The 112,127-nt window shown below is 68.3% G+C and carries 105 protein-coding genes and 1 tRNA gene (2 of these 106 running past the window's edge); 48 read left to right on the top strand and 58 right to left on the bottom strand.

Going from position 1 to position 112,127, the window contains the following annotated elements:
- Both FHS98_RS10240 and FHS98_RS10235 read right to left on the bottom strand, forming a co-directional pair.
- Positions 1-1,011, bottom strand: partial view of a glycosyltransferase family 4 protein gene (locus FHS98_RS10240; protein ID WP_167103894.1) — the 5' portion only. 174 nt of this gene lie to the left of the window's left edge; the window shows 1,011 of its 1,185 coding nt (coding positions 1-1,011); the start codon lies at positions 1,009-1,011; its stop codon lies beyond the left edge, outside the window.
- Complete coding sequence (locus FHS98_RS10235) at positions 1,008-1,886, bottom strand: hypothetical protein (RefSeq protein ID WP_167103891.1); 879 nt, start codon at positions 1,884-1,886, stop codon at positions 1,008-1,010. Before FHS98_RS10235 ends, FHS98_RS10240 begins: the two co-directional genes overlap by 4 nt.
- 134 nt (positions 1,887-2,020) lie before the next feature.
- On the opposite strand from FHS98_RS10235, the gene FHS98_RS10230 reads away from it, so the two are divergent.
- Positions 2,021-3,427 carry a lipopolysaccharide biosynthesis protein gene (locus tag FHS98_RS10230; RefSeq protein ID WP_243847957.1) on the top strand — a complete coding sequence of 469 codons (1,407 nt, stop codon included), beginning with the start codon at positions 2,021-2,023 and terminating at the stop codon, positions 3,425-3,427.
- Here the strand turns inward: FHS98_RS10230 and FHS98_RS10225 are convergent.
- From FHS98_RS10225 to FHS98_RS10185, 9 genes are all read right to left on the bottom strand, one after another.
- The gene (locus FHS98_RS10225; RefSeq protein ID WP_167103885.1) at positions 3,393-5,654 is read right to left on the bottom strand and encodes a GumC family protein; all 2,262 of its coding nucleotides are present in this window, start codon (positions 5,652-5,654) and stop codon (positions 3,393-3,395) included. The genes FHS98_RS10230 and FHS98_RS10225 overlap by 35 nt on opposite strands.
- 98 nt (positions 5,655-5,752) lie before the next feature.
- On the bottom strand, positions 5,753-6,505 hold the full coding sequence (locus tag FHS98_RS10220) for a LuxR C-terminal-related transcriptional regulator (RefSeq protein WP_167103883.1): 753 nt from the start codon (positions 6,503-6,505) through the stop codon (positions 5,753-5,755).
- Positions 6,506-6,830: 325 nt separating this feature from the next.
- Complete coding sequence (locus FHS98_RS10215) at positions 6,831-7,508, bottom strand: HAD family hydrolase (protein ID WP_167103880.1); 678 nt, start codon at positions 7,506-7,508, stop codon at positions 6,831-6,833.
- Positions 7,505-8,521 carry an ATP-grasp domain-containing protein gene (locus FHS98_RS10210; RefSeq protein WP_208402173.1) on the bottom strand — a complete coding sequence of 339 codons (1,017 nt, stop codon included), beginning with the start codon at positions 8,519-8,521 and terminating at the stop codon, positions 7,505-7,507. Before FHS98_RS10210 ends, FHS98_RS10215 begins: the two co-directional genes overlap by 4 nt.
- Complete coding sequence (locus FHS98_RS10205) at positions 8,521-9,204, bottom strand: PIG-L deacetylase family protein (RefSeq protein ID WP_167104245.1); 684 nt, start codon at positions 9,202-9,204, stop codon at positions 8,521-8,523. The genes FHS98_RS10210 and FHS98_RS10205 overlap by 1 nt, the downstream gene beginning before the upstream one ends.
- Positions 9,204-10,106 carry a methionyl-tRNA formyltransferase gene (locus tag FHS98_RS10200; protein WP_167103877.1) on the bottom strand — a complete coding sequence of 301 codons (903 nt, stop codon included), beginning with the start codon at positions 10,104-10,106 and terminating at the stop codon, positions 9,204-9,206. Before FHS98_RS10200 ends, FHS98_RS10205 begins: the two co-directional genes overlap by 1 nt.
- Positions 10,078-10,680 carry a sugar transferase gene (locus FHS98_RS10195; protein WP_167103874.1) on the bottom strand — a complete coding sequence of 201 codons (603 nt, stop codon included), beginning with the start codon at positions 10,678-10,680 and terminating at the stop codon, positions 10,078-10,080. The genes FHS98_RS10200 and FHS98_RS10195 overlap by 29 nt, the downstream gene beginning before the upstream one ends.
- Positions 10,677-11,852 (bottom strand): glycosyltransferase family 4 protein, encoded by a 1,176-nt coding sequence (locus FHS98_RS10190; RefSeq protein ID WP_243847956.1) that lies wholly within the window; start codon positions 11,850-11,852, stop codon positions 10,677-10,679. Before FHS98_RS10190 ends, FHS98_RS10195 begins: the two co-directional genes overlap by 4 nt.
- Positions 11,849-13,027 carry a glycosyltransferase gene (locus tag FHS98_RS10185; protein WP_167103868.1) on the bottom strand — a complete coding sequence of 393 codons (1,179 nt, stop codon included), beginning with the start codon at positions 13,025-13,027 and terminating at the stop codon, positions 11,849-11,851. The genes FHS98_RS10190 and FHS98_RS10185 overlap by 4 nt, the downstream gene beginning before the upstream one ends.
- A 367-nt stretch (positions 13,028-13,394) precedes the next feature.
- Here FHS98_RS10185 and FHS98_RS10180 point away from each other — a divergent pair, with 367 nt between their 5' ends.
- The 6 genes from FHS98_RS10180 to FHS98_RS10155 all read left to right on the top strand — a co-directional run bounded on the left by FHS98_RS10180 (position 13,395) and on the right by FHS98_RS10155 (position 20,785).
- Positions 13,395-15,404: a polysaccharide biosynthesis protein gene (locus FHS98_RS10180; protein WP_167103866.1), complete on the top strand. Its 2,010-nt coding sequence runs from the start codon at positions 13,395-13,397 to the stop codon at positions 15,402-15,404.
- A gap of 7 nt (positions 15,405-15,411) precedes the next feature.
- Positions 15,412-16,650, top strand: a complete 1,239-nt coding sequence (locus FHS98_RS10175; RefSeq protein WP_167103863.1) for a DegT/DnrJ/EryC1/StrS family aminotransferase — start codon at positions 15,412-15,414, stop codon at positions 16,648-16,650.
- 1 nt (position 16,651) lies between these two features.
- The gene (locus FHS98_RS10170) at positions 16,652-17,494 is read left to right on the top strand and encodes a sulfotransferase family protein (RefSeq protein ID WP_167103860.1); all 843 of its coding nucleotides are present in this window, start codon (positions 16,652-16,654) and stop codon (positions 17,492-17,494) included.
- Between the two features lie 135 nt (positions 17,495-17,629).
- Positions 17,630-18,184: a polysaccharide biosynthesis/export family protein gene (locus FHS98_RS10165; protein ID WP_167103858.1), complete on the top strand. Its 555-nt coding sequence runs from the start codon at positions 17,630-17,632 to the stop codon at positions 18,182-18,184.
- A 40-nt stretch (positions 18,185-18,224) separates the two neighbouring features.
- Positions 18,225-19,451, top strand: a complete 1,227-nt coding sequence (locus FHS98_RS10160) for an outer membrane beta-barrel protein (RefSeq protein WP_167103855.1) — start codon at positions 18,225-18,227, stop codon at positions 19,449-19,451.
- A gap of 11 nt (positions 19,452-19,462) precedes the next feature.
- Positions 19,463-20,785: a pectate lyase family protein gene (locus FHS98_RS10155; protein WP_167103852.1), complete on the top strand. Its 1,323-nt coding sequence runs from the start codon at positions 19,463-19,465 to the stop codon at positions 20,783-20,785.
- On the opposite strand, the gene FHS98_RS10150 is transcribed toward FHS98_RS10155, so the two are convergent.
- On the bottom strand, positions 20,757-21,920 hold the full coding sequence (locus FHS98_RS10150) for a glycosyltransferase family 4 protein (RefSeq protein WP_243847955.1): 1,164 nt from the start codon (positions 21,918-21,920) through the stop codon (positions 20,757-20,759). The genes FHS98_RS10155 and FHS98_RS10150 overlap by 29 nt on opposite strands.
- Before the next feature lie 17 nt (positions 21,921-21,937).
- Entirely contained in the window at positions 21,938-23,239 is a 1,302-nt protein-coding gene (locus FHS98_RS19075) for an O-antigen ligase family protein (RefSeq protein ID WP_167103846.1), read from the bottom strand.
- A 392-nt stretch (positions 23,240-23,631) separates the two neighbouring features.
- On the opposite strand from FHS98_RS19075, the gene FHS98_RS10140 reads away from it, so the two are divergent.
- Positions 23,632-23,994, top strand: coding sequence for a UrcA family protein (locus tag FHS98_RS10140; RefSeq protein ID WP_167103843.1), 363 nt, complete (start codon positions 23,632-23,634; stop codon positions 23,992-23,994).
- A gap of 49 nt (positions 23,995-24,043) precedes the next feature.
- On the opposite strand, the gene FHS98_RS10135 is transcribed toward FHS98_RS10140, so the two are convergent.
- On the bottom strand, positions 24,044-24,784 hold the full coding sequence (locus FHS98_RS10135) for a response regulator (protein ID WP_167103840.1): 741 nt from the start codon (positions 24,782-24,784) through the stop codon (positions 24,044-24,046).
- Positions 24,777-26,018, bottom strand: coding sequence for a sensor histidine kinase (locus FHS98_RS10130; protein ID WP_167103837.1), 1,242 nt, complete (start codon positions 26,016-26,018; stop codon positions 24,777-24,779). The genes FHS98_RS10135 and FHS98_RS10130 overlap by 8 nt, the downstream gene beginning before the upstream one ends.
- Before the next feature lie 306 nt (positions 26,019-26,324).
- Between FHS98_RS10130 and FHS98_RS10125 the strand changes: the two genes are divergently transcribed.
- The 3 genes from FHS98_RS10125 (at position 26,325) to FHS98_RS10115 (ending at position 28,415) form a co-directional block, all read left to right on the top strand.
- Complete coding sequence (locus tag FHS98_RS10125; RefSeq protein ID WP_167103834.1) at positions 26,325-27,011, top strand: DUF1223 domain-containing protein; 687 nt, start codon at positions 26,325-26,327, stop codon at positions 27,009-27,011.
- Positions 27,012-27,244: 233 nt separating this feature from the next.
- The gene (locus FHS98_RS10120; protein ID WP_167103831.1) at positions 27,245-27,784 is read left to right on the top strand and encodes a sigma-70 family RNA polymerase sigma factor; all 540 of its coding nucleotides are present in this window, start codon (positions 27,245-27,247) and stop codon (positions 27,782-27,784) included.
- On the top strand, positions 27,774-28,415 hold the full coding sequence (locus FHS98_RS10115) for an NrsF family protein (RefSeq protein WP_167103828.1): 642 nt from the start codon (positions 27,774-27,776) through the stop codon (positions 28,413-28,415). The genes FHS98_RS10120 and FHS98_RS10115 overlap by 11 nt, the downstream gene beginning before the upstream one ends.
- Positions 28,416-28,473: 58 nt before the next feature.
- Here FHS98_RS10115 and rclC read toward each other — a convergent pair whose 3' ends face one another.
- The 7 genes from rclC to FHS98_RS10080 all read right to left on the bottom strand — a co-directional run bounded on the left by rclC (position 28,474) and on the right by FHS98_RS10080 (position 35,226).
- Positions 28,474-29,088 (bottom strand): reactive chlorine resistance membrane protein RclC, encoded by a 615-nt coding sequence (gene rclC / locus FHS98_RS10110; protein ID WP_167103825.1) that lies wholly within the window; start codon positions 29,086-29,088, stop codon positions 28,474-28,476.
- Positions 29,089-29,114: 26 nt separating this feature from the next.
- Positions 29,115-29,465 (bottom strand): carboxymuconolactone decarboxylase family protein, encoded by a 351-nt coding sequence (locus FHS98_RS10105; RefSeq protein ID WP_208402172.1) that lies wholly within the window; start codon positions 29,463-29,465, stop codon positions 29,115-29,117.
- Positions 29,466-29,563: 98 nt separating this feature from the next.
- Positions 29,564-29,842: a hypothetical protein gene (locus FHS98_RS10100; RefSeq protein ID WP_167103822.1), complete on the bottom strand. Its 279-nt coding sequence runs from the start codon at positions 29,840-29,842 to the stop codon at positions 29,564-29,566.
- A gap of 83 nt (positions 29,843-29,925) precedes the next feature.
- Positions 29,926-32,544: a M1 family metallopeptidase gene (locus tag FHS98_RS10095; protein ID WP_167103820.1), complete on the bottom strand. Its 2,619-nt coding sequence runs from the start codon at positions 32,542-32,544 to the stop codon at positions 29,926-29,928.
- A gap of 71 nt (positions 32,545-32,615) precedes the next feature.
- A complete protein-coding gene (gene mltG, locus FHS98_RS10090) occupies positions 32,616-33,575 on the bottom strand; it encodes an endolytic transglycosylase MltG (RefSeq protein WP_167103816.1) in 960 nt (319 codons plus the stop codon).
- Positions 33,576-33,583: 8 nt separating this feature from the next.
- Complete coding sequence (gene fabF / locus FHS98_RS10085) at positions 33,584-34,840, bottom strand: beta-ketoacyl-ACP synthase II (protein WP_167103813.1); 1,257 nt, start codon at positions 34,838-34,840, stop codon at positions 33,584-33,586.
- 149 nt (positions 34,841-34,989) lie between these two features.
- Complete coding sequence (locus FHS98_RS10080; RefSeq protein ID WP_019833157.1) at positions 34,990-35,226, bottom strand: acyl carrier protein; 237 nt, start codon at positions 35,224-35,226, stop codon at positions 34,990-34,992.
- 368 nt (positions 35,227-35,594) lie between these two features.
- On the opposite strand from FHS98_RS10080, the gene FHS98_RS10075 reads away from it, so the two are divergent.
- A complete protein-coding gene (locus FHS98_RS10075; RefSeq protein WP_167103810.1) occupies positions 35,595-36,305 on the top strand; it encodes a phosphatase PAP2 family protein in 711 nt (236 codons plus the stop codon).
- Here the strand turns inward: FHS98_RS10075 and fabG are convergent.
- Together fabG and fabD are read right to left on the bottom strand one after the other, a co-directional pair.
- A complete protein-coding gene (fabG, locus tag FHS98_RS10070; protein WP_167103807.1) occupies positions 36,302-37,042 on the bottom strand; it encodes a 3-oxoacyl-[acyl-carrier-protein] reductase in 741 nt (246 codons plus the stop codon). The genes FHS98_RS10075 and fabG overlap by 4 nt on opposite strands.
- A 110-nt stretch (positions 37,043-37,152) precedes the next feature.
- The gene (gene fabD / locus FHS98_RS10065; RefSeq protein WP_167103804.1) at positions 37,153-38,088 is read right to left on the bottom strand and encodes an ACP S-malonyltransferase; all 936 of its coding nucleotides are present in this window, start codon (positions 38,086-38,088) and stop codon (positions 37,153-37,155) included.
- Positions 38,089-38,311: 223 nt separating this feature from the next.
- Between fabD and rpsF the strand changes: the two genes are divergently transcribed.
- From rpsF to rplI, 3 genes are read left to right on the top strand one after another with little or no spacing between them, the layout of a single operon-like run.
- The gene (rpsF, locus tag FHS98_RS10060; protein WP_167103801.1) at positions 38,312-38,734 is read left to right on the top strand and encodes a 30S ribosomal protein S6; all 423 of its coding nucleotides are present in this window, start codon (positions 38,312-38,314) and stop codon (positions 38,732-38,734) included.
- Between the two features lie 27 nt (positions 38,735-38,761).
- Positions 38,762-38,986 carry a 30S ribosomal protein S18 gene (gene rpsR / locus FHS98_RS10055; protein WP_019833151.1) on the top strand — a complete coding sequence of 75 codons (225 nt, stop codon included), beginning with the start codon at positions 38,762-38,764 and terminating at the stop codon, positions 38,984-38,986.
- A gap of 12 nt (positions 38,987-38,998) precedes the next feature.
- Complete coding sequence (gene rplI / locus FHS98_RS10050) at positions 38,999-39,598, top strand: 50S ribosomal protein L9 (protein WP_167103798.1); 600 nt, start codon at positions 38,999-39,001, stop codon at positions 39,596-39,598.
- A 115-nt stretch (positions 39,599-39,713) separates the two neighbouring features.
- On the opposite strand, the gene folE is transcribed toward rplI, so the two are convergent.
- Both folE and wrbA read right to left on the bottom strand, forming a co-directional pair.
- Positions 39,714-40,325 (bottom strand): GTP cyclohydrolase I FolE, encoded by a 612-nt coding sequence (gene folE / locus FHS98_RS10045; RefSeq protein ID WP_167103795.1) that lies wholly within the window; start codon positions 40,323-40,325, stop codon positions 39,714-39,716.
- 95 nt (positions 40,326-40,420) lie between these two features.
- Positions 40,421-41,020 carry an NAD(P)H:quinone oxidoreductase gene (gene wrbA, locus FHS98_RS10040; RefSeq protein WP_167103793.1) on the bottom strand — a complete coding sequence of 200 codons (600 nt, stop codon included), beginning with the start codon at positions 41,018-41,020 and terminating at the stop codon, positions 40,421-40,423.
- Positions 41,021-41,204: 184 nt separating this feature from the next.
- Between wrbA and FHS98_RS10035 the strand changes: the two genes are divergently transcribed.
- Positions 41,205-42,278, top strand: coding sequence for a TlpA disulfide reductase family protein (locus tag FHS98_RS10035; protein ID WP_167103791.1), 1,074 nt, complete (start codon positions 41,205-41,207; stop codon positions 42,276-42,278).
- Positions 42,279-42,287: 9 nt separating this feature from the next.
- On the opposite strand, the gene FHS98_RS10030 is transcribed toward FHS98_RS10035, so the two are convergent.
- The 7 genes from FHS98_RS10030 to FHS98_RS10000 all read right to left on the bottom strand — a co-directional run bounded on the left by FHS98_RS10030 (position 42,288) and on the right by FHS98_RS10000 (position 50,249).
- The gene (locus tag FHS98_RS10030; RefSeq protein WP_167103789.1) at positions 42,288-44,900 is read right to left on the bottom strand and encodes a sensor domain-containing protein; all 2,613 of its coding nucleotides are present in this window, start codon (positions 44,898-44,900) and stop codon (positions 42,288-42,290) included.
- A gap of 233 nt (positions 44,901-45,133) precedes the next feature.
- Positions 45,134-47,134, bottom strand: coding sequence for a TonB-dependent receptor (locus FHS98_RS10025; protein ID WP_167103787.1), 2,001 nt, complete (start codon positions 47,132-47,134; stop codon positions 45,134-45,136).
- 678 nt (positions 47,135-47,812) lie between these two features.
- Positions 47,813-47,889 (bottom strand) — tRNA-Arg (locus tag FHS98_RS10020).
- Positions 47,890-47,924: 35 nt separating this feature from the next.
- A complete protein-coding gene (locus FHS98_RS10015) occupies positions 47,925-48,341 on the bottom strand; it encodes a DUF1178 family protein (RefSeq protein ID WP_167103785.1) in 417 nt (138 codons plus the stop codon).
- A complete protein-coding gene (locus tag FHS98_RS10010; RefSeq protein WP_167103783.1) occupies positions 48,338-49,168 on the bottom strand; it encodes a carbon-nitrogen hydrolase family protein in 831 nt (276 codons plus the stop codon). The genes FHS98_RS10015 and FHS98_RS10010 overlap by 4 nt, the downstream gene beginning before the upstream one ends.
- A gap of 8 nt (positions 49,169-49,176) precedes the next feature.
- Positions 49,177-49,434, bottom strand: coding sequence for a glutaredoxin 3 (gene grxC / locus FHS98_RS10005; RefSeq protein WP_167103782.1), 258 nt, complete (start codon positions 49,432-49,434; stop codon positions 49,177-49,179).
- Between the two features lie 53 nt (positions 49,435-49,487).
- Complete coding sequence (locus FHS98_RS10000) at positions 49,488-50,249, bottom strand: ComF family protein (protein ID WP_167103780.1); 762 nt, start codon at positions 50,247-50,249, stop codon at positions 49,488-49,490.
- Between the two features lie 43 nt (positions 50,250-50,292).
- Between FHS98_RS10000 and FHS98_RS09995 the strand changes: the two genes are divergently transcribed.
- Entirely contained in the window at positions 50,293-51,165 is an 873-nt protein-coding gene (locus FHS98_RS09995; protein ID WP_167103778.1) for a methyltransferase domain-containing protein, read from the top strand.
- Here the strand turns inward: FHS98_RS09995 and FHS98_RS09990 are convergent.
- A complete protein-coding gene (locus tag FHS98_RS09990) occupies positions 51,162-51,578 on the bottom strand; it encodes a (deoxy)nucleoside triphosphate pyrophosphohydrolase (protein ID WP_167103775.1) in 417 nt (138 codons plus the stop codon). The two genes, FHS98_RS09995 and FHS98_RS09990, sit on opposite strands and share 4 nt — an antisense overlap.
- A 33-nt stretch (positions 51,579-51,611) precedes the next feature.
- Between FHS98_RS09990 and FHS98_RS09985 the strand changes: the two genes are divergently transcribed.
- Both FHS98_RS09985 and FHS98_RS09980 read left to right on the top strand, forming a co-directional pair.
- Entirely contained in the window at positions 51,612-51,818 is a 207-nt protein-coding gene (locus tag FHS98_RS09985) for a Flp family type IVb pilin (protein WP_341786048.1), read from the top strand.
- A 126-nt stretch (positions 51,819-51,944) separates the two neighbouring features.
- Complete coding sequence (locus tag FHS98_RS09980) at positions 51,945-52,100, top strand: Flp family type IVb pilin (protein WP_167103772.1); 156 nt, start codon at positions 51,945-51,947, stop codon at positions 52,098-52,100.
- A gap of 96 nt (positions 52,101-52,196) precedes the next feature.
- On the opposite strand, the gene FHS98_RS09975 is transcribed toward FHS98_RS09980, so the two are convergent.
- From FHS98_RS09975 to FHS98_RS09960, 4 genes are read right to left on the bottom strand one after another with little or no spacing between them, the layout of a single operon-like run.
- Positions 52,197-53,135, bottom strand: coding sequence for an acetyl-CoA carboxylase carboxyltransferase subunit alpha (locus FHS98_RS09975; RefSeq protein WP_167103769.1), 939 nt, complete (start codon positions 53,133-53,135; stop codon positions 52,197-52,199).
- Positions 53,136-53,145: 10 nt separating this feature from the next.
- Positions 53,146-54,081, bottom strand: a complete 936-nt coding sequence (locus FHS98_RS09970) for a tyrosine-type recombinase/integrase (protein WP_167103765.1) — start codon at positions 54,079-54,081, stop codon at positions 53,146-53,148.
- Positions 54,078-55,928 carry a hypothetical protein gene (locus FHS98_RS09965; protein ID WP_167103762.1) on the bottom strand — a complete coding sequence of 617 codons (1,851 nt, stop codon included), beginning with the start codon at positions 55,926-55,928 and terminating at the stop codon, positions 54,078-54,080. Before FHS98_RS09965 ends, FHS98_RS09970 begins: the two co-directional genes overlap by 4 nt.
- Positions 55,915-56,058, bottom strand: a complete 144-nt coding sequence (locus FHS98_RS09960) for a hypothetical protein (protein ID WP_167103759.1) — start codon at positions 56,056-56,058, stop codon at positions 55,915-55,917. The genes FHS98_RS09965 and FHS98_RS09960 overlap by 14 nt, the downstream gene beginning before the upstream one ends.
- Before the next feature lie 89 nt (positions 56,059-56,147).
- Between FHS98_RS09960 and FHS98_RS09955 the strand changes: the two genes are divergently transcribed.
- Entirely contained in the window at positions 56,148-56,702 is a 555-nt protein-coding gene (locus tag FHS98_RS09955; RefSeq protein ID WP_167103756.1) for a shikimate kinase, read from the top strand.
- Positions 56,699-57,811 (top strand): 3-dehydroquinate synthase, encoded by a 1,113-nt coding sequence (gene aroB / locus FHS98_RS09950; protein WP_167103755.1) that lies wholly within the window; start codon positions 56,699-56,701, stop codon positions 57,809-57,811. The genes FHS98_RS09955 and aroB overlap by 4 nt, the downstream gene beginning before the upstream one ends.
- Positions 57,812-57,814: 3 nt before the next feature.
- Here the strand turns inward: aroB and FHS98_RS09945 are convergent, their stop codons facing one another.
- The 5 genes from FHS98_RS09945 to radA all read right to left on the bottom strand — a co-directional run bounded on the left by FHS98_RS09945 (position 57,815) and on the right by radA (position 62,576).
- Positions 57,815-58,162 carry a DUF423 domain-containing protein gene (locus FHS98_RS09945; protein WP_167103750.1) on the bottom strand — a complete coding sequence of 116 codons (348 nt, stop codon included), beginning with the start codon at positions 58,160-58,162 and terminating at the stop codon, positions 57,815-57,817.
- A complete protein-coding gene (locus tag FHS98_RS09940; protein WP_167104236.1) occupies positions 58,159-59,910 on the bottom strand; it encodes a cation:proton antiporter domain-containing protein in 1,752 nt (583 codons plus the stop codon). Before FHS98_RS09940 ends, FHS98_RS09945 begins: the two co-directional genes overlap by 4 nt.
- Before the next feature lie 44 nt (positions 59,911-59,954).
- Complete coding sequence (locus tag FHS98_RS09935; RefSeq protein ID WP_167103747.1) at positions 59,955-60,422, bottom strand: iron-sulfur cluster assembly scaffold protein; 468 nt, start codon at positions 60,420-60,422, stop codon at positions 59,955-59,957.
- A gap of 228 nt (positions 60,423-60,650) precedes the next feature.
- Positions 60,651-61,193 (bottom strand): CvpA family protein, encoded by a 543-nt coding sequence (locus FHS98_RS09930; protein WP_208402171.1) that lies wholly within the window; start codon positions 61,191-61,193, stop codon positions 60,651-60,653.
- Positions 61,194-61,202: 9 nt separating this feature from the next.
- The gene (radA, locus tag FHS98_RS09925) at positions 61,203-62,576 is read right to left on the bottom strand and encodes a DNA repair protein RadA (RefSeq protein WP_167103744.1); all 1,374 of its coding nucleotides are present in this window, start codon (positions 62,574-62,576) and stop codon (positions 61,203-61,205) included.
- Between the two features lie 109 nt (positions 62,577-62,685).
- Between radA and FHS98_RS09920 the strand changes: the two genes are divergently transcribed.
- From FHS98_RS09920 to FHS98_RS09885, 8 genes are all read left to right on the top strand, one after another.
- Positions 62,686-65,001, top strand: a complete 2,316-nt coding sequence (locus tag FHS98_RS09920; protein WP_167103740.1) for a patatin-like protein — start codon at positions 62,686-62,688, stop codon at positions 64,999-65,001.
- Between the two features lie 51 nt (positions 65,002-65,052).
- On the top strand, positions 65,053-65,379 hold the full coding sequence (locus tag FHS98_RS09915; protein ID WP_167103739.1) for a lipopolysaccharide assembly protein LapA domain-containing protein: 327 nt from the start codon (positions 65,053-65,055) through the stop codon (positions 65,377-65,379).
- Positions 65,376-66,056 (top strand): orotidine-5'-phosphate decarboxylase, encoded by a 681-nt coding sequence (gene pyrF, locus FHS98_RS09910; RefSeq protein ID WP_167103738.1) that lies wholly within the window; start codon positions 65,376-65,378, stop codon positions 66,054-66,056. Before FHS98_RS09915 ends, pyrF begins: the two co-directional genes overlap by 4 nt.
- A 66-nt stretch (positions 66,057-66,122) precedes the next feature.
- Positions 66,123-66,755: a phosphoribosylanthranilate isomerase gene (locus tag FHS98_RS09905; RefSeq protein ID WP_167103737.1), complete on the top strand. Its 633-nt coding sequence runs from the start codon at positions 66,123-66,125 to the stop codon at positions 66,753-66,755.
- The gene (trpB, locus tag FHS98_RS09900; RefSeq protein WP_167103736.1) at positions 66,752-67,984 is read left to right on the top strand and encodes a tryptophan synthase subunit beta; all 1,233 of its coding nucleotides are present in this window, start codon (positions 66,752-66,754) and stop codon (positions 67,982-67,984) included. The genes FHS98_RS09905 and trpB overlap by 4 nt, the downstream gene beginning before the upstream one ends.
- A 112-nt stretch (positions 67,985-68,096) precedes the next feature.
- Positions 68,097-68,909 (top strand): tryptophan synthase subunit alpha, encoded by an 813-nt coding sequence (gene trpA, locus FHS98_RS09895; protein ID WP_167103734.1) that lies wholly within the window; start codon positions 68,097-68,099, stop codon positions 68,907-68,909.
- The gene (gene accD, locus FHS98_RS09890) at positions 68,906-69,760 is read left to right on the top strand and encodes an acetyl-CoA carboxylase, carboxyltransferase subunit beta (protein ID WP_167103732.1); all 855 of its coding nucleotides are present in this window, start codon (positions 68,906-68,908) and stop codon (positions 69,758-69,760) included. Before trpA ends, accD begins: the two co-directional genes overlap by 4 nt.
- Before the next feature lie 5 nt (positions 69,761-69,765).
- Positions 69,766-71,094, top strand: coding sequence for a bifunctional folylpolyglutamate synthase/dihydrofolate synthase (locus FHS98_RS09885; RefSeq protein ID WP_167103729.1), 1,329 nt, complete (start codon positions 69,766-69,768; stop codon positions 71,092-71,094).
- Here the strand turns inward: FHS98_RS09885 and FHS98_RS09880 are convergent.
- Complete coding sequence (locus FHS98_RS09880; RefSeq protein ID WP_243847954.1) at positions 71,091-72,425, bottom strand: AmpG family muropeptide MFS transporter; 1,335 nt, start codon at positions 72,423-72,425, stop codon at positions 71,091-71,093. The genes FHS98_RS09885 and FHS98_RS09880 overlap by 4 nt on opposite strands.
- Positions 72,426-72,598: 173 nt before the next feature.
- On the opposite strand from FHS98_RS09880, the gene FHS98_RS18970 reads away from it, so the two are divergent.
- Both FHS98_RS18970 and rsmD read left to right on the top strand, forming a co-directional pair.
- Complete coding sequence (locus tag FHS98_RS18970) at positions 72,599-74,053, top strand: pseudouridine synthase (RefSeq protein ID WP_167103723.1); 1,455 nt, start codon at positions 72,599-72,601, stop codon at positions 74,051-74,053.
- Positions 74,050-74,589, top strand: a complete 540-nt coding sequence (rsmD, locus tag FHS98_RS09870; protein WP_167103720.1) for a 16S rRNA (guanine(966)-N(2))-methyltransferase RsmD — start codon at positions 74,050-74,052, stop codon at positions 74,587-74,589. The genes FHS98_RS18970 and rsmD overlap by 4 nt, the downstream gene beginning before the upstream one ends.
- A gap of 85 nt (positions 74,590-74,674) precedes the next feature.
- On the opposite strand, the gene FHS98_RS09865 is transcribed toward rsmD, so the two are convergent.
- The gene (locus tag FHS98_RS09865; protein WP_167103717.1) at positions 74,675-75,334 is read right to left on the bottom strand and encodes a hypothetical protein; all 660 of its coding nucleotides are present in this window, start codon (positions 75,332-75,334) and stop codon (positions 74,675-74,677) included.
- Between the two features lie 425 nt (positions 75,335-75,759).
- Between FHS98_RS09865 and FHS98_RS09860 the strand changes: the two genes are divergently transcribed.
- The 5 genes from FHS98_RS09860 (at position 75,760) to FHS98_RS09840 (ending at position 82,210) form a co-directional block, all read left to right on the top strand.
- On the top strand, positions 75,760-78,045 hold the full coding sequence (locus FHS98_RS09860) for a UvrD-helicase domain-containing protein (RefSeq protein ID WP_167103714.1): 2,286 nt from the start codon (positions 75,760-75,762) through the stop codon (positions 78,043-78,045).
- Positions 78,046-78,119: 74 nt separating this feature from the next.
- Positions 78,120-79,490: an MFS transporter gene (locus tag FHS98_RS09855; protein ID WP_243847970.1), complete on the top strand. Its 1,371-nt coding sequence runs from the start codon at positions 78,120-78,122 to the stop codon at positions 79,488-79,490.
- A 90-nt stretch (positions 79,491-79,580) separates the two neighbouring features.
- Positions 79,581-80,858 carry an MFS transporter gene (locus FHS98_RS09850; protein WP_167103708.1) on the top strand — a complete coding sequence of 426 codons (1,278 nt, stop codon included), beginning with the start codon at positions 79,581-79,583 and terminating at the stop codon, positions 80,856-80,858.
- Complete coding sequence (gene cysK, locus FHS98_RS09845; protein WP_167103705.1) at positions 80,855-81,775, top strand: cysteine synthase A; 921 nt, start codon at positions 80,855-80,857, stop codon at positions 81,773-81,775. The genes FHS98_RS09850 and cysK overlap by 4 nt, the downstream gene beginning before the upstream one ends.
- A gap of 258 nt (positions 81,776-82,033) precedes the next feature.
- Positions 82,034-82,210: a hypothetical protein gene (locus FHS98_RS09840; RefSeq protein ID WP_208402170.1), complete on the top strand. Its 177-nt coding sequence runs from the start codon at positions 82,034-82,036 to the stop codon at positions 82,208-82,210.
- Between the two features lie 3 nt (positions 82,211-82,213).
- On the opposite strand, the gene FHS98_RS09835 is transcribed toward FHS98_RS09840, so the two are convergent.
- The 3 genes from FHS98_RS09835 to hisI all read right to left on the bottom strand — a co-directional run bounded on the left by FHS98_RS09835 (position 82,214) and on the right by hisI (position 84,879).
- Positions 82,214-84,004 (bottom strand): acyl-CoA dehydrogenase C-terminal domain-containing protein, encoded by a 1,791-nt coding sequence (locus FHS98_RS09835; protein WP_167103699.1) that lies wholly within the window; start codon positions 84,002-84,004, stop codon positions 82,214-82,216.
- A 37-nt stretch (positions 84,005-84,041) separates the two neighbouring features.
- Positions 84,042-84,455, bottom strand: coding sequence for a MerR family transcriptional regulator (locus FHS98_RS09830; RefSeq protein WP_167103696.1), 414 nt, complete (start codon positions 84,453-84,455; stop codon positions 84,042-84,044).
- 64 nt (positions 84,456-84,519) lie between these two features.
- Positions 84,520-84,879, bottom strand: coding sequence for a phosphoribosyl-AMP cyclohydrolase (gene hisI, locus FHS98_RS09825; protein WP_167103693.1), 360 nt, complete (start codon positions 84,877-84,879; stop codon positions 84,520-84,522).
- Positions 84,880-84,976: 97 nt separating this feature from the next.
- Between hisI and purF the strand changes: the two genes are divergently transcribed.
- Complete coding sequence (gene purF / locus FHS98_RS09820; RefSeq protein ID WP_167103689.1) at positions 84,977-86,434, top strand: amidophosphoribosyltransferase; 1,458 nt, start codon at positions 84,977-84,979, stop codon at positions 86,432-86,434.
- Positions 86,435-86,539: 105 nt separating this feature from the next.
- Positions 86,540-87,253 carry an SDR family NAD(P)-dependent oxidoreductase gene (locus FHS98_RS09815; protein WP_208402169.1) on the top strand — a complete coding sequence of 238 codons (714 nt, stop codon included), beginning with the start codon at positions 86,540-86,542 and terminating at the stop codon, positions 87,251-87,253.
- 182 nt (positions 87,254-87,435) lie between these two features.
- Here FHS98_RS09815 and FHS98_RS09810 read toward each other — a convergent pair whose 3' ends face one another.
- From FHS98_RS09810 to FHS98_RS09800, 3 genes are all read right to left on the bottom strand, one after another.
- Positions 87,436-88,467: a 2-oxoacid:ferredoxin oxidoreductase subunit beta gene (locus FHS98_RS09810; RefSeq protein ID WP_167103686.1), complete on the bottom strand. Its 1,032-nt coding sequence runs from the start codon at positions 88,465-88,467 to the stop codon at positions 87,436-87,438.
- On the bottom strand, positions 88,464-90,362 hold the full coding sequence (locus FHS98_RS09805; RefSeq protein WP_167103671.1) for a 2-oxoacid:acceptor oxidoreductase subunit alpha: 1,899 nt from the start codon (positions 90,360-90,362) through the stop codon (positions 88,464-88,466). Before FHS98_RS09805 ends, FHS98_RS09810 begins: the two co-directional genes overlap by 4 nt.
- A 120-nt stretch (positions 90,363-90,482) precedes the next feature.
- Complete coding sequence (locus FHS98_RS09800) at positions 90,483-91,388, bottom strand: arginase family protein (RefSeq protein ID WP_167103668.1); 906 nt, start codon at positions 91,386-91,388, stop codon at positions 90,483-90,485.
- Between the two features lie 95 nt (positions 91,389-91,483).
- On the opposite strand from FHS98_RS09800, the gene FHS98_RS09795 reads away from it, so the two are divergent.
- The 7 genes from FHS98_RS09795 to FHS98_RS09765 all read left to right on the top strand — a co-directional run bounded on the left by FHS98_RS09795 (position 91,484) and on the right by FHS98_RS09765 (position 97,899).
- Positions 91,484-92,440 carry an alpha/beta hydrolase fold domain-containing protein gene (locus FHS98_RS09795; protein WP_167103665.1) on the top strand — a complete coding sequence of 319 codons (957 nt, stop codon included), beginning with the start codon at positions 91,484-91,486 and terminating at the stop codon, positions 92,438-92,440.
- Complete coding sequence (locus FHS98_RS09790) at positions 92,437-92,907, top strand: RNA pyrophosphohydrolase (RefSeq protein ID WP_167103662.1); 471 nt, start codon at positions 92,437-92,439, stop codon at positions 92,905-92,907. The genes FHS98_RS09795 and FHS98_RS09790 overlap by 4 nt, the downstream gene beginning before the upstream one ends.
- Positions 92,908-92,926: 19 nt before the next feature.
- Positions 92,927-93,994 carry a DUF481 domain-containing protein gene (locus tag FHS98_RS09785; protein WP_167103659.1) on the top strand — a complete coding sequence of 356 codons (1,068 nt, stop codon included), beginning with the start codon at positions 92,927-92,929 and terminating at the stop codon, positions 93,992-93,994.
- Positions 93,995-94,044: 50 nt separating this feature from the next.
- The gene (locus tag FHS98_RS09780; protein ID WP_167103656.1) at positions 94,045-95,256 is read left to right on the top strand and encodes a hydrolase; all 1,212 of its coding nucleotides are present in this window, start codon (positions 94,045-94,047) and stop codon (positions 95,254-95,256) included.
- The gene (locus FHS98_RS09775; protein WP_167103653.1) at positions 95,253-96,266 is read left to right on the top strand and encodes an arginine N-succinyltransferase; all 1,014 of its coding nucleotides are present in this window, start codon (positions 95,253-95,255) and stop codon (positions 96,264-96,266) included. The genes FHS98_RS09780 and FHS98_RS09775 overlap by 4 nt, the downstream gene beginning before the upstream one ends.
- Positions 96,253-97,518: an N-succinylarginine dihydrolase gene (locus FHS98_RS09770; protein ID WP_243847953.1), complete on the top strand. Its 1,266-nt coding sequence runs from the start codon at positions 96,253-96,255 to the stop codon at positions 97,516-97,518. Before FHS98_RS09775 ends, FHS98_RS09770 begins: the two co-directional genes overlap by 14 nt.
- A gap of 69 nt (positions 97,519-97,587) precedes the next feature.
- On the top strand, positions 97,588-97,899 hold the full coding sequence (locus FHS98_RS09765; protein WP_167103650.1) for a PilZ domain-containing protein: 312 nt from the start codon (positions 97,588-97,590) through the stop codon (positions 97,897-97,899).
- Between the two features lie 3 nt (positions 97,900-97,902).
- On the opposite strand, the gene FHS98_RS09760 is transcribed toward FHS98_RS09765, so the two are convergent.
- From FHS98_RS09760 to FHS98_RS09745, 4 genes are read right to left on the bottom strand one after another with little or no spacing between them, the layout of a single operon-like run.
- Positions 97,903-98,886: a DUF2891 domain-containing protein gene (locus FHS98_RS09760; RefSeq protein ID WP_167103647.1), complete on the bottom strand. Its 984-nt coding sequence runs from the start codon at positions 98,884-98,886 to the stop codon at positions 97,903-97,905.
- 11 nt (positions 98,887-98,897) lie between these two features.
- Complete coding sequence (locus FHS98_RS09755) at positions 98,898-99,803, bottom strand: 5-oxoproline transporter, DUF979 family subunit (protein ID WP_167104224.1); 906 nt, start codon at positions 99,801-99,803, stop codon at positions 98,898-98,900.
- Positions 99,800-100,468 (bottom strand): DUF969 domain-containing protein, encoded by a 669-nt coding sequence (locus FHS98_RS09750; protein WP_167103644.1) that lies wholly within the window; start codon positions 100,466-100,468, stop codon positions 99,800-99,802. The genes FHS98_RS09755 and FHS98_RS09750 overlap by 4 nt, the downstream gene beginning before the upstream one ends.
- Positions 100,468-104,031, bottom strand: a complete 3,564-nt coding sequence (locus FHS98_RS09745) for a hydantoinase B/oxoprolinase family protein (protein ID WP_167103641.1) — start codon at positions 104,029-104,031, stop codon at positions 100,468-100,470. The genes FHS98_RS09750 and FHS98_RS09745 overlap by 1 nt, the downstream gene beginning before the upstream one ends.
- Positions 104,032-104,130: 99 nt before the next feature.
- Between FHS98_RS09745 and FHS98_RS09740 the strand changes: the two genes are divergently transcribed.
- Positions 104,131-104,697 carry a hydrolase gene (locus FHS98_RS09740; protein WP_167103638.1) on the top strand — a complete coding sequence of 189 codons (567 nt, stop codon included), beginning with the start codon at positions 104,131-104,133 and terminating at the stop codon, positions 104,695-104,697.
- Positions 104,698-104,754: 57 nt separating this feature from the next.
- Here FHS98_RS09740 and secA read toward each other — a convergent pair whose 3' ends face one another.
- Positions 104,755-107,499 carry a preprotein translocase subunit SecA gene (gene secA / locus FHS98_RS09735; RefSeq protein WP_167103635.1) on the bottom strand — a complete coding sequence of 915 codons (2,745 nt, stop codon included), beginning with the start codon at positions 107,497-107,499 and terminating at the stop codon, positions 104,755-104,757.
- A gap of 591 nt (positions 107,500-108,090) precedes the next feature.
- Between secA and argJ the strand changes: the two genes are divergently transcribed.
- Positions 108,091-109,317 (top strand): bifunctional glutamate N-acetyltransferase/amino-acid acetyltransferase ArgJ, encoded by a 1,227-nt coding sequence (gene argJ / locus FHS98_RS09730; RefSeq protein WP_167103632.1) that lies wholly within the window; start codon positions 108,091-108,093, stop codon positions 109,315-109,317.
- 5 nt (positions 109,318-109,322) lie between these two features.
- Positions 109,323-110,117 carry an inositol monophosphatase family protein gene (locus FHS98_RS09725; RefSeq protein ID WP_167103629.1) on the top strand — a complete coding sequence of 265 codons (795 nt, stop codon included), beginning with the start codon at positions 109,323-109,325 and terminating at the stop codon, positions 110,115-110,117.
- A 22-nt stretch (positions 110,118-110,139) separates the two neighbouring features.
- On the opposite strand, the gene trxA is transcribed toward FHS98_RS09725, so the two are convergent.
- Positions 110,140-110,460, bottom strand: a complete 321-nt coding sequence (gene trxA / locus FHS98_RS09720) for a thioredoxin TrxA (protein WP_019833082.1) — start codon at positions 110,458-110,460, stop codon at positions 110,140-110,142.
- 55 nt (positions 110,461-110,515) lie between these two features.
- On the bottom strand, positions 110,516-112,127 hold the 3' portion of the coding sequence (addA, locus tag FHS98_RS09715; protein WP_167103626.1) for a double-strand break repair helicase AddA. 1,802 nt of this gene lie beyond the right edge of the window; 1,612 of the gene's 3,414 nt are visible here — the last part of the coding sequence; its start codon lies off the right edge, out of view; it ends in the stop codon at positions 110,516-110,518.

Here is a 112,127-nt window from a genome sequence, read left to right as displayed (position 1 = left end):
GCACGCCGCCGCCAGCCCTTCGGCGTCCTCGGACGGCACCAGCAGCCCGGTCACCCCGTCACGGATCGCCTCGACATTGCCCCCCGATGCCGTCGCCACCACCGGCGTGCCGACCAGCATCGCCTCGATCAGCGTCCGTCCGAAGGGCTCGTCGATCGCCGGCACCATCAGCAGGTCGCATCCGGCCAGCCATTGTGCGCCCGGCGTCTGAAAGCCGAGGAAGTGGAGCCGGTCGCCCATCCCCCGCTCCGCCGCCAATGCGTGGACACGCTCCAGCATATCGTCGAGCGCCTCGCCGAGCATGACGCCGCGTATGTCCCGATCCGGCGCCAGCCGCCGAAGCGCCGCCATCGCCTTCACGAAAAGCAGCGGCCGCTTGCGATCGATCAGCGCACCGGAAAAGGCCACCATGCGCGTATCCGGCCCGGCGCCCGGCAACAGCGCCAGCACGGCTTGTCTCGAAGCCTCACGGTCGTAGCGGGTCTGCGTATCGAACGGGCTCGGGATGATCCGGGTGCGGGAGGCGGCCGAATACCAGCCGGGTTCCGGCGCGGCGAAGCGTGAGACGGTTGCCACCCGGTCCGCCAGCACAGGCGCGACGAACCGCAACCCGGCTGCACGGGGCGATCCGCGGTGGTGCCAGAACAGCCGCGCGCCAGCGAGTTTCGTCGGCAAGGCCCAGGTCGCCAGCGTCCGCCCATCGTTGCAATGGACGATCCCGATCCCGCGCTGCCGGAGGAAGCGCGCGAGGCGCGGCACGGACGACAGCAAACGGAGCGCGGTCGCGGGGCCGATCGGCCGGCCATGCTCCAGAGCGGGTGTGACCGGACCCACTTCGCAGGAGAGCCCCGCCCCCGCGAACAGATCGGCGATCGCGCCTTCTCCGTGCTGAAGCAGGATGAGCGGCCGGAAACGCTGCGGATCGAGCCCGCGGATCAACCCGAGCGCGGAGATGTGGCTCCCCCCCACAAGCTCACCGACGAACGGGAAGCAGATCGTCGCCGGCATCATGATGCCTCCATCCTCCGGAACGGCAGCGGCGCCCACAGCGCCAGCCGCTCGACCTCCGATCCGCCGCCGATCCTGTCCACCACCAGCAACCGCCGCCCGTCGGGCGCCACGCGGAACAGCGTCGCGACATTGGCGGCGCCGTTGGTCCGCGCCACCAGCAACCAGGCACCGGGGCCGGAAAGATAGCTCACCACATTGGCGAAACCGCGCCGAAGCGTCGTCTCGTCGAAATAGCCGCGATTGAGGATATTGGCGGCGCGGATGAAATCGAACCGCTCGATAAAATGACCGGTACGGCTGAAGATATCGTTCTTCTCGATGCGGATGTCCGCCCGGTTCCGCAGTCTGGGGCTCAGAAGCTGGAGCGGGCGGAGCGATCCGTCATGTTCGTGCAGCCGGCGATGCACCCGATCCTCGCACAGGAAATGGAGAAGGCCGCGCACAAGGATCATGCCGGTGACATAGTCCGCGCGCCGGCCCCATGCCCGGATCGCCTTGCCGAACAGCTCATATTGCAGCGGATGCCCGTTCTCGTCGACGAGCGCACGCAGCCACGGCGTCACCTGCATGAGATAGCCGGTCAGCGACAGGTCCGTCCCCACGATCCGCGCCGACTGCCCGGCGGCGTGCAGCCGGTCGCTCAAATCCAGCGTGGTGCTGCCCGACGAGACGCCGATGTCGAGCACCTCCCCCAGCCTGACGCCCATCTCGTCGAAATGGCGCACGCAGCAATCGTCGAGGTCGTGGAAGCGATGGCTCGCCGTCCGCTTGAAGGTGTTGTTGTAGGTCTTGAGATCCGTGAAGAAGCGGTCCTCCACGTCCGGCGTCAGGCGCGCGGGATCGAGCGAAAAGAATTTGGTTGCCGTGATCGCCATGACCACCCTCCCGCGATTTTGTAACCGCGCGAGGCCTTCGCGGGCGCGAGGAATTTCGGATTACGACGGCTGACAGGCTGCACCCGGCGCGCATGACGGCCCATCGATTTCATACGGGCCAGAAGGGGCGAATGATGACCGATGGGGATATCGGCGCCGGGCAGGTTCGTTCCAGCCATCCGTCGGGGCGAGCCTTCGCCGCCCTTCGCCACCATCGGGTCCGTTCGGTCGGCCATCTGCTGACCGGCACCTCCGCCACCGTATGCCTCAGTCTGCTGTCGATCGCGCTTGCCGCCCGTGCGCTGGGGCCGAAGGATTATGGCGTGCTGGCCCTGATCCTGACGCTGGGGCAGGCCTGCGAGCGGTTGCTGAGCTTCCAGTCGTGGCAACCCCTGATCCGCTATGGCGCGACGCTGGACCCGCAATCACAGCGCGACGATCTGCGCTCGCTCTACAAGTTCGGGCTGATGCTGGACGGCATGGGAAGCACCGGCGCGTGGGCCGTCGCGAGCCTTCTCTCTGTCGCGGCGCATTTCGTGTTCGGCATCGGCTGGGCGGCGGTGGGGACGGCGCTCATCTACATGGTCTCGCTCCTGTTCAACATGAACGGGACCGCGACCGCCATCTTCCGGCTGACCGGCCGCTTCCGCATCATCGCGCGGCTTCAGGTCATCACCGCTCTTGCCCGCCTTGCCGCGAGCGCGCTGGCGTTCGTTCTGGGCGCCGGCCTGCCCGGCTTCGTGATCGTGTGGGCGGCGACGCAGATCCTCGGTACGCTGCTCAACATCCTCGTCGGTATGCGGACGCTCCATCGCGAGGGGACCACGCGCATCCTCCGCGCAAGCCTCACCGGCATGTCCAGCCGCTTCCCGGACCTCTGGCGCTTCACCTGGGGCGCCAATTTCTCGCTCACCATCTGGGCGAGCGCGCAACAGCTCGACACGCTGATCGTGGGCTGGCTGGCGGACCCCGCCTCGGCCGGCATGTTCCACATCGCCAAGCGGGTGAGCCGCGTCGTGCAGCAGGTCGGGAGCCAGGTCGAGGCCGTGGTCTATCCCGATCTCAGCCGGATGTGGGCGGCCGGACAGCGCAAGAGCTTCCTCCGCCTCATCCTCCAGACCGAACTGGTGCTGGCGAGCTTCGGCGCGGCCTGCTTCCTCGGCGCGCTTCTATTGGGCGGATGGGCGATCGAGATGGCCGCCGGCGCCCGCTTCGCCGCTGCCGGGCCGCTGCTGACCGTCCAGATCTTCGCGGTGGCGCTCACCATCAGCGGGGCGGCGAGCCGGGCGGCGCTGTTGGCGATGGGAAGGCAACCGGCCGTCCTGCGCACCGTGCTCGCGGCGGCGGCGACCTTCTACGGGCTGGTGGCGCCACTCATCTATCTGTTGGGGGCGATGGGCGCGAACATGGCTCATGTGCTGTTCGGCACGGTGTGGCTTGCCGGCCTGACGCTCTCCCTGCGGCGAGGGCTGAGGGAGGAGCGTACCGTCACCGCGGGCGCCGTCCTCACGCGAGATGCAGCGCCTCGGCCGTCCGGCTGATGCCCCGGCGGAAGCGGCGACGCATGCGGCGGAGCCAGCCCCAGCGCCCCCGATCCGGCTCTGGATCATAATAGGCCATCGACTGCGCGACATGGTGGATCGCGTCGCCATAGCGGCGATTGGCGTGAACCTCATAATCGACCCTGTTGAGCACGGCGCCCGTCACCGGCCGATCGAAGATATCCATGGCGGCGGCCGCCGCCTCGGGGCTGGTCCGCCCCCAGCGCAGCACCAGCAGCGTCGCGTCGGCATGGTCCGACAGCGTCTTGGCGTCGCGGACCGGCAGGATCGGCGGCGCGTTGAGGATCACCAGCTCGAAGCGCTGGCGCAGTTGATCCAGCAGCTCCGGCAGGCGGGGCGAGGCGATGAGCGCGCCCGGATCGGCCGCCGACTCGCCCACGCCGATCACCGCGAAATGCTGCTCGTCCTCCGCGATCGCGAGTTCGTCGACATGCGCCCGATCGGCGAGATAGGCGACGACACCCGCGCCATTCGGCACCGGCAGCGTGTTCGAGCCCGTGGATTCCGGCCGGCGCAGATCGAAATCGACCACGACCGCATGGCGACCGATCACCGCCGCCGCCGCGCCCAGGCTGGCGGCGATGGTGTTCTTGCCCTCGTCTTCCAGCGGCGAAGTCACGACGACGATCTTCGGCCCGTCCTTCTCGATACGGGATTCCAGCTCGATCAGCAGGTTGCGCATCGCCTCGGCGAAGCGGGAGCGCGGCCGGCCGGCGACGATCGAATGCACCGGCCCCTCATCGTCCTCCATCTCCGGGATCATCGCGAGGGTCGGGATGCCGAGCAGGCGCTGCACCTGTTCGGAGGTCCGCAGCTTGGTGTCCATCGCCTCGATCACGAACGCCAGCAGCGTACCGAGCGCCAGCGCCGCGACGAAGGTGACCGCCAGCACGCGCTTGGGCAGCGGATAGCTCGGCTCGTCCGGCACCGGCGCGCGGGAGATGCGGGTGATGTCCGGGTCGAGATCGGGCGTCTGGCCGATCTTGGCGTTCAACTGGTTGAGCAGCGTCGTATAGAGCGTGTTGACCGCATCCGAATTGCGTTCGAGCGCGCGGAGCGGCACGGCCGTGGTGTCGTCGTTGAACGAGCGGCTGCGCAGCCCTGCGATCGCCGCACTGAGCGAGCCGGATCGCGCCTGGCTGGCCGAGGCCTGACTGTTCAGATCCGCCGTGAGGCGCGCCGTTTCCTGATCGATGCGGGCACGCAGCGCCGTCAGCTCGGCCTGCGTCTTGGCGACGTCGGGATAGCCGGGGCCGTAGAAGCTGGTGAGCTCACCGAGCTTGCGGGTGAGGAGCGCCTCCTGTCCGCGCAGATCGGTCAGCAACACCGACGAGGCCGAGACGCCGCCGTCAGGCATCACGGCAGGCGCGGCCTTGCGCGCATCCGAAGCGGTATCCGCCTGCGCCTGTGCCAGAAGACCCGCGATCTGCGTCGCCTGAAGCGAGCCGCTGTCCTCCGGGCGGGAGTTCATGAGGCCATGCTGCTTGCGATAGGATGCCGCCGCCATGTCCGCATTCTGGAGGTAGCCGCGCACTTCCTTCACCCGTTCGGAAAGCGCCTTGATCTCCTGCGAACGGGTCTCGTTCGCGTCGTCGATCTGGCCGCGGATGTATGTGTCGACCAGCCGGTTCGCGATGCGCGCCGCCTTGACGGGATCGGCCGAGGACGCGGTGATGCTGATGACGTTGGAGCGCCCGTCCCGCGCCACGCTGAGATGCGCCATCAGATGATCGGTCACCGCCTCGGAACGCGCGCGCTCCGCCGCGAGCGCCTTCTGGCTGGGCGAGAGCGCGACCGTCACGCCGGGTTGCAGGAAGCTCAGGAAGCGATCGACGAAGCCCGGCCCGCCAAGGCCCGGTGCGAATTCGGGATCGTGGGACAGTTGCAGGCTCTCGGCCGTCTGCCGCGCCAGCGAGCGCGACTGGAGAAGCTCCACCCGCGTCTGGATCGCCGTTTCCTCGTTCGGGCTCGGCGCGAGCGTCGGCGCGCCGGGGGCGGACTGCACATTCTGGTCGGGCGGCGGCACCATCACGGTGGTGGTGCTGCTGTAGATCGGCTGGGTCTGCGACAGATAGAGCATGGTCAGCAGCACGACCGCCGCCACCACCAGCAGGATCAGCCACCGCCGCCGCCGGATGATCCTGAGCGAGTCCGCGATCCCCAGATAACCGGTTCGCGTGCCCGGCTGCTGGTGCGCGCCCCGCATCGTATATGCCTGACCGTCAAGGCCTTGCCCTGGCATGATGAGGGCATTGGCATTCTGCATCCCGTCCCCCTCGATAGATCGTCCGAGCCGAGCTTCCGTCAGCCGAGATAGGCGCCTCCGCCTCCGAAAGCTCCGCCGCCGGCACCGTTCATCATTCCGCCCGCCGACGCCGCGACGGGGGCGCTCTGGAGGCCTCCGGTCAACCCGTGGCTCATTCCCCAGATCGCGGCCTGCGTCCGGTTCATCACGCCGAGCTTGCGGAGGATCGACTTGACGTGGACCTTGACGGTGGCCTCGGTAATCAGCAGCCGGCGCGAGATCACCTTGTTCGGTTCGCCCCGGATCAGCCCCTTGAGAATCTCGATCTCGCGATCGGAAAGATTGGCGTCCCCGGTCGAGACCTTGATCTCGTCGAGGCCGCCATCCGCCTTGAGCGAGGCGAGATCGAAGATCACCTGCGACGGGATCATCTTCTCGCCCAGCGCCACCAGCTTCAGCATCTCGGCCAGGCTGGCGCAGGAAATATGCTTGCCGACATAACCGTCTATTCCGGCATGGAAGGCCTCCGCCACGGCGCGGCTCTGGCAGTCGGTGGCGATGATGACGATCTTGCACCGAGGCCAGCGGTCATGGACATAGCGGCACGTCTCGAGCCCTTCCTCCTCGCTGTTGGCATCGATGATGACGAGGGGGACGCTGCCCGGCGCGTCGTCCCAATGCCCCAGATCGAGGGCGAGGCAGTCGCGATGGACGCCGACGACGTCGAAGGACTGCTCCGTCAATATCCGACGGAGGCCTTCGCCCTCGATCTCGTTCTGGCTGACGATCGCGATATTGAGATGTGCGTGCAAGGCTGCCCCCTTTGCACCGTAAAGGAATGGAGGCCAGCAAATCCGTGAAGGAATCCCCGGATCACGGACAGAGCGCAACGCACGCACGACTTGATGCGCTCAAATAATCGATGGACCCACACTCCCCCCGGCGCCACTCTGTTGGGTTCATCGCATGATCCACGCGAGAACTCGTCATCCGAGGTTGTCACTCGATGTCGTCTATGCATCACGCCGTAGCGTAAAGCGACCTCCCAGTAAGTCTGCGCAAGGTGCATGTGGATATCGGTCCGGCATCCGAAATGGGTACGCCTCTTCCGGCGGGAACTTTTCCCGCGCGAGCCCTTCAGGCCAGCAGTCCGTCGAAACTGTCGATCTCCCGTTCAGCGGGGTCGATCGGGGCCGTCACGCCTTCATGCAGGCGGCCGGGGCGGTTGATCTGCACGGTCCGCCAACCCATGCGCCGGGGCGCGACGAAATCCTTTTCGGGATTGTCGGCGACATAGGCGAAGGCACCGGCCGGCAGGGCAAAGAAGGACTGGACATGCTCGAAGGCGCGGCACGCGGGCTTCCAGCCCTGCCGCCCCCAGCGATCGGTGCAGACAGCCATCTCCACGCCGAGCCGATGGAGGCCGAGCGCACGGATCTTGCGGCGCTGCGCGTCCAGATAGCCGTCGGTGATGATGGCGAATCCGGTCCGCTCCGGCCGGTGCGAGAGGAAACGCGCCGCATCCTGCGCCAACCTGATGGTGGGCCGGTGCTGCCGATAGACCTGCACCATTCGCGGTATCAGTTCTTCCGCCCCCGAAACTCCCGCCGAAGCGAGCGCCGTATCGAAGAGATGCCCCCGCGCGCCCGCGCGGAAATTCTCCACCATCGCGCCGCCGGCATCGACGACGCCGAGCTGCCGCTCCATCCATCGGCCCACGGCATGGAGGCCGCTCTCCACATAGTCGCGCTCCAGATAGAGGGTGTCGTCGAGGTCGAACACGATCACGGTGTCGATCGCGGGGCGGCAGGTCACACGAACACCGCGTCGTCGTAGCGCAGCATCACCACGCCGGCCTGCCATGCGTCATGGGCCGTGCGCGGCAGGTCCAGCACCTGTTCGAGCAGCCAGCGGGTGAAGGTCGCCCCCGCCTGATGCGCCAGCGGATAGCCTCCGCCGAAGCGGGCGTTGATCTCGAACAGCGAGGCACGGCCCTCGCCATCCATGATCGCCTGGAAGCACATCGCGCCGAACGGCCCATCCAGCGCGGCGCCGAGATCGCGCGCCATCCCGCACAACACCGGATCGCGGATCGTCACCGCCTTCTCCACCTCGCCGGCACGCACCTTCAGCCGCTCGTGCGGGATGGCGCTGCGCAGCCGGCCATGCTCGTCGAAAAAGAGGTTCACCGTGAATTCGCGCCCGCGCAGCATTTCCTGCACGACATAGGGCTCCACGGCCGTCAGGGGCCGCAATTCCTCGCGATCGTGGATGATCTGGATGCCTCGGCTCGAACTGCCGTGGCGCGGTTTGGCGAGCAGCGGCCAGGGCCAGTCCGCGTCGCCACCGAGCAGTTCCTCGGCGCTGGCCGTCCGGGGCGAGGCGATGCCCGCCGCCGCAAGGAAACGCGCCGTCGCCAGCTTGTCCCGCGCCATCTCGACGATCGCGGGGCTTCCGATGGAGACCGTCGCACCGATTGCCGCGAAGCGATCGCGGGCGTGGCTGTATTGCACAAGCTCGGTGTCGATCGTCGGCACCACCAGAGCGATGCCGTGGCGCTCGCAGATGCCCAGCACCGCGTCGATATAGTCGGGCGATGGTGCGGGAGGAACGGCGAAGGCCCGATCCGCCTCGCGGCAGGCCGAGCTCCATTCCGGTTCCAGATCGCAGGCGATGATTTCGAGTGCGATGCCCAGCTCTTCGGCGGCGGAACGGAATGCCCGCAACAGACCGACGCGCCGCCCCGCCGAGCTGAGCAGCATCCGCACGGAACGGCTTCCGTTGCGCTCCCCGGATCGCCCGGAGAAACGATCGGAGGAGGCGTCCATCACCCCACCTCCCGGATCAGCATGAAAGCCTCCGCCGCCGCCCGTGTCACCGTCGAGCCGCGTACCGTCGCCAGCGCGCGCAGCGTCTCGAGCGAACGCTCGTCGGGCGGTGGCCGGCACTGGGACTCGAAGCAGGCGAAGGCGGTGAGCTTCGCTTCCAGATGATCCCCGATGTCGATGAAGATGTTGGGCTGGAAGGCCGGCGCGAGCGTCGGGGCGGACCAGTTCGTCTCGGACACCGTCTCGTAGGCCAGAATGCGCCGGGGGTAATGCTCCCCTCTTGGCCGCGCGGCGACCAGTGCTGCATCGAACACCAGCCGGTGATCGATGTGCAGATCACCCACGAAAGGCACGAACAGCGTATCGGGCCGCACCGTCTCCACGACGCGGGCGATGGCGTGGTTGAGGTCCGCCTGCGCCATGCGATCGAGTTCGGCAGCCGGCAGATCGAGGAAATGCGTGCGCGCGACGCCGAGCCTTCGGTGCGCGCGTTCGGCCTCGGCGCGCACCCGATCGGCCTGCGCCTCGTCGAACCGGGGCGGACGGCCGCGCGTGACGACCGCGACCTCCACCACTCCGCCTTCCGAGACGATCCGCGCCATCGTGCCGCCGCAGCCCAGCACCTCATCGTCCGGGTGCGGCGCCAGCACCAGAGCGCGGGCGATGCGAGAGACCAGCGTCATCATGCCCCCCGCAGCCGGACATGGATCGACGGCCGGGCGCCGCGCCACTCCGTCACCAGCACCCCCCGCCCGTCGCCGCAACGGACGGTGAAGCCCTGCTCCGACCGTTCCACCACCTGCCCGGCCAACGCGGCACGGTGATGCAAGAGATCGACCGGTTCGGCCTTCAGGATCACCAGCCGCTCCTCGCCCAGCATCGTCCAGGCGCCCGGATAGGGATCGCCACACGCCCGCACCATCCGCCAGATCGCCACCGCATCGTCATGCCAGTCGATCACGCCGTCCTCCGGCCGTCGCCGCGCCGCCCATGTGGCATAGCGCTCGTCCTGCGGGCGGGGCTCCACCGTCCCGGCGGCGAGGCCGGAGAGAAGCCCCGGCAGCATCGCCTCCAACACCGCTATATGCCTGGCGTAGAGCGTCGCGGCGGTCTCGTCGGGAGCGACATGGAAGAAATGCTGGGCGAGGATCGCGCCGCTGTCCGTCCCCTCGTCGATCAGGAAGAGCGTGCCGGCGGTGATCGGCTCGTCCAGCAGGATGGTCCATGGGATGACGCCACGCCCGCGCAATCGCGGCAACGGAGCCGGATGATAGCCGACCACCCGCCCCGGCGCGAGCGCGCGCATCGCCTCCCCGCAAAGCTGGGACCAGCCGATCACGAAGAGATAATCGGGCGCGAGCGCCGCGATGGCCGTTCGCGCCTCCTCCGCATTGGCGTTGGCGGTACGGAGCATAGGGCAGCCGATGGCACGGGCCTCGGCCTCCAGATCGACGAAATCCGAATGCCGCCCGGCAAGATCGAGGGGCAGCGTCACCAGTCCGGCCAGCGTCCAGCCCGGCGCATCCGCCAGCGCGCGGAGCGCCACGCGCGTGCTCTCAACCGCGCCGATGAGAAGCGCCCGCATGTGCCCTCCCGATCGCCGCCGCATCGCGCCGCTCGCCCAGCAGGCTGACGAGCAGCGTCCGTCCGATGATCCGCAGGTCCAGCGCGGCCGTGCGGTTGCGGATATACCAGAGATCGAGCGCGATCTTGTCGGCGTCGCTGAGCAGCGTATTGCCGTTGACCTGCGCCCAGCCCGTCATGCCGGGGCGGACCCGTCCGCGTTCCCGCCCCGCCTCTCCGGCCGCGGCGACGGTGACGGGCAGCAGCGGCCGGGGGCCGATCAGGCTCATATCCCCGAGCAGCACGTTCCAGAGCTGGGGCAGTTCATCGATGCGTGCGGCGCGGAGCAGGCGGCCGCTGGGGGTTGTCCGCTCGGCATCGGGCAGGAGCGCGCCGCAGGCGCCCCGCGCCTCGTTCATGGAACGGAACTTCACCAGCCGGAATGGCCGCCCCCCGAGGCCGCTTCGGGTCTGCACGAAGAGCACCGGGCTTCCATCCAGCAGCAGAAGGGCCACTCCGGTCAGAAGCAGCAACGGCGCAAGCAGGCCCAGCGCCGCCACCGCCACCAGCATGTCGGCACAGCGCCGGACCGTCATGATGCGACACCCGCCAGCGCGGCGGCGGCGCCCCTTCCCGAGGGTCGCGAGGGCACGTCGGCCCGGAGCCGCATGGTGGAGAGGAGAATATCGTTCACCCGCTCGACCGAGAAGCGCTCCACCGCCGTTTCGCGGGCGCGGCCGCCCATCCGGGCAACCAGCTCGGGCCGCAGGAGGAAGCGCTCCATCGCCATGGTCAGCGCTTCCGCGTCGCGGGGTGGGACGATGTAGCCGTTGACGCCCGGATCGATCGGCTCGCGGCATCCGGGCATGTCCGTGGTGATGACCGCCCGGCCCGTGGCCATCGCCTCCAGGATCGTGCGGGGCAGCCCCTCGCGATACCAGCTCGGCAGCACGAACACGCTGGCGGCGGCGAGATAGGGGCGGACGTCCCGCGCCTCGCCCAGATAGCGGATCGCGCCCTCGCGCCGCCATTGCTCCACCTGCGCGGCATCGACGCCGGCGGGGCTGGGATCGGGCGGCCCCAGCAGGGCGAACCACGCCTCGGGATAGCGGCCGCGCAGGCGCCGCGCCGCCTCGGCATATTCGGACAGGCCCTTGCTGTGCAGCAGCCGCGCGATCATCAGGAAGCGGACCGGACCGGCGGGTATCGGCGCGGCGCCGTAATGGTCGAGGTCCACCCCCGAGCCCGGCACGCGCACCACGTTCGCGTCCGCCCGGATCATGCGGTGGCGGAGCATCTCCTCCCGATCGTCCGCATTGAAGACGAAGACGCCCTCCGCCCGCTTCAGCGCGATACGATAGAGAAGCGCCACCACGGCGCGCAGCCAGCGCCCGCCCTCTTCTCCGAAGGCGAGCCCCAGCCCGCTCACCATCGCGAAATAGCGCGGCACGCGCGTGATACGGCTGGCTATCCCCGCATAGACGATCGGCTTCTGCGTATAGGCAAGCACCAGCCCCGGCCGCTGGGCACGGAACAGGCCGACGAGCCAGCCCAGCGTACGCAGATCCGCGAAGGGATTGAGCCCGGAACGTGCCATGGGCATCACGCGATAGGATACACCCATCGTCCTCAGCTCGCGTGCGACCTCCCGGTCCTCCTCGGGCGCGCAGGCCAGCACCTCATGGCCGCACGCCACCATGTCGGCGAGCAGACGCTTGCGGAAGTTGACGAGGGAGAAGGCCAGGCTGGCCACCACGACGATCCTCATCGCGCGCCCTCCGCCCATGCCGCAGCCGGAAGGCGCGAAGGCGCCTGCCCGCCATGCTCGCGGAACAAGGCGGCATAGCGCTGCACCACACCGGACAGCGAGAAATGCTCCTCGATCCGTGCGCAGGCGGCGCACCCCAGCGTGGCGCGCCGCTCCGGCCCCAGATCGGCGAGATCGAGCAGCGCCTTCGCCAGCGCGTCCGCGTCGCGCGGAGGGACGGCGCGGCCGGTTTCGCCCACCACCCATGCCGCATCGCCCACGTCGGTTGCGACGCAGGGGACTCCCGCCGCCATGGCCTCGCCGATGATGTTCGGGAAACCCTCGCCCCACGCCGAAGGCAGCGCCACCATATCCAGCCCGGCCAGCCATGCCGGAACATCGGTGCGATGCCCCGCCAGCGTCCAGCTTCCCGGCGAGAGGCGATCGAGCCACGCCGCCATGTCGCCGGAGGGCGCATCCATCCCCTCACCCGCGATCAACAGATGCGTATCCGGGCGGCGCTCCCGCACCTTCGCGAACGCTGCGAGCAGGTTGGGGACATCCTTCATCGGATGGTTGCGGGCGATCATGCCGATCGACACCGCCCCTTCAGGCAGACCGAACAGCGCGTGGAGCGTCCGGCGGGCGGGTTCGCGCGGTGCGAAGCCCTGAGCGTCGAAGCCATTGGGGATGACGAGATCCCGCCGCGCCCGATAGCCGAACGTCCGATATTGCACCCGCGCCGCGCGCGAATTGTAGACGATGGCGGAGGGCGCGCCCGACAGCCACGCCCCCATGCGCAGGATCATCCGGCTGAAGCGCTTCTCCTGCCGGTAACCACTGAGCGAGTGGCGGACGTTCCAGATCACCGGCACCCGGCCGGGCGCCGCCAGCGCGCCCAGACTGGCCGCGAGCTGGCCATGATGCATCCATCCCATGATGAGATCGGGGCGAACCTCATGCATCACGGTCACCAGACGGGTCATCGCTCCCGGCAAGGGCAGCCTGCCACGCATTTCGAGGCTCCGCACCCGCGTCCCCGTCGCCGCGATGCGCTCGCCCGCCACGCCCGGCGTCATCAGCGACAACACCTCCGGCCGGATATCAGGCATGAGATCGCGGCTCTCCAGCAGGCGGGCGAGCATCGTCTCCGCCCCTCCGACGTTCAGGCCCGTAATGACGTGAAGCAGCTTCACGCCTCCGCCTCCTTCGCCAAGATGCCGGCTCTCTCGCCCATAGCCCCCTGCGCGCAGACGATTTTCGGAAAGCCTAGGCGAAAGCCGTCTGCGAGGGCCTGGCAATTTCGGGCATCATCCCTTCGCTTCCAAAGGAGGGATGCCAGGCCCGCCAGACACCTCCTTTGGCGAGGCCGCGATCGACCGGCCGGATATTCCCCTCCCAAATGGCGTGAATCCGCCCCCTAGGCGGTGGCCCCCGGATGCGCCTTTCCGCGGGGCGATCCCGCCCATCTATGTTTCTCGCCAAGCCGAGCGGCGTCGACGGAAACCACACGCGCCGCGCGTCAAGTTGGGCCGACTTCGCGCCGAAGGGGAACGTGGTCGTATGAAAGCCATCCCGACCATAGGGCACTGCGCCGCGCGGAGGATCGGCTATATCCTCTATGACGCCGGCGCGATCGCCCTCGCGCTGACGCTGGCGCTGGCGCTCCGCATGAACGGCTCGATCCCTCCGAAGATGTGGGAGGGGCTCGTCGCCAATCTGCCGATCTTCATCGTGAGCGGCCTCATCACCTTCCATGTCTTCGGCCTCTACAGGCGCGTCTGGCGGATGCCTTCGCTGTCGGATCTGAGTTCGCTGCTCGAAGCCGCGTCGATATCGATCGCGGTGCCGGTGCTCGTGCTGGTGGCGGTTTCCCGCGCGCGTTGGCTGCCGACGTCCGTGCCGATCATCCAGTGGCTGGTGCTGGTGGCGATCCTCGTCGTGGGGCGGATCGGGCGGCGCATCCTGAGCGACCGGCTGCGCGAGATCCGCCGCCAGCATCATATCGCCCCGGCCTCCCCGGAGCCGGCGCACGCCGCGCCCAAACGCGCGCTGATCGTCGGCCTGCCGGAGCAGGTGGCGGTGCTGTTGCGCCAGATCGAGGCGACGCCCAACCCCGGCTATGTCCCCGTCGGCATCATCGACACGGGCGAACGCGACGTCGAGCTGCGGCTGCGCGACGTGCCCATCCTCGGCGGGATCGACGCGCTGGAGCATGTCGTCGGCAAGCTCGCCGCCCGTGAAGAACGGCCGAGCTGCCTGATCCTCGCGGAAGGCGCCGCCGTGCCGGGCAACAGCCGTCTCCGCCTCGTGGCGGCGGCCGAGACGCTGGGCCTCTCGGTGCTGCACGCGCCGTCACCGACCGAGATCGGTCAGCCGTTGGACCTTGAGGTGATCGACCTCGCCGATCTGCTCGGCCGCCCGCAGGCCGAGCTGGACGAAGATGTCGTGCTCCGCGCCCTCAAGGGGCAACGCGTGATGGTCACGGGCGCGGGCGGCACGATCGGCCGCGAGCTCGTCCGCCAGATCGCCACCATGGACCCGGCCGAGATCATCCTGCTCGAATGCGGGGAGTTCAATCTCTACTCGGTCGAGCTGGAGCTGCGCGAGAATTATCCGCACATCCCCTGTACGCCGCTGCTCTGCTCGATCCGCCAGCGCCGCAGCGTGATGGCCGCCTTCGAACAGCATCGGCCGGACTTCGTCTTCCATGCCGCCGCGCTCAAGCATGTGCCGCTGGTCGAGACGAACATCTGCGCGGGCGTGCAGACCAACGTGCTCGGCACCCGCAACGTGGCCGACGCCGCCCAGCGCTATGGCGTGCGTGCGATGGTGCAGGTCTCCACGGACAAGGCGGTGAACCCCGTCGGCATCATGGGCGCCAGCAAGCGGCTGGGCGAACTTTATTGTCAGGCCCTCGATCTCGACGGTGCCGGCGATCCGGGCGCGGCGCGGTTCATGACCGTGCGGTTCGGCAATGTGCTGGGATCGAGCGGCTCGCTCATCCCGCTCTTCCAGCGGCAGCTCAAGCGCCGCGCCCCGCTCACCGTCACGCATCCCGAGATCACGCGCTATTTCATGACCGTCCACGAGGCCGTGCAGCTCGTGCTCCACAGCATGGCGCGGGCGATGGAGTGCGACGTGCGGCGCGGCCGGATCGTCGTGCTCGACATGGGCGAGCCGGTGAAGATCATCGATATCGCGCGTCGCATGATCCGCCTCGCGGGGCTGGAGCCGGACAGGGACGTGCCGATCCAGATCGTCGGCCTGCGCCCCGGCGAGAAGCTCTACGAGGAATTGTTCGACGAGCGCGAGCAGCGCCTGCCTTCCGCGCTTCCCGGCGTGTTCGAGGCCCAGCCGTCGCCCGTGCCGATCGAGGTGCTGCGCGAAGGGCTGGAGGCGCTCGCCCGCGCGATCATGGCCCATCAGGAGGAGAGCGTGAAGCATATCCTCTTCTCGATGATCGAGCCGGACGGCGGCGACATGCTTCAGGTCGCGCCGAAGCAGCCCGCCGCGACGGGTCGCGCCAGCGCCGCCTGGCCGCCCGAAGCGCTCGTCCCGCAATCCTTGTAGCGCTGCCATGGCCAGCATCCTGCCCGACATCGGAGACATGGACGACGCCTCGCCCTACGATGTGGTGAAGCTCGCGCGCATCCGTTCGCGCTGGCCGGTCTATGCCGAGGACGAGATCGAGGCGGTGGCCGAGGTGCTGCGCTCCGGGCGGGTGAACTCGCTCCACCATGGCGAGAAATGCGCTGCCTTCGAGGCCGCCTTCGCCCGGATGTGCGACCAGCCCCACGCCATCGCGCTCGCCAACGGCACATTGGCGTTGGAAGTGGCGCTCAAGACCTTTGGTATCGGGCCGGGTGACGAGGTGATCGTGCCCGCACGAAGCTTCGTCGCCTCGGCGAGCTGTGTCGTGGCGTGCGGGGCCACCCCGGTCTTCAGCGACATCGATCCCGAGACGCAGGGACTCACGGCCGATCTCGTCGCCCGCGCGCTGACCGGGCGGACGAAGGCGATCATCCTCGTCCATCTCGGCGGCTATCCGGCCGCGGCGGACGAGATCGCGACGCTGGCCGAGCGGCATGGCGTGAAGCTCATCGAGGATTGCGCCCAGGCCCATGGCGCGACGCTGGGCGGCCGCCCGGTGGGCAGCTTCGGCGACGCGGCGGCCTTCTCCTTCTGCACGGACAAGATCATCTCGACCGGCGGCGAAGGCGGGATGCTGCTGCTGCGCGATGCGGCGACGGCACGGCGGGCCTGGTCGCTCAAGGATCATGGCAAGGATCAGCAGGACGCCCATGCCGTCGTCGCGGGCCATGGCTTCCGCTGGCTCCACCGCGAATTTGGCAGCAACTATCGGCTGACCGAGATGCAGGCCGCCATCGGCCTCGCCCAGCTTCAGAAGCTCCCGCTCTGGACCGGTACCCGGCGTCGCAACGCGGCGATCCTGATCGAGGAGCTGTCCGACAGCGCCGTCCTCCGTCAGGTGCATCCGCCGGAGAATGTCGGCCACGCCTATTACAAGTTCTACGCCTTCGTGCGGCCGGACACGCTCCACCCGCGCTGGAGCCGCGACCGCATCGTGGAGGAGGCCTGGCATCTCGGCATCCCCTGCCAGACGGGGATATGCCCGGAAATCTACCGCGAACGCGCGTTCGCAGACGCCGGCATCGGGCCGGAGCGCCGCCTGCCCGTCGCCCACATGCTGGGGGAAACCAGCCTGATGCTTCCGGTCGACCCGACGCTGGACGAGGAAAGCTGCCGCACCATGGGACGCATCCTGCGCTCCGTGCTGGACGAGGCGGGGCGCTGACATGGCCGACGGACGGCTCCCCTCCTTCCTCGTGATCGGTGCCGTCAAGGCGGCGACCACCTGGATCGGCCACCAGCTCCGCCATCATCCGATGCTGTGGCTGCCCACGGCCGAGCCGCATTTCTTCAGCACCGAATATGCGCGCGGCGTGGACTGGTATCGCTCGCTCTTCGCCGAGGCGCCGGCGGACCCCATCGTCGGGGAGAAATCCGCCGACTATCTCGCCCACCCCGATGCGGCCCGGCGCATCGCCGCGCTGCTGCCCGGCATCCCGCTGATCGTGCAGCTCCGCGATCCGGTCGAGCGCGCTTATTCGGATTATTGCATGCTCTATCGACGCGGACAGGTGAGCAGCGATCCCCGCCGCTACCTCGACGGCCGTGTCGCCGCCGGGGGGCGCTTCCTCGAAGGCGGGCGCTACGCCCATCATATCCGCCGGCTCTACGAGCATATTCCCGCCGAGCGGCTCCAGATCATCCTCTACGAGGATATCCGCCGCGAGCCGGAGGCGGTGATCGCGCGGGTATGCGGGCATATCGGCGTGCCCACCCATATCGCGCCCGAGGCCGTGGACGATCGCCGCAACGACAGCCGCGCGCCGACGCTCCCCCTGCCGCTACGCCGCATTCTCCGGCCGGCGCGGCCACTGCTCGATCCGATGCGATCCAACCCGTGGCTGGCGCGGGTGTGGACCTCGCTCGCCCGGCCGGTGCGCTACCCGCCGCTCACCGAGGAGCTTCGGGCGATGCTACGCGATTATTATCGCGACGATATCCGCGACCTGGCCAATCTTCTGAAGCGAGACTTGTCCGGCTGGTTGTGCGATGATCGCGCCGTCGCATGAGCGGGGGTTATGCCATGCGATGAGTCGATACCGCCGTTTCCCTGCCCGCAAGGCAGGGAGGAAATCTTCGGATCGCGGGCCGACCGATGGAAGCCATGGGCCGCACCGCGATCTTCCGCCGAAGAGGAGGGGGCAGTGACGAAACATCGGTTCATCGCGATCTCGGCAGCCATCCTGATGCTGGCCGGCACCGGCGGAGCAAGCGGCGCGCGCCTGCCCGAAATGTCGATGACGGCGCCGGGCGTCTATCAGCTCGGGCCGGGCGACCAGATCCGCATCACGGTCTTCGGCCTCGACGCCATCACCAACACCTATCTGATCGACGATACCGGCGAGGTGGCGCTGCCCATGCTCGATCCCGTCAAGGTCGCGGGCAAGACGCTCCGGCAGGCGGAAGCCTCTATCGCCTCGCAGATCCGCGCCAAGCAGCTCGTCAACGATCCCAAGGTCAGCGCCCAGATCATCGCCTATCGCCCCTTCTACATCGCGGGTGAGGTGCAGAAGCCGGGGCAATATCCCTATGTGCCGGGCATGTCGCTGATGACGGCCGTATCGATCGCGGGGGGCTATACCTTCCGCGCCAACACCCGCTCCGCGACGATCACCCGCGCCTCGCAGAAAGGGAGCGCGACGGCGGACACGCCCGTGCTGCCCGGCGACATGATCGTGGTCCGGGAAAGCTGGTTCTAGGCCTGTGAGCCGCGGGATCAGGCTCTTCGGAGCGGCGCTTGTGCCGGGGGCCGGCCCGGTGCTGGCCCTTTCCATCCTCTGTCTGGGTGCCACCCCGCTGATGGGGCAGGACGAGCAGCGCGACATGTCGATCATGAGCCTGCCCCGCCCCGGCTACGAGCCGCGCACGCTGACGGCCGGCGGCTTCCTCCTCGTGCCGAGCCTCGAGGCGGACGCCACCTACAACGACAATATCTTCGCCACGCCCGATCGGCGAAAGGGCGACACCGTCTTCGACATCCAGCCGCGCCTGACCGGCGAACTCAAGCGCTCCACCTTCGATCTCAAGACGGACCTCCACGCCGATCTCATCCGCTACGCCGATACGCCGCGGGAGAACGTCAACACCTTCGGCGCCAAGGCCGATGCCACCAAGACGTTCGGCGCCAGCCAGACGCTCAACGCCACCGTCACCTTCGACCGCACCTATGAGCGCCGGAGCGATCCCGAGGCGGACTTCGACCGATCCCTGCCGCCCGCGCTCATCAACCTCGCGACGGGTGATTTCAGCTATGCCTACAAGGGCGGGCGGGCCGGCGTGATCGCGCGCGTCGCCATCAGCCATCTGGACTATCTGCCGACGGTTGACGCGGACCGCGACCTGACGACCTATCGCGCCTCCGTGCGGGGCCTGCTGAACGTCACGCAGCGCGTGGCTGTCTATATCGAGCCGTTCGTCAACCGCCGCGACGCGCGCCTGCGCGTCGATCGCAACGGCATCAACCGCGACACGACCACGAGCGGCGCGCTGGCAGGCCTGTCCTTCGACATCACCAACCGGCTTCAGGGCAATATCGGGGCCGGTGTCTTCTCCTCCGATCCCGACGATCGCCGGCTCAAATCCTTCACCGGGCTCGCCGCGAGCGGCCGGCTCGTCTGGCACCCACGCGTGCGGACGACCGTGGTGGCGGACGTGTTCCGGGGCGACGTCGCCACGATCCGCAACGGTGCGATCGGCCGCATCGATACGCGAGCCGGCGTCTCCATCGATCAGGAGGCGCGGCACAACCTGATCCTCCATGCCGGCGTCGCGATCGACAACATCCACTATCGCGGCTCGATCGACCACGATCAGCGCTACATCAGCGGCACGGCCGAGGCCCGCTATCTGATGAACCGCTTCCTCACGCTGATCCTGAACACCACCTACACGCATCGCGGCGCGGACCAGCAGGTGGATCGCTTCCACCGCTGGCAGACACAGCTCGGAATACGCTTCGCCTATTGAGGGACAGGCACATGGACCGGAAACGGCTGCTGCTCTGGGGCATGGCCATGCTGCTGATGCTGCTCGGCGAAGCGGCCGCCGCCGCGCCCGTGGCGCAGAAGGAGGCGTTTCCGGGTGCCGAAGGCTATGGCCGCACCTCGATCGGCGGCCGCGGCGGGCGGATCATCCCGGTCACCACGCTGGCGGATTCCGGCCCCGGATCGCTCCGCGCCTGCATCGACGCGCGCGGCCCGAGGGTATGCACCTTCCGCGTGGGCGGCGTGATCCGCTACACGAGCAGGCGGCCGATCATCGTCAATCCCTACATCACCATCGCGGGGCAGACCGCGCCGGGCGGCGGCATCCTCCTCACGCACAATGGCGGGCCGGACGGCTTCACCCCGCTCGTCATCAAGAACACCCACGACGTCATCATCCGTTACATCCGGGTGCGGCCGGACCGGCGCGGCGAGCAGCGCGAGTCCAACAGCGGCATCACCATCGAGAACAGCCGCCGCGTGATGATCGACCATGTCAGCACGTCCTGGTCGCTGGATGAGAATATCGGCGGCTATGCCCAGAATGACGAGATCACCATCTCCAACTCGATCTTCGCCGAGGGCATTCCCAGGCACGACAAATGCGCGCTGCTGGCCAGCGATCCGAAAGGCCCGCAGCATGTCAGCTTCATCCGCAACCTCTGCGCCCACAACGGCGATCGGAACCCGGACATCAACTTCCCGCGCGGCTCCTGCGTCGAGATCGTGAACAACGTGCTGTATAACGGCGTGGTCGAGTTCGCGGAAATCTGGGAAAGCTACGGCGGCACGCCCGTCAGCATCGTCGGCAATTATTTCCGCGCCGGCCCCAACAGCAAGGTCGGCTATGCCCATGCGCTGGTCTATCATGCGCTCGGAAGCACCGGCCATGCCCGCCTGTACGACAAGGGCAATGTCTTCGACGGATTGCTGGCCGAGAATGAGGGCGTGGCGGCCGTCCGCGTGCCATCTCCCCCCTGCCCGATCACCGTTCCCGTCACCAGCGCGCAGGCAGCCTATGACGAAGTGCTCGCCCATTCCGGCGCGCTGCCCCGCGACGCGGTCGACCGCCGGATCGTTTCCGAGGTTCGCAGCCGGTCGGGCCATATCGTTTCGGGTTTCGGCGATCTGCCGGTGATCGCCTCCGGCAAGCCCTATCCCGATCGCGACAATGACGGAATGGCCGACGACTGGGAAGTTGCTCACGGCCTCAACCCGGACAAGTTCGATGCGTGGGGCCACCATGACGCCAGCGGCTGGACCAATCTGGACGAGTTCCTCGACGATCTCAGCAAGGAACGGATCGCGCACCCCTGATCGATCGGCGGATGTCCATTCCGGCCAGCAGATCGTCCCAGCGCTGCTGGATCGCCTCCGGGCGATAGCGCCGGGCGGATCGCCGCGCGGCCTCGCCCAGCCGGGCGCGGAGTTCCCCGTCGCCCATCAGCCGCCCGAGCGCACCCGCCAGCCCCGGAACATCGCCACAGGGGACGAGCAGGCCGTCCTCCTCCGGCCGGATCATCTCAGCGGGTCCGAAGTCGCAATTGAAGGCCGCCACCGGAAGCCCCCCCGCCATCGCCTCGCCGAGGACATTGCCGAACCCCTCGTAGCGGGAGGAAAGCACGAAGGCGTCCGCCTGCCCCACCCATTCGTCGGGCGAACGGCTGTTGCCGCGCAGGCTGATCCGATCCGCCATCCGATGCCGCGCAATCCGCTTCTCCAGCAGCGGGCGATCCTCGCCCTCGCCCCAGATCGCCAGCGTCCAGTCGGGATAGGCCGGTGCGACGAGCGCGAAGGCGTCGATCAGCATGTCGAAGCCCTTCTGCCATGTCAGCCGCCCCGTCGCCGCCAGCACATGACCGTCGCGGGGCGGCCCCTCGACCGGGTGGACGGAGATCGGGTTGGGGATGACGGACGCCCGCCTTCGCGCCGCCGCGCCAAGGCAGGCGAGGCTTGCCCGCGTCTGCATGACGATGCCTTCCGCGCGCCAGTGCAGCCGCGCGAGGAGCAGCGTCCACACGCGACTGGCCTGCTGCATCCGGGGGTTGTTGCGTTCCGAAACGATCACCCGCCGGCCGGTGCCGAGGCTCGCCAGCAGCGTCAGCACATTGATCTTGGTGAGGAAGGAGATGGTGACGTCGGGTGCCACGTCCGCCAGCGTCCGCCGCAGCGCCGCGATCCGCCGGAGCACCGCGCGCACGCCTGCCAGCCGTCCACCCCCGCCGGGCTCGATCCCGAGCCGGACGAGGCGGATGCGCGGATCGATCGCGTGGAAGACGGGCGCGTCCACGCGATCGAAGGCGATGACGGTGACGCGGTGCCCCTCTTCCACCCAGCGGCCGGAGATCAGGCTCACCACCCGCTCCGCTCCGCCCGCCCCCAGCCCGGCCAGCACGATCGCGATATGCGGGAATCCGCCGCCCCGCCGGGCGCCGTCCGCCGTGGGGGCCATATGCGGCCGCCACTCCATCAGAGCGCCTGCTCTGCCCGCCTCAGCAGGCTGCGCCGCCGCTGTGCCGGTCCGACGTCGAGCGCCACCTCGATCGATATCGCCAGCGCGATCAGCACCGGCACGGACCAGAGCCGCGCATACATATGCGGGCTCGCCGTGGTGGCGATCAGGAAAGTGGTGGTGGTGGAAAGCGTCAGCGCGGTCGCCAGCCGATCGCGCGGATAGGCCCGGATCGCCGCGGCAAGCAGCACCGCCATCATCAGCACCCAGCCGAACATCGCGATCAGCCCGCCCTCGGCCCAGAGCAGCAGATACATGTTGTGGACGGGCGCCTTGTAGATGCTGATCTCGCGATACTGGTCGGCGCCGACCCCCACCAGCATATGGCTTTCCACCATTCCCCACGCCTCGCGGATCAGCGCCATCCGCCCCTCGAACGTGCCCGCTTCGGAAATGTCGCCGCGATCGATGGCGTTGCCCACGCGATCGACGAAGATCTTGGGCAACCCGCCCCCATTCTCGAAATAGAGAAGGGCGAGCAGCGCCCCTCCCGCCACCAGCAGCAGCGTCGTGCGAAGGCTCGGCCGGATGCCTCCCACCGCCATGAAGGTCAGCACCGCCGCCGAACAGCCTATGAAGGCCGTGAACGACGCGGTGAGGATGACACCCAGCAGCAGCACCGCGAGCCACAGCAGCAGCAAGACATTCCCGATCTCCTTCTTGGCGCGCAGATAGAAGGCGGCGGGCACGGCCATGGCGAGCACGGCGCCGTTCCAGTTCGCATCGGCCGTGAAGGCGCCCAGCCGCCGCCCGCCCGACAGGAAATCGATGCCGAGCAGGCTGCGCGCCTCCTCGAACGATCCCGTGTAGGTGAACCAGATATAGGCCCCGAACAGGTTCATCGCGAACACGCCCCAGGTGAAGGCCTTGAGCATCCGCACCGTCTGATCCGGCCCGCGCCGCATCACGATCAGCGGCAGGACGACCCAGGCGAAGAGATATTGCCCCGCCACGATCAGCCACCGCCACGGCATCGGGCAGCCGATCGATCCGATCAGCAGGCCGATCGCCAGCATCGCGAACCCGGCCAGCCAGAAGGGGGTGAGGAAGCGCAGCGGCTCCAGCGGGATACGATGCTGGATGACGAGCACGAGCAGCCCGAGCAGGAACAGCGCATCGCTCAGCGTGAACATCACGTCCTGTATCGGGCGCCAGGTCAGATAGCAGGAGAAGAATATCCCGCCGAGGATGATCCAGGGCGTTTCCGCCCCTTGCGGGCGCCCCGTCGCCATCGCCTCCTGCCTGACGAGAGTCGCCACGATATCGCCGCCCCGAACCTGTCGCCGGCCACGGGTGTAATCCGCTCCTTCGGGGCGGGACATCGCCCTTTCGGAGCTACACACCTTCGCAGGGAAGCGCGGCGGCCCCGCTAATCCCTTCGGAGTAGCCATCCGAAAGCGGCTCTCGCCTCGGGGCCGGCGGTTCGATCCCTTGCCCATAATGGCCGGCAACCGCTTCAATCCCGAGGTCATTCGTCGATACGAGCCTGTCGTTCGTCGGGTCCGGGCGCTGTCCGCAGAGCGGCGAGCGCTTCCGGTCGAACCTCATGGGTCGGCCGCGGAAGGCTTCCTTATGGTGCGGCTCCGCGAGGTCGGAAGACACCGCGAACACGCCGGGCAAGGCCCCGGTCAGGCTTTGAGGAGCATGGATCATGGTCACCCGGTTCGTCCGTACCAGCGTTTCCGCCGCAATGTCCGCCGCCGCCATTCTCGCCATGCCGGCGCTCGCGGCACCCGTCACCGACGGCCAGAGCGCGATCGTCCGCATCGCGGACCTCGACCTCGCCACCGATGCCGGCGTCCAGACGCTGCACGCCCGCGTCGCCCAGGCCGCGAAGGCGGTCTGCGGAGCCCCGGATGCCCGCGATCTTCTCGCCGTTCGGCAGAGCGATGCCTGCCGCCGGGTCGCCCTGGAGAGCGCCGCGCCTCAGGTGCAACTCGCCATCGCCGATGCGCGACCGGGCAAGGCCCTCGCGATGGCGGACCGAAGCCCGCGTCAGATCAATCTTCACTGACGGCAGGAGCGCCTCCGGCAATCGCCCGGAGGCGCCTTTTGCTGGCCTGTCAACGCCCCGCGATGGCTTTCACGGATGGCAGATAGGTCCGTCCGATCCGCATCTCCGACCCGTCCGCCAGACAGGCGGACCATGTGCCGAGCCGATCATGCTGGAGCTTCGCGATGAAGTCCTTGCGCACGATCGTCGAGCGATGGAGGCGGATGAAGCGCGTCGGGTCCAGCCGGCGCTCCAGCTCGCTGATCGTCTGGTGCAGCAGGAAGCTGCGCTGGCCGATGCGCAAGCGCATATAATCCCGTTCCGCCTCGATCAGATCGATGTCCTGTGCCGCGATGCGGATCATCTCCGATCGATGCGGCACCCAGAACTCCTCGGTCCATTCCGATCCGGGCGGGACATCGCCGGAGGCCTGCGTGCGCAGCTTCTCGGCGACGCGCGCCACCGCCTTCGCGAGCCGCTCCTGCGTCACCGGTTTCAGCAGATAATCGACCGCCGCGACATCGAAAGCCGCGACCGCGAACTGATCGAAGGCGGTGCAGAAGATCACCGCCGGGCGCGCCGCCTTGCCCTCCAGCACGCGGGCGACGCTCATCCCGTCCATGCCGGGCATACTGATGTCGAGAAGCAGCAGGTCGGGCGACAGCGCCTCGACCAGCCGCAGCGCGGCCTCCCCATCCGACGCCGTGCCGATCAGCGAGACCCCCTCCGTCCCCGCGCAGAGGATCTGGAGCCGCTCGACGGCCAGCGGCTCGTCGTCGACGATCAGGGCACGGAGCGGCGCCTCAGGCACAGTTCCACACCATCGGCATGGCGAGGCGCACGGCGAAGCCGCCGCCCGGCAACGCCCCCCAGCGACAACTTCCCGCCTCCCCGAAGCGGGCGACGAGCCGGTCCCGGACATTCTGAAGGCCCACGCCGGTGCCGTTGATGGCGTCGATCGGCGTCGGCAACGGATCGCCGTCATCCTCGACGCAGAGCAGCAGGCCCAGTTCGCTCTCGCGGGCGCGAATGCGGATCGTCACGGGCTTCTTCGATCGCGACACGCCGTATTTCACCGCATTCTCCACCAGTGGCTGGAGGATGAGTCCGGGTACGCACGCGCTCTGGAGCCTCTCGGGTATATCGATATCGATCACGAGGCGCTCGGGAAAACGCACGGCCTCGATGTCGAGATAGAGACGCTGGAGGTGGATTTCCTCGGAGAGCGGCACGTCCACCGTCGGATCGTCGCACAGGCTGGTGCGGAAGAAGGTCGAGAGGTTGAGGATCATCCGCTCGGCCTGCTCCTGCCTTCCCGTGAGCACGAGGGACGATAGCGAATTCAACGTGTTGAAGAGGAAATGCGGGTTCACCTGATACCGCAAGGCGCGCAGCTCCGCAGCCTGCGCGGCGGCACGGAGAGCCCCCGTCCGACGCTCCAAGGCCCCCACTTCCGCCGCATAACAGAGTGCGACGTAGAGCGATGCCCAGGCGACGAAGAAGAAATAACCGTTCCAGGAATTTTCCGCGATCGACTGGAGGATGGTCATCTCCTCATCGTCGTGCGTCATGTTTTTGGCGGCGACGGGCGGGCCGGGCGGAACGGGGGTGGTGATCTGGAAGTTGTTGTCCGGCGGCCCCGGCGGCATCTCCATCGGGAACCCCCGGCGTGGCGGCGCCCCCTTCTGGTACCGGGCCTCGTATTTGGCCTCCATCTTCTTGTCCGTCTCATGGAAGAAAAAGAGGTTGACGCTCGAATAGATGATCGCCGCCGGGATCGCGATGAACGCCGCCAGCACCATCGTGCGCTTGAGCGAGGCGGTCGGGTTTCCGCGCAGCAACAGATAGAAGATGTAGGACAGCCCCATGCTGACGAGCGCCACCGCCGCGCGGCGGAACAGCAGCTCGAACTGGTTGTCATAGCCGAAGGCCACCGCGCGGGCCGTCGTGATCGCGAAGTAGAAAGCCCAGAATCCGGCGATCGACATCAGCGCGACGCGCGGACTGAGCCGGGCGGGTGGAGGCTCTTCAGAACCGATCTGCATGATGGATCATAACCCAACCGGCATCAGGATAAAGTGAACAGGCCGTTCCGTCTGTCGAAGCCGGTGACATGTTCGTCGAAATGGCAGCGGTGAAGGCCGCATTCCCATCCACCTCACCTCTTGGACTTTCGGGCCGCGGCCTTTCACCTATGCCGCACTCGGGATCGGGGCCATCAGCGCCGATTGTAACCGGTCGCCGGCAACCCGCGAATGTCCACGCGACACGGGCGCTCCACGACGGACGCCCCGAACGACATCGGAGTATTCGTGATGCGGACGCGCTTGCTGCTGGGATCTGCCCTGGGAATGATCGTCATCGGCGGCGTGGCATGGGCATCGATCCCCGCGCGGGAAGCCGTCCATCCCATGGCCGCCCATCCGACCGTGGTGGAACTGTATCAGAGCCAGGGCTGTTCGAGCTGCCCGCCCGCGCAGGACAATATCAACGCCATCGCCGATCGCGGCGACGTGGTCGCGCTCTCCTTCTCGGTCACCTACTGGGATTATCTCGGCTGGAAGGACAGTTTCGGCTCGCCCCGCTACACCCAGCGCCAGTGGGACTATGCACATCATAACAACCGCGATCAGGTCGGCACGCCGCAGGTCTGGGTGAACGGGCGGACGACGATCCTCGGCAGCGACAAGGCCGAGCTGAACGCCGCCATCGCACGGGCCGGCGCTTTCCAGGCCCCGCCGCTGTCGCTGCGAGACGGCCGGCTCTCGGTCGCCGCCGGCGCAGCGCCGAAGGGCGGGGCGGACCTGTGGCTGGTCCGCTACGATCCGCGCACCGTGCAGGTGGCGATCCGGGCCGGCGAGAATGGCGGCCGCACTCTCCCGCACCGCGACATCGTCCACGATCTCGTGAAGGTCGGCCATTGGACGGGCACGGCCCAGACCATCGCGCTTCCCAAAACCGCGCCGACGCCGCTCAAGAGCGTCGTCCTGCTGCAAGGCGGCACGGGAGGACCGATCATCGACGCGCTCCGCATCTGACGGAAAAATCGGGATAAGGCGAGAATTGGGCTGGCTTTCCTGGCCAGCTTCGTCAGTCTGCGTGACGGAGCTGCCATGAGCCTTGTCTTGCCAATCCTTCAGCCGGTCGGGCCGGCGCATGATGCCGTAACCGGAAGCCTGTTTCCGACGAATGGCGTTCCATGCCTTCCCTCGCCCGCTCCAGCCTCAGGTCCGACGCTCCGGCTGCTCCTCTGCGTTTCCGTCCGCCCCCGATGAAAGAGGCCGAGCCGGACGAATGGGGCTCGCTGATGGCGGCGGCCCAGGCCGGCAATGGCGGCGCCTATCGCCGGCTGCTGGCCGAGATCCGGGGATGGCTGACCCGATATTACGCCTCGCGCCTTCCCCCCGCCCATGTCGACGATGCGGTGCAGGAAGCGCTGATCGCCATTCACGAGAAACGCCATAGCTATGATCCCGCCCGCCCTTTCCGGCCGTGGCTTGCCGCCATCGCCCGCTACAAGTGGGTCGACCGCCTGCGCGCCATGTCGCGCCAGAAGACCGAGGAGCTGCCCGACGACACCGCCATCGGCGACCATGAGAGCGCCGTCACCAGCGCGGCGCTGCTGGGCCAGTTGATGACCACGCTCAAACCCGCGCAGGCCGAGGCGATCCGGCTGGTGAAGCTCGAAGGCTATAGCGTCGAGGAAGCCTCCGCGCGGACCGGCCAGTCCGGCTCGCTCATCAAGGTCAACATCCATCGCGGCCTCGCCCGCCTCGCCGCGTTGATCCAGAGGCAGTCCGATGGCGAGTGAGCAGCTCCTGGACGATCTGGTCGCCTCGCTCGCGCCGGTGCGCCCCCGCAATCCCAGACGTGAGGGCATGGTGCTGGCGCTGGTCGGCATGGTGGAGCTGGGCCTCTATCTGATGCTCGGACATCACCGGCCCGATCTCATGATGGCGATGCACATGCCCTCCTTCTGGTGGAAGGCGGGATGCCTCGGCGGCCTCACGATCATCGGCATGGTCACGGCACTCCGCTCCTTCGATCCGACCGCGTCGCCGCGGCCCGGCCTGCGCTGGATGGCGCTGCTGCTCGGCGCCGCGCTGGTGAGCGGCTGGGCGATCGACATCGCCAATGCCGGCGGCGGGATGCTGCGCGCCCGGCTGATGTGGCGGCACGGCATCGATTGCATGATCGCGATCGTCATCCTGTCGATCCCGGTCGCCGTGGCGCTGGGGCTGATGATGCGACGCGGCGCCCCCACCGACCGGAAGGGAAGCGCGCTCGCCATCGGCCTTGCGGGAGCCGGCTGGGGCGCCTTCGTCTTCATCTTCCAGTGCCCGCATGACGATCCCTTCTATGTCGCCGTCTGGTACGGCGCCGGCGCGGCGGCGGTGGCGCTGATCTGGTGGCTGATCCTGCCGCGCGTCACGCGCTGGTGAACGGCAGGCGGCGGGCGGAGCCTCCTCCACCCGCCGCTTGGGGCTTCACCGGACGTCGTCAGGCGATCTCGAACTGCTTCCGCTTCTCGACCTGCACCGTCCGGTCGCGGAGCAGGGCGCGGGCGGTGTCGACGAGGATCAGCCACGCCCCGGCGAGGATCGCCACATCCTTGATGACCAGCCGGCCGGCACCCGACAGATAGGGAAAGCCGTGCTGGGCATCCCCCAGCGCAGGCACCCATGCCTCCGGCGTGGTGAACAGGAAGGACAGGGTGACGAACGGCGTCGCGAAGGCCAGCGCCGCACCCACCAGACCCAGCCGGCGCGATACCAGCCCCGCCAGCGTCAGCGCGCCGATCACCAGTTCCACCGTGCCGAGCCCATGGGAGAAGCCGTAGGTGTTGTTGGCGGTCTGCCAGCTCCGCTGTTCGGGCTTCAGTTCGCCTTCCTTGGTGAGATGCGACTTATAGTCCTTCGGATGCTCGTAGAAGAAGGACATCACCGGGCTGTTCGCCACGAACGGCGTGATGCTGTCGGCTTCATAGGGCTGGAACTTCAGGAAGCCGATCCAGAGGAAGATGATCGCGATGGCGATCTTCATCGCGCCGATACCGACGCGGTTCGAGGCGGGGCTGGCGATGATGCCGAGCCCCCGATTGATGAGACGGAGCATGATGTTTCTCCCTGCCCTTCGGGCGCTCAGGCTTCCTGGGCCGCCGCGAAGGCGTCCAGCGTGCGGGTGGAATAGACAAGCGCGGCACCGGCATTGATGCTCACCGCGACGCCCAGCGCCTCGGCGACCTCTTCCCTGGTGGCACCCAGCTTGTTCGCGGCATCGGCGTGGACCGTGATACAGCCGTCGCAGCGCAGCGAGATGGCGACCGCCAGCGCGATCAGCTCACGGGTCTTGGCGTCGAGATGGCCGGTCTTCGCGCCGGCGCCGCCGAGCGTCATGTAGCCGCGCACCGTATCCGGGCTCAGCTTGCCCATCTCGCCGACACCCGCGCCAAGCTGAGCGCGGTAACCATTCCAATCCATCATGTGGGTCATGAGAACCTCCTTCGTTGATGAGGAGGATTTAGACCCGAGCCCGGCCGTGCTGGATGCCCGCGCGGCGCATCGCGATGACCGATCGGATCAAGGCGCCGTCATTCGGGCTCGCAACGGAGCTGGCTGCTGCTCCCCGCCCCGAGCCCCGCCTCCATTGCGGCGGCGTAGGTATGGAGCGTGCGCAGGCAGCGTGCCTGATTGAAGAAAATCCGGGGACCGGTGGGCAACCCCACCAGCCTGTACCGCCCCTGCCGGTGCGGCGGAACATAGACGGCAGGGGGCGCTACCGACGCGTGATCCGGCGACGCCTCCTGCGGCTGCCCCGGCGATCCGCAACCGATCGCCAGCAAGCCCATCAGGATGCCCATGCCTTTCATCCGCTTACGCCCCCTCCCGCCGATCGAGCCGGAACCGGACCATGGCGGCGCGGGCCGTACCACCACGGCCCGCGCCCCGCGCTTCATCGTCCGTGAACGGCGTCGGAGATCCGGGTGCCCAGCTTCTGCTGGAGCACGCCACAATCGCGTACCTCCTCCACCGCGCGATCCAGCGACAGACCGCCGCGCTTATACGCCTCGACCTTGGGACGCAGCACCGCTTCGATCTCGTTCGCCTTCTCGACCGAGCAATAATCGCTGCCATATTTGGGCAGGATCGACGCGGCGAAGATGCCGTTGTCCTTCACGAAGACGTCGTAGTGCTGCACGAGATAGTCGAAACCCATATCGCGGGTGGCCGGCTCGGACACCATGTAACGCAGCACCGAGAGGCGATCGCTCGGGCGCAGACGCTTGTCGTCCATATGGGCGATCAGCCAGCGGCCGTTCGCCGCCGAACCGGTGCCCGCCAGCGCCTCGATGGCGGCATCGCGGAACAGCGTGTCGTCGCTCGACGCCGCCTTGTCGAACAGCGCGGCAAGCGCGGTATCGCCGCCGCTCGACAGATAGGCAGCGAAACCATCGTCGAAGAGCGACTGGTCGAGCGCATCCTTGTCACCGCCCAGATAGGCGGTGGCCGCCGCCGAAAGCTTGGCGAGGACGGCCTTGTCCTCCGCCTCGCCCGCCAGCAGCGAGACGATGCTGGAGCGGAGCTTCTGCCGGTCGGGATCTTCCGACGCATAAATGCGGGCCTTGGGATCGAAGCCGAGCTTCTCCAGGATCGGTGCGTAAATGCCATCGATCAGAGCATGATAGGCCGGCATGTCCGCATCGGATATGAGCCCGCGCGTGCGCCACGACGACAGGCGCTGGCCGCCGTCCGTCACCGCGCCCGAATAGGGATTGGCCGCCATCGCCCGCGCCGCCGCCACGAGCAGCGACGGAGAGACTTCGCCCGCGCGATAGGCCGCCCACAGGCTGTCCGTCATCGCCAGCGCCTCGCCCGCCGGGAGGCTGGCGGATTCGCCGATCAGCTTCCTCCACTCCGTCTCGGAGAGCGAGAAGCGATAATAGCCCGTGCCGCCTGCGTTGGGCATGATCGCCCCCGTGCCCGTGACCGGCACGACGCCCGAAGCCTTGTCGAGCAGGCTGCACTGGCGCGTATCGCCGACGCGCACGCACAGCGGGATCGTCCAGGTCTGCGGCGCGATATCGGTGCCGAGCATGGCATAGCGCTTCTGGCTGACCGCGAGGCCGTTCGCGGTGCGCTCGACGCGGACGACCGGCACGCCCTGCTGATCGACGAAGCTCTTGAGCGAGGCCAGCACGCGCGGATCATGCGCCGCCTCGGCCAGCGCGGCGAAAAATTCCTCCGTGCTCGCATTGCCATAGGCATGGCGGTTGAGATGCAGCCTCACACCCTCGCGGAACTTCTCGTCGCCCAGATAGGCCGCGATCATCGCCACGACCTGTCCGCCCTTGCCGTAGGTGACGGCGTCGAAAGCGCTGTCGATCTCGCCGTTGGTCTTGATCGGCTGGTGGATCGGGCGGCCGGCCTTCAGCGCATCGATATTCATCGCGCGGAATGCCTCGCCGATCGCGCCGACGCCGATCTTGAGGTCCGGCCGCCACTCGTTGCCGATGCGATAGCCCATCCAGTTGGCGAAGCTCTCGTTCAGCCAGATGTCGTCCCACCATTTGGGCGTGACGAGATCGCCGAACCACTGGTGGGCCAGCTCATGCGCCACCACCATGCCGAATTCCTGCTTCTGGGCGGTGGAGGCGCCCTTGTCGAGGAACAGGATGCTGTCGCCATAGGTGTCCGCCCCGGCATTCTCCATCGCGCCCGGCATCACCGGCGAACCGATCTGGTCGAGCTTCGGGAAGGGGAACGGACGGCCGAAATATTTCTCCAGCAGGCCGACGATCTGGCCGGTGTTCTGGAGCGCGAAATCCATCTGGTCCTTGTTCGGCTGGGTGCCGACGACGCGGACGGGGAGCGGCTTGGCGCGCTCCGGCGTCGGCGCGGCCAAGCCGCTGACGGTCGCGAAGGGGCCGACCATCATCGCCACCAGATAGGTCGGCAGCGGCTTGGTCGGGGCGAACTGGTGCCTTTCCAGCTTGCCGACCTTCACCACGCCCGTCTCCGGCGCGTTGCTGACGGCGGTGCTGCCCGGCGCGGTGGTGAGCGAGACGGTGAAGGGCGTCTTGTAGCCGGGCTGGTCGAAGCCCGGATAGGCGGCGCGGGCGTCGATCGATTCGAATTGCGTCCAGGCGTACCACTTGTCCGCGATCTTCAGGTGATACATGCCCGACGGGCTGTTGCCGAACGGCGCGTCATAGTCGAACACCAGCGTCACGCGGCCCGCCGGAAGCGGCCTGGCGAAATCGACGCGCGCCACGCCCAGCGGATCGACCTGGGTATAGGTGGCGGCGGTCTTCACGGCGCCGACACGGGCGAGCGCGGTCGTCACCTTGAGGTCGCGGCCATGCAGATAGAGCGAGCGCGTCGGCGCCTTCAGCGTGACGTCGATCTCGACATGGCCCGAGAAGCGCGGCTGATCGGGAAGGACGGTCAGGTCCAGCCGATAGGCGGTGGGCACGGCCGTATCGGGCAGGATGCCCTGCGGGACGGGCGCCGGTGCGGCCGCCAACGCCGCCGGAGTAAGCATCAACGCCGCTACAGTCAGACCAGTTCGCATGGGAGCCCCTCTATCTCGATGGGGCAGGCATATAGTCGGGTAATACACCCCGCAAGGCGGTTGCGGGGCGCTTACATCTCCCCGCGCGCGTGGCGGATCGCGTACCACTTCTTCACATTGGCGTTATGCTCGGCAAGCGTGTCGGCGAAGACATGGCCGCCCCGCCCGTTCGCCACGAAATAGAGCGCCTTGCTCGCCGCCGGATGCAGCACCGCATGGAGCGACGCCCGTCCGGGATTGCAGATCGGCCCGGCGGGCAGGCCCCGCATGGCGTAGGTGTTGTAGGCGTTCTTGTCGTGCAGCTCGGATTCGAGGATGCGCCTGCCGAGCGGGCGCCCCTTCGTCACCGGATAGATCACGGTCGGGTCGGCCTGGAGCGGCATCCCCATCTTCAGGCGGTTGCCGTAGACCGCCGCGACCGTCTCGCGCTCGGAGGCGATGGCCGTCTCCTTCTCGACGATCGAGGCCAGCGTCAGCGCTTCCTGCGGGGTGGAGACGGCGAGATCGGTGCCACGATCGGCCCATTCGGCGGCGAGCGCCTTGTCCATCGCCTTCTGCATCCGCTCGACGACGGCGAGGCGCGTCTCGCCCTTCTGATAGGCATAGCTGTCGGGCAGCACCGTGCCTTCCGGCGGCACCGGCACCGGGCCGGCAAGCGCCGCGGTCGCCATCAGCTTGTCGTGGACGAGGACGGAGGGCATCCCCTCCGGCACGGTCAGCAGCGTCAGCGCGGGCCGGCCGTGCTGGAGAAGCTCCAGAATGGAGGCCGAGCTGGCATGGGCCGGGATCGCGAAAGCGCCCGGACGGATCGGATCGTGCGAGCCAAGCCGCCCCGCCAGCCCGCGAAACCATGTCGCGCTGCGGATCGCGCCGGCCTCCGCGAGCACGCGGGAAGCCGACGCGATCGTCGCGCCATCGGGGATTCGCACGATGGTCCGCTTCGGGAGCGGGCCAGGCCCGTTCCACATCCACAGCGGAACACCGATCGCCAGCGCGCCGAGCGCCAGCACCAGGAGGAGGAGCCGGCGCATCGTTACCCTTAGATCTTGCGCATCACCAGGCTGGCGTTGGTGCCGCCGAAGCCGAAGCTGTTGTTGAGAACGGCCCTCACCTCACGCTTCTTCGCGACGTGCGGCACGAGATCGACACCCTCGGCGCCCTCGTCGGGATTATCGAGGTTGAGCGTCGGCGGCACGATCTGGTCGCGCAGCGCGAGGATGCAGAAGATGCTCTCCACCGCGCCCGCGCCACCGAGCAGGTGCCCGATCGCCGATTTGGTCGAGCTCATCGAAGCGCCGCCCAGATCCTTGCCGAACAGCCGCTGCGTCGCGCCTAGCTCGATCATGTCGGCCATGGTCGAGGTGCCGTGCGCGTTGATATAGTCGATATCCGAGGGCTTCAGGCCGGATTTCTTGAGCGCCATCTCCATCGAGCGATAGGCACCGTCGCCATCCGGGTGCGGGGCGGTGACGTGATAGGCGTCGCCCGACAGGCCATAGCCGATCACCTCGGCATAGATCTTCGCGCCGCGCGCCTTGGCGTGCTCATATTCCTCCAGAACGACCACGCCCGCGCCCTCGCCCATCACGAAGCCGTCGCGATCCTTGTCATAGGGGCGCGAGGCCTTTTCGGGCGTATCGTTGAACGACGTGCAGAGCGCGCGGGCCTGCGCGAAGCCCGCGATGCCAATCGGACAAACGGTGCTCTCCGCGCCGCCGGCAAGCATGATGTCGGCATCATCCATCGCGATCATGCGCGCGGCGTCGCCGATCGAGTGCGCGCCGGTCGAGCAGGCCGTGACGACGGCATGGTTCGGGCCACGCAGGCCATATTTGATCGAGACCTGGCCGGAAATCAGATTGATGAGGCGGCCATGCACGAAGTGCGGGCTGACGCGGCGCGGCCCCTTCTCGTGCAGCACGATCGACTCGCTCTCGATGCCAGGCAGGCCGCCGATGCCCGAGCCGATCGACACGCCGGCACGATAGCTTTCTTCCAGCGTCATCTCGGTGAGGCCGGCGTCTTCCAGCGCCTGACCGGCGGCGTCGATCCCATAGACGATGAACGGATCGACCTGGCGCTGCACCTTATGATCGACGCGCTTGCCCGGATCGAAGCCCCAGGGATGATCGGCCGGCTTCACCTCGCACGCGACCGTGCAGGCCTGGTTGGACGCATCGAAGCGGGTGATGGTGCCCGCGCCCGACTTGCCGGCGATCAGGTTCGCCCAGCTCGTCTCCACGTCAGCGCCCAGCGGCGTGACAAGACCCAGACCCGTGACAACTACGCGGCGCATCGGCGCCTCCTCTCTTCATTCAGCTCGCTGGCGCCTGACACGCAGAACGCCCCAAAAACGAAACGGCCCCCCGGCCCCGATGATCCGGGTCGGAGAGCCGTCTTGAATCCTCCGGCCCCCGAAGGTGGCCGATGGCAGGATCGCTTGCCTCAGCCCTTGTGGCTGTCGATGTAGGCGATCGCGTCCTTCACCGTGGTGATCTTCTCGGCGGCATCGTCCGGGATTTCCACGCCGAATTCTTCCTCGAACGCCATGACCAGCTCGACGATGTCGAGGCTGTCGGCACCGAGATCGTCGATGAAGCTCGCGTCCTCGGTCACCTTCTCGGCCTCGACGCCGAGATGCTCGACGACGATCTTCTTCACGCGCTCGGCGGTCTCGCTCATGTCTCTCTTCCCATTCCGTTTGGGGGATTGTTGTTGGTCGAATGCCCTAGACGGGGTGGCCGATGCTGGCAAGAGGGGCCGCAACGCTTCCGTTAGGAGTTTGATAGCGAGCGCTGGATTACAGGCCCATCATGCCGGTCCACCCGCTTCTCCGCGCTTCTTATGACGCCAGAATGGCTTGGATTGTCATTGCCACGCTCGGAGCGGCAACATCGTTCGGGCTTTGGTCCACCGGCTTTATCGTCATGTGGCCGAGCCTGCTTCACCCGGTCTGCGGAGCATTGGCATTATACGGGGCCACCTGCTTCTATCGAAGCGTTCGGCGGGAGGAGCGGCTTGCCAGTTCGTGCGAAGCCCTCGCCCAACTGGTGCTCTTCACGATGATCGCCGGCCCGCTCTCCTATCTCGCGGCGAGCCTCGATCGCCCGTTGCAGGATGCCCGACTCGTTCACGCCGATCGCTTGATGGGGTTCGACTGGCGCGCTTATCTCGCCTGGATCAATGCACACCCGGCGCTGCACGGGCCGCTGCGGCTGGCCTATGACACATTGCTCCCGCAACTGGCGGCGGCGATCCTGCTGCTCGGCCTGACGGGGCGCCGCCATCAGCTCCGCATCCTCGTGTGGAGCGTGATCGCATCTGCCGTGGTTTCGATCGCCGTCTCCGCCATCTGGCCGGCGGTCGGCGGATATGCCCATTTCAATCTGCACGCCGCGGCCTATTCCGGCATCCAGCCCTCGGACGCCTGGACGCATGTGCCGGATTTCCTCGGCGTTCGCGATGGGACGCTGCGCACGCTCGCCCTCGACCGGATGCAGGGCATCATCGCTTTCCCGAGCTTCCACGCGGCGCTGGGCATCATCTTCGCCTGGGCTTATTGGCAAAGCCCCTGGACGCGCTGGCCCGGACTGGCGATCGAGGCGGCGCTTCTTCTGTCCACCCCGGTGGACGGCGCCCATTATCTGAGCGACGTAGTCGCAGGCTGTCTGCTGGCATTCGCGTCCATCGGGATCGCCGAGCGAGCGCTTCTGACCGGCCGCAGCCGGCCGACCGCAGCGCTCGCTCCGGCCACCCGTTAGATCATCGCCATGCCGCCGTTGACGTGCAGCGTCTGGCCGGTGACGTAGCCGGCCTCGCGGCTCGCGAGATAGGCGACCGCCGCGCCGATGTCCTCGCCGTTGCCGAGATCGCCGGCCGGGATCTTCGTCAGGATCGAGGCCTTCTGCTGCTCGTTCAGCGCGTCCGTCATGGCAGAGCGGATGAAGCCCGGCGCCACGCAGTTCACCGTGATGTTGCGGCTCGCCAGTTCCTGCCCGAGGCTCTTCGACATGCCGATCAGGCCCGCCTTGGACGCGGCATAGTTGGCCTGCCCCGGATTGCCCGTCACGCCCACCACCGACGTGATCGAGATGATGCGGCCGAAGCGCTGCTTCATCATCGGCTTGGCCGCCGCGCGGATCAGGCGGAAGGCCGCTTCAAGGTTCACCGAGATCACCTGATCCCACTCGTCATCCTTCATGCGCAGGATGAGGTTGTCGCGGGTGATGCCGGCATTGTTGACGAGGATGTCGATGCGGCCGCCCAGCGCGTCGACCGCGCGCGGGATAAGGCCGTCGACCTCGGCCGCATCGGACAGGTTGCAGGTGAGCGTCACCGGATCGTTGGGCAGGCCGGCCGCCACTTCCGCCAGCACCGCCTCGCGCGTGCCGGACAGCGCCACCTTCGCGCCCTGCGCCGCCAACGCCTTCGCGGTCGCGGAACCCAGGCCGCCCGAGGCGCCCGTCACGAGCGCCGTCATTCCAGTCAGATCGAACATTGTACCACCCCTTCCATGTCGTCATCCCGGACTTGATCCGGGATCCAGAGCCGCCAGCGCACCACCCGCCGCCCTGGATCCTGACTTTCGTCAGGATGACGGGAGAAACATCACAGGCTCTTCGCGAGCGCTTCGATATCGTCCATCGTCACGACGCTGACGGGCGTCGCGTCGGGCGTGATGCGCTTCACCATCGGGCCGAGCACCTTGCCGCCGAACTCGACGAACTCGGTAACGCCGGCCGCGAACATCGCCTCGACGCTCTCGCGCCAGCGCACCGTGCCCGTCACCTGCTCCACCAGCAGCGTGCGGATCGCCGCCGGATCGGCGACCGGCGCGGCCGTCACATTGGCATAGACCGGCACCAGCGGCGCACGCAGATCGGCGCCGGCGAGCGCCTTCTCCATCGCGCGGGCGGCCGGCTCCATCAGCGAACAGTGGAACGGAGCGGAGACCGGCAGCAGCATCGCACGCTTGCCGCCGCGCACCTTGGCCAGCTCGACCGCACGCTCCACCGCCGCGCGGGAGCCCGAGATCACCACCTGCCCCGGCGCATTGTCGTTGGCCGCCTCGCAAACTTCGCCCTCGGCGGAGTCGGCCGCGATCTGGCGCGCCGCCTCGAAGTCGAGCCCGAGCAGCGCCGCCATGGCCCCCTCGCCCACCGGCACCGCGGCCTGCATCGCCTGTCCGCGCGTGCGCAGCAGCTTCGCCGTCTCGGCAAGGCCCAGCGCGCCGGCGGCGCACAAGGCGGTATATTCGCCAAGGCTGTGCCCGGCGACGAACCCGGCCTTGTCGGCAAGGCGGATGCCGCCTTCGCGCTCCAGCACGCGCAGCGTCGCGATGGCGTTCGCCATGATCGCCGGCTGGGCATTCTCGGTGAGCATCAGCTCATCGGCCGGCCCTTCCGCCATCAGGCGCGAGAGATGCTGGCCGAGCGCCTCGTCCACTTCCTGGAACACCTCGCGCGCGACGGCGCTGGCGGCGGAGAGCGCCTGGCCCATGCCGACGGTCTGGCTGCCCTGGCCCGGAAAGATGAAGGCTCGCATGATCCACTCCCATTGTCAGGCCGGCCGCGATAGAAAGCCCCGAAGCCAAGCGCAACCCGCCACCACGCAGGATCGCTTGCCTTCCCGGTGTTTTTCCGCCATAGCGCCCCGCACTTCGGGTGGCAGGCACGTCCCGCCGCCCCTTGTGCATTTGAAAGACAGTCGGAGGGGCGACCGCCATGGGGGCGGCGTCAGCGATCGGCCAACATGGAAGGACGGCCACATGGCTCTTTACGAGCATGTGTTTCTCGCGCGTCAGGATCTCGCCCAGGCGCAGGTCGACGCGCTGGCGGAAAACGCCACCAAGATCATCGAAGAGCAGGGCGGCAAGGTCGTCAAGACGGAGACCTGGGGCCTGCGCGGCCTCGCCTATCGCATCGCGAAGAATCGCAAGGCGCACTATGTGATGCTCGAAGTCGACGGTCCGTCGGCTGCGATCGTCGAGCTGGAGCGCCAGATCGCGATCAACGAAGACATCATCCGCTACATGACCGTCCGCGTGGACGAGCATGAGGCCGGCCCGTCGGCGATGATGCGCCGCAACGAGCGCGACCGTGGCGGCCGCGGTGAGCGTGGCGAGCGCGGTGAGCGTGGTCCCCGCCGTGAGCGTGACGATCGTCCCCGCGACGACCGCGACGCCGCCTGAGCCCCTTCGAGTTAGGATAAGATAGAAATGGCCCGCCCATTCTTCCGCCGCCGCAAGAGCTGCCCCTTCTCCGCGAAGGACGCTCCCCGGATCGATTACAAGGACGTCCGTCTGCTCCAGGGCTTCGTGTCCGAGCGTGGCAAGATCGTCCCGAGCCGCATCACCGCGGTTTCCGCCAAGAAGCAGCGTGAGCTGGCCCGCGAGATCAAGCGCGCGCGTCACCTCGGCCTTCTGCCCTACGTCGTGAAGTAAGGAGACGCCCCCATGGAAGTGATTCTGCTGGAGCGCGTCGAAAAGCTCGGCGCCATCGGCGACATCGTCACCGTGAAGAACGGCTATGCCCGTAACTTCCTGCTGCCGAACAAGAAGGCGCTCCGTTCGAACGCCGCGAACCGCAAGGTTTTCGAAGCGAACCGCGCCCACCTCGAGGCCGAGAACGCCAAGAAGCGCGAGCTGGCGCTGACCGAGTCGAAGGACATCGACGGCAAGACCGTGACGCTCATCCGTCAGGCGTCGAACACCGGCCAGCTTTATGGTTCGGTTTCGGCCCGCGACCTCGCCGAGCTGCTGCACGCCGATGGCGCGCATGTCACCAAGGCGCAGATCGTCCTCGACAAGCCGATCAAGGCGATCGGCCTGCACGACGTGCGCGTGACGCTGCACCCGGAAGTCTCGGTGACCGTCAAGGTGAACGTCGCCCGTTCGCCCGAGGAAGCCGATCTCCAGGCGCAGGGCGTCAACGTCATGGCCGACATGTTCGAGCGTGACGAAGCCGGCTTCACCGAGGATTACGATCCCAACGCCGAGCCGGGCGCCACCGCCGAGGTTCCGGTGCAGGAAGAGGGCGAGCAGGCCGAGGCCTGATCGCTTCTCCCAAGCCGACAGGAAAAGGGCCGTCCGCAAGCGATTGCGGGCGGCCTTTTTCTTTACCCGTGCGCCGGGGAGCGCGGCCCTTCCGAACGAAGGGCGGCGCGCTGCCTCAATAGCCCATCAGGCTCAGCACTTCCTTGCGGCTGCGCTCGTCGTCGCGGAACACGCCCATCATGCGGCTGGTCGTCATCGCCACGCCCGGCGTGCGGACGCCACGCGCGCTCATGCAGGCATGGTTCGCCTCGATCACCACCGCGACGCCGTGCGGCTGGAGATGCTCCCAGATGCAATCCGCCACCTCGGCCGTCAGGCGCTCCTGCACCTGAAGCCTCCGCGCGAATCCCTGGAGCACGCGCGCCAGCTTGGAGATGCCCACCACCCGGTCGCGCGGCAGATAGGCGATCGCCGCCTTGCCGATGATCGGGGCCATGTGATGCTCGCAATGCGACTGGAAGGGGATGTCCTTCAGCAGCACCACCTCGTCATAGCCGCCCACCTCCTTGAAGGTGCGGCTGAGATGATGGGCCGGATCTTCCAGATAGCCGGCGCAATATTCCTTCCACGCCCGCGCCACGCGCTTGGGCGTATCGAGAAGGCCCTCCCGCTCGGGATCGTCTCCCGCCCAGCGGATGAGCGTGCGGATGGCTTCCTCGACATCCTTGGGAACGGGCAGCTTGGCCGGCTCGGCGACCAGATCGCCGTCTTCGGGTTCCTGATTCATCCCCCTCTGTTGGGGATGGCGGCCGATCGTTTCAAGCACGAAAAAGGCGGCAGCCCGACAGGGCCACCGCCTTCATACGCAAAGCTACGCGATACTTAACCGAAAAGCTTGACCGCCGTCTTCGCGACCAGCTCGCCCTGATGGCGGGCGCCGTCCAGCTCGTTGGCGCTCGGCTGACGCGAGCCATCACCCGCCGCGATCGTGGTCGCGCCATAGGGCGAACCGCCGGTGACTTCGTCGAGCTTGAGCTGGCCCTGGAAGCTGTAGGGCAGGCCGACGATGGTCATGCCGAGGTGCATCAGGTTGGTGATGACGGAGAAGAGCGTCGTCTCCTGCCCGCCATGCTGGCTGGCGGTCGAGGCGAAGGCCGCGCCGACCTTGCCGTTGAGCGCGCCGCGCATCCACAGGCCACCGGTCTGGTCCAGGAACGCCGCTATCTGCGAGGGCATACGGCCATAGCGCGTGCCGACGCCGACGATGATCGCGTCGTAATTCTCCAGCTCGGCGACGGTGGCGATCTCGGCCTTCTGATCGAGCTTGAAATAGGATGCCTTGGCGATCTCTTCCGGCACGGTCTCGGGCACGCGACGGATCGTCACCTCGGCGCCGGCGCCGCGCGCGCCCTCGGCCACGGCTTCCGCCATCTGCTCGATATGACCATAGGCCGAATGATAAAGAACCAGCACCTTCGCCATGATCCGCGCTCCATTTTGTCGCCCACCCTGATTGGCGGCGGAAACTCGAGGGCCGATCTAGCGGGCCGAGCGATTTCTAAGAAGATGGATAAGTCAGAACCATTTGTTCGTATTTTTCGAAATGTTGCCTGATCCTGCTACGGCGGAATATCCATCCGGGTGACCGGCGAGCAAAAGGCAAGGCATGACCAGCACGGCATCCAAAGGCATGATGATCCTGGCGCTGTCGCTGATCGCAGCCCTGCCCCTCGCATCCTGCCAGCGCGCGGAGAAGCCGGCCGCCCAGGCCGCCGATGCGCAGTCAGGCGAAACACCGGACGGCGAGGCCCGCGCCCGGGAGGCCGGCTCGCCGCTGCTGGGAAAGCCCGCCCCCGCGCTCATCCTGAAGACGATCGACGGGCAGACGATCGATCTCTCCCGCTTTTACGGCAAGCGGCCGGTCTATCTGAAATTCTGGGCGACATGGTGCATCCCCTGCCGGCAGCAGATGCCCAAGTTCGAGCATATCTTCGAAACCCAGGGCGACAAGATCGAGGTCATCGCCGTCAATACGGGTTTTGGCGACGATGAGGCCCATGTCCGGGCTTTCCGAAAGGCCTATGGGTTGAAGATGCCGATCGTGATCGACGACGGGCGCCTTGCCGCCGCGCTCAATCTGCGCGTCACGCCCCAGCATGTCGTCATCGGCCGTGACGGGCGGATGGCCTATATGGGCAATCTCGACGACAACGCGCTCGACACTGCCCTGCACCATGCCCAGGAAACCCCCGCGAGCCCGGTGACCGGGACGTTGGCCGCGCCGATGCCACCGGCCCTTCAGGTGGGCGACAGGGTGGGAAGCCTCTCCGCGACGGGCACCACCGGCGCGGCCATCCCGCTCGTCAGCCTTCGCCACCGTCCCCGCGCGCTGCTCTTCTTCTCGAGCTGGTGCGAATCCTATCTCGCGACCAGCCGCCCGGAGGTGGCGAAGGCCTGCCGCACCGCGCGCGAAACCGCCGACCGCCTGTCCGCCAACGAAGCGGTCGAGTGGCTCGGCATTGCCGGCGGGCCATGGTCGACGAAGCTGCGGGATCTGGTGGATTACCAGACGGAGACGCATCCGAAGATCCCGCTGGCGCTCGATCCGACCGGCGCGCTCTTCCGCTCCTTCGGCGTGCGTCAGATCCCGACCGTGATCCTGATCGATGCGGATGGGCGCATCCGCGGCGCGGTGCCGCCGGGTGGCGATATCGAAAAGGCGGTTGCCGCTTTCGAATAGAGGCGACGGCTAGAGCCGGCCTCCCAAGCCCCGATCCCGGCCGCTCGCCCTCAGAAGTTCGGTCACCTCGTCCCGCGGCATGGCCTTTCCGAACCGGAAGCCCTGTCCAAACTTGCAGCCTTGTGCCCGCAAATGATCCGCCTGCTGCTGCGTCTCGATGCCCTCCGCCACCACGTCCATGCTCAGATCGCGCGCGAGCCCGATCACGGCTTTCACGATGGCGGCGTTGCCCGGCCGCGCGGCGACATCCGACACGAAGCTCCGGTCGATCTTGATGACGTCGACGGGGAAGGATTGCAGATGCGTCAGCGACGCAAATCCCGTCCCGAAATCGTCGAGCGCAATACGGACGCCTTCGCGATGGAAAGCCTGCAAGGTTCTCGCGACCGCGCTCGCATCATGGCCGAGGAAGACCGATTCCGTGACCTCCAGTTCCAGTGCTGACGTGGGGATGCCATCCTGATGCAATCTGCCCATGACACGGTCGAACAGGTCATCGCGGCGGAATTCCGCCGGGGAGAGGTTGAACGCCACGCTCCCGACATCGAGCCCCTCCGCCCGCCAGCGGGCGATATCGCGACAGACCTGATCGAGCATCCGCTCGCCGATCGCGGTCGCGAGGCTCATATCCTCGAATGCCGCGGCGATCGCCCCCGGCGGCTCGATGTGGCTGTCCTCCCCGGTCCATCGCAGCAATGCCTCGAAACCGACGACCCGCTCATCCTGCAAACGCACCTTCGGTTGATAGAAGGGCATGATCCGATCGTCGCGAAGGGCCGTCCGCGCGAGCCGCAGCATGGAGGTCCGCCGATCCAGGCTCGTCCGCATCGCCGGATCGAAGATCGAGAGCGAACCGCGACCATCCGCCTTTCCGGCATAAAGCGCGATATCCGCGCATTTCAGGAGATCCGCGGCGTTGTCCGCATCCCTCGGCAGGATGGAGCAGCCGGCCGTGGACTGGCAATCGAGCGCTCCTCCTTCATGTTCGAACGGCTGGTGCAGGCGCTGTAAAATGTCGCGCGCCACGGCCAGCGTCTGCGCCTCGTCGCGATGTTCGAGGAAGATCGCGAATTCATCGCCGCCGAGCCGGCCGATCCCGCCGGCCTCGCCGGAAAAGGCCTCCAGGCGCTCGGCGAAGATGGCGAGCAGGCGATCCCCCGCATCATGGCCGATCGTGTCGTTCGTCTGCTTCAGATTGTCGACGTCGAAAAGGACGAGCGCGATCTGGCTGTCCGTTTCCCTGGCGCGGGCGATGGCGCCTTCGAGCTTCTCCGAGAAATGGCTGCGATTGGGCACGCCGGTCAGGGCGTCATGCGTGGCCGCCCAGCGGATGCGCTGTTCGGCGGTATGCTCCTCGGTAATGTCGCGGATCGTGACGAGAACCCGCTCCAGACGGCCCGTCGCGGCCTGCACGCTCCAGCCCCTCGTTTCCAGGAACCGCTTCTCGCCCGTATCGGCGCGATGGATCGCGATGGTCACATCGAAGCGGGCATCGGTTTCGCCGCTCTGCACGCGTTGCGCGAGGTCCATCAGCTTGGGCCGATCCTCGGGCACGATGACGGCCAGCGCGGTGGCGAGATCGGGCTTCGTCGACCGGGGCAGGCCGAACATGATCTTCAGTTCGTCCGACCATTCGCGATGCCCGGTCAGCCTGTCATAATCCCAGATGCCGAGGCCCGCCGCTTCCGCCGCCAGCCTGAAGCGCCCCTCGCTCTCGCGGAGGCCCCGCTCCGCCAGCACGCGATCGTTGATGTCCTCCAGCGTTCCGTACCAGCGAAGGATATGGCCCTGCTCGTCCCGTCGTGCCGCCGCGCGGGCGCGGAACCAGCGGAAACCGCCGTCCGGCGTCCTCAGCCGATACTCGACGTCGACCGGCAGGCCCGTCTTGAGGGCATGTCCCCATGCCCTGAGCGTGGGCTCGAGATCATCGTCATGCAGCGCCTTCTGCCAGCCCGAACCGAATGCCTCCACCGGCTCCGTGCCGGTGACCGCCGCCCAACGCGGACTGACCTCCTCGATCTGGCCGTTCGGGGTTGCCGTCCATGTGATCTGCGGGGCCAGTTCGACGGTGTTGCGATAATGCTCTTCGCTTTCGCGGAGCTCTTCCTCGGCCTCTCGCCTCTTGGTCACGTCGAGAGCGGTGGTGACGGTGGACATCGGCCGCCCCGCCGCATCGCAGACGAAGGAGATATGGACGACGCACCAGCTCACCGATCCATCGGGCCGCTGATAGCGCTTCTCGATCTGGAAGGGCTCTCCCGTCGCGAACTGCCGTTCGTACAGCGCACGGCTGCGCGCGGCGTCGTCCGGGTGGGTGAAGAGGTGCATCGGAAGCCCGGCGAGTTCGTCCGGGGTGCGGCCGACAAGGCGGCAATAATGGTCGTTGACCGCCAGCACGTTGAGCGCGAGATCGCGATGCAGGATGCCCACCTCGGCCCGGCTGAGGACTTCGTTCAGATTGAGGGCGCCAGCTTCGGCATCGGCGTCGCCACGCGGCACGGGCATGAACGGAAGGCCCAGTTCCACGGCGAGGTCGGTAACACCCCTCGGCCGCGTCGCCATCGGCACGGGCCAGCGCGATCCGCGCTCCTCGGAGGCCCGGCCCTGCTTTCCGTGACTCATAGTCCCGCGCCTCGCGACCTACTGAAGACGCTTTCCCGCCGTCCTCAACGCAGCCGCGACGGACTTTCTCTCCCAGTTCCTTGCACGGCTCTTTCCCTTATAGAGGGAAAAGGCTTAACCGGAAGTAAGCGGCCCAGGACATCCCCTTGAATAAGAAGAAAAGTTTTACCTCATAGGTTCGTCCATGAAGAGCGGGCGTGGCGGCCGTCCAGCGCGGCCGCCACGGATCATGTTTACAGGGCGACCTTCAGGACCAGCCGGATGTTGCGACCCGGAAGCAGAACCTCGTCCTTGTTGAGCGCGGCGGCGTTCCGCTGCGTATCGTTGGTCAGGTTGCGGCCGACCAGCGCCAGCTCCACGCCCCGATGCTCCCGGAAGGGACGGAGGGCGATCTGCGCATTCAGCTCGTTATAGCCCGGCGTCGGCGTGTCGAAGGCCCCGAACCTGCCTTGCCGGCCGACATGGATGAGCATGAAGCCGGCATCGAGGGGATCGCTCCGCCACGACAGGCCCCCTCCGGCACGATAGGGCGGGATGCGCGGCACATTGCCGCCGTCATCGAGCGTGGCGCGTACATAATCGCCCAACGCCTTCACATCGAGCGTGGCCCCCGATGCGGTCTTGAGAAGCTGATAGGAAGCTTGCGCTTCCGCCCCCCGGAAATGCGCGTCCTGCTGGCGGTAGTTGAGTTCCCGCAGCTCTTCGCCATCCCCTTCGACGCACGCGCCATCATCGTCACAGGTGCGCCCGGTCAGATCGCCGTAGATATAGTTATGGAACCAGGTGCTGTAGACGCTGCCCTCGAAGCGGAATCCGCCCCCGTTGAGGCGCAAGGTCGCCTCCAGCGAATTGGCCCGCTCGATCTTCAGAGTGGGGTCGCCGGTTTCGAACGTATCGGGTCCGTCATGCCCGCCTCGCGCGAACAACTCGGTCTGCGCCGGCGCGCGGCCCGTGCTCGAAAAGGTGAGGCCCAGCTTCGCGATCTTCCCCACGTCGAGCAGCGCCCCGACCGCACCGCTGACCGGCGTATAATCCACCTTGGTGCGGATATCCGACGCCGGCGTCCCCTTCACGCTCACATGCTCGACACGGCCGCTCGCCTGCACGCGCAGCGTCGAGGTGACGGGCGTTTCGGTGAAGATATAACCTGCCTGGCTCTCGGTCACGGTCGGGAAGAGATAGCTGCTGTCTTCGCCGATCGCGGAGAAGTCGCGATGCTGAATCTCCACGCCCAGCGCCGAATTGCGGATGAAGCCGATCGGCCCCATCAGCAGCTCCGCATGGCCGTCATATTCCTTGTTGCGGAAGGTGGTGTCGACGGTGCCGTCCGGCTCCACTTCGCTATGATGATATTTCGCATAGCTGCCGTCGACATTCAGCGTGCGGAACAGGCCCGTCCCGAGATCGAACGAGTTGCGGGTCAGCACCTTCGTCTGGTGCATGTCGATGTGGGTGGTGTCGCTGGGGATGCCGTATTGGGCGTCATATTGCATGATCGCCGCGCCGACATGGCTGCCCTTGCCGGGGCCGAAGAAATAGGAGCCGCCCACGGTTTCGCCATAGCCATGGAACCAGCTATTCTGCTGCGTCCCATCCGGCGTGTCATAGTCTCCGGCATGGCGATAGAAGCCGTCGACATGGACGGCGATCGCATCGCCCACCTTGCCATCGGCGAGCAGCGAGCCCTCCCCCGTGTCGGAAACGCTGTCATAGCTGCCCGTCATCTCGGCGGAGATCGGCTTGTCGGGCAGGCCCGTCGGCACGCGATTGTTCAGCACGTTGACGACACCGCCGATCGCCTGGCTGCCGTAGCGCAACGTGCCGGCCCCACGCACCACCTCGATGCTCTGGGCCGAAAGCGGATCGATCGGGATGCCGTGATCGGGGCCGATATCCGATACGTCGGAGCTGCTGGTGCCATCTTCGAGAATACGGACACGGGTCGCATCCATGCCGCGGATGATCGGGCGGCTCGCCCCCGAGGCGAAGCTCGTCGCCGAAATGCCGGGAATGTCGGCCAGCGAATCCGCGATGCTCGCGCCGCCATTGGCCAGGATCTGGCCGCGATCGATCTTGGCGACGATCGAGGGTGTCTCATCCTGCGCCGACGTGATCGGCGACGCCGTCACGATGATCTGGCGCTGGTCGGCATTGTCGCCAGCGAGATCGTCCGCCAGCGCGACGGCGGGCATCAGCGCAGCGGATGCCGCACCGAACAGAAAAACGGATCGCATTTCAAATAACTCCATGACCTTGGCGGCGGGCGCGCGGGCTCGGCCCCGAAACCGGGGGCAGCGGCGCGAGCACCGCCTCTTCTTCTCTTTGTCAGTCGTGGAGCGGGGTGGGCGGAGCCCGGCTTCGCCATCCGAAACCGTGAAGCCGGCAGATGATCCGCGTCAGCGATGGAACGCCGCACGGCGGGAAGGCCCTCGCAACCGGAGCAAGCTGGAACGTGGACGGACTCAGATAATGTCCCGCCTGCGCGCTTTCCCTGCAAAGCGGACAATCCGCGGGCGCAGGCGCCGGTAGTCTGCTCGGGGAAATCCGGGGTCCCTGCCGGGCCGCCGGGCTGCTCATATCCCGGTCGTGGATGTGAGACTGGGTGACGATGCTCTGCCCCAGCAGAGCCAGCAGAAGCGCGCACAGGAACGCGAACCGGCATCCTGTGCCGGAACCGAGTTCCCTGCCTCGCGCCCGTTGCCCCTTCATTCCCGCTCGCTTGCTCGCCCGCCCGGATGAAGGGGCCACTTCCTCTTGTCATGTTATGATGTAACATATGATTCGAGCAACCCTCAGCGAGCGATGATGTCTCGGATGGCATCGGGGAGATCGCAAAGGGGGCCGCACGCAGCCGGGCCGCCACGCTCGTCACGAGGGTGTTGCCGATATTCGGCTGACGGCCGGTGGAAGCTTGGTGGCCCCAGAGGGATTCGAACCCCCGACCTGCGGTTTAGGAAACCGTCGCTCTATCCTGCTGAGCTATGGAGCCACGGCGCGGAGGGTTAGATGTGGGAGGGCTCCGGGTCAATTGTCCCGCGTGCGATCGCGGACCGGAAATGGCAGCGGCGCCACCGGCACGCCTTCCTCCACCAGCATCCGCGCCTCGGTCGGCGTGGCGCGGCCGTGGATCAGCCGCTCTTCCGCATCGCCGAGGTGGATCGCCCGCGCTTCCTCCGCGAATCGGCCACCGACATCTTCCGAGCCGGACAGCAGCTTCGCCTGCGCCGCCATCAGCGCCCGCATCATCGCCTGGGGATCGGCCTGAGGCCTCCCCTCGCCCGTGGAGATGCGGGGCGCCATCGGGGCCTTGGAAACCTCTCCGTCACCGCATACCGGGCAGAATACGAGCCCGCGCTCGCGCTGGCCGTCATAATCGTCCTGGCTGCCGAACCACGCCTCGAACACATGGCCGACGCCGCAGTTGAGATCGAACACGATCATCCGGCACGCTCCACGGCCGGGATCGGCCGCCGGTGGCGCAGCGCCGGGATGCGCGCCCGCACATCCTCGAGCCGCGCCCGATCGATCTCGGCGAAGCCGACGCCGGGTTCCTCGCCCATGTCGAGCAACACCTCGCCCCACGGATCGACGACCAGCGAATGACCGTAGGTGGAGCGGCCGTCCTCGTGCGTCCCCGCCTGCGCGGCGGCGACCACGAAGCACCCCGCCTCGATCGCGCGGGCGCGGAGCAGGATGTGCCAATGCGCCCGCCCGGTCGGCACCGTGAAGGCGGCGGGCACCGACAATATCTCGGCGCCCGCATCGCTCAGCGCGCGATAGAGATCCGGGAAGCGCATGTCGTAACAGATGCTGAGGCCCAGCCGCCCGACCGGCGTTTCGGCCACCACCGCGCCCGCCCCCGGCGCATAGGCGGCGGATTCGCGCCAGCTCTCGCCGCTCGGCAGGTCCACGTCGAAGAGATGGAGCTTGTCGTAGCGGGCACGGATGGCGCCCGCCGGGTCGATCAGGAAGCCGCGATTGACATAGCGCCCCTCCTCGCCCCCCGGCCGCAGGGCCAGCGAGCCGAGCTGAACCCACAATCCGAGCCGCGAGGCCGTCTCGCGCGCGGCGGCCAGCACGGCGTCCGCCTCCTCGCCGACGATCGACAAGGCCGCGCGCTTGCGATCGCGATCCAGCAGCCCCGTCATCTCGGGCGTGAAGGCGATCGCGGCACCGCCCGCGGCCGCCTCCTCCAGCCCCGCGACCAGCGCGCGGGCATTGGCGGCGGGATCGATCCCGCTCCGCATCTGGAGGACGGCGACGCGCATCGCCCGGATCAGGCCGCGAGAAGCTCGTCGAGCGCGCCGCGCGCTTCCAGCGCCGCGAGATCGTCCGAGCCGCCGATATGGCGACCGTTGATGAAGATGGACGGCACGGTCGTATGATGCGGCGCGCGCTCCAGCATTTCCTTGCGCTTCGGGCCGCCCATCGTGATGTCGATATCCTCATACGCCACGCCCTTGGCTTCGAGCAGCCGGCGCGCGCGCGTGCAATAAGGGCAACCCATCTTCGTATAGACTTCGATCTTCGCCATCCGAACGGACCTTTTCCAGTTTGACGCGGAACTGTGGATTGCGCGCCGGAATGTCAACGGGCCGCGCCCTCCTCGCGCAGCACGCGCGCCCAGCAGAGCAGGCGCACTTCGCGAGCCCCCGCCTCCTTCAACGCGCGGGCGCAGGCTTCCGCCGTGGCGCCGCTGGTGAACACATCGTCCACGAGCAGCACGATCCGGCCGTCGAGGGCCTGACGGTGACGTGCGGGCACGCGGAAAGCATCCCGCACCGCCTGCCGCCGCTCCCGCGTGCCCAGCCCACGCAGGGTCGGCGTCGCGCGGGTCCGCTCGATCAGGTCCGGCACGCAATCGAGCCCAGCCTCTTCCGCGACGCCCCGCGCGATCAGCAGCGCCTGATTATAGCCACGCTTCCACAGCCGCCAGCGATGGAGCGGCACCGCCCCCACACAGGCACCCGGCGGGAGATCGCCGAGCAGCCGGGCCATCTGCCCCGCCATCGTCCGCGCGACACCCGGCCGCCGCCCATATTTCAGGCGCAGCGCGACCGTGCGCGCCACCTCCCCATAGGCCACCGCCGCGGCGGCCCGATCGAAGACCGGCGGATCGCGATCGCACGCGGCGCAGGTCGCGTCCGGCCCGATGTCGTGCGGCAGGGGGACGGCGCAGCGGATGCAGTTCGGCGAGCCGAGAAACTCCAGCGACTGCCAGCACGTCACGCAAAACCGATGATCGCCGTCGACGATCGCGCCGCAGCCCGGACAGCGCGGCGGCAAGGCAAAGTCCAACCCCGCCGAGCGGAGCGAGCGAAGCACATGAAGCGCGACGGCGACAGCCATAGGCCTCTTGTTCCCCGACGCGCATGACGGCACAAGCCCCGCCATGAGTTCCAGTCAGCCCGCGCCCGAACCGTTCGACCGCCGCCGCCGCCGCATCCGGCGGGATCGGGCCATGGCGCGCTTCCAGCAGCACGGCTTCCTCACCGCGCATATCGCCGAGGAGTTGCTGGGACGGCTCGATCTGGTCGAGCGCAGCTTCACCCGCGCGCTGGTGCTGGGCGTGGCGGACGACCAGATCGCGGCCGCGCTGAGGGCGCAGGGCATGTGGGTGGTCTGTGCCGATGCGAGCTTCTCGGCCGCGCGGGCGACGGGCGGCGTCCAGTGCGACGAGGATCGCCTGCCCTTCGCCGACGGGGCTTTCGATCTGGTGATGTCCGCGGGCGTGCTCGACAGCGTGAACGATCTGCCGGGCGCGCTGGTGCTCGCGCGCCGCGCGCTGAAGCCGGACGGCCTGTTCATGGCGGGCTTCGCCGGTGCAGGCAGCCTCCCGCGCCTGCGCGCGGCGATGCTTCAGGCCGATCTTGCCGGTGACGTGGGCGTCGCGCCGCGCATCCATCCGCAGGTGGACGTGCGTTCGGCCGGCGATCTTCTTGCCCGCGCGGGCTTTGCCCTCCCCGTTGCCGACGGCGAGGCGCTGGAGGCCCGCTATCGCAGCCTCGACGGGCTGCTGGCCGATCTCCGCTTCGGGGCGCAGGGCGGCGTGCTGTCCGGCGACCGGCCCCGGCTGGGGCGGATGCAGGCGGCGGCGGCGCATGGAGCCTTTCTCGGCCAGGCGGATATCGACGGCCGCGTCTCCGAGACGTTCGAGATCGTCTATCTGATCGGCTGGGCGCCCGACGAATCGCAGCCTCGTCCGGCGCGGCGCGGCAGCGCGGTCGCCTCCCTTGCCACCGCGCTCAAGAGCAAGCCGGACTAGACCAGCGCTTCGAGCAGGCCGATCAGGGGCTTGTCCGGCTCCGGCATCGGCAAGGCATGAAGCTCGATGGGGCGCACCCAGCGCAGGCCAGCCGCCTCGATCGGCTGGGGCACACCCTTCCACTTGCGGCAGACATGCAGCAGCAGGAGCAGGTGACGCTCCCCCAGAGGCTCGCTGGCGAAGGCCGCCGGCGCGAGGCAGGCGGCTTCGACATCGATGCCCAGCTCCTCGCGCAGTTCACGGATCAGGGCGACGGCCGGCGTCTCGCCCGGCTCGATCTTGCCGCCCGGAAACTCCCACAGCCCCTTGAGCGCGCCGGAGTTGCGCTGCTGCACCAGCACCCGTCCATCGCCGTCCACCAGAGCCGCCGCCGCGACGAGCAGCAGGCCGTTACCGTTCGAACTCGCGTTCATCCGCGTAAATCTTCCTTAATATCCGAAGAATAGGTGAAGCTGGAGCAAAAGCCGCGACAGGGGATCAACGTGCGCATAATCGGGAAGCTCACGTCTGACCAGCGCGGCGCCACCGCGATCGAATACGGCCTCATCTGCGCTTTGATCGTGCTCGCCATCATGGGCGGCGTGCAGCTTTTCGCTTCGAAAGCCATCGGTATGCTCAATCATGTGGCTACCCAGGTCAACGACGCCGGATGAGCCGAAGCGGAAATCCATCCCGCCCGGATTAAACATTTGGCAACTCCACCGCGCTTAGAAGCGGCCCTGCAACCTCCTCAAAGGGGGGAAGCCGGGAAGTGTTTCGGACTGGACGGAGGAAATCCCATGCGCAAGTTTCTGAAGAACAACAAGGGCGCGACCGCGATCGAGTACGGCCTGATCGCCGCCCTGATCGCCGTCGCCGCGATCACCGCGATGAGCTCGGTGGGCAGCAAGCTGACCAAGACGTTCAACAACGTCTCCGACAACCTCGGTCAGTAATTCCCAAACATGAGAAAGGGCCGGTGGGACAATCCCGCCGGCCCTTTTTCTTTGCCTGCAATTCGGGAAGCGACAGCGTCGCTACCGCCAGCACCGTCAGCCGATCGCCAGGAACTTGTCCCGACGGCGGCGGCGCAATTCCTTGTCCCCCAGCGGCGTGAGCTGGTCCAGCTCCTCGCCCAGCGCGTGCTTCAGCGATCCAATCGCCTCGTCCCGACCACGGTGCGCGCCGCCCACCGGCTCCGGCACGATCCGGTCCACCACGCCGAGCTTCTGGAGATCCTGCGCGGTCACCTTCATCGCATCGGCCGCATCGGGCGCCTTCTCCGCCGTGCGCCACAGGATCGAGGCGCAGCCTTCGGGCGAGATCACCGAATAGACGGCGTGCTCGAACATCAGCACGCGATTGGCCGCCGCCAGCGCGACCGCGCCGCCCGAGCCGCCCTCGCCCACGATCGCGGCGACCAGCGGCACGCCCAGTTCGAGGCAGGTCTCGGTCGAACGCGCGATCGCTTCCGCCTGACCGCGCTCCTCGGCCTGCACGCCGGGGAAGGCGCCGGACGTATCGACCAGCGTCACCACCGGAATGCCGAAGCGATCGGCCATCTCCATCAGGCGGATCGCCTTGCGATAGCCCTCCGGCTTGGCCATGCCGAAATTGTGGCGGAGGCGGCTGGCGGTATCGTCGCCCTTCTCGTGGCCGATCACCATCACCCGGCGGCCGTCGATCCGGCCGAGCCCGCCGATGATCGCCTGATCGTCGGCGAAGGCGCGATCGCCGGCGAGCGACATGAAATCGTCGACCATGCCGGCGATATAATCCTTGAGATGCGGGCGCTGCGGGTGGCGGGCGACCTGCGTCTTCTGCCACGGCGTCAGCTTCGCATAGGTCTCCCGGAGCATCCGGTCGGCCTTGGCCTCCAGCTTCGAGATTTCCTGCTCGATATCGAGCGAACCGGCGTCGGCCGTCTCCCGCAGCTCGGCGACACGGGCGCGCAGTTCGGCGATCGGCTTTTCGAAGTCGAGAAACATCATGCGTCGGCGGTTAAGGCGCTGTGTTCGCGCCGTCAACTTGGACGCGCTCGGCAAGCGGATGCCGCGCGTTGACCAGCTCGACCAGCCGGCGGCTGTCGACATGGGTGTAGATCTGCGTCGTGGCGATATCGGCATGGCCCAGCATCGCCTGTAACGCGCGCAGATCGGCGCCGCCTTCCAGCAGGTGCGTGGCGAAGGCATGGCGCAGGACATGCGGGCTGATCCGCTCGGGCGGGATACCCGCCTCGCCGCCCAGCGCGCGCACCAGTTGATAGAGCCGCATCCGGCTGAGATGCGATTTCCCCGACGGAAACAGCCAAGGCTGCCCCGCCGGCACCTCCACCCGCCAGCGCTCGACCGCCGCCAGCGCGCGATCCGAGATCGGCGCCAGCCGCTCGCGCCCGCCCTTCCCCTTGAGAATGAGGAAAGGCTGCCCAACCCGAATCGCCGCACGCGGCAGCGAGACCAGCTCCGTCGCGCGCAGGCCCGAACCATAGAGAAGCTCGATCAGCGCGGCGAGGCGGAGATCGGCGCGGCTCGCGCCCTCACCGGTCCGCGCGGCGAGCGCCTCGAACAGGCGATCCACCTCCGCATGGCCGAGTATCTTCGGCAGCGGCCGCCGCACCTGCCCGCGCGGGAGCGCGGCGGAGGGATCGTCCTCCCGCGCGCCATCCTCCACCAGAAAGGCGAAGAAGCGCCGCAGCGCCGCCGCCTTCCGCGCGATCGTGGCGTGGGCGAGCGCAGCCCACGCCTCGCCCAGCGTCGCGAGCGCATCGTCGTCCGCCGCCGCCAGCCGCCCCTCCAGCAGCGCCGAGGCGCCGCGCAGGTCCGTCCCATAAGCCAGCAGCGTGTTGCGGGACGCCCCCGCCTCCGCCGCCATCGCCTCCAGGAAGCGTTCGATGGCGCGCGCATCCTCGCCGGCGGCGAAGGCGGCGCCGGGCCTCATGTCCGGCTCAGCGCCTCGGCCGCGATCATCCGCGCCTCCGGCTCATAGCCCACCGCCCGGAGCCCCGCGATGATGTGATAGAGGAACACCGGCGAGACCTGCGTCCAGTCGGTCGTCTGCATCCCCACCGCCGCCAGCAGCGCCGTCAGCGCGGGCTCGCGCTTGGCCGCCGCCGCGTCGATCGCGCGGGTCCACTCGTTCTGCACCCCGAGCGGCACGTCGAGGCGCTGCCCAAGCCTGTCGACGTCGCGCGGGGCGATGCGGCCCAGCCCTGCGAGGCTGGCGAACAGGAACTGCGCGCGCAACCTGGCCGAGCCGCGCCCGCCGTCGCCGAACTTCGCGATGCGATCGGAATCGATCTCCACCTGCAAGCGCGGCGCGCCGACCGCCAGCAGCGCCCAGGCCTCGTCGCCGGACGTGCCGGACAGGCTCCGCACCACGCCCGTCCAGCGCGCGGCCTGCGTATCGAGGCCGGCCGACAGCATCGACGCCAGCAGCGCCGACGCATCCGCGCCGTAGTCCGACGAAGGCGTGATCCGCGCCGAGGCCCGCGCCGTCAGGATGCGCGAGGCATATTGGTCGCGCTCGCCCTCGGGATCGGCCCAGAGCGCGCGCAGCGCCGCCACCCGATCCGATTCGTCCTGCGCGACATAGGCCGAGCGCAGCCGGCCGGCCGGCGTCTGGTCCATGGCATAGGGATCGCCGGCTTCGGCCTGCGCCGAGAGGAAGTCGACCAGATCGGCCGACGACATCACGCCCAGCGTCGCCGCGATCTTCTCCGCGCCGAGGCGGCTCTGCGCCGGCAGCATCGGCGCGCGGGCACGCCACGCCTGCATGGCGAGATTGCCGTTGTCGAACAGCGTATCCGGGATGGCGAGCCCCGCCGCGCTCGCGAGGCCGAAGCGCCAGCTCGTCAGCTCGTTGACGCCGGACCACTGGATATCGGTCGCGCGCTTGCCGTTGGGGCCGGCGCCGACGATCCGCTCGGCGAGCAGCAGGTCGATGCCCTGCGCCGCGTGCGGCAGCGAGCGGGCGCGATCGACCAGCGCGCTGGCGGTGCCCGCCTCGCCCGAGAGGCCGGCGCACATAGCCCGCGCCAGCGGCCAGGTGGGGGTCTTGCTCTTCGTATCGGCGACATCCGCCACCGGGCAGAGCGCCGCCGGATCGGCCGACGCCATCGCCGCTTCGAGGATCGCCTCATACAGGCGCGGCGTCGCCTTGTCGGGATCGACGCGCTGGACGAGCAGCCGCGCCGCATCCGCCTCGCCCATGCGGGTGAGCAGCAGCACGCGCTCGGCCACCCAGTCGGAGGGATCGACGCCGCCCGGCGTCTGGATGTCGGTGGTCAGCACGCGCCGCAGCAGCATCGACACCCACCGCGAGGCGACCGGCGCGTCCAGCCGCGCCATCAGCGTGGTGAGATAGCGGCCCGCCGTATTGCCGAAGCCATCGGCCGGAACGCCCGTCACCTCGGGGCGCAGGAAGCCGACATGCTCGGTCGAGCGACGGGCGAATTCGGGGATATCCTGCTTGCGCAGCGCGGCGGCGGCCTGCGCGGCGGCATTGGAGGCGTCGCCCTCGATCGCGGCGTTGGCCGCTTCGTCGAGGCCGTTGTCCGGCAGGGAGGCGGCGGCCGCATTGCCCGGCTCGGCCGGGGCGGACGGCGGCGGAGGTGCCACGACGGGAGCCGGAGCGGGCGCGGCCGGCGGCGGAGGCGGCGCCTTCGCAGGCGTGCCGAAACCGGGCGGCAGGATGGATTGCGGCGATTGCTGCCCGAAGGCCGGGATCGCGACGGCCAGTATCGCGACGCCGGCCAGCAGGCCGATCGCCGCCTTAGTGCGAGGCATCGGCGCCGTTCAGCGTCACCACCTTCTCGATATGGTGGGGCGTCACGGCCACCGATCGATGCGACAGCCAGACGAGGCCCGCCACCAGGGCGAGGAGGACGACAATCAGGATGATGCTGCCACGCGACATGCTGCTTCCCAGGCAAAAAGAAAAACAAGGACCATACGAAGGAGCGCGCTTTTGCCCGATCCCTCACCCCTGTGTATAGCCCCAGCCCCATGCCGCAAAGCCCGCCCTCGCCACGATCCACCGCCCGACACCTCGCGATGCGACGGCCGATCGTGCTCGTCGGGCTGATGGGCGTGGGAAAGTCGACCGTCGGGCGGCGGCTCGCGGCGCGGCTGCATTTACCTTTCGTCGATGCGGATCGCGAGATCGAGGCCGCCGCCGGCCTCAAGATTTCGGACATCTTCGCCCGATTCGGTGAAGAGGGCTTCCGTGACGGCGAACGCCGCGTGATCGCCCGCCTGATCGATGGCCGCCCCAAGGTGGTGGCGACCGGCGGCGGCGCCTTCATGAACGAGAAGACGCGCAAGCTGATCCTGGAGCGCTCGACCGCGATCTGGCTCGACGCCGATATCGACGTGCTGGTCGAGCGCGTCGGCCGGCGCGACGACCGGCCGCTGCTCCAGGGCCGCGATCCGCGCGAGATACTGACCGAGCTGGCCGCGGTGCGGAACCCGGTCTACGCGCTCGCCCCCATCCATGTCCGTTCCGAGCCGCTGCCGCACGAGGCGACGGTCGAGGCGATCCTGAAGGTGCTTTCCGAATGACGACGATCGTTCCCGTCTCGCTGGCCGATCGCAGCTACGAGGTGGCGATCGCGCCGGGCGCGCTGGAGGATGCCGGCACGCGCCTCGCCCGCTACGCGCCGCGCGGGCGCTTCGTGGTGGTGACGGACGCGCATGTCGCGGCGCTGCACCTTCCGCGCCTCACTGCCTCGCTGGAGGCCTCCGGCATCACGGTGGAGCCGATCATCCTCCCCGCCGGCGAATCGACCAAGAGCTGGGCGAACCTCGAAACGCTGACCGATCGCCTGCTGGAACTGGGCGTCGAGCGATCGGACAAGGTGATCGCGCTCGGCGGCGGGGTGATCGGCGATCTGGTCGGCTTCGCCTGCTCGATCCTGAAGCGCGGCTGCGGCTTCGTGCAGGTGCCGACGACGCTGCTGGCGCAGGTCGATTCGTCGGTCGGCGGCAAGACCGCGATCAACACGCGCGCCGGCAAGAACCTGATCGGCGCCTTTCATCAGCCCGCTCATGTGCTGATCGACCCCGACACGCTCGACACCTTGCCCCCCCGCGAGCGCGCCGCCGGCTATGCCGAGGTCGTGAAATATGGCCTGATCGACGATCCGGCCTTCTTCGATTGGTGCGAGGCGAACGGCGCGGCCCTGCTGGCCGGAGACGGCGCGGCGCGGGTCCATGCCATCGCCACCTCGATCGCCGCCAAGGCCCGCATCGTCGAGGCGGACGAGCGCGAGACGGCGGGCGTCCGCGCGCTCCTCAATCTCGGCCACACCTTCGGTCATGCGCTGGAGGCCGAGACCGGCTTCTCCGATCGCCTGCTCCACGGCGAGGGCGTGGCGTGCGGCATGGCGCTGGCCTTCCGCTTCTCCGCCGCACGGGGGCTGTGCCCCATGGAGGATGCGGATCGCGTCTCCCGCCACCTCGCGGCCGCCGGTCTGCCGACGACGCTCAAGGCCGCCGGTGTCGATGCCTCGGGCGAGGCGCTGGTCGCGCACATGCTCCACGACAAGAAGATGGAGGGCAATCGCCTCCCCTTCCTCCTCGCGCGCGGGATCGGGCGGACGTTCCTCGACAAGCATGTCGACCTGGCGGACGCCGCCGCCTTCCTCGACGCGGAGCGTGCGCGGGGCTGAGCCTCAGCCCCGGCGCCAGGCCCCCACGGCGAGCATCCCCCACCCGACGATCATCGCCAGCCCGCCCAGCGGCGTGATCGCCCCGAACCAGAGCGGCCCGCCCAGCGCCATGGCATAGAGCGTCCCCGCGAACAGCGCGCCGCCGCCGACGAAGCACCAGCCCGCCCCGCGCCCGAGCGGCCGTCCGGCGGCCACCAGCGCGGCGACGGCATGGACGAGCTGGTAATGCGAACCCGTCTTGAGCCACTCGGCCGCGACGCCATGCGCCCCGTGCGCGCCGAAGGCCCCGGCGATCACCGCCAGCCCGCCGGACAGCGCCGCGAGCAGGGCCAGCGGATCGCGCGCCCTCACATCGCCGTCCCTTCATCCTCGTCGAGGCTCACGCCGAGCTGCCCCGGACGGTGCATCAGCGCCATCGCCCGCGCGGAGCGGATATCCCCCTCCTCATGCTGGGCATCGAGCCGCCGCCGGTCGCGCTCGCGATAATCCTCCTCGATGCGATCCATCTCGGCCTCCTCGACGCCGAGCGTTTCGAGCACCTGCCGCCCCATGCTGACCGCGCTCTCATGCACTTCGCGCACGGCACCGGCCATCTCGATCCCGCGCAGCGCCAGATCGTGTCGCCGGTCGAACAGGCGCACGAACAACTTGGCGTGGGGGAAAGCCTTCTGGATCGTCCTCAGCGTATCGGCGTCCGGCTGCTCCCCATCGATGCAGAAGCAGATCAGCCTGGCCTCTTCCGCGCCCGCCTGCCGCAACAGCTCGGTGCGGGTGCCGTCGCCATAATAGATCTTGATGTGGAGCCGGTCGCCGATGTCGATGATCTCGGTGTCGAGATCGACGATGGTGAGCGACATGCCGTGCGCCAGCAGCATCTGCGCCACCGTCTGCCCGAAGCGGCCATGGCCGACGACGATGGCGGCCGCCTGTTCTGCCTCCTCCGGCCCCGCGAGGCCGCGCAGCTTGGCGCCCGCTTCCTCGCCACCGAAGCGCCGCGCCAGCGACATCAGGAACGGCGTCGTCGCCATCGACAGCGTGACCACGGCGGAGAACAGGCTCGCCGCCTCCGGCTTGATGAGCAGCGCCGTCTGCGCCTGCCCGAACAGCACGAAGCCGAATTCGCCCCCCTGGCTCAGCAGCAGGCCGAGCGCGAAGGCCGATCTCCGCTCCATCCGCGCGATCCGCGCGATGCCGTAGAGCACCAGCGTCTTGACCAGGATCAACGCCGCCGCGAGCCCGATCACGAACAGCGGCCGCGTCGCGATCGCCGACAGATCGAGCAACATGCCGACCGTCAGGAAGAACAGGCCGAGCAGGATCGAACGGAACGGCTCGACGTCCGCCTCCAGCTCGTGGCGATAGGGCGAATCGGCCAGCATCACGCCCGCCACGAAGGCGCCGAGCGCGGTGGACAGATGCAGCGCCTCCATCAGCGCCGAGGCCGCCAGCACCGTGAACAGGCCCGAGGCGACGAACATCTCCCGCTCGCCCAGCCGCCCGATCAGCTTGAGCGCCGGGCTCAGGATGAAGCGCCCCGCCAGCACCAGCAGGATGATCGCGCCGATCGTATAGAGCCCGAGCAGCCAGCCCGGCGGGGCGTTGGCGTCCGCCGGCGCGCGGGAGAGCGCAGCGATCACGGTGATGAGCGGCACGATCGACAGATCCTGGAACAGCAGAATCGAGAAGGCGCGCTCGCCGAACCTGGTGTGCAATCGCCCGGCGGAGCGCAACAATGGCAACACCTGCGCCGTCGACGACAGCGCCAGCGGCAGGCCCAGCGCCAGCGCGGCGGCGGGCGTGAAGCCGGTGAAGGCATAGACCACCGCCGTCACCGTCAGCCCGGCAAGCACCACCTGCGCGAGGCCCATGCCGAAGATCTCGCGCCGCAGATCCCACAGCCGGCGGGGATTGAGCTCCAGCCCGACGAGGAAGAGCAGCAGCGTGATGCCGATCTCGGCGAAACCCATCTTGCCGTCGGCGTCGCCCACGACATTCAGCACCTGCGGCCCGATCAGCACGCCGGCGAGGAGATAGCCCAGCACGGCGCCGAGGCCGAAGCGGCGGAACAGCAGCACCGCCGGCAAGGCCGCGCCCAGCATGATGACGCCGTCGCGGAGCAGATTGTCTGCTGGAACGCCCGTCGTCACGCGGCGGCATCCCGGCGCCTGGCGGCCGCGAGCGCGGCGGCTTCGGCCACCGCCTCGAAGGCCAGCCGGATCGAAGGGTGGCGCGCCGGATAAGCCCGCGCGGGGCCGAATATCTCCAGCCCCGGCCAGTCGCCCGGATCGTCCCGCTCTCCAGCGAGGAAGGCGGTGAGCGCATCGCGCGCCGCCTCCAGCTCGTCGATCGAGCGGCCGATGGCGTGCGCGCCCATCAGCGAGGCCGAAGCCTGCCCCAGCGCGCAGGCCCGCACCTCCTGCCCCAGCGATGCGATACGGTCCCCGGCATCGAGCGTCACGTCCACCGTCACGCGGCTGCCGCAGATCGGCGAGCGGCGGCTGGAGGAGCCTTCCGCCGCGGACAGCCGCTCGTCATGCGGGATCGATGCGGCAAGCCGCAGGATGGTGGAATTGTAGAGCGCGGCCGACATGCCCCCGAGATAGGGCAGCATTCCGGCCGCGTCGAGGCGGCCTCAAGCAACCACGTCAATCGGCGGACGGACGGAGCGTTCCGGCGGACGCCCGACGCGTTTCGGTGGCTTCGGCCCGCCCGCCATCAGCATGAGAGGCCACCCGCCCCCGGCTCGCATCGCCCTTCGCATAAGCGATAGCGTCCTCAAGGCCGGCCCTGATCTTCTGGAATGCGGATGTCGCCATGCGCCCCTCCGGTGCCGGATCGCTCAACGATCGACCGATTCGGCCATATTGTCCACCGGATGATCGCCCCGCCGCCTGGCGACGAGATCGTCGATCGCGTGGCGGCTGGCCTGGAGCAGCGAAATGCTCCGCGCCTCGCGCACCCACTCGGGCCGCTGCGCCGCGCCGCCATAGCCCAGATCGTAGACGAGATTGCCCAGCATGAAGAGCAACGTCACGCCGATCAGCCCCTTCACCGCGCCGAAGCCGAGGCCCAGCGTCCGGTCGATCGGCCCCAGCACGGAGGTGCGCGTGCTCCGCCCGATCCGTGCCGCCAGCATCCGGCCGACGAAGAAGACGATCGCGAACAGCAGCACGAAGGCGAGCAGCGAGGCCCCGGCCTTGGTGTGCAGATGCGCGCCGAGGAACAGCGAGGCCGGCGTGTAGAACAGCTTGAGCGCGATCACCGCCGCCACCCAGGCGAACAGCGACAGCACCTCCATCACGAAGCCGCGCATCACGCCGAGCAGCGCGCCGCCGCCGACGAACAGGATGACGATGATGTCGAGCAGGGTCAGCGAGTGCATGAAGCGCGCCTAGCCACGCCCCAGCAGATGGTCAACGAGCCTGCCCAGCGACGGGAAGTGGCTGGCCTTGATTCCCGTCACCTCGCCTGCGCCCGCCGAAGGCATCAGCGCCCGCTCGAAACCGAGCTTCGCCGCCTCCTTGAGCCGGATGCCACCATGCGCGACGGGCCTGATCTCGCCCGACAATGACACTTCGCCGAACGCCACGGCATCGGCCGGCACCGGCCGCTCCGCCAGCGCCGAGACGAGCGCCGCCGCCACCGCGACATCCGCCGCCGGATCGGTGACGCGATAGCCGCCCGCCACATTCAGATAGACTTCCGCCGAGGAGAAGCTGAGGCCGCATCGCGCCTCCAGCACGGCGAGGATCATGGCGAGCCGCCCCGAATCCCAGCCGACCACCGCCCGCCGCGGCGTCGCGCCCGAAGCCAGCCGCACCGTCAGCGCCTGTATCTCGATCAGCAGCGGCCGCGTGCCCTCCAGCGCCGGGAACACCACCGCGCCCGCCACGCCCTCGTCGCGCTGGGTCAGGAACAGCGAGGACGGGTTCAGCACCTCGCCCAGCCCCGTCTCGGCCATCGAGAAGACGCCGATCTCGTCGGTGCCGCCGAAGCGGTTCTTGATCGGGCGAAGGATGCGATATTGATGGCTGCGCTCGCCTTCGAAGCTCAGCACCGTGTCGACCATATGCTCCAGCACGCGGGGGCCGGCGATCGCGCCGTCCTTGGTGACATGGCCGACGAGGATCAGCGCCGCGCCCGTCTCCTTGGCATAGCGGATCAGTTCCTGCGACGAGGCGCGAACCTGGCTCACCGTGCCGGGCGCGCCCTCGATCATGTCCGAATGCATCGTCTGGATCGAATCGATCACGAGCAGCGCCGGCGGCCGCCCGCCATCCAGCGTCGCGAGGATATCGCGCACCGAGGTCGCCGCGCCGAGCTTCACCGGCGCATTGCCCAGCCCCAGCCGCCGCGCGCGCAGCCGCACCTGATCGGCCGCCTCCTCGCCCGAGATATAGGCGACCGACAGCCCCTCCTCGGCCAGCTTCGCCGCCGCCTGGATGAGCAAGGTCGACTTGCCGATCCCCGGATCGCCGCCGATCAGCGTCGCCGAGCCCGGCACGAGGCCGCCGCCAAGCGCCCGGTCCAGCTCGCCGATGCCCGTCTTCGTCCGCTCCGGCAGCACGATGTCCGCGTCCAGCCCGACCAGCTCCAGCATCCGGCCGCCGCGCCTGAGGTCATGCTTCGCCGCAAACGCGGTGGGCGCGGCCTGCACCTCCTCGACCAGCGTGTTCCACTCCGCGCAATCGGCGCACTGGCCCTGCCAGCGATGGGAAACGCCCCCACAGGCCTGACAGACATAACGCTTGGCTGGCTTGGCCATGATGCTCCCGCCCTCGAACGAAGCGGGAACATAGCCCGCGCTTTCCAACATCGCAACAGCCGCAGGTCGCTCTTGCGGGGGCCTGGCCGCCATGCGACCATCCGCCGCAATGAGGGAGAAGGAACTGAGGCTGGCGCTGGTCTGCTACGGCGGCATCAGCCTTGCCGTGTATATGCACGGCATCACGAAGGAGATCTGGCACCTCGCCCGCGCCAGCCGCGCCTTCTCGGCCGGGGAAACCGCCGAGGGCGCCAGCGAAGAGGTCTATCGCCGCCTGCTCGCGCTGATCGAGGGCGAGGCGGAAATCCGGCTCCGTATCCTCGTCGACATCATCGCGGGCGCCAGCGCGGGCGGGCTCAACGGCATCTTCCTCGCGCAGGCGATCAGCAGCGGCCAGTCGCTGGAGCCGCTCACCAGCCTGTGGCTCGAAAAGGCCGATGTGGAGCAGCTCGTCGATCCCGAGGCGCGGCCCGGATCGCGACTCTCCAAGATGTGGGCGACGCCGATCGCCTGGGCGCTGGCCGGCCGCGAGACGGGGCTGGAGGAGACGGTCGAGCCCGCCGCGCGCAACGAGGTGAAGGCCAAGCTCGCCAGCTTCGTGCGGGGGCGCTGGTTCGAGCCGCCGTTCGGAGGCGCCGGCTTCACGGGCGTGATCCTCGATGCGCTCGACGCCATGGAGGCGCGCCCGGCCGGCCCGCCGCTCCTGCCAGAGGGCCAGCCGCTGGACCTGTTCGTCACCGTCACCGATTTCCACGGCCATCCCGAGCGGCTGCATCTCCATTCGCCGGACGAGGTGGTGGAGACCGAGCATCGCCTGACGCTCGCCTTCTGCGATCGCGGGCGTTCCGGGGCGGACGGCGGGCCGGGGCTGGGCGATCCGGCGGAACTCGCCTTCGCCGCGCGGGCGACCGCGAGCTTTCCGGGCGCCTTCCCGCCCTTCACGGTCGCCGAGCTGGACGGCGTGCTCGCCGAGCGCGGGCGCGACTGGCCGACGCGCGACGCCTTCCTCACCCGCTCGCTCCCCCGGCAGGCGGCGGCCGGGCGGATCGATTCGGCGGCGCTGATCGATGGCTCGGTGCTCGCCAACGCGCCCTTCCGCCCCGCCGTCGACGCACTCCGCAACCGCCCGGCGCGGCGCGAGATCGACCGGCGCTTCGTCTATGTCGATCCGCACCCCGGCAACCGGATCATGCGGATGAACACCCCCGGCGCGGTGAGCCAGCCCGGCTTCTTCCAGACGATCTTCGGCGCGATGTCCGACATTCCGCGCGAGCAGCCGATCCGCGACAATCTGGAGGCGATCGAGGGCCGCTCTGCCCGCATCAACCGGATGCGCGAGATCACCGATGCGATCCGCCCCGAGGTGGAGGCCACGATCGAGGATGCCCTCGGCTCCACCTTCTTCCTCGATTCGCCGACGCCGCCCCGCCTGCTCGCCTGGCGCGCCAAGGCGCATGACCGGGCCGGCAAGGGCGCGGGCTATGCCTATGCCTCCTACGGCCATCTCAAGCTCACGACGGTGAACGAGGAACTGGCGGTCCTCCTCCACTCGCTCGCCGGGCCGGCCGCCGCCTCGCTGGACAGCTATCGCGACGCCATCGCGGAACACATCGTCGCCAGGGGCCTGCGCGCGCCGCATTCGCTGATCGGCGGGCGGGTCGCCGAATCGGTCGTGCTGTTCTTCCGCCAGCACGATATCCGCTTCCGGGTGAGGCGGCTGCGCTTCCTCGCGCGGCGGATCGAGGCGATGGAGCAGCATGGCGAAGTCCCCCGCCAGGCCGCCCAGACCATGCGCGAAGGCCTGTTCGACGCCCTCGCCCCCTATCTCGCGCGGCAGAGCGACGATTTCTACGACGAGGCCGCCCGCGCCGCCGCCCGCATCGTGGTCGGCCAGCCCGAGGCCGCGCTCGAATGGCTCGCCCAGACGCGCGACCTGGCCACGCTTGACCGAAGCGCCGACGAGCGGCTGGCCCAGGCCTTCACCGCGCTGCCCAAGGCGGAGCGGCGGGTGATGCTCTACGCCTATCTGGGCTTCCCCTTCTACGACATCGCTATGCTGCCGCTGCTCCAGGACGAAGGGCTCGACGAGTTCGATCCGATCAAGGTGGACCGCATCTCGCCAGAGGACGCCCGCGCCATCCGTGAGGGCGGCGCGGAAGCGAGCCTCAAGGGCATCCAGTTCAACAGCTTCGGCGCCTTCTTCAGTCGGGTCTATCGCGAGAACGACTATCTTTGGGGCCGCCTCCACGGAGCGGACCGGATGATCGACATCGTCGCCTCCACGCTTCCGGCCGGCCGCTCGCTGCCCCCCGGCGCGATAGCTGGCCTGAAACGGGACATATTCCGTGCCATTCTGGGCGAGGAGCACAGCCGGCTCACGCATGTCCCCGATCTGTTCGACAAGCTGGCGGCCGAGATCGGATAACCCGGCCGGGGAGGCTGGCGTCTCATTACGCTTCCGCATAAGCTCGGGCCTATGCAGTTTCTGAAAACGCTCTTCTGGGTCGTGCTGGCCGTTGCCGCGGTGATCTTCGCGATGCGCAACTGGACGCCGGTGACGGTGAACCTCTGGGGCGGTTTGCTGGTGGATGCCAAGCTGCCGGTGCTGGTGTTCGGCGCCTTCCTCGCGGGCTTCCTGCCCACCTTCGCCTATCACCGCGCCACGCGCTGGCGGTTGAAGCGCCGGCTCGACAGCCATGAACGCGCCCTTGCAGACATGCGCGGCATCGGCGACATGGCCGCCACCCATCCGGTCGCACAGCCGACCGCGCCCCTCACCACGGAACCCCCGGCTCAATCGTGACCCATCGCTCCCCCATCTACGTCGCCCTCGACACGCCGGACATCGAACATGCCAAGGCGCTGGCCCAGAAGGTTCGCCATCATGTCGGCGGCATCAAGCTCGGCCTCGAATTCTTCGCCGCCAACGGCCGCCCCGGCGTCCGCGAGATGGCGGCGCTCGGCCTGCCGATCTTCCTCGACCTGAAGCTGCACGACATTCCCAACACCGTCGGCAAGGCGATGCAGGCGCTCTCCGTGCTGGAGCCCGCGATCGTCACGGTCCACACCGCCGGCGGCCGCGCGATGATGGAGGACGCCAAGGCGGCCGCCCCGCTCGGCACCAAGGTGGTCGGCGTGACGATGCTCACCTCGCTGGACGGCAATGATCTGCGCTCGATCGGCTTGCAGGACGACGTCCATGGCCAGGTCGAGCGCCTGACCGGCCTCGCCCGCGAGGCGGGGCTGGACGGCGTGGTCTGCTCGGGCGCCGAGGTGGCGATCGCGAAGAAGATCTGGTCGGACGGTTTCTTCGTCGTCCCCGGCGTCCGCCCGGCGGATGGCGTGGTCGGCGACCAGAAGCGCGTGGTGACGCCGCGTCAGGCGCGCGATCGCGGCGCCTCGGTGCTGGTCATCGGCCGCCCCATCACAAAGGCCGAAGACCCGGACGCCGCCGCCCGCGCGATCGAAGCGACGCTCTGAGCTTCAGCCTCGCCAAGAAGGAATGGGTAGGCCTGACCGCAAGGCGGGCCTATATCGCGCTCCACCATGCCAGTCAGCGCCAAGATTTGCGGGCTCTCCACCGCCGAAACCATCGATGCGGCCGTGCGCGGCGGGGCGAGCCATGTCGGCTTCGTCTTCTTCCCGAAGAGCCCGCGCGACATCGAACCCGATCGCGCCGGCCGGCTCGCGACACCGGGCCATGTCGAGCGGATCGGCGTGTTCGTCGATCCCGATGACGCGCTGCTTAACCACGCCGTGGCGGGCGCGCGGCTGACCGGCGTGCAGCTTCATGGCGACGAGACGCCGGAGCGCGTCGCGGCGGTGAAGGCGCGGCTCGGCGTGCAGGTCTGGAAGGCCATCCCCGTCCGCACCCGCGCCGATCTGGAAGCCGCCGCCCGCTATCGCGGCGCCGCCGACCGCATCCTCTATGACGCCAGGACGCCCAAGGGCGCGCTGCCCGGCGGCATGGGGCTGCGTTTCGATTGGGCTCTGCTCGACGGATTTTCGCATCCCCTGCCATGGGCGCTTTCGGGCGGCCTCGATGTCGGCAATGTGGCCGATGCGGTGGGGACTACCGGCGCCCGTCTCGTCGACATCTCCTCCGGCGTGGAATCCGCGCCCGGTATCAAGGATGTGGACAAGATCGCCGCCTTCCTTCAAGCGACGAACCGCCTATGACACTCGCCAACTCGCTTCGCGCCCAGCCTGACGCTGACGGCCATTTCGGAGAATTCGGCGGACGCTATGTCGCCGAAACGCTCATGCCGCTCATCCTCGATCTGGAGCGCGAATATCGCCGCGCCCAGTCCGACCCGGCCTTCAAGGCCGAGTTCGAGGGGCTGCTGAAGCATTATGTCGGCCGCCCGAGCCCGCTCTATTACGCGGAAGGGCTGACCGAGGCGCTCCGCAAGGACGCACCCGCCGGCAAAGGCCCGAAAATCTATTTCAAGCGCGAAGACCTGAACCACACCGGCGCGCACAAGATCAACAACTGCATCGGCCAGATTCTGCTCGCCATCCGCATGGGCAAGAAGCGGATCATCGCCGAGACGGGCGCCGGCCAGCACGGCGTCGCGACGGCAACGGTCGCGGCGCGCTTCGGCCTGCCCTGCACGATCTTCATGGGCGCGGTGGACGTCGCCCGCCAGCAGCCCAACGTCTTCCGCATGAAGCTGCTCGGCGCGGAAGTCCGCCCCGTCACGTCCGGCGCGCAAACGCTCAAGGACGCGATGAACGAGGCGCTGCGTGATTGGGTCGCGAACGTCGACGACACCTTCTACATCATCGGCACCGCCGCCGGCCCGCATCCCTATCCCGAACTGGTCCGCGATTTCCAGTCGGTGATCGGCACCGAGGCGCGCGAGCAGATTCTCGAAGCCGAAGGCCGCCTGCCCGACCTGCTGGTCGCGGCGGTGGGCGGCGGCTCGAACGCCATCGGCCTCTTCCATCCCTTCCTCGACGATGCGGACGTGGCGATGCTGGGCATCGAGGCAGCGGGCCACGGCCTCGACACCGACAAGCACGCCGCCAGCCTCACCGGCGGCCGTCCGGGCGTCCTCCACGGCAACCGCACCTACCTGCTTCAGGATGAGGACGGTCAGATCACCGAGGCGCACTCAATCTCAGCCGGCCTCGACTATCCGGGCATCGGGCCGGAGCATAGCTGGCTCCACGAGATCAAGCGCGTCACCTATGAGGGCGTCACGGATCAGGAGGCGATGGACGCCTTCCAGCTCTGCTGTCGCGTCGAGGGCATCATCCCGGCGCTGGAGAGCGCGCACGCCATCGCAGGCATCGTCCGCAAGGCACGGGACATGAACGAGGATCAGGTCGTCATCCTCAATCTCTCCGGCCGGGGCGACAAGGACATCTTCACCGTCGCCGACAGCATGGGAGTGAAGCTGTGACGAACCTGCTTCCCTCCTCACCGTTCGTCCTGAGCGCAGTCGAAGGACATGCGGCAGGCGCAGCGCTTGGGGCATGTATTTCGACTTACGGTTCGCGCATTGTGAGGGCAGCATGAGCCGCCTCGCCGACACCTTCGCACGCCTGAAGGCCGAGGATCGCGCCGCGCTGGTCGCCTTCGTGACCGCCGGCGATCCCTCGCCCGCGCACACGCCCGCCATCCTCGACGCCATCGTCGCAGGCGGCGCGGACGTGATCGAGCTGGGGATGCCCTTCACCGATCCGATGGCCGATGGCCCCGCGATCCAGGAAGCGAACATCCGCGCGCTCGCGGCGGGCACCAAAACCGCCGACGTCCTCGCCATCGCCAAGGGCTTCCGCGAGCGGCATCCGAATGTGCCGCTGGTGCTGATGGGCTATGCCAACCCGATGCTCTCGCGCGGCGCCGACTGGTTCGCGCAAGCCCTTGAAGAGGCCGGCATCGACGGCGTGATCTGCGTCGACATCCCCGCCGAGGAGGATGCCGCCCTCGGGCCGCCCCTCCGCGCGAAGGGGATCGATCTCGTCCGCCTCGCCACCCCCACCACCGATACGGCGCGTCTGCCGGCGGTGCTGGAGGGCGCTTCGGGTTTCCTCTATTACGTCTCGGTGGCGGGCATCACTGGCCTCCAGCAGGCGGCGACCGACACGATCGAGGCCGCCGTCGCGCGGCTCAAGGCGGGCACCGACCTGCCCGTGGCGGTGGGCTTCGGCGTCCGCACGCCCGAGCAGGCCGCCGCCATCGCGCGCGTGGCGGACGGGGTGGTCGTCGGCTCGGCGATCGTCGACGCGCTGGCGAAGGCCGGCGGCAACCCGGAGGCGGGCCGCGCGCTCGTCGCAATATTGGCAGGGGCGGTGCGAGAAGCCCGCGTAGGAGTTACGGCATGAGCTGGATCGACAAGGTCCGCAATTCGATTCCCTTCATCGCGAAGCGGGATACCCCCGAGAACCTCTGGCATAAATGCCCTAAGTGCGGGGCGATGGTCTTCCTCAAGGAATATGAGGAAAACCAGAATGTCTGCCCGAAGTGCGAACATCATGGCCGCATCGGCGCCGCCAAGCGCTTCGACATGCTGTTCGACGGCGGCGTCCACACGCCGCTGCCGGCGCCGGTGGTGCGCGAAGACCCGCTCAAGTTCCGCGACACCAAGAAGTACGCCGATCGCCTGAAGGCGGCGCGCACCTCGACCGGCGAGCCTGACGCCTTCCTCAACGCCAAGGGCGAGATCGAGGGCCGCAAGGCGGTCGTCGGCGTGCAGGATTTCGCCTTCATGGGCGGATCGATGGGCCTTGCGGTGGGCGCGGCCTTCGTGGCGGGCGTGGAAGCGGCGATCGCCGAGAAGGCGCCGTACATCGTCTTCACCGCCGCCGGCGGCGCGCGGATGCAGGAGGGCATCCTCTCCCTCATGCAGATGCCCAAGACGACGGTCGCCATCGCCAAGCTGCACGAGGCCGGCCTGCCCTATATCGTCGTGATGACCGATCCGACGACCGGCGGCGTCACCGCCAGCTACGCGATGCTGGGCGACGTCCAGCTTGCAGAGCCAGGCGCGCTGATCGGCTTCGCGGGCCAGCGCGTGATCGAGCAGACCATCCGCGAGAAGCTGCCCGAGGGCTTCCAGCGCTCCGAATATCTGCTGGATCACGGGATGCTCGACATGGTGACGCATCGCCACCAGCTCCGCGAGACGCTGGCGAAGCTGATCGCCTATCTGGTGCCGGAGAAGGCCCCGGCCTGACGCCCATGGCGGATCATGCCCGTTCCGACGATGCCGCGGTCCAGCAGCAGCTCGACCGGCTGGACGCGCTCTCGCCGGGCCGGGACATCCTCGGGCTGGAGCGCGTCCGCGCGCTGCTCGATCGGCTGGGCAACCCGGAGACGAAGCTCCCGCCCGTCTTCCATGTCGCGGGCACCAACGGCAAGGGATCGACCTGCGCCTTCCTGCGCGCGGCGCTGGAGGCGGCGGGGCACAAGGTTCATGTCTACACCAGCCCGCATCTCGTGCGCTTCAACGAGCGCATCCGGCTGGCGGGTCGACTGATCGAGGACGAGCAGCTCGCGGACTATCTTGGGCGCGTGCTCGACATCGCCGACGATATCGGCCCGAGCTTCTTCGAGGTGACGACGGCGGCCGCTTTCCTCGCTTTCTCGGACGTGCCGGCGGATGCGTGCGTGATCGAGGTCGGCCTCGGCGGGCGGCTCGATGCGACCAATGTGCTGGCCGCGCCCGCCGTCACGGGCATCGCCCAGCTCGGCATGGATCACCAGGCCTTCCTCGGCGACAAGCCCGAGCAGATCGCGGCCGAGAAGGCCGGCATCGCCAAGGCCGGCGTGCCGCTCATCACCCAGCGCTACCCGCCTTCCATGGCCGAGCGCGTCGCCGCCGCCGCCGATGAGGCCGGCGCGCCGCTCTTCCCGCGCGGCGAAGCCTGGGACGCCGCGCCCTATCGCGGCGAGCTTCATTATCGCGACTCCGAAGGCCGGCTCGACCTGCCGCTGCCGAGGCTCGCGGGGACGCATCAGGTGGAGAATGCCGGGCTCGCCATCGCGATGCTTCGCCACCAGACGGCGCTCCCCGTGCCACCGGCCGCGATCCGCGCCGCGATGGGTTGGGCGGAGTGGCCCGCACGGATGCAGCCGCTCGGCCCCGGACCGTTGCGCGATCTCCTACCCAAGGAGGCCGAACTGTGGCTCGACGGCGGACATAATCCGGCGGCGGCACGCGTTGTCGCGGATCATCTGCGCGCGGCGGTGCCGGCGGGAAAGCCGCTGCACCTCGTCATGGGGCTGCTCGCGAACAAGGATGCGACGGGCGTGCTGCGCGCCTTCGCCGGACGCCATGCGACGCTCCATGCCGTGCCGGTGCCGGGGCACGAGCATCACGCGCCCACCGAGCTGGCGGCGATGGCCAAGCAGGTCGGCCTGACCGCGCTCCCCGCCGCCGACGTGGCGGACGCGCTCCGCTGGATCGGCCGCCATGCCGATCGCACCGAGCCGCCTTATGTGCTGGTTCTGGGCTCGCTCTATCTCGCGGGCGAAGTGCTGCGCGAGAACCGGCAGTTGCCGGATTAATCCCGCGCGGCGGGCGTTTCGGGTTCCTCGACGCCCGTCTGCCGGACGGTTTCCACCACGAAACCGGCGCGGTGCATCAGCCACAGGAAGAACAGCCCCGGTATCGCGAGAAAGGCCGCGAAGACGTAGAAGCCGACCCAGCCGAACGCCGCCGCGGCATAGCCGGACGGAGTGGTCGCGAAGGTCCGCCCCACCGCAGCGACGCTGGACAGCAGAGCATATTGGGTCGCCGTGAAGGCCGTGCTCGACAAGCCGGACAGATAGGTCGCGAACACGGTGAGGCTGATCGCCGCGAACAGGTTTTCCGTGCCCACCGCCAATGTCAGCATCGCCACCGAATGGCCCGTCGCGGCGACGGTCGCGAACATCAGGTTGGCACCCGCCATGATGATCCCCGCGCCGAAGAGCAGCCGCCCCATGCCGAAGCGGGCGATCAGCGCGCCCGCGACCAGCGATCCGATCACCAGGCACCAGAAGCCCACCAGCTTGTTGATCGCGATATAATCCGTGTCGGTGAAGCCCTGATGCACCACCATCGGCGAGAGCATGTTCTGCCCCACCGCGTCGCCGAGCTTGTAGGTGAGCACGAACAGCAGGATCAGCCACGCGCCCGGCCGCTTGAAGAAATCCACGAAGGGATCGGCGACGTTATGCTTCAGGAAATGGCGGAACGCCTCGATGCTGAACGGCTCGCGCACCGCGGTGCGCCTGCCCGGCCCGAGCCATAGCGCCGCGATCGCGCCCGGCAGCACCAGCCCCGCGCTGATGGCATAGGCCATCGGCCAGCCGAGCGCCGCGCCCTCGGTCGAGGCCAGCCAGATCGTCCCCGCCCCGGCCAGCAGGTTGCCGGTGCGATAGCCGACCTGATTGGTCGCCGTGCCCTGCGCCAGCTCCTCGTCGGACAGGATCTCGATGCGATAGGCGTCGATCACGATATCCTGCGTCGCCGACAGGAAGGCCACGATCACGCCCCACAATGCGAAGCGGGCGATATGATGGTTGGGATCGCTCGCCCCGAGCTGGATCAGCGCCACCGCCAGCAATGCCTGCACCACGAACAGCCAGGCGCGGCGCTGGCCGAACAGCCGCGACAGGCCGGGCAGCGCGATGCCGTCGATCAGCGGCGCCCAGAGGAATTTCAGCGTATAGGGCGTGCCAAGCGCGAAGGCGAAACCGATCGTCTTCTTGTCGATGCCCACCTTCGACAGCCAGTAGGACATCGTCGCCAGCAGCAGCGTCAGCGGAAACCCGCTCGATATCCCGAGCAGGAACGCGCCGAGCGGAGCGGGCCTCAGATAGTGGCGAAGCGTGGTGGAAGTCGAACCGGACATCGCCATCACCTTAGCGACCCGACGCAGCCGGGAAAGATGTTTCGGCCTCCATCCCTGAACGGGATGCTGCCGAAGCCCCTCCATCCCAATGCGCAGGATGCGACTCGCCGCTTGACCGGCAAGCGATTAGCGCGGAAGGCGGTTCCCGCATCCTGAACCATCGGAGACAAGAAGTGAGCGCCCCCCGCCGCCCCGGCGACGATCGTCGTGCCGGCCGCCGCGCCGAACCCCGCGATCGCCGCGGTTCGCCCCCGCGCACGCCCCGCACCGGCGACGAGGCGCCGCGCGACGACAAGCCCTCCGAGGGCAAGAAGCCGCAGCGCGCATCTCAGCGGACGGGCGCCAAGCCCCGCACGAACCGCTCCGAGGCATGGGTCGCCGCGCGCCCGCCGCGCGAGCGCGACGCCGCCGCCAGGCCCACCACCGGCCGCAAGCCCCGCGAACGCCGCGCCGCTCAGGAAGAGCCGCATTCGCCGGCGCATGACGCCGCCCCGTGGGATGCCGCGCCCACCGGCCAGCGCCCCGCCGCTCCGCGAGCCGATGGCCGCCGTCGTGGCGACGCGCCCGCCGCCCGCCCGGCGCGGCGCGAGGATGGAAGCGGGCGCCCCACGCGCGGCCGTCGGCCGGAACGCGGCGATGCCTCTCCCCATCCGCCTTCGGACAAGGGAAAGCCGGCACGCGGCGCCCGTGCCGCCCCCGCGCACGGCGCGGATCGTGGCGAAAAGCTCCTCTCGCGTCCGCCGCGTGGCGAGGGCGAGGGGCGCCGCCCCGCCCGGCCGGCCGAATCGCGCGGCAAGCCCGCCCGCGCCGTCGAACCCGAGAAGCGGGAGCGTCGCCCCACCGCGCCGCGCCGCGCCTCCGGCAAGGCCGCCGCGGCCGAAGCTCCCGCACCGCGCGCCCACAGCCGCAAGGAGCCGCAGCGCATCGCCAAGCTGCTCGCCCGCGCCGGCGTCGCCTCGCGCCGCGAGATCGAGCGGATGATCGCCGAAGGCCGCATCGCGCTCGACGGCAAGGTGCTCGACACGCCCGCGACGATCCTCACCTCGCTCCGGGGCGTGACGGTCGATGGCCAGCAGGTCGATGCGCCGGAGCACACGCGCCTGTTCCTGTTCCACAAGCCGGTCGGCTTCCTCACCACCGAGCATGACCCCGCCGGCCGCCCGACCATCTACGACCGGCTGCCCGAAGGCCTGCCGCGCGTGATGCCGATCGGCCGTCTGGACATGAACACGGAAGGGTTGCTGCTGCTCACCACCGATGGCGAGTTCAAGCGCAAGCTGGAGCTGCCCTCGTCCGGCATCCCCCGCGTCTATCGCGCGCGCGCCTATGGCGAGATCACCCAGGAGCAGCTCGAGGCGCTGTCCGAGGGGATCACCATCGAAGGCATCCGCTATGGCTCGATCGACGCCAACATGGAGCGCCGCACCGGCCGCAACGTGTGGATCGAGATGAAGATCACCGAGGGCAAGAACCGCGAGATTCGTCGCGTGCTGGAATATCTCGGGCTTCAGGTGTCGCGTCTGATCCGCGTCGCCTATGGCGAGTTCGTGCTGGCCGACCTGCCCGCCGGCGAGGTGGTCGAGGTGCGCCAGAACGATCTGGTCGAATTTCGGAAGACGCTGCGATGAGGATCGTTTCCGGCCTGTGGCGCGGCCGCCCGCTGAAGGCGCCCGCCGGCACCACCACGCGCCCCTCCTCCGATCGGGCGCGGGAAGCCCTGTTCTCGATGCTGACCAGCCGGCTCGGCAGCTTCGAGGGGCTGGCCGTGGTCGATCTGTTCGCGGGCACCGGCGCGCTGGGGCTGGAGGCTCTGTCGCGCGGCGCGGAGAGCTGCACCTTCGTCGAGCAGGACAAGGCCGCGCTCGACGCGCTGCGGGCGAACATCGCGGCGCTGGGGGCGAAGGCGGACGTGCGGGCGCAGGCGGTCAACACGCTCGGCCCGTCGACGCGCGCCTATGACCTGATGATGATGGACCCGCCCTATGCGATGCACGCCGGCGTGCCGACGCTGGAGCGGCTGGCGCGGCTCGGCTGGCTGGCGCCGGGCGCGCTGGCGAGCGTCGAGGGCGAGAAGGCGGAGGAACTGCGCCCCGGCGGCTTCTCGATCGAGGCCGAGCGGGTCTACGGCAAGGCCAGGATCACGCTGCTGCGCTACGAGGGCTGAGACTGCTGCGATCGTCGGTGACGAATTTCGCCCCAAAGTCAGTCGTTAAGACCGGCACTCGCCTCGCCCGAAGGCGGACATACATTTATTGATCGGGTGCGGCATCGTCCGGTGCCGCAACACCGGACTTTTGTTCGCCAGCCTCAGCGGCCTTCTTGGCGTCCTCGGACGCCATCAGTTCCCATAATTCAATGCTCTTCAAAATCACCGGGGCGTCTTGGAAATACTCAGCGCCTAACGATACATCCATGAAGGCGTGAACCGCCTCCATATGGCTCGCTATCCCTTCAAGTTCCTCCGCCGCTGCATTGATGCTCGCCTCGTTAAGGTTCTTAAGTCGCTTCACCTGAAAACTCTTGTGCTTGCGGTTCACGATCTCGAACGTGCCGCTGTAGCGGTCTTGGTCAAAATGGCCGTGAGCAAGTGCATTCCGCACCCCGTTCAGTTCATGCAGTCTCCCGTTGCCCACTCCGCCAAGGCAAAGATGGGGAGCGACCCGCATGAGCAGGACGAGATTCGTTGCCCTTGCGGAGAAGTCACCAAGCGCCAGATGATTTAGCGCACCGTCTGGTGCGATAATCTGCACCGCTTTTTCGAGAATGGCCGACATCCAAAAATCGACTTCGTTGTGCGCCATAATGAAGCGACCTAGGGCGTTTTGATATCCAGACCGTATGGCCGGATCGGCATAGGGTTCGTCTGGAATGTCATCGCCATCGAACGACCAATCATGCTCATCGGACACTCGCGCACCCCCCCAAAATTCTGATCCCCGAAGGATTTGAAGATAAAATCGTCTGGAAAATGTCGCAACGACATTTCCACTACGAAGCAGTCTAGATACTTTGCATTTTGGCATCCTCGTATTCGACGTAGCCCAACGCAAACATCTTGCGCTTGGGGTAAAGCATTGGAGGCGGCGAGTGATCGGCATTATGGCGCGTAGCTACCAATGCACTCTCGTTGGATGACGGCAAAATCGTTGGTTCTCGGCCCGAAAGCAGCCAAGCGGTTCCCTACCAATTCCCGTCATCCCAGCGAAGGCTGGGATCCATCTCTGCTTTCTCAAACGATGCGATGAATAGTGAAAGGCGTAGACCCGGCTTTCGCTGGGACCATGGAACCCAACCCCGGTTGCCCTAAGCCCTTCCGTTCCCTACCTGTTCGAACGTGAATCAGCCTATCTCCACCGCCCCCGAGCCCGCCTATCTGAAAGGGCTCAACGAGCCGCAGCGCGAGGCCGTGCTCACCACCGAAGGCCCGGTCCTCGTCCTCGCGGGCGCCGGCACCGGCAAGACGGCGGCGCTCACCGCGCGGCTCGCGCATCTGATCGCCACCCGCCGCGCCTGGCCGAGCGAGATTCTCGCCGTCACCTTCACCAACAAGGCCGCGCGCGAGATGCGCGAGCGGGTCGGCCGGATCGTCGGCGATGCGGTCGAGGGGATGCCGTGGCTCGGCACCTTCCACTCGGTCGCGGCGCGGATGCTCAGACGTCATGCCGAGCTGGTCGGGCTCCAAAGCAATTTCACGATCCTCGACACCGACGACCAGATCCGCCTGCTCAAGCAGTTGATCTCTGCCGCCGACATCGACGAGAAGCGCTGGCCCGCGCGCCAGCTCGCGGGCCTGATCGACCGATGGAAGAACCGCGGCTGGACGCCCGCCGAGGTCGATGCCGGCGAGAGCGAGCTGTATGCCAACGGCCGGGGCTCCGAACTCTACAACGCCTATCAGAAGCGGCTGATCGCGGTGAACGCCTGCGATTTCGGCGACCTGCTGCTCCACATGCTCACGATCCTGAAGCGCCATCGCGACGTGCTGGAGCATTATCAGCAGCGCTTCCGCTATGTGATGGTCGACGAGTATCAGGATACCAACTCGTCCCAATATCTCTGGCTGAGGCTGATCGCGCAAAGCCACAGGAATATCTGCTGCGTCGGCGACGACGATCAGTCGATCTATTCGTGGCGCGGCGCGGAGGTGGCGAACATCCTGCGCTTCGAGCAGGATTTTCCGGGCGCCAAGGTGATCCGGCTGGAGCAGAATTACCGCTCCACCCCGCATATCCTCGGCGCGGCCAGCGCGCTCATCGAGAATAACGGCTCGCGGCTCGGCAAGACGCTGTGGACCGAGATCGACGTGGGCGAGCAGGTGTCGATCATCGGCGTGTGGGACGGGCCGGAGGAAGCCCGCCGCGTCGGCGAGGAGATCGAGAGCCTCCACCGCCAGGGCGGCAGCTATGACGACGCCGCGATCCTCGTGCGCGCCCAGCACCAGACGCGCGAGTTCGAGGACCGCTTCATCGCGATCGGCCTGCCCTATCGCATCATCGGCGGCTTCCGCTTCTACGAGCGCGCGGAAATCCGCGATGCGCTGGCCTATCTGCGCGTGGTGTTCCAGCCGTCCGACGATCTCGCCTTCGAGCGGATCGTCAACACGCCCAAGCGCGGCCTTGGCGACAAAGCGGTGGCGAAGATTCACGCGCTCGCTCGCGCCGAAGGCGTGCCGCTGACGCTCGCCGCCGCGAAGCTGTGCGATACGGACGAACTGTCCGGCGCGGCGCGGAAATCGCTCGGCCGGCTGGTCGGCGACATCGCGCGCTGGCGCGATCTCTCCAACTCGCTCGCCCATCCCGAGCTGATCCGCCAGATTCTCGACGAGAGCGGCTATACCGCAATGCTCCAGGCCGATCGCTCGGCCGAGAGCGCGGGGCGCCTCGAAAACCTCACCGAGCTTGCCCGCGCGATGGAGGACTATGAGACGCTCGGCGAGTTCCTGGAGCATGTCAGCCTCGTCATGGACAATGACGCGGCCGACACTGGCGCCAAGGTGACGATCATGACGATCCACGCCGCCAAGGGGCTGGAGTTCGACACGGTGTTCCTCGCTGGCTGGGAGGAAGGCATCTTCCCCTCGCAGCGCGCGCTCGACGAGGGCGGCGTGAAGAGCCTCGAGGAGGAACGTCGCCTCGCTTATGTCGCGATCACGCGGGCGCGGCGGCGCTGCGTCATCCTCCATGCCGCCAATCGGCGCATCTACGGTCAGTGGACCTCCTCCATCCCCTCGCGCTTCGTCGGCGAGCTGCCGGAGGAGCATGTCGAGACCGAAACCACGATGACCGGCGGCGAGTCGCTCTGGCGCGCGCAGTGGAGTGAGCGGGCCGATCCCTTCGCCCATATCGAACGCGGCACCGGGCGCGGCCCCGGCTGGCAGCGCGCGGCGGCGCTGGGAGAGCCCATAGCGCGCTCCGGCCCCGGCCAGCGCATCGTCGAGGTGAAGGCCTCCGCCGCCAGCTACGCCGCCAGGGCGCGGACGGATGTCGCGGTCGGCCAGCGCGTGTTCCACACCAAGTTCGGCTATGGCAGGATCGAGCGCATCGAGGGCAACAAGCTCGAGATCGATTTCGAACATGCCGGAACCAAGCATGTGCTCGACAGCTTCGTGACTCCTGCATGATCCGACCGTCCGCCCTTGATCTCGCGCCGCGCAAGACCGATCGCGAGGATGGCGGCGGTCTGCCCGCCGACGGGATGCCGAGCCCGCGCCGCTATCTCGCCATCGCGGCGATCTCGCTGGGCACGATCCTGACGGTGATCGACGGACAGATCGCGGGCGTGGCCCTGCCCACCATCGCGCACGACCTCAAGGTGGACAGCTCGGCGGCGGTGCTGATCGTCACGGTCTACCAGCTCGTGCTGGTTATGACGCTGCTGCCTTTCTCGGCGCTGGGAGACCGGATCGGCCTCAAGCGGTTGTACCAGATCGGCCAGATCGTCTTCACGATCGCGACGGCGATGTGCTTCTTCGCCAAGTCGCTGCCTTTCCTGCTCGTCATCCGGGCCGTGCAGTCGCTGGGCGCGGCGGCGGCGCTCAGCGTGATGTCGGCGCTCGTTCGCTCCATCTATCCGGCGCGGCAGCTCGGGCGGGGCATGGGGCTCAACAGCGTCATGGTCTCCGTCTCGGCCGCGCTGGCGCCGACGGCGGGCGGCCTGATCCTCGCCGTGGCGCCGTGGCCGTGGGTGTTCGCGGTCGGCGTGCCGTTCGCGATCCTGTCGCTGGCGCTGGGCCGCTTCGGCCTGCCGGACGTGCCCGGCCGCAAGGCCGGCTATGACACGATGGGCGCCGTCTATTGCGTGGTGACGTTCGGGCTGATTATCTCGGGGCTGGAAACCGGCGTGCATGGCGGATCGCAGACGGTCGCGGCGCTTGTGTTCGCGGCCGGTCTGATCGCCGCCATGATGTTCGTCCGCCATGAACTGGGCGAGCGGAACCCGATCATGCCGGTGGACCTGCTCAGGATGCCGGTGCTGGCGCTCTCCACCTCGGGCGCGTTGTGCGCCTTCATGGCGTCGATGACGCTGCTGCTGTCCCTGCCCTTCCGGCTGGAGCACGGCTTCGGCCTGTCGCCGAGCGAGGTTGGGGCGATGCTTGCGCCCTGGCCGCTCACCACCATGATCGTGGCGCCGACCGCCGGCGCGCTCTCCGACAAGGTGCCGGCCGGGCTGCTCGGCGGGATCGGCATGACGGTGGCGACGATCGCGCTGCTGCTGCTCGCCTTCCTGCCGGCGCATCCGGGCTATGCCGACATGGCATGGCGGATGGCGCTGTGCGGATCGGGCTTCGGCCTGTTCCTCGCCCCCAATGCGCGGCTGATCGTCGGCTCCGCGCCGCGGCATCGCGCCGCTTCGGCGGGCGGGCTCATCTCCACCACGCGGCTCTCGGGGCAGACGCTGGGGGCGACGCTGGTCGCCGCCCTGCTCGCCTTCGGGCTCGGCGAGGGGCCGGTGCCGCCGCTGGTCGCGACCTGCCTCGCGGTGATCGCGGGCGTGTGCAGCGTGGCGCGGCTCAACCCGGCGCTACGCCGCCCCTCCCCATCCGAGGTAGAGCCCGGCGCCGCCTGAGACGGTGGCGTAACGAAGGAAGCATCCCTAAGCGGGGATGAAGCCACGCTGCGGTTGCTTCCCCCTCACCGCCCGCCGTAAGGAACCGGCATGGAACAACCCAGTCATCCGTTCGCCTATCGAGACTTCCGATTCTATTGGGCGGCGCGGCTGATGTCGACGATCGCCCAGCTCTCGATGGTGATCGTGATCGGCTGGGAAGCCTATGACATCGCACGGCGCACCATGCCCGTCCACGAGGCGGCGTTGCAGCTCGGCTGGATCGGCGTCGCGCAATTCCTGCCGCTGGCGCTGCTCACGCTCATCACCGGATGGACCGCCGACCGGGTGGACCGCCGCTGGGTGGCCCGTGGCTCGACCTTGCTGGAGACGGGATGCGCCGCCACGCTGGCGCTGATGGCTTGGCACGGCACGACCACCCTCCCCGCCCTCTTCGCCGTCGCCGCCCTGCTCGGCGTCGCGCGCGCCTTCGCGGGGCCTGCCATCCAGGCGATCTCGCCCAATCTCGTGCCGCCGGCCGTGCTGCCGACCGCGATCGCGCTCAGTTCCATCGCGTGGCAGGGCGGATCGATCGTCGGCCCGGCGCTCGGCGGCTATCTCTATGCGGCGGCGGCATGGGTGCCCTTCGCGGTCAGCACCGTGCTGTTCACCGGCTGCTTCCTCTGCCTGATGATGCTCCGTCCGCTGCCCCGCCGCGCGATCGGCGGATCGAGCAATCCATGGGCGCAGATGATCGACGGGCTGCATTATGTCCGCCGCAACCGGCTGGTGCTGGGCGCGATCTCGCTCGATCTGTTCGCCGTGCTGCTGGGCGGCGCCACCGCGATGCTGCCGGTCTATGCCAAGGACGTGCTGCACGTCGGCGCGTCCGGCCTCGGCGATCTGCGGGCGGCCCCGGCGGCCGGCTCCGCGCTGACCGCGCTGTTCTTCGCCTTCCGGCCGCTCAAGCACAATGTCGGCGTGAAGATGCTGGCGGCGGTCGGCCTGTTCGGCGCGGCCACTGTCGGCTTCGGCCTGTCGCGCTGGATGCCGCTGTCGCTCGGCTGCCTCGCCATCCTCGGCGCGGCGGACATGGTGTCGGTCTATGTCCGCCAGTCGCTGATCCAGATCTGGACGCCGGACGAGATGCGCGGCCGCGTCGGTGCGGTGTCGTCGCTGTTCATCTCCGGCTCGAACGAGCTGGGCGAGGCGGAGAGCGGCTTCCTCGCGGCGCTGGTCGGCCCGGTGACGGCGGTGGTGGCGGGCGGCATCGGCGCGGTGCTGGTGGCGTTCGCCTGGTCCCGCTGGTTCCCCGAGCTGCGCCGCGCGCGTAGCTTCGATCCGCCCAAGAGCTTTGAAGACGTTCCTCTGGAGGAGAAAGCCGCATGAAAGCCGCAAGCATATTGGAGACGATCGGCGGCACGCCGCACATCCGCTTCGCGCGCCTGTTCCCGGACGCGGAAGTCTGGATCAAGTCCGAACGGACCAACCCCGGCGGCTCGATCAAGGATCGCATCGCGCTGGCGATGATCGAGGATGCGGAGAAATCCGGCAAGCTCAGGCCCGGCGGCACGATCATCGAGCCGACCAGCGGCAACACCGGCATCGGCCTCGCCATGGTGGCCGCGGTGAAGGGCTACAAGCTCATCCTCGTCATGCCCGAGAGCATGTCGCTGGAGCGCCGCCGCCTGATGCTGGCCTATGGCGCGACCTTCGATCTCACCCCGCGCGAGAAGGGCATGAAGGGCTCGATCGAGCGCGCGGCCGAGCTCGCCGCCGACATCGAGGGTTCGTGGATTCCCGGCCAGTTCGAGAATCCCGCCAATATCGACGTCCATGTCCGCACCACGGCGCAGGAGATCCTCGACGATTTCCGGGATGCCCCGCTCGACGTCATCATCACCGGCGTCGGCACCGGCGGCCACATCACCGGCGTGGCGCAGGTGCTCAAGCAGCATTGGCCGGCGCTCAAGGTGTTCGCGGTGGAGCCGACGCTCTCGCCGGTCATCTCGGGCGGCCAGCCCGGCCCGCACCCCATTCAGGGCCTCGGCGCGGGCTTCGTGCCGACCAACCTGCACACCCAGCTTCTCGACGGCGTGATCCAGGTCGAGGCCGCCGACGCCAAGGACTATGCCCGCCGCTCGGCGAGTGAGGAAGGCGTGCTGGTCGGCATCTCGTCCGGCGCGACGCTGGCGGCGATCAAGCAGAAGCTGGCCGAGCTGGGCAATGGCGTGAAGGTGCTCGGCTTCAATTACGACACGGGCGAGCGCTATCTGTCCGTGCCGGATTTCCTGCCGGAAGCGTGATCGATACCGCAAGGGTATCGGTCGATCGGCAGCGATGTTGACGGATGATGGCGGGATGAGCCGGCAAGCCCATCCCGCCTTTCTGGATTTGCCCCGGATCATCCGGGAATGCGGGAGGCTGCTGCTCGTCCTGACGCCCTTCAGCCTTTGCCTGCTGCTGTATGTTCTTCAGGACTGATCGGCCGTTCGTCGCGGCGTTTAGATTTGAGAGAGACATTCTCGCCTAGGACGCCCCTTCACGGCGATTCAGGACGAACGATGCGAAACGAAGTGATCGAGCGCGCAGCCGAGATCGAAGCCGCGATGGGGCGGCCCGATATCGACGAGGCGCTCAAGCGCTGGCAGGCGGCCGGAGGAGCCGTCGGCGGACGGTCGGCGGCGCCGTGGGTGTCGGTGGCCTTCCTGTTCGGCCGCCGGCTGCGCCTCGCCGCCTGACGCTCAGAACGCTTCCACCGGGAGCGCCATCACCGCCTCGGCCCCGCCCTCCAGCTTGCGGCGCAGCGCGCCGACATCGGGCAGCATCCGCTCCGCGAAGAAGCGGGCGGTGACGAGCTTGGCTTCGAGGAAGGCCTTGTCGCCTTCCCCCGCATCGAGCCCGGCCTGCGCCGCACGGGCCATCTTCAGCCACATCCAGCCGAGCGAGACGATGCCCATCATCGTCATCAGCGGATAGGCGGCCGCACCCGCGTTGTTCGGGTCTTTCATGCCATTCTGCATCAGCCACATCGCGCCCGCCTGAAGCTGGCCGACGGCCTTCTCCAGATGCCCGGCGAGGTCCGCCTGCGCGCTGCCCTTCGCCTCCGCGATATCGGCCGAGATCAGCCCGAACAGCGCCATCGCCGCCTTGCCGCCATGGCGCGGCAGCTTGCGGCCGACGAGGTCCATCGCCTGCACGCCGTTGGTGCCCTCGTAGATCATCGCGATCCGGGCATCGCGGACATATTGCTCCATCCCATATTCGCGGATGTAGCCATGGCCGCCGAACACCTGCTGGGCCTTGGTGGCGATCTCATAGCCGAGATCGGTCAGATAGCCCTTGATGACCGGGGTCACGAGCGAGATCAGCTCGTCCGCCGCCTCGCGCCCCGCCTCGTCCGGCGCCTTGTGCGACAGATCGACCTGCAACGCCCCCCACAGCACCAGCGCGCGCGCCGCCTCCAGCGAGGACTTCGCCTCCATCAGCATCCGCCGCACGTCGGGATGAACGAACAGCGTGTCGGCGGGCTTGTCGGGCTCGGCCGGGCCGGTGAGCGCGCGGCCCTGCCGCCGATCCTTCGCATAGGCGACGGCATTCTGATAGGCCGTCTCCGCGATGCCGAGCCCTTGCAGGCCGACGCCGAGCCGCGCCGCGTTCATCATGATGAACATCGCGGCGAGGCCCTTATTCTCCTCGCCCAGCAGCCAGCCGGTCGCCCCGTCATAGTTCATGACGCAGGTGGAGTTGGCGTGGATGCCCATCTTCTCCTCGATCGAGCCGCAGGAGACGGCGTTGCGCTGGCCCGGATTGCCCTCCGCATCGGGCAGGAACTTGGGCACGACGAAGAGCGAGATGCCCTTGCTGCCCTCCGGCGCGCCCGGCAGCTTGGCCAGCACGAGATGGATGATGTTCTCGGCGAGATCATGCTCGCCCGCCGAGATGAAGATCTTGGTGCCGGTGATCGAGAAGCTGCCGTCGCCCTTCGGCTCGGCACGCGTCTTGATGAGGCCGAGATCGGTGCCGCAGTGCGGCTCGGTGAGGTTCATGGTGCCGGTCCAGATGCCGGCCACCATCTTCGGCAGGTAGAGCGCCTTCTGCTCGTCCGAACCGATCGCCAGCAACGCCGCCATCGCGCCCTGCGTCAGCCCCGGATACATGGCGAAGGCCACGTTCGACGAGATCAGATATTCCTCGAATGCCGTCGAGATGACGTGCGGCAGCCCCTGCCCGCCGAACCGCTCCGGCGCGCCGAGCCCGATCCAGCCGCCCTCGGAAAGCTGGCGATAGGCATCGCGGAAGCCGGCCGGCGTCGTCACCGAGGCGTCGTCGTGCCGCGTGCAGCCCTCCGCGTCGCCCGGCTGGTTGAGCGGGAAGAACACCTCCGCGCAGAGCTTGCCGCCCTCCTCCAGGATCGCATCCACCATATCCGGCGTGGCCGCCTCGAAGCCCGGCAGATTGGCGTAACGATCCAGCCCCAGAACCTTGTCCAGCACGAAGCGGGTGTCGGCGATGGGGGGAGTATAGGTCGGCATGGATATTCTCCTGCGGATCGCTTCTTATAGGTGTCGCTCAGGCCAGGTCGGCGGCCTTCACCTGCTGGACGAAGAGGGCCAGTTCCTCGATCGCCGCGTCGATGTCGTGCCGCTGGCGCATCAGGCTCGCGACTCGCGACTCGCACTTGGCGATCGTGACGCGGCGCTGCTCCTGCCGGCCGTCGCCGACATCGTAGAGGTCGATCATCTCGCGGATTTCGGCGAGGCTGAACCCCACGCGCTTGCCGCGCAATATCCACGCCAGCCGCGCCCGATCGCGCTTGGAATAGACCCGCGCCAGCCCGATCCGCTCGGGCGAGATCAGCCCCTCGTCCTCGTAGAAGCGCAGCGCGCGGGCCGTGACGCCGAATTCCTCGGCGAGATCGGTGATCGTGTAGCTGTCCCGATTATGCGCATCGGGCGTGTCGATGGTGGCGGGATTGAAGCTCATGGAGGCGATGCTAGTTGACGTTTACGTCAACTGCAATGGGTCATCGCGTCCCCGGTTCGATCCTCTAAATCCGTTCCAGCCGGCCATCGGCGACGCGCCGATAGAAGCAGCTCGGCTCACCGGTGTGGCAGGCGGGGCCGGCCGGATCGACGATCAGCCAGATCGCATCCTGATCGCAATCCACCCGCATCTCCCGCACATGCAGCACATGGCCGGATGTCTCGCCCTTCTTCCACAGGCGCCCGCGCGAACGGGACCAGAAATGCGCCTCGCCGGTCGCCATCGTGCGCTCCAGCGCTTCGGCGTTCATATGCGCGAGCATCAGCAGCTCGCCCGTTCCGGCATGGCTCGCCACCGCCGTAATCAGGCCGTTGGCGTCATATCTGGGGGCAAGCACGGTGCCCGTTTCGCGATCGTTGGACATGGCGGGATGGCTACTCTTGCCGGAAGGGGGCGACAAGTCCGTGACAACACCCTATATGCGCGCGCAACCCCAATTCAGCCGCGACGGAACGCCCTCAATGCTCACGACTCATCCCTTCGATGACGACAAGCTGCGCGAGGAGTGCGGCATCTTCGGCATCTATGGCGGCGAAACGGCCGCCGCCGTCGTCGCGCTGGGCCTGCACGCGCTCCAGCATCGCGGCCAGGAAGCCGCCGGCATCTCCGCCTGGGACGGCAAGGGCTTCCACACCCATCGCGCCATGGGCCATGTCGCCGGCAATTTCGACCGTGACGACGTGATCCGCGGCCTGCCGGGCAAGGTCGCGATCGGCCATGTCCGCTACGCCACCACCGGCGACACGGCGCTGCGCAACGTGCAGCCGCTGTTCGCGGAGCTGGCCTCGGGCGGCTTCGCCGTCGCGCACAACGGCAACATCTCCAACGCGATGAAGGTCCGCCGCGATCTCGTCCGCCGCGGCTCGATCTTCCAGTCGACCAGCGACACCGAGGTCATCATCCACCTCGTCGCCACCTCGACCTACCGCACCCTGCTGGATCGCTTCATCGACGCGCTGAAGCAGGTGGAGGGCGCCTACAGCCTCGTCTGCCTGACGCCGGAAGGCATGATCGCCTGCCGCGATCCGCTGGGCATCCGTCCGCTCGTCATGGGCCGCCTCGGCGACGCGACCATCTTCGCTTCCGAGACGGTGGCGCTCGATATCGTCGGCGCGACCTTCATCCGCTCGGTCGAGCCGGGCGAGATCGTGATCGTGTCGGACAAGGGCATCCGCTCGCACCGTCCGTTCGCGCCGATCGCGCCGCGCCCGTGCATCTTCGAGCATGTCTATTTCTCGCGCCCCGATTCGATCGTGGACGGCACCAGCGTCTATTCGGTGCGCAAGCGCATCGGCGCGGAGCTGGCCCGCGAGAACCCGATCGAGGCCGATTATGTCGTCCCGGTGCCGGATTCGGGCACGCCCGCCGCGATCGGCTATGCGCAGGAGAGCGGCATCCCGTTCGAGCTGGGCATCATCCGCTCGCACTATGTCGGCCGCACCTTCATCCAGCCGGGCGACGGCATCCGCCACCTCGGCGTGAAGCTGAAGCATAACGCCAACCGCTCTCTGATCGACGGCAAGCGCCTCGTCCTCATCGACGATTCGATCGTGCGCGGCACCACCAGCCTCAAGATCGTGCAGATGCTGCGCGATGCCGGCGCCAAGGAGGTGCATATGCGCATCGCCTCGCCGCCGACGCGCCACTCGTGCTTCTACGGCGTCGACACGCCGGAGCGCGCCAAGCTGCTCGCCGCCCAGATGTCGGTCGCCGAGATGGCGGATTACATCAAGGTCGACAGCCTTTCCTTCCTCTCGATCGACGGCCTCTACCGCGCGCTCGGCGAGGAAGGGCGCGACGAAGGCAAGCCGCAATATTGCGACGCCTGCTTCACCGGCGATTATCCGACCCACCTGACCGATCAGGAGGATGTCGCCCCGGCCGACCAGCTCTCGCTGCTCGGCGAACGCGCGGCATAAGGTCCACAATCCCGTTCGCACTGAGCTTGCCGAAGTGCGTGCCCCAGGCGCAGCGTTCGCTGCACGTCCTTCGACAAGCTCAGGACGAACGGAGTTTCGAGTGTGATGATCGATAAGCCCCTCTCCGGCCAGACCGCGCTCGTCACCGGCGCGTCGCGCGGCATCGGCGCGGCCACGGCGGAGGCTCTGGCCGCGCTGGGCGCGCATGTCGTGCTGACGGCCCGCACCTCGGGCGGGCTGGAGGAGCTGGAGGAGCGCATCCATGACGCGGGCGGCTCCGCCACCATCGCGCCGATGGACCTGACCGAGAGCGACTCGATCGCCCGCTTGGCGACCGCCATCGGCAGCCGCTGGGACGCGCTCGACATCCTCGTCCTGAACGCAGCGATGCTGGGCGAGCTCGGCCCCGTCTCCTCGATCGACGGCAAGCAGTTCAACAGGCTGCTGACGCTCAACCTGCTCGCCAATCAGGCGCTGATCGCCAATTTCGATCCGCTGCTCCGCAAGTCCGAGCGCGGGCGGGTGGTGGCGCTCACCTCCAGCGTGGGCGCGAAGCCCCGCGCCTATTGGGGGGCCTATGGCGCCTCCAAGGCGGCGCTGGAGACGCTGGTGCTCGCCTATGCCGACGAGGTGGAGCAGCTCGCGCCGATCCGTGTTGCCATCGTCGATCCGGGTGCGACCGCGACGGCGATGCGCCACAACGCCTATCCGGGCGAAGACCCCGCCACGATCCAGCAGCCAGCCGAAGCGGGCGCCGCCATCGCGAAGCTCATCACCGACGATTTCGAGACCGGCCACCGTACCCGCATCGGCGGCTGAGGACGTCCTGCCCTAACGAACCGGCTCTTTCCCAGCCCTCCTTTCTTTCGTCATCCCGGACTTGATCCGGGATCCATTCACGCAGCGCCCCTTCTTCTCACGGAACGCGAATGGACCCTGACCTTCGTCAGGGTGACGGAAGACGCGTCGGGGGCAAAAAGACCCCCAACCCCGCCCCCCCCTCAAATGGCGTGCGGCTCCTTCTCGACCATCCAGGTCTGCCCCTTGGAGATGAGCGCCTGAAGGTCCGGCTTCTTGCCTTCCGACGCGCGGGCGTTCTGCTCGATCACGGCGCTCTCGAAGGTCGGCGCGGGAGACTGGTAGATCACGCCGAGCGCCACCGGATGGGCGCCGGATGGCATGGTCACGAGCATGTTCGCGATGGAGCGGTTGGTCTCGTCATGCACGAGCACGCCCGCCGCCTTCCAGTCGCCGCCCGCGACGTCCACCACCTTGAGCGCCAGCGCCTTGGCGTCGAGCGCAAGGCCCTTGAGCCCGCCGTCGAACAGCATCGGTTGCCCATGCTCCAGCCAGACCTGCCGGGCGGCGGCTTCCTTCTTCTCGGTGAAGGGGGCGAACACCTCGTCATTATAGACGATGCAGTTCTGGTATATCTCGACGAAGCTCGCGCCCCTGTGAGCATGGGCCGCCTTGAACACGCCGGGCAGATTCTTGTGGACGTCGATCCCCCGCGCCACGAAGCGCGCGCCCGCGCCGAGCGCGAAGGCGCAGGGGTTCACCGGCCCGTCCACCGATCCGAACGGCGTCGAGGGCGAGCGCGTCCCCGTCCGCGAAGTCGGCGAATATTGGCCCTTGGTGAGCCCGTAAATCTCGTTGTTGAACAGCAAAATCTGGCAATCGAGATTGCGCCGCAGCAGGTGCAGCGTGTGGTTGCCGCCGATCGAGAGGCCGTCGCCGTCGCCGGTGATGATCCACACGTCCAGATCGGGATTGGCGAGCTTCACCCCCGTCGCCACCGCCGGCGCGCGGCCGTGGATGGTGTGGAAGCCGTATGTCTCCATGTAATAGGGAAAGCGCGACGAGCAGCCTATGCCGGAGATGAACACCGTGCTCTCCGGCCTCACGCCCAGATCGGGCATGGTGCGCTGGATCGCCTTCAGGATCGCATAGTCGCCGCAGCCGGGGCACCAGCGGACCTCCTGATCGCTCTCCCAGTCCTTGGGCTTGCTGGTCACCGGGGTCATGTCGTTCATGAAAGCGCCCTCTCGATGGCGGCTTCGATCTCGGCGATGCGGAAGGGCTGGCCCGACACCTTGCTGAGCGGCCGGGCATCCACGAGGAACTGATCGCGCAGCACCGTCTTGAGCTGGCCCGTGTTCATCTCGGGCACGATGATCGCGCCGAAGCTCCGCAGCAGATCGCCGAGATTGGCCGGCAGCGGCCAGATATGGCGGAGGTGGATGTGGCTGACGTCCAGCCCCCTCGCCCGCGCCCGGCGGACCGCCTGATGGATCGGCCCGAAGGTCGATCCCCAGCCGACCACCACCAGCCTGCTCCCCGCCTCGCCCAGCGCGATCGATTGCGGCGGGATGTGCGCGGCGATGCCGTCCACCTTGGCCTTGCGCGCGTCGGTCATCGCCTGATGGTTGGGCGGGGCATAGTCGATATTGCCGCTGCCCTCCTTCTTCTCGATGCCGCCGATGCGGTGGAGCAGGCCGGGCGTGCCGGGCTTCACCCAGGGCCGCGCGCCCTTCGCGTCCCGCGCATAAGGAAGGAAGGCCTCGCCCTCGGCCGGAGGATCGGTGCGGAAGCTCACCGGGAAAGCCTGATAGGCCGCCATGTCCGGCACCTTCCACGGCTCCGCCGCATTGGCGATATAGCCGTCCGTCAACAGCATCACCGGCGTCATGAATTGCGTGGCGATGCGGCAGGCCTCGATCGCGCAATCGAAGGCGTCGGCCGGCGAGGCGGCGGCGATCACCGGCATCGGCGCATCGCCGTTGCGGCCATAGACCGCCTGATACAGGTCCGACTGCTCGGTCTTGGTCGGAAGCCCGGTCGACGGGCCGCCGCGCTGCGAGTTGACGATGACGAGCGGCAGCTCGGTCATGATCGCCAGCCCCATCGCCTCGCCCTTGAGCGCGATGCCCGGCCCCGAGGAGGAGGTGACGCCCAGTTTCCCCGCATAGGAGGCGCCGATGGCGGACGCGATCGCCGCGATCTCGTCCTCCGCCTGAAAGGTGGTGACGCCGAACTCCTTGAGGCGCGACAGGTGATGCAGGATCGCGGAGGCCGGCGTGATCGGATAGCCGCCGAAGAACATGTCCACGCCCGCCAGCTTCGATCCCGCGACGAGGCCGAGCGAGATGGATTCCGCGCCCGTCACCGTGCGGTAAAGGCCGGGCTCGGCGGGCGCCGGCGCGACATGGTGCTGGTGCAGGCCCCGCGCCGCGTCCGCGCCGATCTCCGCCGTCTCGCCGAAGGCATGGCCGGCATTGAGCGCCGCTATATTGGCCTCGGCCAGCTCGGGCGACTTGGCGAACTTGGCCTGGAGCCAGTGGACGATCGGCTCGCGCGATCGATCGAACATCCAGAGCGCGAGGCCCAGCGTCCACATATTCTTGCAGCGCAGCGCCTCCTTGTTGCCGAGGCCGAACGGCTTCACGGCATCCATGGTGAGCTGCGAGATGTTGAAGGACATCAACTGCCAGCGGCCGAGGCTGCCGTCCGTCAGCGGATTGACGCCCTCGGGATAGCCCGCCTTGGCGAGGTTGCGGGCGGTGAACTCGCCCTCGTCGGCGATGATGAGGCCGCCCGGCTTCAGCGCCTCGGCATTCACCTTGAGCGCCGCCGGGTTCATCGCGACGAGCACGTCCGGCTGGTCGCCCGCCGTCTCGATCGCGGTCGAGCCGAAATTGATCTGGAAGGCGGAGACGCCGAAGGTCGTGCCCTGCGGCGCGCGGATCTCGGCCGGGAAATCCGGGAAGGTGGCGAGATCGTTGCCGGCGAGCGCGGTCGAGAGGGTGAACTGCCCGCCGGTCAATTGCATCCCGTCGCCGGAGTCCCCGGCGAACCGCACGACGATGGACTCGGGCGCCGGATGTGCGGAGGCTTCATGGGGGGTCAGTTCACGCGCGGCTGTGGCCATGTTCCGAAAACCCTGGAAGGCGATACGGTACACGCGCCAACAACGCTAGCGCGAAGCGGATGATTCATGTCGTAAGCCTCTCAGCGGAAAGGCTCAATGAAGAAAAGATCCAGCCCGCGCTCAACCTGACCTGGTGTGTTCATCGGCCAACACTCGCATCGACATGGCGTGACGCCGCGCGATCGCCATGCGATCTGTGCCATATCCTCCGCCCAGCACGCTCGCGAGGGGCACTTGATTTTGCTGCGCTTGCAGCATGACGAAGCGATCCCGCGCTTCCAGCCCCGCGTCGGTCAGCGAGAGGCGGCCCAGACGATCCGCCTCATGCGGATCGATGCCCGCCTGATAGAGGATGAGATCGGGCCGCACCGCCTTCATCAATGCGGGCAGGTGCCGCGCCAGCGCGTCGAGATAGGCCGCGTCCCCCGTCCCGTCCGGCAGCGCTACGTCGAGGTCCGAACGGGCCTTGCGCGCCGGGAAGTTGCGCTCGCCGTGCATGGAGAAGGTGACGATGTCGTCCCGACCGGCGGTGAGCGCCGCGGTGCCATCGCCCTGATGGACGTCCAGATCGACGATCAGCACGCAGCGGACCGTCCCCTCCGCCACCAGCCGGTGCGCGGCGATGGCGAGGTCGTTGAACACGCAATAGCCCGCGCCCGTGTCGTAGAGCGCATGATGGCTGCCGCCCGCCCCGTTCGCGGCATAGCCCGTCCTGAGCGCCAGCCGCGCCGCGAGCCAGGTGCCGCCGGGCGAGAGCTGCGAGCGGCGGGAGACGCGGGGCGTGACCGGGAAACCGATCCGCCGCTCCTTCTCCGCCGGAACGGTGCAGCTCAGCACCTGCTCGACATAATCGGGATCATGGACGGCATCGATCCACGCGCGCGGCATCGGCCCGGGGCGGTGGACCTCATAGGCCGTGCCCGCCTCGTCCAGCGCCATCATCACGAGACCATATTTGTCGAACAGCATTCCCGTGCCGGGCGCTCCGGGCGCGACATAGCCGGGGTGGTGGACGATGTGCAGCACGAGGCCTTCCTAGAAGGATTTGCGCGGGCGCGGAACGGCGCTCGACTTCCCCCGCCGCGCCGCCCTAAGGAGAGCGCGCGCACAAGGAGCCGTCCGTGACCGAAGCCTTCGTCCGACCCGACGTCGCCACCTTCCTGAGCTATCTGAACGCCGTCCCCGGACCGAAGGTGCAGGATCTGAAGCCCGTCGACGCCCGCGAGATGGTGCGCGCGATGCGCGGCGTCGCCGATCTCGACACCGGCCCGCTCGCCGTACTGCGCGATCTCGTCATGCCGGGGCCGGGCGGCGGCGACATTGCGCTGCGCCTCTTCGACGCCCGTGAGCATCGCGAGCCCGGCCCGGTGATGGTCTTCTTCCATGGCGGCGGCTGGGTGCTGGGCGATCTCGACACCTACGAAGCGTTGTGCGCGGAAATGGCGCGCGGGCTCGACATGCCGGTGGTCTCGGTCGACTATCGGCTGGCGCCCGAGCATCCGTGGCCGGCCGCGCCGGAGGATTGCGAGGCGGCCGCGCGCTGGGTGGCGGACGCTCCGCAGACGCTCGGCCTCTCGCCAACCGGGCTGGTGCTGGCCGGCGACAGCGCGGGCGGAACGCTCGCCATCGTCGCCACCATCGCGCTCCGGGACAGGCCCGCCGCCGTGCCGGTGATCGCGCACTGGGCGATCTATCCGGCCGCCGATCTGGTGACGCATTATCCGTCCTATTCCGAGTTCAAGTCCGGCTTCTTCCTCACCGACGAGGCGATGCGCTGGTTCAACGACTGCTATGCGCCCGACGCCACCGACTGGCGCGGATCGCCGATGCAGGCGCCGCTCGCCGGGATGCCGCCCGCGCTGGTGACGACCGCCGGCCTCGATCCGATCCGCGATCAGGGGCGCGCTTATGTCGCCACCCTCGCGCGGGCGGGCGTCTCCGTCAGCTTCCGCGAGGCGGCCGGCAACATCCACGGCTTCCTCAACCTGCGCCGCGCCATCCCTTCGTCGAGCGGGGATCTCGCGCTCAACCTCGCCGCGCTCAACGCCCTCCTTGCCGAAACGGGACAGCCATCGTGACCACCGACCTCCCCTATCGCCCCGCCGCCGGGATCATGCTGCTCAACGCCGGGGGCAAGGTCTTCGTCGGCCAGCGCCTCGATTCGACGCTGGAGGCCTGGCAGATGCCGCAGGGCGGCATCGATCCGGGCGAGGAGGCCGAAGCCGCCGCCCTGCGGGAACTGGAGGAGGAGACTGGCATCCCCGCCCGCCTCGTCACCGTGATCGCGCGGGCGGAGAAAGACCTCGACTATGATCTCCCGGCCGATCTGGTCGGCAAGCTCTGGAAGGGGCGCTATCGCGGCCAGCGGCAAGCGTGGTTCCTGATGCGCTTCGAAGGCACCGACGCCGACGTGAAGCTGGAGACCGCCCACCCCGAGTTCCGCGCCTGGAAATGGGCCGAGCCCAGCGAGCTTCCCGACATGATCGTGCCCTTCAAGCGCGAGCTGTATGAAAATGTGCTCCGCGCCTTTGCGCATCTGATCTGATAAATTAGAGCTTGTCGGCATGAGTCGTGCGCGTCGCTTCCTTCTGCTGTCCTGCGGGCTGATCGGAACGGCGGCGAATGCGCAGATGACGGAGACGAGTTCGCTCGCCCGGCCCGAGCCCGAAATCCCGATCATCTGGCTCGCGCCGCCGCCCACGGACATCGCCATCGAGGATCAGCGCCTGCCGGTGCTGACGCTGGTCCTGCCGCCGCCGCCCAACCCCAACGCCGTGGCCCTGCCGCCCGCCGCCCGCGCGCTGCTGGAGCAGGCCATGAGCAAGGGCTCGGCCGAAAGCTTCGCCGCCGTCGAGAAGCTGGCCCGCGAGACCTATCCCAATGGCGGCGCCCAGATCGACGCGCTGACGGCCGAGAACGCCGCCAACATCGCCGAGAAGAAGGCGGCCGAGGCCCGCGCCAAGGCCGACGCGCTGGCCGCCGCCTCCTTCCTCGACAACTGGAAGGGCGAGGTCGAGGTGGGCGGTTCCCTCCAGACCGGCAACACCCACAACATCGCGGTCTACGGCTCGCTGAAGCTCACCCGCGAGGGGCTGCGCTGGCGCAACGCGCTCACCGCCCGCGCGGATTTCCAGAAGACCGACGGCATCACCTCCACCGATCGCGACAGCATCGCCTATCAGCCGCAATACAAGTTCGACGAGCGGCTCTATCTCTACGGCCTCGGCCAGTTCGAGCATGACCGCTTCACCGGCTACGACCAGCGCTACACGGCGGGCACCGGCCTCGGCTATCGCCTGCTGCCGGGGCCGAAGATCCAGGTCGATGTGGAAGGCGGCCCCGCCGTCCGTCAGACGCGCTTCATCGACGGCGGCCACCGCACCGACTTCGCGGGCCGCGGATCGCTGAGCGTCGCGTGGAAGCCCAATCCGAACGTCCAGCTCACCCAGAGCACGCAGGTCTATTTCGAGACGGGCAACAACAATATCGTCTCCACCACCTCGCTCGACACCAAGCTGTTCGGGCCGCTCAAGGCGCGCCTCTCCTACAACGTCACTTATGAGCGCGAGACGACGGATTCCGCCAAGAATCTCGATACGACCAGCCGCGCCTCGCTGGTCTACAGCTTCTGACGCGATCCACGCGATTTGCCCCGGAGCGCGCTTCGTTCTAAGCCCGCCCCATGTTTTCGCTTCGCGCAGAGCACCGCCTCATCCTCGATCGCGCGGCCGGTCAGCCGATGCTGGAGCAGACGCTCGATTGGGCCGCCATCAACAGCGGAACGGGCAATCTCGCCGGCCTGAAGACGGTGGCCGGCAAGCTCGCGGACGCCTTCTCCGCGCTGCCGGGCAAGGTGGAGCTGCTGGCGGCCGATCCGGTCGAGAGCATCCTCCCCGACGGCGCGACCCGCGCGATCAAACGCGGCCGCAACCTCCATCTCGCAGTGCGGCCCGCCGCCCCGGTGCAGCTCCTGCTGACCGGCCATATGGACACCGTGTTCGCCGCCGACCATCCCTTCCAGAAGACGGTGACGCTCGACGACGGGCGCATCAACGGCCCCGGCGTCGCGGACATGAAGGGCGGCCTCGCCATCATGCTCGCCGCGCTGACCGCGCTGGAGGCGAGCCCGCTCCGCGATCGCGTGGGCTATGAGGTCGTCATCAATTCGGACGAGGAGACCGGCTCCCACGGCTCGGCCGGGCTGATCGCGCGTGCCGCGAAGGGCAAGGTGGCGGCGCTCACCTATGAACCCTCGGCGCGGCCCGACGGCCTGCTGGCGGGGGCGCGGCCGGGCAGCGGCAATTTCTCGATCATCGTCACCGGCCGCAGCGCCCACGCCGGGCGCAACCCGGAAGACGGCCGCAACGCCGTGCTCGCCGCCGCCGATCTCGCGCTGCGCCTCGCCAAGGCGGCCGGCCCGCGCCTCACCGTCAATCCCGCCAGGATCGACGGCGGCGGACCCAACAACGTCGTGCCCGATCATGCCGTGCTCCGCGTCAACCTGCGCCCCACCGCGCCGGAGGACGAGCTGCGCGCCAAGAGCCATATCGACGCGGCGATCGCGATGGTCGCCGCCGAGCATGACGTCCACATCCACATGCACGGCAGCTTCGCCCGCCCGCCCAAGCCGCTCGGCCCCCAGACCGAAAAGCTGTTCGAGCTGGTGCGCGAGTGCGGCGAGGCGATCGGGCAGACCATCGCCTGGGCGCCCAGCGGCGGTGTATGCGACGGCAATAATATAGCGGCCGCGGGCGTGCCCGTGGTCGATACAATGGGCGCCCGCGGAGGCGCCATTCACTCCGGGGAGGAATTTCTGATCGTCGAGAGCCTGGCCGAAAGGGCCCGCCTGTCCGCGCTTGTCTTGCTGGAACTGGCCGAGCGAGGCCGCGCATGAGCTTCCGCATCCGCGCATCCCGCATCGCCGATATCGGCTCGCTCTACGAGCTGGCCAAGCTCACCGGGGGGGGCTTCACCAACCTGCCGCCCGACCGCGACGCGCTGGCCGCCAAGCTCGCCCGCTCGGCCCATGCCTTCGCCAAGGAGGCCGACACCACCGGCGACGACATCTATGTCCTGATGCTGGAGAACAGCGAGACGGGACAGGTGCGCGGCACCGCGCAGGTCTTCTCCAAGATCGGGCAGCACTGGCCCTTCTACAGCTATCGCACCGGCGTGCTGAGCCAGACCAGCCAGGAGCTCGGCCGCACCTTCCGCGCCGAGATGCTGACGCTCACCACCGATCTGGAGGGCTCGTCCGAAGTGGGCGGCCTGTTCCTCCACCCGCGCGAACGCGCCGGGGGGCTCGGCCTGCTGCTCGCCCGCTCGCGCTATCTCTTCATCCGCCAGCACCGCCGCCGCTTCGGCGACCGCGTGATCGCGGAGCTGCGCGGCGTGATCGACGAGGCGGGCGGATCGCCCTTCTGGGACGGGCTCGCCGGCAAATTCTTCGGCATGAGCTTCCAGGAGGCGGACCAGTTCAATGCCGTCCACGGCAACCAGTTCATCGCCGATCTGATGCCCAAGCACCCGATCTACACCGCCATGCTGCCCGAGACGGCGCGCGCGGTGATGGGGATGCCCCACCCGACCGGCCGCGCCGCGATGCGGATGCTGGAGGGCGAGGGCTTTGCGCACGAAGGCTATATCGACATCTTCGACGGCGGCCCCAGCATGGCGGCGGCGACCGACCAGATCCGCACCGTCCGCGATGCGGCGGACGCGAAGATCGTCGCCATCGACGCCGAAGGCGGCCAGCGCGCGCTCGTGTCCCATGGGCGATTGCAGGATTTCGTGGCCATCCACGCGATGATCGAGGAGCGCGACGGCGGCATCGCCATCAGCGCCGAGAGCGCCGCCCTGCTGGGCGCGTCGGTCGGAGACGAGGTGGCCTATGCCGTCCGTTGAGCCCGGCCGGATGGTCGAGATCAATTTCGACGGGATCGTCGGCCCCACCCACAATTATGCGGGCTTGAGCCTCGGCAATCTCGCCTCGAAGAAGAATGCGGGGCAGGCGTCGCACCCCCGCGCGGCGGCGCTTCAGGGCCTCGCCAAGATGCGGGCGAACCTCGCGCTCGGGCTGACGCAGGGCATCCTCCTGCCCCATCGCCGGCCGGACGGCGAGTGGCTCGCCTCGCTCGCGACCGACGTGGCGAACGCCGGGCCGCTCTGGCCGGCGGCGACGTCCGCTTCGGCGATGTGGGCGGCCAATGCCGCGACCGTCTCGCCCGCCGCCGATACGCGGGACGGCCGCTGCCACCTCACCGTCGCCAATCTGGTGACGATGCCGCACCGCAGCCATGAATGGCCGGGCACGCTGGCGCAGCTCCGCCTCGCCTTCGCCGACGAGCGCGCCTTCGCCGTGCATGGCCCCGTGCCCGCCCCCTTCGGGGACGAGGGCGCCGCCAACCATATGCGCCTGTGCGAGCATCATGGCGCGCCCGGCGTCGAGGTGTTCGTCTATGGCGAGGGCGGAGGCCCCTTCCCCGCCCGCCAGCACCCGCAGGCGAGCGCCGCCATCGTCCGCCGTCATGGGCTCGGGCAAGCGCTGTTCGTCCGCCAGTCGGACGAGGCGATCGCGGCCGGCGCCTTCCACAACGATGTCGTCGCCGTCGCCAACGAGCGCGTGCTGTTCGCCCACGAACATGCCTTCGCCGACAAGCACCGCTTCTTCGCGGACCTGCGCGAGCGGCTGCCCTCGGTCGAGATCATCGAGGTGCCGGCCGAGGCGGTGAGCCTCTCCGACGCGATCGCCAGCTATCTGTTCAACGCCCAGCTCGTCACGCTTCCCGATGGCGGCGGCATGGCGCTGATCCTGCCGACCGAGGCGCGGCATGTCGGCCGCGTGTGGCAATGGCTGGAGGCGCTGACCGCCGGCAACGGGCCGATCCGCCGGCTGATCCCGGTCGACGTGCGCGAATCCATGGCCAATGGCGGCGGCCCCGCCTGCCTGCGCCTGCGTGTCGTCTGCGATCCGGCGACGGTGGACCCGCGCTTCCTCGTCGACGAGGCGAAGCTCGATCGCCTCGCCGGCGTGATCGAGGCGCATTGGCCCGAGCGCGTGACGACCGCCGAGATCGAGGCGCTGGGCGCCTGGCCCGCCGCGGTCGAGGCGCGCAAAGCCCTGCTGGAAGCGCTGGATCTGGGGGAACTCGTCTAAAGTCTTAACCCGCCTTTAGCACTTCCTGTGGCATGAACATCGGCGACGACGCCCATAGGAGACGAGCGTATGGCAGCATCGGCGTTCGAGTTGCCGCAGGACAAGCGTGACAACAAGCGTTCGCGTTTGCTGCTGACCGCCCGGATGGAATGCCATCAGGGCGTCGTCGAGGTGCATCTGCTGAACATCTCCCATTCGGGCGCGAAGCTGGATGCCGACGAGCCGCCGGCGCGGGATGAGCGCGTCGTGCTGATCCACGAGGATCTGCGCGTGGAAGGCCGGGTCGCCTGGGTGGAGGATCACCGCTTCGGCGTGGCGTTCGACAATCCGATCGACGAACGCCATATCATCACGCGCGGGCAGCAAAAGCTTTCGGGCTGAGCCTCAGCCCCGTTCCAGCGCGAGCAGGGCGAAGGTGGCGAGCCAATGCTCGCCCATATAATCGCCCTCGACATGCGGCAGGCTGGCGGAGAGATGCCGCTCCGCCGCCTCCTCCGCGATGGCCGCGACCGGATGCTCCGCGCCCAGCGCCGCCGCGATCCCCCGCCAGCACCACGCCCGGCTGAGATTGAGCCCGTCGAGATGGGCGATCTTGCCGTCGCTCCGATCCGAAACATGGGCCGGGGTGAACAGCGTCGCCGGCCTGCGATCCCGTGCGTCGGGAAGGAAATCCGCGAACCATGTCGCGAACGCCGCGCCATCGAGGAGCCGGCTCATCAGCAACGCCTCGATCAGCGCGGGCGACAGGAAATCGTCGCCGCTCGGCTCCCACGCCTGGCAGGCGCGATCCTCGCCATACCATGCACGGGCGCGTTCGCCGATCAGCGTTGCCAACCCGGCATCATGGGTCCGCGCCCAATCGAGCGCGAGGACGAGCCCGAACGCCGTGTTGAAATGCCCCCCGCTCCTGATCGCATAAGTGAGCTTCGGCAGATAAGCCCTGAACCTGTCGGCGAAAGCACGCGCGAGGGGCTCCAGCGTCGCCCCCCATGGGGTCCGCTCCGCCTCGCCATGCAGCGCCAGCAGCCACGCCCAGCCATAAGGCCGCTCGAACCCGGCCGAGGCGGGGCGCTCCAGATAGGCGAGTTCGCCCGCCACCTTCTCCGGCACCAGCATCTCGTCGGCGCGTGCCGTGATGGCGGCCGCTTCGGGCGTGTCGGGAAAGAGCCGGCGGATACGCAGCAACTGCCACCAGCCATGCACGCAGCTATGCCAGTCGAAACTGCCGTAAAAGATCGGATGCAGATCCGAAGGGCTCCGCACATCCTCCAGGCCCGCCATCACATGATCGAGCTTGTTGGGATATTCCCGCCCGACATGGCCCAGCGTCAGGCGTGCGAAAAGCGCGGCGGTCTCAACGGAAAGCATCGTTCGTCCTTCTAGAAAGCCAGCCAGACCATCAGCGCGATGTTGACCGCGAGCAAGGGCAGCGCCGTCGCCATCTGCGCGCGGACCACGCCGTTGCGGTTCCGCAATTCGAGAAGAGCGGCCGGTACGATGTTGAAATTGGCTGCCATTGGCGTGAGCAATGTCCCGCAGAAGCCGGACAGCATCCCGATCGCGCTGATCGCCGCCGCATTGCCGTGATGCCCGTGGATCAGCAGCGGCAGCCCCACCGCCGCCATCATCACCGGGAAGGCCGCGAAGGCATTGCCCATCACGATGGTGAACAGCGCCATGCCCACGCCATAGACGATCGCCGCGCCGATCAGGCTCCCCTCCGGGATGACGGCCCCCAGCAACGTGCCGACCACTGTCCCCACGCCGGACAGCGCGAAAATCGCGCCGAGGCTCACCAGCATCTGCGGCAACACCGCCGCCCAGCCGATCGAATCCATCAGCCGCAGCCCTTCGCGGAACGGCGTCTGCGGCCGGGGACGGAGCCAGAGGCACGCGATACCGAGCGCCACCACCACGCCCGCGACGAGCGCGACCAGCGTCGCCTGCTGCGGATCGAGCCAGCCGGGCCGCGCGCGTGCCAGCAACGTTCCGCCCAGCGCCGCCGCGGGGACGATCAGCACGGGGACGAACAGGGCGTCGCCGCGCGGCGCGACACCGTCCTCCATGGCCCGCGCCGGGCGCATCAGCCCCGTCCCCGCGATCGCGACGAGACCGAGCGCCAGCACGCCATTGCCGATATCGCCGATCCGGTCGCCCAGCAGGAAGCTCAGCGCCATGAGCCCCCAGAAACCGGCATTGCCCGGCCGCCGATCCCGAACCGACAGCAGGGCGTAGAGCCCGAACAGCAGCCCCGTGGCGATATAGACGAACGGCAATCCGATCACGCCGCGCGCTTCCTCGCCAGCCGCCGGTCGAGCCACCAGAGCCGCGCCCCGTGGATCAGGAAGGCGGCGATCGCGCTCGGGATCGCCCACAGCGATAGCTGGAACGGCTCCAGCCGGATGCCATATTGCTCCAGCAGCCCCTTCATCAGCAGGATCGAGCCGATCGCGAGGAAGATATCCTCGCCGAAGAACAGGCCGACATTGTCCGTCGCCGCCGCGAGCGCCCGGATGCGCTCGCGCTCGGCTTCGTCCAGTCCGCCCGTCTGGCGTTCCGCCAGCGCCTCGGTCATCGGCGCGAGCAGCGGCCGCACCGTCACCGCCGGCCCCGCGATGGTCGTGAGCCCCACGGCCGCGCTCAACTGCCGGAACAGGAGATAGACCATCAGCAACCGGCCCGCCGTGGCCTGCCCGAACCGTTCGATCAGCGCCCGCGCGCGGGCCTGAAGGCCATAGCGCTCCAGCAGCCCTATCAGCGGCAGGATGACCCAGATAACAGTGATATAGCGCGTATTGTTGAAAGCCTTTCCGAAGGCTGCAAGAATGGCCAGCGGGTCAAGCCCCGCCGCCAGCCCCGTCACGGCGGCGGAGGCCGCCACCACCAGCAGGGGATTGAAACGCAACAGGAAGCCGAACGCGATCACCGCGATCCCGGCCAACACCAGCATCAGCGCGCCGCCCCATAGCCGCCGCCGCCCGGCGTCTCGATCACGAAGCGATCCCCCGCATCGAGCTGGACGGACGCCGTGGCGGGCAGGGGCTCGATCCGCCCGTCCGCGCGCTCGACCCGGTTGAGGCCGGGAGCGCCCATGCCGCCGCCTGCCAGCCCGAACGGCGCAACGCGGCGGCGATTGGCGAGGATGCCCGCCTGCATCGGCTCCCGCGCGCGGATCGCGCGGACGGTGCCATCGCCGCCCTGATGCGCGCCCTCCCCGCCGGAACCGCGCCGGATGCGGAATTCGTCGAGCAGCACGGGGAAGCGCGTCTCCAGCACCTCGGGATCGGTGAGGCGGCTGTTGGTCATGTGCGTCTGCACGGCGGACGCGCCGTCGAACCCCGGCCCCGCGCCCGCGCCCCCCGCGATCGTCTCATAATATTGGACGCGGGCATTGCCGAAGGTGAAGTTGTTCATCGTCCCCTGCGCCGCCGCACAGGCGCCGAGCGCGCCGAACAGGGCGTCGGTGATGACCTGGCTCGTCTCCACATTCCCGGCGACCACGGCCGCCTCCGGCCCCGGATCGAGCATCGATCCTTTCGGCACGACGATCTCCACGGGCCGCAGGCAGCCGTCGTTCATCGGGATCGGCTCGTCCACCAACGTGCGGAAGACATACAGCACCGCCGCACGAACGATCGACCGTGGCGCATTGAAATTGCTCGGGAGTTGCGCGCTGGAGCCGGTGAAATCGACACGGGCGGAGCGCGCCTCCCGATCGATGGAGACGGCCACGCGCACCACGGCCCCGTCGTCCATCTCATAGGCGAAATGCCCGTCGGACAGGCGCGTCAGCAGCGCGCGGACGGCCTGCTCGGCGTGGGACTGGACATGGCCCATATAGGCATCGACGACATCCTTCCCATATTCGCCCGCGATCCGCAGCAGCTCGGTGCCGCCCCGCGCGCAGGCGGCGAGCTGGGCCTGGAGATCGGCGACGTTCTGGTCCGGGTTGCGCGCCGGCCACGCGCCCGAACCGAGCAGCGCCCGCACATCCTCTTCGAGGAAGCGCCCGCCGGCGACGATCCGCACGGCATCGAAGATCACGCCCTCCTGCTCGACCGACGTGCTGCCCGGCGGCATCGATCCCGGACTGATCCCGCCGATATCCGCATGATGCCCCCGCGCGGCGACGAAATAGTCGGGCCGGTCGCCCCCTCCTACGAACACCGGCATGACGACGGTGATGTCCGGCAAGTGGGTGCCCCCGTCATAGGGGGCGTTGAGGGCATAGGCGTCGCCGGGCTTCAGCACGTCGCCATGGCGCGCGATCACCGCCCGGATGCTGTCCCCCATCGATCCCAGATGGACGGGCATATGCGGCGCGTTGGCGATCAGGCAGCCGCCGGCGTCGAAGATCGCGCAGGAGAAATCGAGCCGCTCGCGAATGTTGACGGAGGCCGCGGAATGTTGAAGCGCCGCCCCCATCTCCTCCGCGATCGCCATGAAAAGACCGGAGAAAATCTCCAGCCGAACCGGATCGAGCGCCGTCCCGCCGCCCTGCGTCCCGGATCGGGCGGCCGCGCGGTGGAGGATCAGGTTACCCTGCCCATCGACCGAGACGGTCCAGCCGGGCTCCACCACCGTGGTCGAAACCGCGTCGACGATCAGCGCCGGACCGGCCGTCGACCAGCCCTCGGGGAGATCGTCGCGCTGATAGAGCGGCGCCGCGACCGGCTCGCCCCCCATGAAGGCCGCGACCCTCGCCTGAGGAAGAGGATCGGTCTTGCCGGAAGACGGCGCGGGATGGACGGACTCGTCCGAACGGGCGACAGCCTCGATCTGGAGCATGTCCAGCACCAGCGCGCCCTCGCCGACGAAACCGAAGCGTGCGCTGTGCCGCTGCTCGAAGGCGGCGCGCATGGCGTCGACCGTTCCGAGCGGGACTTCGATCAGGCTGTCCGCGCTCGCATAGCGGATATGCGCCCGCCCGACGATGTCCACCCGAGGCGCGTCGAGCGCGGCGCGGGCTTCCGCCCCCAGCCGCTCCGCCTCGGACGCGATCGCCGCGCCGTGCGCCGCATCGAGCGGCAGCGCCACGGTGCGCTCGCGCAGCACCGCGCGATCCGCCAGCCCCATGCCATAGGCCGACAGAACGCCCGCATAGGAATGGATCATCACGCGCTCCATGCCGAGCGCATCGGCGACGAGGCAGGCATGTTGCCCGCCCGCGCCGCCGAAACAGACCAGCGTGTACCGCGTGACGTCATGGCCCCGCGCCACCGAGATGCGCTTGATCGCGTGCGCCATGTTGGCGACGGCGATGGCGATCATCCCCTCGGCGATCTCCTGCGGGGACTGGCGATGGCCGGTCTCCGTCTCCACCGCGTCGGCCAGCGCGTGGAACAGCGCCCGCACCCGATCGGCATCGAGCGGCCGGTCCCCGCCGGGACCGAAGACGGCCGGGAAGAAATCGGGCTGCACCTTGCCCAGCAGCACGTTGCAGTCGGTGACCGTCAGAGGCCCGCCCCGCCGATAGCTCGCCGGCCCCGGCACCGCGCCCGCCGACTCCGGGCCGACACGGAAGCGCCCGCCCTCGAACCGGCAGATCGATCCGCCCCCGGCCGCGACCGTGTGGATGCGCATCATCGGCGCCCGGATGCGCGCGCCCGCCACCACCGTCTCGGTGTCGCGCTCATAGTCGCCGGCATAATGCGACACGTCGGTCGAGGTGCCGCCCATGTCGAAGCCGATCACCCGTTCGAAGCCCGCCGCGCTCGCGGTGCGCGCCATCCCGACAATGCCGCCGGCCGGGCCGGACAGGATCGCGTCCTTGCCGCGCAGCGCCGCGCCCTCGATCAGCCCGCCGTTGGACTGCATGAAGAGCGGCGCCTGCCCTTCGCCCAATGCCCCCGAGAAGCGCTCGACATAGGCGCCGATCACGGGCGAGAGATAGGCGTCCACCACCGTGGTATCGCCGCGCCCGATCAGCTTGATGAGCGGGCCGACCTCATGGCTGACCGAAATCTGGGTGAAGCCGATCTCCCGCGCGATCCCGGCTAGCGCAGCCTCATGCGCCGTGTGGCGATAGCCATGCACCAGCACGATCGCGATGGCGCGAAGGCCTCGGTCGAACGCGGCTTGCAGATCGCGGCGGGCGGCCTCCGCGTCGAGGGGGCGGAGCACCTCGCCCTCCGCCGTCACCCGCTCGTCGATCTCCACGACATCGGCGTGGAGTGGCCCGGGAAGCCGGATATCGAGCGCGAAAAGGTCCGGCCGCTCCTGATAGCCGATGGTAAGGGCATCGCCGAAGCCACGGGTAATCGTCAATAAAACCGGCTCACCCTTCCGCTCCAGCAGGGCGTTTGTGGCAACCGTCGTGCCGATCCGCACGTCGAGCGGCGGCAGTGGCCCATCCGCGATCCCGGTGAGGCGACGGATGCCCTCCACCGCCGCGTCCTCATAGCGGTCGGGATTTTCGGAGAGGAGTTTGGCGGTTCTTATGCCGCCGTCGGGTGCCCGCGCGACGATATCGGTGAAAGTTCCGCCGCGATCGATCCAGAAACGCCATTCCATCCCCGCCTTCTTGGAACGCGAGGCCCGCCCCCGTCAATCTGGCGTGGCGACGGCAAGCGCATTAGGACGGCCGAACCCCTTGTCGAACGGAGCTTTTCCATGTCGCGCCTCGATCCCCGCACGACCGCGCTCGTCCTTATCGATCTCCAGCAGGGCATCGTGCCGATGAACCTCGCCCCGCGCAGCGGCGCCGACGTGGTGGCGACATCCATCACCCTCGCCGATCGCTTCCGCGCGGCGGGGGCGCCGGTGGTCCTGGTGCACGTCGGCTGGGCACCCGATTTCGCCGACCGCCCGAGCCAGAAGGTCGATCAGCCGATGGCCGCGCCCGAAGGCGGCCTGCCGGAGAACTGGTCCGCCTTCGTCGATGGCGTGCGGCGCGACGGCGATCTCGTCGTCATGAAGCGCCATTGGGGCGCCTTCACCGGCACGGAGCTGGACCTCCAGCTCCGCCGGCGCAGCATCCAGACGATCGTGCTCGGCGGCATCGCCACCAATTTCGGCGTCGAATCGACCGCCCGCTCCGCCTGGGAACTGGGCTATGACCTTGTGATCGTGGAGGATGCCTGCGCCTCGTCCAGCGCGGAGCTGCACGCCATGTCGATCGAGAAGATCCTGCCCCGCATCGCCCGCGTCACGACGGCCGGGGCGATCGGCCTGGACTGAGCCCCACGCCCGGAAGCGCCGCCCCTCATGCGCGAGAGGCGGCGCCTTTTTCCAGGCTCAGAGCGCGCCGTGGCAGTGCTTGTATTTCTTGCCCGAGCCGCAGGGGCACGGTGCGTTGCGGCTCACCTGCCCCTCCCACGAGGCCGGATCGTCGCCCAGCACCGGCTGCGGATCGTCCTGCTGCATCTGCGGCATCGCGAGGCGCGTGGTCACGAAGCCCATGTCCGGCGCCGCGTAGGAGGACGGCTGGGCGTCGTCCATCTGGGTCAGCGGGTCCATATGGCTCGTCAGGAACTCGGGCAACTCGGGGAGCGGCGGCGGCGCCTGGAAGGTGACGTTGGCGAGGATGCGCGTCACATCCTCGCGGATCGCGTCGAGCATACGGCCGAACATGGCGAAGGCCTCGGCCTTATACTCGTTGATCGGCGTCTTCTGGGCATAGGCGCGCAGATGGATGACCTGACGCAGCGAATCCAGCCGCGAGAGGTGATCCTTCCAATGCTCGTCCAGCGTCTGGAGGAGCACGCTCTTCTCCACGCCGCGCCAGCTATCGACCGAGATTTCCTCGATCTTGGCGCTGATCTGCGCGTCGGCCTGTTCCTTGATGCGATCGGCCAGCGTCTCGGGCTCGATGCCCTCTTCGCCGACCCACTCGACGATCGGCAGTTCGAGGCCGAACACCTCGGCCACGCGAGCCTGGAGCGTCTCGCCGTCCCACTGCTCGGGATAGGAGCCGACCGGGCAGGCATCGCCGACCAGCGACGACACCGTCTCGCCGCGCATCTCGTCGGTGACGTCGTCGACCGTCTCCGAATCCATGATGTCCGCGCGCTGCTCGTAGATGATCTTGCGCTGGTCGTTCATCACGTCGTCATATTCGACGACCTGCTTGCGGACGTCGTAGTTGCGCGCCTCGACCTTCTTCTGCGCGGTCTCGATCGCCTTGGTGATCCACGGCGAGATGATCGCCTCGCCATCCTCGAGATTCTTGTTCATCATGCGCGCGAACAAGGTCTGCGGGCCGAAGATGCGCAGCAGATCGTCGTCGAGCGACAGATAGAAGCGGCTGAGGCCCGGATCGCCCTGACGGCCCGAACGGCCACGGAGCTGGTTGTCGATACGGCGGCTTTCGTGGCGCTCGGTGCCGAGCACGAACAGGCCGCCATTGGCGAGCACCTGCTGCTTTTCCTGCGCGATCTCGGCGCGGATGGCGGTCGCCCGCGCCTCATATTCCGGCGTGCCCTCGACGAGATCGGGGAACTCGTCGAGCATACGGAATTCGAGGTTGCCGCCAAGCTGGATGTCGGTGCCGCGACCGGCCATGTTGGTGGCGATGGTGACGGCGCCCAGGCGGCCCGCCTGCGCCACGATATGCGCTTCGCTCTCGTGATGGCGGGCGTTCAGCACCTTGTGCGCGACGCCTTCCTTCTGGAGGAACTCCGACAGCAGCTCGCTCTTCTCGATCGACACGGTGCCGACGAGGATCGGCTGGCGGCCATTTTCCTGCTTGTCGCGGATCGCCTTGGCGATGGCGCCGAACTTGTCGTGGATGCTCTTGAAGAACTGGTCGTCCTCGTCGACGCGCTGCACCGGCACGTTGGTCGGGATGGTGACCACGTTCATCTTGTAGATGTCGAAGAACTCGGCCGCTTCGGTCGCCGCCGTGCCGGTCATGCCGCCGAGCTTCGGGTACATGCGGAAATAGTTCTGGAAGGTGATCGAGGCGAGCGTCTGGTTCTCGGGCTCGATCTTGACGCCTTCCTTGGCCTCGACCGCCTGGTGCAGGCCGTCGGACCAGCGGCGTCCGTCCATCATGCGGCCGGTGAACTCATCGATGATGATGACCTTGTCATCCTTCACGATATAGTCGGTGTCGCGCTTGAACACGGCGTTGGCCTTCAGCGCCTGGTTCAGGTGGTGGACCACCTGCGTGTTCTCGTAATCGTAGAGATTGTCGCCTTCGAGCAGGCCGGCGGCTTCGAGCAGGCGCTCGATCTTCTCGGTGCCGTCCTCGGTCAGCATGACCGAGCGCTGCTTCTCGTCCAGCTCGTAATCGTCGGCCGTGAGCTGCCGCACGACCGCGTCGACGCTCATATACAGCTCGGACTTGTCGTCGGTCGGGCCGGAGATGATGAGCGGGGTGCGCGCCTCGTCGATCAGGATCGAGTCGACCTCGTCCACGATCGCGAAGTTGAAGGGCCGCTGCACCATCTGGGAGCGGTCATACTTCATGTTGTCGCGCAGATAGTCGAAGCCGAACTCGTTGTTCGTGCCGTAGGTGATATCGGCGTGATACGCCTCGCGCCGCTGGAAATCCGGGATGTTGGGCACGATCACGCCGGTGGTGAGGCCCAGGAAGCGATAGACGCGGCCCATCCACTCGGCGTCGCGGCTGGCGAGATAGTCGTTCACGGTGACGACGTGGACGCCCTTGCCGGAAAGCGCGTTGAGATAGGTTGCGAGCGTCGCGACGAGCGTCTTGCCCTCGCCCGTGCGCATCTCGGCGATCTCGCCGCGGTGGAGGACGATGCCGCCCACCATCTGCACGTCGTAATGGCGCTGGCCGAGCACGCGCTTGGCCGCCTCGCGCACCGTGGCGAAGGCTTCCGGCAGAAGATCGTCGAGCGTCTCGCCATGTTCCAGCCGCTCGCGGAACAGCACCGTCTGATGGGCGAGCGCGGCGTCGTCGAGGGCCGAGATGGCGGGCTCATAGCTGGCGATTTTCGCCACGATGGAGCGCAGCGACTTCACATAGCGGTCGTTGGACGAACCGAAAATGGCCTTGGCGATGCCGCCGAGCATGAGCGTTCCTAATCGAAATGGGACGGCGGATGCGGGCACGCCTAGACGCCCCGCGACCCCCCGCGCGAGTAGGCGGTTGATCTAGGGAGCGTGGATAGGGGTGTCAATTCGGGTGGGGGGCAGGAAAAGCCTATCGATGTGCCCCATCACACGGCGATCTTGACATTTTGAACCATATGGGTTATACGCCTTCTCGCTTCCCCGCGCTCCTGGCCATTGCGCGGTGAGGCAAGGTCCGGGTTGAACCCCCGGGCGGCCGGCGCGAAGTCATCCGGGAAAGCCGAAGCTTCGCTCCATCATCCACGGCCAGCCCTCGCTCGCCTGTCCGTTGCATCAGGGGACAGGCCTCGTGAGGGTCCGCCAAACCGGCGTCACAGACGCCAGGCAGGCCCCGCCTGCAAACCGGGTGCGCGCAACAAGACGCGCCGGCCGCTATCCTTCCCTTGACGATCCCGCGGGAGAACCGCGTCCGCAAATCCAACAGCCTCTTCGTCGTGCCAAGCTTGATCCGGGGCGACGAAGAGACATCAGCGGAGGTTGATCCCCTCCCCATCGGCCTGTAGCGCGGCGGCGACGCTGGAGAATGCACCCATGGCCGATATGATGTCCCCGCTCGCCACGCCCTTCCCCGCCATCCCCCCGATCGCGGGCGTCCGCCTCGCGACCGTGCGCGCGGGCTACAAGGCTTGGGATCGCGACGACATGACGCTGGCGCTGTTCGACGAGGACACGACTGTCGCGGGCGTCACCACCCAGTCCAAATGCCCCTCGCCGGAGGTGGAGTGGTGCCGTTCGGCGCTGCCGCTCGGCCGGGCGCGGGCGCTGGTGGTGAACGCGGGCAATTCCAACGCCTTCACCGGCGCCAAGGGCCGCGCCGCGGTCGAGGCGATCACCGCGCGGGTGGCGACGGCGGCCGGCTGCCAGCCCTCCGACGTGTTCGTCTCGTCGACCGGCGTGATCGGCGTGCCGCTCCCCATCCCCACCGCCGAGGGCGGCGTGGACCTCGCGCTGGCCGCGCCCGAGGCCAACTGGGAGAAGGTCGCCGCCGCGATCTCGACCACGGACACCTTCCCCAAGGGCGCGATGGCCACCGCGATCGTGGACGGCCGCACCGTCACCATCGCGGGCGTCATCAAGGGCTCGGGCATGATCGCGCCGGACATGGCGACGATGCTCGGCTTCCTCTTCACCGACGCCGCCGTAGAGCCCGCCTTCCTCCAGCAGATCCTGTCCGCCGCCAACGGCCGCAGCTTCTCCTGCATCACGGTGGACGGCGACACCTCGACCTCGGACACGGTGCTGGCCTTCGCGACGGGCAAGGCGGGCAACGCCCCCCTCGGCTCGTTCGACGATGCGGGTGCGGACGCCTTCGCGGCGGCGCTTCAGAATGTGTGCCTCCAGCTCGCCCAGCTCGTCGTGCGCGATGGCGAGGGGGCGTCCAAGTTCATCGAGATCGCGGTGGAAGGCGCCACCTCCGACGAGAGCGCGCGCACCATCGCGCTTTCCATCGCCAACTCGCCGCTGGTGAAGACCGCCATCGCCGGCGAGGACGCGAACTGGGGCCGCATCGTCATGGCCGTCGGCAAGGCGGGCGAGCCGGCCGAGCGCGACCGCCTCTCGATCCGCTTCGGCGACACGCAGGTGGCGACGGGCGGCCTCGCGGCCGAGGGCTATGACGAAGCGCCCGTCGCAGCGCACCTCAAGGGGCAGGATGTCCGCATCGGCGTGGACATCGGCCTCGGCGAGGGCCGCGCGACGGTTTGGACGTGCGACCTCACCCACGGCTACATCTCGATCAACGCCGATTATCGGAGCTGAGGCCGATGCACGCGCTCCATGCCGGCGTCGACCAGCTCATGCGGCGGATCGGCCGCGACGTGCTGATGGCGCATTTCCAGAAGCTCGAAGCCGGGCAGATCGAGGAGAAGGCGCCCGACGACTATGTCACCATCGCCGACAAGGAATCCGAGGCCCGGCTGATCGAAGGGCTGACCGCGCTCCTGCCCGGCAGCCATGTCGTCGGCGAGGAGGGCGTGGCGGCAGACGCCTCGCTGATCCTCCGCGCGACCGAGGGCACCGCCTGGATCGTCGATCCGCTCGACGGCACCGGCAACTTCGCGGCGGGCCGCACGCCCTTCGCAATGATGGTGGCGCTGGCGGAGGGCGGCGTCGTGCAGGCGGGCTGGATACTCGATCCGGTCGGTGGGCGGATGTGCCATGCCGTGCTTGGCGGCGGCGCCTCTATCGACGGCCAGCGCGTCACCGCGCGGGCGACGGGCGGCGCGCGCCCCATCGGCGCGCTCGCCACGCGTTATCTGCCGGACGATGTCCGCGCGAGCGTGATGGCGCGCTCGGAGGGGCATATCGCCATCGCCGACATCCCGCACTGCGCGGGCGAGCAATATCCGCGCCTCGTGCTCGGCACCAACGACCTCGCGCTGTTCTGGCGGGCGATGCCGTGGGATCATGCGCCGGGCGCGCTGTTCCTGGAGGAAGCGGGCGGCCGGATCGCGCGGATCGACGGCAAGCCCTATCGGCTGGGCGAGGACCGGCCCGGCCTGCTCGCGGCCGCCTCGCCCCGGCTGTGGGACGAAGCGGCGGAGCGTCTGTTCGGCTGAGCCCTGAGCCCAGCCGCCCAGATCAGAGCGACTCTTCGATGAAGGCCTTGAGGCGGCTCTTCGGCGCGGCGCCGACCTGCGTGGCCGCAGGCGCGCCGCCCTTGAAGAGGATCATCGTCGGGATGCCGCGCACGCCGTAGCGACCCGGCGCGTCGGGATTGTCGTCGATGTTCAGCTTGGCGATCGTCACCTTCTCGCCCAGTTCCTCCGACAGCTCTTCGAGCGCCGGTCCGATCATCTTGCAGGGGCCACACCACTCGGCCCAGAAATCGACGAGCACGGGGCCATCGGCGGCCAGCACGTCGGTTGCGAAGCTCTGATCGGTGACAGTCTTGGTAGCCATGGGGCGATACTCCGGTTCACTTTGGCAACGGATGTAGGCGCGTCGGTGCCCGGCCTCAACCGGTGGGTGCCAAACTTTGCTCCGCAAGCGCCAAGCGCGGCTTGTGCGCCGCCAATATTTCGGGGGCGAGCGGGATCAGCGTCGGCCCCGCCGTGTAGAGCAGGGCCGCCTCGATCGCACGGCCGGGGAAGATCGCCGCCAGCGCGGCCGCATAGGCGCCCATCTGATCGAGATGATGCTCGGGCACCGCGGCGAGGCCCGACGGCACGCGCCGCCCGGTCTTGAAATCGACGATGGTCACGATGTCGTCGGTCACCAGCAGGCGATCGACCGTGCCGGCCACCACCTGCCCTTCCACGACGGCGGCGATCGGCGCCTCCGCCAGCGCGTGCGGAGAGAAGATCGCGGCGAAGCGCGGATCGGCGATGGTCTTGCAGACGTCCGCCACCAGCCCGGCCCGAAGCGCCGCGTCGGCGACCCCGGCGGAATGCTCCAGCCACTGCTCCCCCGCCGCCTCGCGGCGTTCCGGCGGAAGCGCGGGCAGCCGCTCGAACAGCGCATGGAGCCAGCGCCCACGCTCGGCCGCCGCGCGCATCGCGGGGTTGGGCGGCGGGTTGGCGACGGTGTCGTTGCCGATCGCGGACGGCGCCAGCGGGCGCGGCGGGCGAGCCTCTTCGGGCGCGGGCGCGCGCAGCCATGCGGGCGGAGGCGATTCCGCCGCCACCGCACGCGGCTCGCGCGGGGCGGAGCGTTCCGCCTCCCCGCCCGTATGGATGCGGGTCTCGCCCCAGATCGGATCGTCGACCGCGCTCGTCTCCAGCCCCTCCAGCGCGGCGGCCATGGCGGCGTACCAGCTCCGCGCGGGCACCACGCCCTTGCTGATCGGCCCCAGCGCGCCGCCCACCGCGAGCCATTCCTCGGCCCGCGTCGCGGCGACGTAGAGAAGGCGCCAATGCTCCTCCAGCTCGCGCTCTTCCTGCTTGTCGATCAGCGCGTCGAAGGGAGCGAAGCGCTCATGGCTGCGCGGGCGGACCACCGGCACCGGCGGCGCCCCTTCCTCCGCCGACCAGCCGATCCCGCCGCCGGGCGAGCGATCGGGGTCGCCGGTCGCATCCGCCAGCACCACCAGCGGCGCCTGCAACCCCTTGGAGCCATGCGCCGTCATCACCCGCACCGCGTCGAGCGGCGCGGAGGGGTCGCGCTTGATCTGCACCTCGCCGCGATCGAACCAGTCGAGGAAGAGCTGGAGCGACGGCGTGCCATTCTCCTCGAACAGCAGGGCCGCGTTGAGCAGTTCCTCGATCGGATCGCGCGCCTCCTCGCCCAGCCGGCGGAGCAGCTTGCGCCGCCCGTCGAGCGGGCCGGAGAGGATTTCCTCGAAGAAGCGGTAAGGCGTCACGAGGTCGGCCGCGCCGAGAATGGTGTTCAACCCTTGCCGCGCCTCGCCTTCGGGCAGGTTGGACCATAGCGAGCCCTTGCGGCCATGGCAGAGCCCGTAAATCTCCTGCTGCGACATCCCGAACAGCGGCGAGACGAGCAGCGAGGCCAGCGTCAGATCGTCGCTCGACTGGAGCGCGAAGCGGGCGGCGGCGAGCAGATCACGCACCGCCAGCGGCGCGTCGAGGCGGAGCCGGTCCACGCCCGCCACCGGCACGCCATGCGCGTGC

Origin of the sequence: Sphingomonas oligoaromativorans (assembly GCF_011762195.1) — a bacterium.
Taxonomy (GTDB): Bacteria; Pseudomonadota; Alphaproteobacteria; order Sphingomonadales; family Sphingomonadaceae; genus Solisphingomonas; species Solisphingomonas oligoaromativorans.
The sequence above is the reverse complement of the archived record's forward strand: the minus strand, read 5'-3'. Positions and strand labels throughout refer to the sequence as shown.

What these genes read in the sequence shown, in the direction of transcription:
- FHS98_RS10030 (WP_167103789.1), bottom strand. Translation starts at nt 44,900, where the DNA reads ATGAGTCACGGAAAGCAGGGCCGGGCCTCCGAGGAGCGCGGATCGCGC.
- FHS98_RS10205 (WP_167104245.1), bottom strand. Translation starts at nt 9,204, where the DNA reads ATGACGCTGGTCTCTCGCATCGCCCGCGCTCTGGTGCTGGCGCCGCAC.
- FHS98_RS09810 (WP_167103686.1), bottom strand. Translation starts at nt 88,467, where the DNA reads ATGAACGACATGACCCCGGTGACCAGCAAGCCCAAGGACTGGGAGAGC.
- FHS98_RS10150 (WP_243847955.1), bottom strand. Translation starts at nt 21,920, where the DNA reads ATGGCCCCCACGGCGGACGGCGCCCGGCGGGGCGGCGGATTCCCGCAT.
- FHS98_RS09840 (WP_208402170.1), top strand. Translation starts at nt 82,034, where the DNA reads ATGCGAAACGAAGTGATCGAGCGCGCAGCCGAGATCGAAGCCGCGATG.
- FHS98_RS09965 (WP_167103762.1), bottom strand. Translation starts at nt 55,928, where the DNA reads ATGCCTCGCACTAAGGCGGCGATCGGCCTGCTGGCCGGCGTCGCGATA.
- secA (WP_167103635.1), bottom strand. Translation starts at nt 107,499, where the DNA reads ATGCTCGGCGGCATCGCCAAGGCCATTTTCGGTTCGTCCAACGACCGC.
- fabF (WP_167103813.1), bottom strand. Translation starts at nt 34,840, where the DNA reads ATGCGCCGCGTAGTTGTCACGGGTCTGGGTCTTGTCACGCCGCTGGGC.
- FHS98_RS10080 (WP_019833157.1), bottom strand. Translation starts at nt 35,226, where the DNA reads ATGAGCGAGACCGCCGAGCGCGTGAAGAAGATCGTCGTCGAGCATCTC.
- FHS98_RS10210 (WP_208402173.1), bottom strand. Translation starts at nt 8,521, where the DNA reads ATGGACGCCTCCTCCGATCGTTTCTCCGGGCGATCCGGGGAGCGCAAC.
- FHS98_RS10105 (WP_208402172.1), bottom strand. Translation starts at nt 29,465, where the DNA reads ATGACCCACATGATGGATTGGAATGGTTACCGCGCTCAGCTTGGCGCG.
- FHS98_RS09815 (WP_208402169.1), top strand. Translation starts at nt 86,540, where the DNA reads ATGATCGATAAGCCCCTCTCCGGCCAGACCGCGCTCGTCACCGGCGCG.
- FHS98_RS10095 (WP_167103820.1), bottom strand. Translation starts at nt 32,544, where the DNA reads ATGCGAACTGGTCTGACTGTAGCGGCGTTGATGCTTACTCCGGCGGCG.
- FHS98_RS10015 (WP_167103785.1), bottom strand. Translation starts at nt 48,341, where the DNA reads ATGATCGTGTTCGATCTCAACTGCGGCGTCGGCCATGTGTTCGAGGCG.
- FHS98_RS10155 (WP_167103852.1), top strand. Translation starts at nt 19,463, where the DNA reads ATGGACCGGAAACGGCTGCTGCTCTGGGGCATGGCCATGCTGCTGATG.
- hisI (WP_167103693.1), bottom strand. Translation starts at nt 84,879, where the DNA reads ATGTCCAACGATCGCGAAACGGGCACCGTGCTTGCCCCCAGATATGAC.
- fabG (WP_167103807.1), bottom strand. Translation starts at nt 37,042, where the DNA reads ATGTTCGATCTGACTGGAATGACGGCGCTCGTGACGGGCGCCTCGGGC.
- rsmD (WP_167103720.1), top strand. Translation starts at nt 74,050, where the DNA reads ATGAGGATCGTTTCCGGCCTGTGGCGCGGCCGCCCGCTGAAGGCGCCC.
- FHS98_RS10130 (WP_167103837.1), bottom strand. Translation starts at nt 26,018, where the DNA reads ATGCAGATCGGTTCTGAAGAGCCTCCACCCGCCCGGCTCAGTCCGCGC.
- FHS98_RS10125 (WP_167103834.1), top strand. Translation starts at nt 26,325, where the DNA reads ATGATCGTCATCGGCGGCGTGGCATGGGCATCGATCCCCGCGCGGGAA.
- trpB (WP_167103736.1), top strand. Translation starts at nt 66,752, where the DNA reads ATGACACTCGCCAACTCGCTTCGCGCCCAGCCTGACGCTGACGGCCAT.
- purF (WP_167103689.1), top strand. Translation starts at nt 84,977, where the DNA reads ATGCTCACGACTCATCCCTTCGATGACGACAAGCTGCGCGAGGAGTGC.
- FHS98_RS09915 (WP_167103739.1), top strand. Translation starts at nt 65,053, where the DNA reads ATGCAGTTTCTGAAAACGCTCTTCTGGGTCGTGCTGGCCGTTGCCGCG.
- FHS98_RS09750 (WP_167103644.1), bottom strand. Translation starts at nt 100,468, where the DNA reads ATGCTGGTGTTGGCCGGGATCGCGGTGATCGCGTTCGGCTTCCTGTTG.
- FHS98_RS09830 (WP_167103696.1), bottom strand. Translation starts at nt 84,455, where the DNA reads ATGAGCTTCAATCCCGCCACCATCGACACGCCCGATGCGCATAATCGG.
- FHS98_RS09990 (WP_167103775.1), bottom strand. Translation starts at nt 51,578, where the DNA reads ATGAACGCGAGTTCGAACGGTAACGGCCTGCTGCTCGTCGCGGCGGCG.
- FHS98_RS09970 (WP_167103765.1), bottom strand. Translation starts at nt 54,081, where the DNA reads ATGAGGCCCGGCGCCGCCTTCGCCGCCGGCGAGGATGCGCGCGCCATC.
- FHS98_RS09920 (WP_167103740.1), top strand. Translation starts at nt 62,686, where the DNA reads ATGAGGGAGAAGGAACTGAGGCTGGCGCTGGTCTGCTACGGCGGCATC.
- FHS98_RS09880 (WP_243847954.1), bottom strand. Translation starts at nt 72,425, where the DNA reads ATGTCCGGTTCGACTTCCACCACGCTTCGCCACTATCTGAGGCCCGCT.
- FHS98_RS09855 (WP_243847970.1), top strand. Translation starts at nt 78,120, where the DNA reads ATGCCGAGCCCGCGCCGCTATCTCGCCATCGCGGCGATCTCGCTGGGC.
- FHS98_RS10200 (WP_167103877.1), bottom strand. Translation starts at nt 10,106, where the DNA reads ATGCGGGCGCTTCTCATCGGCGCGGTTGAGAGCACGCGCGTGGCGCTC.
- FHS98_RS10230 (WP_243847957.1), top strand. Translation starts at nt 2,021, where the DNA reads ATGACCGATGGGGATATCGGCGCCGGGCAGGTTCGTTCCAGCCATCCG.
- aroB (WP_167103755.1), top strand. Translation starts at nt 56,699, where the DNA reads ATGACGACGATCGTTCCCGTCTCGCTGGCCGATCGCAGCTACGAGGTG.
- FHS98_RS10195 (WP_167103874.1), bottom strand. Translation starts at nt 10,680, where the DNA reads ATGACGGTCCGGCGCTGTGCCGACATGCTGGTGGCGGTGGCGGCGCTG.
- FHS98_RS09995 (WP_167103778.1), top strand. Translation starts at nt 50,293, where the DNA reads ATGAGTTCCAGTCAGCCCGCGCCCGAACCGTTCGACCGCCGCCGCCGC.
- FHS98_RS09805 (WP_167103671.1), bottom strand. Translation starts at nt 90,362, where the DNA reads ATGGCCACAGCCGCGCGTGAACTGACCCCCCATGAAGCCTCCGCACAT.
- FHS98_RS10115 (WP_167103828.1), top strand. Translation starts at nt 27,774, where the DNA reads ATGGCGAGTGAGCAGCTCCTGGACGATCTGGTCGCCTCGCTCGCGCCG.
- wrbA (WP_167103793.1), bottom strand. Translation starts at nt 41,020, where the DNA reads ATGGCGAAGGTGCTGGTTCTTTATCATTCGGCCTATGGTCATATCGAG.
- FHS98_RS09725 (WP_167103629.1), top strand. Translation starts at nt 109,323, where the DNA reads ATGCACGCGCTCCATGCCGGCGTCGACCAGCTCATGCGGCGGATCGGC.
- FHS98_RS10025 (WP_167103787.1), bottom strand. Translation starts at nt 47,134, where the DNA reads ATGCGATCCGTTTTTCTGTTCGGTGCGGCATCCGCTGCGCTGATGCCC.
- FHS98_RS09955 (WP_167103756.1), top strand. Translation starts at nt 56,148, where the DNA reads ATGCCGCAAAGCCCGCCCTCGCCACGATCCACCGCCCGACACCTCGCG.
- argJ (WP_167103632.1), top strand. Translation starts at nt 108,091, where the DNA reads ATGGCCGATATGATGTCCCCGCTCGCCACGCCCTTCCCCGCCATCCCC.
- cysK (WP_167103705.1), top strand. Translation starts at nt 80,855, where the DNA reads ATGAAAGCCGCAAGCATATTGGAGACGATCGGCGGCACGCCGCACATC.
- FHS98_RS09850 (WP_167103708.1), top strand. Translation starts at nt 79,581, where the DNA reads ATGGAACAACCCAGTCATCCGTTCGCCTATCGAGACTTCCGATTCTAT.
- FHS98_RS10100 (WP_167103822.1), bottom strand. Translation starts at nt 29,842, where the DNA reads ATGAAAGGCATGGGCATCCTGATGGGCTTGCTGGCGATCGGTTGCGGA.
- FHS98_RS09765 (WP_167103650.1), top strand. Translation starts at nt 97,588, where the DNA reads ATGGCAGCATCGGCGTTCGAGTTGCCGCAGGACAAGCGTGACAACAAG.
- FHS98_RS09775 (WP_167103653.1), top strand. Translation starts at nt 95,253, where the DNA reads ATGAGCTTCCGCATCCGCGCATCCCGCATCGCCGATATCGGCTCGCTC.
- FHS98_RS10175 (WP_167103863.1), top strand. Translation starts at nt 15,412, where the DNA reads ATGGCCAGCATCCTGCCCGACATCGGAGACATGGACGACGCCTCGCCC.
- accD (WP_167103732.1), top strand. Translation starts at nt 68,906, where the DNA reads ATGAGCTGGATCGACAAGGTCCGCAATTCGATTCCCTTCATCGCGAAG.
- FHS98_RS10120 (WP_167103831.1), top strand. Translation starts at nt 27,245, where the DNA reads ATGAAAGAGGCCGAGCCGGACGAATGGGGCTCGCTGATGGCGGCGGCC.
- FHS98_RS09930 (WP_208402171.1), bottom strand. Translation starts at nt 61,193, where the DNA reads ATGCACTCGCTGACCCTGCTCGACATCATCGTCATCCTGTTCGTCGGC.
- FHS98_RS09760 (WP_167103647.1), bottom strand. Translation starts at nt 98,886, where the DNA reads ATGCTTTCCGTTGAGACCGCCGCGCTTTTCGCACGCCTGACGCTGGGC.
- rclC (WP_167103825.1), bottom strand. Translation starts at nt 29,088, where the DNA reads ATGCTCCGTCTCATCAATCGGGGGCTCGGCATCATCGCCAGCCCCGCC.
- radA (WP_167103744.1), bottom strand. Translation starts at nt 62,576, where the DNA reads ATGGCCAAGCCAGCCAAGCGTTATGTCTGTCAGGCCTGTGGGGGCGTT.
- FHS98_RS10000 (WP_167103780.1), bottom strand. Translation starts at nt 50,249, where the DNA reads ATGGCTGTCGCCGTCGCGCTTCATGTGCTTCGCTCGCTCCGCTCGGCG.
- rplI (WP_167103798.1), top strand. Translation starts at nt 38,999, where the DNA reads ATGGAAGTGATTCTGCTGGAGCGCGTCGAAAAGCTCGGCGCCATCGGC.
- FHS98_RS09780 (WP_167103656.1), top strand. Translation starts at nt 94,045, where the DNA reads ATGTTTTCGCTTCGCGCAGAGCACCGCCTCATCCTCGATCGCGCGGCC.
- FHS98_RS09785 (WP_167103659.1), top strand. Translation starts at nt 92,927, where the DNA reads ATGAGTCGTGCGCGTCGCTTCCTTCTGCTGTCCTGCGGGCTGATCGGA.
- FHS98_RS09905 (WP_167103737.1), top strand. Translation starts at nt 66,123, where the DNA reads ATGCCAGTCAGCGCCAAGATTTGCGGGCTCTCCACCGCCGAAACCATC.
- FHS98_RS09885 (WP_167103729.1), top strand. Translation starts at nt 69,766, where the DNA reads ATGGCGGATCATGCCCGTTCCGACGATGCCGCGGTCCAGCAGCAGCTC.
- FHS98_RS10170 (WP_167103860.1), top strand. Translation starts at nt 16,652, where the DNA reads ATGGCCGACGGACGGCTCCCCTCCTTCCTCGTGATCGGTGCCGTCAAG.
- FHS98_RS10140 (WP_167103843.1), top strand. Translation starts at nt 23,632, where the DNA reads ATGGTCACCCGGTTCGTCCGTACCAGCGTTTCCGCCGCAATGTCCGCC.
- trpA (WP_167103734.1), top strand. Translation starts at nt 68,097, where the DNA reads ATGAGCCGCCTCGCCGACACCTTCGCACGCCTGAAGGCCGAGGATCGC.
- FHS98_RS09935 (WP_167103747.1), bottom strand. Translation starts at nt 60,422, where the DNA reads ATGCTGCCCTATCTCGGGGGCATGTCGGCCGCGCTCTACAATTCCACC.
- FHS98_RS10180 (WP_167103866.1), top strand. Translation starts at nt 13,395, where the DNA reads ATGAAAGCCATCCCGACCATAGGGCACTGCGCCGCGCGGAGGATCGGC.
- trxA (WP_019833082.1), bottom strand. Translation starts at nt 110,460, where the DNA reads ATGGCTACCAAGACTGTCACCGATCAGAGCTTCGCAACCGACGTGCTG.
- FHS98_RS09975 (WP_167103769.1), bottom strand. Translation starts at nt 53,135, where the DNA reads ATGATGTTTCTCGACTTCGAAAAGCCGATCGCCGAACTGCGCGCCCGT.
- FHS98_RS09835 (WP_167103699.1), bottom strand. Translation starts at nt 84,004, where the DNA reads ATGCCGACCTATACTCCCCCCATCGCCGACACCCGCTTCGTGCTGGAC.
- grxC (WP_167103782.1), bottom strand. Translation starts at nt 49,434, where the DNA reads ATGGCGAAGATCGAAGTCTATACGAAGATGGGTTGCCCTTATTGCACG.
- FHS98_RS10035 (WP_167103791.1), top strand. Translation starts at nt 41,205, where the DNA reads ATGACCAGCACGGCATCCAAAGGCATGATGATCCTGGCGCTGTCGCTG.
- FHS98_RS09770 (WP_243847953.1), top strand. Translation starts at nt 96,253, where the DNA reads ATGCCGTCCGTTGAGCCCGGCCGGATGGTCGAGATCAATTTCGACGGG.
- mltG (WP_167103816.1), bottom strand. Translation starts at nt 33,575, where the DNA reads ATGCGCCGGCTCCTCCTCCTGGTGCTGGCGCTCGGCGCGCTGGCGATC.
- FHS98_RS10225 (WP_167103885.1), bottom strand. Translation starts at nt 5,654, where the DNA reads ATGCGGGGCGCGCACCAGCAGCCGGGCACGCGAACCGGTTATCTGGGG.
- FHS98_RS09740 (WP_167103638.1), top strand. Translation starts at nt 104,131, where the DNA reads ATGTCGCGCCTCGATCCCCGCACGACCGCGCTCGTCCTTATCGATCTC.
- folE (WP_167103795.1), bottom strand. Translation starts at nt 40,325, where the DNA reads ATGAATCAGGAACCCGAAGACGGCGATCTGGTCGCCGAGCCGGCCAAG.
- rpsF (WP_167103801.1), top strand. Translation starts at nt 38,312, where the DNA reads ATGGCTCTTTACGAGCATGTGTTTCTCGCGCGTCAGGATCTCGCCCAG.
- fabD (WP_167103804.1), bottom strand. Translation starts at nt 38,088, where the DNA reads ATGCGAGCCTTCATCTTTCCGGGCCAGGGCAGCCAGACCGTCGGCATG.
- FHS98_RS09745 (WP_167103641.1), bottom strand. Translation starts at nt 104,031, where the DNA reads ATGGAATGGCGTTTCTGGATCGATCGCGGCGGAACTTTCACCGATATC.
- FHS98_RS09960 (WP_167103759.1), bottom strand. Translation starts at nt 56,058, where the DNA reads ATGTCGCGTGGCAGCATCATCCTGATTGTCGTCCTCCTCGCCCTGGTG.
- rpsR (WP_019833151.1), top strand. Translation starts at nt 38,762, where the DNA reads ATGGCCCGCCCATTCTTCCGCCGCCGCAAGAGCTGCCCCTTCTCCGCG.
- FHS98_RS10235 (WP_167103891.1), bottom strand. Translation starts at nt 1,886, where the DNA reads ATGGCGATCACGGCAACCAAATTCTTTTCGCTCGATCCCGCGCGCCTG.
- FHS98_RS10190 (WP_243847956.1), bottom strand. Translation starts at nt 11,852, where the DNA reads ATGAGGATCGTCGTGGTGGCCAGCCTGGCCTTCTCCCTCGTCAACTTC.
- FHS98_RS09940 (WP_167104236.1), bottom strand. Translation starts at nt 59,910, where the DNA reads ATGCTGGGCGCGGCCTTGCCGGCGGTGCTGCTGTTCCGCCGCTTCGGC.
- FHS98_RS10010 (WP_167103783.1), bottom strand. Translation starts at nt 49,168, where the DNA reads ATGCGCGTCGCCGTCCTCCAGATGCGGAGCGGGATCGATCCCGCCGCC.
- FHS98_RS09980 (WP_167103772.1), top strand. Translation starts at nt 51,945, where the DNA reads ATGCGCAAGTTTCTGAAGAACAACAAGGGCGCGACCGCGATCGAGTAC.